This is a genomic window from Flavobacterium sp. GW821-FHT11G01, assembly GCF_058808175.1.
This window is the reverse complement of the sequence record NZ_JBXARK010000001.1, coordinates 658,339-741,961: the sequence shown is the minus strand read 5'-3', so window position 1 is coordinate 741,961 and position 83,623 is coordinate 658,339. Positions and strand designations below refer to the sequence as shown.

At 33.6% G+C, this 83,623-nt stretch carries 76 protein-coding genes and 1 pseudogene (1 of these 77 cut by a window edge); 23 read left to right on the top strand and 54 right to left on the bottom strand.

The window, feature by feature from the left end:
- Window positions 1-138 precede the first annotated feature (138 nt).
- The 4 genes from AC1RRN_RS03270 to AC1RRN_RS03255 all read right to left on the bottom strand — a co-directional run bounded on the left by AC1RRN_RS03270 (window position 139) and on the right by AC1RRN_RS03255 (window position 6,217).
- A complete protein-coding gene (locus AC1RRN_RS03270) occupies window positions 139-1,365 on the bottom strand; it encodes an efflux RND transporter periplasmic adaptor subunit (protein WP_492965927.1) in 1,227 nt (408 codons plus the stop codon).
- A 1-nt stretch (window position 1,366) separates the two neighbouring features.
- Entirely contained in the window at window positions 1,367-2,620 is a 1,254-nt protein-coding gene (locus AC1RRN_RS03265) for a TolC family protein (RefSeq protein ID WP_492965926.1), read from the bottom strand.
- Window positions 2,621-2,624: 4 nt separating this feature from the next.
- Window positions 2,625-5,801 (bottom strand): efflux RND transporter permease subunit, encoded by a 3,177-nt coding sequence (locus AC1RRN_RS03260; RefSeq protein ID WP_492965925.1) that lies wholly within the window; start codon window positions 5,799-5,801, stop codon window positions 2,625-2,627.
- 92 nt (window positions 5,802-5,893) lie between these two features.
- On the bottom strand, window positions 5,894-6,217 hold the full coding sequence (locus tag AC1RRN_RS03255) for a DUF6660 family protein (protein WP_492965924.1): 324 nt from the start codon (window positions 6,215-6,217) through the stop codon (window positions 5,894-5,896).
- A 318-nt stretch (window positions 6,218-6,535) separates the two neighbouring features.
- Between AC1RRN_RS03255 and AC1RRN_RS03250 the strand changes: the two genes are divergently transcribed.
- A complete protein-coding gene (locus tag AC1RRN_RS03250; protein ID WP_492965923.1) occupies window positions 6,536-7,657 on the top strand; it encodes a hypothetical protein in 1,122 nt (373 codons plus the stop codon).
- Window positions 7,658-7,669: 12 nt separating this feature from the next.
- Complete coding sequence (locus AC1RRN_RS03245) at window positions 7,670-8,443, top strand: porin family protein (RefSeq protein WP_492965922.1); 774 nt, start codon at window positions 7,670-7,672, stop codon at window positions 8,441-8,443.
- Here the strand turns inward: AC1RRN_RS03245 and AC1RRN_RS03240 are convergent.
- From AC1RRN_RS03240 to AC1RRN_RS03220, 5 genes are all read right to left on the bottom strand, one after another.
- A complete protein-coding gene (locus AC1RRN_RS03240) occupies window positions 8,440-9,033 on the bottom strand; it encodes a chemotaxis protein CheB (protein ID WP_492965921.1) in 594 nt (197 codons plus the stop codon). The genes AC1RRN_RS03245 and AC1RRN_RS03240 overlap by 4 nt on opposite strands.
- On the bottom strand, window positions 9,015-9,824 hold the full coding sequence (locus AC1RRN_RS03235; RefSeq protein ID WP_492965920.1) for a CheR family methyltransferase: 810 nt from the start codon (window positions 9,822-9,824) through the stop codon (window positions 9,015-9,017). The genes AC1RRN_RS03240 and AC1RRN_RS03235 overlap by 19 nt, the downstream gene beginning before the upstream one ends.
- A gap of 8 nt (window positions 9,825-9,832) precedes the next feature.
- Window positions 9,833-10,198, bottom strand: a complete 366-nt coding sequence (locus AC1RRN_RS03230) for a response regulator (RefSeq protein WP_492965919.1) — start codon at window positions 10,196-10,198, stop codon at window positions 9,833-9,835.
- A 109-nt stretch (window positions 10,199-10,307) separates the two neighbouring features.
- The gene (locus AC1RRN_RS03225) at window positions 10,308-13,877 is read right to left on the bottom strand and encodes a response regulator (RefSeq protein ID WP_492965918.1); all 3,570 of its coding nucleotides are present in this window, start codon (window positions 13,875-13,877) and stop codon (window positions 10,308-10,310) included.
- 14 nt (window positions 13,878-13,891) lie between these two features.
- Window positions 13,892-15,106, bottom strand: a complete 1,215-nt coding sequence (locus AC1RRN_RS03220) for a hybrid sensor histidine kinase/response regulator (RefSeq protein WP_492965917.1) — start codon at window positions 15,104-15,106, stop codon at window positions 13,892-13,894.
- Window positions 15,107-15,416: 310 nt separating this feature from the next.
- On the opposite strand from AC1RRN_RS03220, the gene AC1RRN_RS03215 reads away from it, so the two are divergent.
- Both AC1RRN_RS03215 and AC1RRN_RS03210 read left to right on the top strand, forming a co-directional pair.
- A complete protein-coding gene (locus tag AC1RRN_RS03215; RefSeq protein ID WP_492965916.1) occupies window positions 15,417-16,265 on the top strand; it encodes an SDR family oxidoreductase in 849 nt (282 codons plus the stop codon).
- Between the two features lie 80 nt (window positions 16,266-16,345).
- Window positions 16,346-16,609, top strand: coding sequence for a SemiSWEET family sugar transporter (locus tag AC1RRN_RS03210; RefSeq protein ID WP_492965915.1), 264 nt, complete (start codon window positions 16,346-16,348; stop codon window positions 16,607-16,609).
- 175 nt (window positions 16,610-16,784) lie between these two features.
- Here AC1RRN_RS03210 and AC1RRN_RS03205 read toward each other — a convergent pair whose 3' ends face one another.
- Entirely contained in the window at window positions 16,785-17,609 is an 825-nt protein-coding gene (locus tag AC1RRN_RS03205) for a hypothetical protein (protein WP_492965914.1), read from the bottom strand.
- A 377-nt stretch (window positions 17,610-17,986) separates the two neighbouring features.
- Window positions 17,987-18,325 (bottom strand): hypothetical protein, encoded by a 339-nt coding sequence (locus tag AC1RRN_RS03200; RefSeq protein ID WP_492965913.1) that lies wholly within the window; start codon window positions 18,323-18,325, stop codon window positions 17,987-17,989.
- 219 nt (window positions 18,326-18,544) lie between these two features.
- Between AC1RRN_RS03200 and AC1RRN_RS03195 the strand changes: the two genes are divergently transcribed.
- A complete protein-coding gene (locus tag AC1RRN_RS03195; protein ID WP_492965912.1) occupies window positions 18,545-21,751 on the top strand; it encodes a PAS domain S-box protein in 3,207 nt (1,068 codons plus the stop codon).
- Window positions 21,752-21,816: 65 nt separating this feature from the next.
- Here AC1RRN_RS03195 and AC1RRN_RS03190 read toward each other — a convergent pair whose 3' ends face one another.
- The gene (locus AC1RRN_RS03190) at window positions 21,817-22,245 is read right to left on the bottom strand and encodes a response regulator (RefSeq protein ID WP_492965911.1); all 429 of its coding nucleotides are present in this window, start codon (window positions 22,243-22,245) and stop codon (window positions 21,817-21,819) included.
- Window positions 22,246-22,504: 259 nt separating this feature from the next.
- On the opposite strand from AC1RRN_RS03190, the gene AC1RRN_RS03185 reads away from it, so the two are divergent.
- On the top strand, window positions 22,505-23,008 hold the full coding sequence (locus AC1RRN_RS03185) for a pyridoxamine 5'-phosphate oxidase family protein (RefSeq protein WP_492965910.1): 504 nt from the start codon (window positions 22,505-22,507) through the stop codon (window positions 23,006-23,008).
- Between the two features lie 109 nt (window positions 23,009-23,117).
- On the opposite strand, the gene AC1RRN_RS03180 is transcribed toward AC1RRN_RS03185, so the two are convergent.
- From AC1RRN_RS03180 to AC1RRN_RS03170, 3 genes are all read right to left on the bottom strand, one after another.
- Window positions 23,118-23,828 (bottom strand): DUF72 domain-containing protein, encoded by a 711-nt coding sequence (locus AC1RRN_RS03180; protein ID WP_492965909.1) that lies wholly within the window; start codon window positions 23,826-23,828, stop codon window positions 23,118-23,120.
- On the bottom strand, window positions 23,825-24,556 hold the full coding sequence (locus AC1RRN_RS03175; RefSeq protein WP_492965908.1) for a DNA-formamidopyrimidine glycosylase family protein: 732 nt from the start codon (window positions 24,554-24,556) through the stop codon (window positions 23,825-23,827). The genes AC1RRN_RS03180 and AC1RRN_RS03175 overlap by 4 nt, the downstream gene beginning before the upstream one ends.
- 73 nt (window positions 24,557-24,629) lie before the next feature.
- Window positions 24,630-25,220, bottom strand: a complete 591-nt coding sequence (locus AC1RRN_RS03170) for a YciE/YciF ferroxidase family protein (protein WP_492965907.1) — start codon at window positions 25,218-25,220, stop codon at window positions 24,630-24,632.
- A 191-nt stretch (window positions 25,221-25,411) separates the two neighbouring features.
- On the opposite strand from AC1RRN_RS03170, the gene AC1RRN_RS03165 reads away from it, so the two are divergent.
- On the top strand, window positions 25,412-25,924 hold the full coding sequence (locus AC1RRN_RS03165) for a hypothetical protein (protein WP_492965906.1): 513 nt from the start codon (window positions 25,412-25,414) through the stop codon (window positions 25,922-25,924).
- A gap of 202 nt (window positions 25,925-26,126) precedes the next feature.
- Here the strand turns inward: AC1RRN_RS03165 and AC1RRN_RS03160 are convergent, their stop codons facing one another.
- From AC1RRN_RS03160 to AC1RRN_RS03130, 7 genes are all read right to left on the bottom strand, one after another.
- Window positions 26,127-26,771, bottom strand: a complete 645-nt coding sequence (locus tag AC1RRN_RS03160) for a DUF5661 family protein (protein WP_492965905.1) — start codon at window positions 26,769-26,771, stop codon at window positions 26,127-26,129.
- Window positions 26,772-26,862: 91 nt separating this feature from the next.
- On the bottom strand, window positions 26,863-27,024 hold the full coding sequence (locus AC1RRN_RS03155) for a DUF1328 family protein (protein WP_026985414.1): 162 nt from the start codon (window positions 27,022-27,024) through the stop codon (window positions 26,863-26,865).
- A 109-nt stretch (window positions 27,025-27,133) separates the two neighbouring features.
- Window positions 27,134-28,225, bottom strand: coding sequence for a DNA topoisomerase IB (locus AC1RRN_RS03150; RefSeq protein ID WP_492965904.1), 1,092 nt, complete (start codon window positions 28,223-28,225; stop codon window positions 27,134-27,136).
- A gap of 110 nt (window positions 28,226-28,335) precedes the next feature.
- Complete coding sequence (locus AC1RRN_RS03145) at window positions 28,336-28,560, bottom strand: Rho termination factor (protein WP_492965903.1); 225 nt, start codon at window positions 28,558-28,560, stop codon at window positions 28,336-28,338.
- A 183-nt stretch (window positions 28,561-28,743) separates the two neighbouring features.
- Window positions 28,744-29,169, bottom strand: coding sequence for a DoxX family protein (locus AC1RRN_RS03140; protein WP_492965902.1), 426 nt, complete (start codon window positions 29,167-29,169; stop codon window positions 28,744-28,746).
- A gap of 5 nt (window positions 29,170-29,174) precedes the next feature.
- A complete protein-coding gene (locus tag AC1RRN_RS03135) occupies window positions 29,175-29,660 on the bottom strand; it encodes a putative periplasmic lipoprotein (protein WP_492965901.1) in 486 nt (161 codons plus the stop codon).
- A 54-nt stretch (window positions 29,661-29,714) separates the two neighbouring features.
- Window positions 29,715-30,764, bottom strand: a complete 1,050-nt coding sequence (locus AC1RRN_RS03130) for a hypothetical protein (protein ID WP_492965900.1) — start codon at window positions 30,762-30,764, stop codon at window positions 29,715-29,717.
- Window positions 30,765-31,165: 401 nt separating this feature from the next.
- On the opposite strand from AC1RRN_RS03130, the gene AC1RRN_RS03125 reads away from it, so the two are divergent.
- Complete coding sequence (locus tag AC1RRN_RS03125) at window positions 31,166-31,753, top strand: DUF4142 domain-containing protein (RefSeq protein ID WP_492965899.1); 588 nt, start codon at window positions 31,166-31,168, stop codon at window positions 31,751-31,753.
- 200 nt (window positions 31,754-31,953) lie between these two features.
- Here the strand turns inward: AC1RRN_RS03125 and AC1RRN_RS03120 are convergent, their stop codons facing one another.
- From AC1RRN_RS03120 to AC1RRN_RS03095, 6 genes are all read right to left on the bottom strand, one after another.
- Window positions 31,954-33,309, bottom strand: a complete 1,356-nt coding sequence (locus AC1RRN_RS03120) for an amidohydrolase (RefSeq protein WP_492965898.1) — start codon at window positions 33,307-33,309, stop codon at window positions 31,954-31,956.
- Between the two features lie 57 nt (window positions 33,310-33,366).
- Entirely contained in the window at window positions 33,367-34,227 is an 861-nt protein-coding gene (locus tag AC1RRN_RS03115; RefSeq protein WP_492965897.1) for an AraC family transcriptional regulator, read from the bottom strand.
- A gap of 184 nt (window positions 34,228-34,411) precedes the next feature.
- A complete protein-coding gene (locus AC1RRN_RS03110; protein ID WP_492965896.1) occupies window positions 34,412-35,464 on the bottom strand; it encodes an NAD(P)-dependent alcohol dehydrogenase in 1,053 nt (350 codons plus the stop codon).
- A 161-nt stretch (window positions 35,465-35,625) separates the two neighbouring features.
- Entirely contained in the window at window positions 35,626-36,030 is a 405-nt protein-coding gene (locus AC1RRN_RS03105; protein ID WP_492965895.1) for a cupin domain-containing protein, read from the bottom strand.
- Window positions 36,031-36,056: 26 nt separating this feature from the next.
- Window positions 36,057-36,470, bottom strand: a complete 414-nt coding sequence (locus tag AC1RRN_RS03100) for a (R)-mandelonitrile lyase (RefSeq protein WP_492965894.1) — start codon at window positions 36,468-36,470, stop codon at window positions 36,057-36,059.
- Window positions 36,471-36,653: 183 nt separating this feature from the next.
- Complete coding sequence (locus tag AC1RRN_RS03095) at window positions 36,654-37,526, bottom strand: helix-turn-helix domain-containing protein (protein WP_492965893.1); 873 nt, start codon at window positions 37,524-37,526, stop codon at window positions 36,654-36,656.
- Between the two features lie 143 nt (window positions 37,527-37,669).
- On the opposite strand from AC1RRN_RS03095, the gene AC1RRN_RS03090 reads away from it, so the two are divergent.
- Together AC1RRN_RS03090 and AC1RRN_RS03085 are read left to right on the top strand one after the other, a co-directional pair.
- The gene (locus AC1RRN_RS03090) at window positions 37,670-38,257 is read left to right on the top strand and encodes a Crp/Fnr family transcriptional regulator (protein ID WP_492965892.1); all 588 of its coding nucleotides are present in this window, start codon (window positions 37,670-37,672) and stop codon (window positions 38,255-38,257) included.
- Between the two features lie 100 nt (window positions 38,258-38,357).
- A complete protein-coding gene (locus AC1RRN_RS03085) occupies window positions 38,358-39,338 on the top strand; it encodes an SMP-30/gluconolactonase/LRE family protein (protein WP_492965891.1) in 981 nt (326 codons plus the stop codon).
- A 97-nt stretch (window positions 39,339-39,435) separates the two neighbouring features.
- Here AC1RRN_RS03085 and galA read toward each other — a convergent pair whose 3' ends face one another.
- On the bottom strand, window positions 39,436-42,258 hold the full coding sequence (galA, locus tag AC1RRN_RS03080; RefSeq protein ID WP_492965890.1) for a beta-galactosidase GalA: 2,823 nt from the start codon (window positions 42,256-42,258) through the stop codon (window positions 39,436-39,438).
- 222 nt (window positions 42,259-42,480) lie between these two features.
- On the opposite strand from galA, the gene AC1RRN_RS03075 reads away from it, so the two are divergent.
- From AC1RRN_RS03075 to AC1RRN_RS03060, 4 genes are read left to right on the top strand one after another with little or no spacing between them, the layout of a single operon-like run.
- On the top strand, window positions 42,481-42,864 hold the full coding sequence (locus AC1RRN_RS03075) for a hypothetical protein (protein ID WP_492965889.1): 384 nt from the start codon (window positions 42,481-42,483) through the stop codon (window positions 42,862-42,864).
- Window positions 42,865-42,874: 10 nt separating this feature from the next.
- The gene (locus AC1RRN_RS03070; protein WP_492965888.1) at window positions 42,875-43,741 is read left to right on the top strand and encodes a chromate resistance protein ChrB domain-containing protein; all 867 of its coding nucleotides are present in this window, start codon (window positions 42,875-42,877) and stop codon (window positions 43,739-43,741) included.
- Window positions 43,742-43,797: 56 nt separating this feature from the next.
- Window positions 43,798-44,298 carry a hypothetical protein gene (locus tag AC1RRN_RS03065; protein ID WP_492965887.1) on the top strand — a complete coding sequence of 167 codons (501 nt, stop codon included), beginning with the start codon at window positions 43,798-43,800 and terminating at the stop codon, window positions 44,296-44,298.
- A 12-nt stretch (window positions 44,299-44,310) separates the two neighbouring features.
- The gene (locus tag AC1RRN_RS03060) at window positions 44,311-45,471 is read left to right on the top strand and encodes a chromate transporter (protein WP_492965886.1); all 1,161 of its coding nucleotides are present in this window, start codon (window positions 44,311-44,313) and stop codon (window positions 45,469-45,471) included.
- Window positions 45,472-45,646: 175 nt separating this feature from the next.
- Here the strand turns inward: AC1RRN_RS03060 and AC1RRN_RS03055 are convergent, their stop codons facing one another.
- Window positions 45,647-46,117 (bottom strand): hypothetical protein, encoded by a 471-nt coding sequence (locus tag AC1RRN_RS03055; protein ID WP_492965885.1) that lies wholly within the window; start codon window positions 46,115-46,117, stop codon window positions 45,647-45,649.
- A 17-nt stretch (window positions 46,118-46,134) separates the two neighbouring features.
- A complete protein-coding gene (locus tag AC1RRN_RS03050) occupies window positions 46,135-46,635 on the bottom strand; it encodes a TlpA family protein disulfide reductase (RefSeq protein WP_492965884.1) in 501 nt (166 codons plus the stop codon).
- A gap of 256 nt (window positions 46,636-46,891) precedes the next feature.
- Here AC1RRN_RS03050 and AC1RRN_RS03045 point away from each other — a divergent pair, with 256 nt between their 5' ends.
- Both AC1RRN_RS03045 and AC1RRN_RS03040 read left to right on the top strand, forming a co-directional pair.
- Complete coding sequence (locus AC1RRN_RS03045) at window positions 46,892-47,194, top strand: ArsR/SmtB family transcription factor (RefSeq protein ID WP_492965883.1); 303 nt, start codon at window positions 46,892-46,894, stop codon at window positions 47,192-47,194.
- A 6-nt stretch (window positions 47,195-47,200) separates the two neighbouring features.
- Window positions 47,201-48,307: an NADH:flavin oxidoreductase gene (locus tag AC1RRN_RS03040; protein ID WP_492965882.1), complete on the top strand. Its 1,107-nt coding sequence runs from the start codon at window positions 47,201-47,203 to the stop codon at window positions 48,305-48,307.
- Window positions 48,308-48,521: 214 nt separating this feature from the next.
- On the opposite strand, the gene AC1RRN_RS03035 is transcribed toward AC1RRN_RS03040, so the two are convergent.
- From AC1RRN_RS03035 to susR, 4 genes are all read right to left on the bottom strand, one after another.
- Complete coding sequence (locus tag AC1RRN_RS03035) at window positions 48,522-49,676, bottom strand: acyltransferase family protein (RefSeq protein ID WP_492965881.1); 1,155 nt, start codon at window positions 49,674-49,676, stop codon at window positions 48,522-48,524.
- A 254-nt stretch (window positions 49,677-49,930) separates the two neighbouring features.
- Window positions 49,931-50,581, bottom strand: a complete 651-nt coding sequence (locus AC1RRN_RS03030; protein WP_492965880.1) for a DUF1349 domain-containing protein — start codon at window positions 50,579-50,581, stop codon at window positions 49,931-49,933.
- Between the two features lie 236 nt (window positions 50,582-50,817).
- Window positions 50,818-53,034, bottom strand: a complete 2,217-nt coding sequence (locus AC1RRN_RS03025; protein WP_492965879.1) for a glycoside hydrolase family 3 C-terminal domain-containing protein — start codon at window positions 53,032-53,034, stop codon at window positions 50,818-50,820.
- A gap of 207 nt (window positions 53,035-53,241) precedes the next feature.
- Entirely contained in the window at window positions 53,242-54,882 is a 1,641-nt protein-coding gene (susR, locus tag AC1RRN_RS03020) for a SusR family glycan utilization regulator (protein WP_492965878.1), read from the bottom strand.
- Window positions 54,883-55,082: 200 nt separating this feature from the next.
- On the opposite strand from susR, the gene AC1RRN_RS03015 reads away from it, so the two are divergent.
- Complete coding sequence (locus AC1RRN_RS03015; RefSeq protein ID WP_492965877.1) at window positions 55,083-55,427, top strand: 5-carboxymethyl-2-hydroxymuconate Delta-isomerase; 345 nt, start codon at window positions 55,083-55,085, stop codon at window positions 55,425-55,427.
- Window positions 55,428-55,599: 172 nt separating this feature from the next.
- On the opposite strand, the gene AC1RRN_RS03010 is transcribed toward AC1RRN_RS03015, so the two are convergent.
- Both AC1RRN_RS03010 and AC1RRN_RS03005 read right to left on the bottom strand, forming a co-directional pair.
- Window positions 55,600-57,861: an acyl-CoA dehydrogenase family protein gene (locus AC1RRN_RS03010; protein WP_492965876.1), complete on the bottom strand. Its 2,262-nt coding sequence runs from the start codon at window positions 57,859-57,861 to the stop codon at window positions 55,600-55,602.
- 142 nt (window positions 57,862-58,003) lie between these two features.
- Entirely contained in the window at window positions 58,004-58,921 is a 918-nt protein-coding gene (locus AC1RRN_RS03005) for an EamA family transporter (RefSeq protein WP_492965875.1), read from the bottom strand.
- 101 nt (window positions 58,922-59,022) lie between these two features.
- Here AC1RRN_RS03005 and AC1RRN_RS03000 point away from each other — a divergent pair, with 101 nt between their 5' ends.
- Window positions 59,023-60,441: an aminotransferase-like domain-containing protein gene (locus AC1RRN_RS03000; protein WP_492965874.1), complete on the top strand. Its 1,419-nt coding sequence runs from the start codon at window positions 59,023-59,025 to the stop codon at window positions 60,439-60,441.
- A gap of 60 nt (window positions 60,442-60,501) precedes the next feature.
- Here the strand turns inward: AC1RRN_RS03000 and AC1RRN_RS02995 are convergent, their stop codons facing one another.
- The 5 genes from AC1RRN_RS02995 to AC1RRN_RS02975 form a co-directional block, all read right to left on the bottom strand.
- Entirely contained in the window at window positions 60,502-61,449 is a 948-nt protein-coding gene (locus AC1RRN_RS02995; RefSeq protein ID WP_492965873.1) for a bestrophin family protein, read from the bottom strand.
- 46 nt (window positions 61,450-61,495) lie between these two features.
- Window positions 61,496-62,218 (bottom strand): adenine nucleotide alpha hydrolase family protein, encoded by a 723-nt coding sequence (locus AC1RRN_RS02990; protein WP_492965872.1) that lies wholly within the window; start codon window positions 62,216-62,218, stop codon window positions 61,496-61,498.
- Window positions 62,219-62,295: 77 nt separating this feature from the next.
- Window positions 62,296-63,699 carry a sensor histidine kinase gene (locus AC1RRN_RS02985; protein ID WP_492965871.1) on the bottom strand — a complete coding sequence of 468 codons (1,404 nt, stop codon included), beginning with the start codon at window positions 63,697-63,699 and terminating at the stop codon, window positions 62,296-62,298.
- Between the two features lies 1 nt (window position 63,700).
- Window positions 63,701-64,375, bottom strand: a complete 675-nt coding sequence (locus AC1RRN_RS02980; protein WP_492965870.1) for a response regulator transcription factor — start codon at window positions 64,373-64,375, stop codon at window positions 63,701-63,703.
- A gap of 154 nt (window positions 64,376-64,529) precedes the next feature.
- Window positions 64,530-65,801, bottom strand: coding sequence for a BamA/TamA family outer membrane protein (locus tag AC1RRN_RS02975; RefSeq protein ID WP_492965869.1), 1,272 nt, complete (start codon window positions 65,799-65,801; stop codon window positions 64,530-64,532).
- 196 nt (window positions 65,802-65,997) lie between these two features.
- Between AC1RRN_RS02975 and AC1RRN_RS02970 the strand changes: the two genes are divergently transcribed.
- Window positions 65,998-66,576, top strand: a complete 579-nt coding sequence (locus AC1RRN_RS02970) for a pentapeptide repeat-containing protein (RefSeq protein ID WP_492965868.1) — start codon at window positions 65,998-66,000, stop codon at window positions 66,574-66,576.
- A 161-nt stretch (window positions 66,577-66,737) separates the two neighbouring features.
- Here AC1RRN_RS02970 and AC1RRN_RS02965 read toward each other — a convergent pair whose 3' ends face one another.
- The 5 genes from AC1RRN_RS02965 to glyA all read right to left on the bottom strand — a co-directional run bounded on the left by AC1RRN_RS02965 (window position 66,738) and on the right by glyA (window position 71,132).
- On the bottom strand, window positions 66,738-67,259 hold the full coding sequence (locus tag AC1RRN_RS02965) for a hypothetical protein (protein WP_492965867.1): 522 nt from the start codon (window positions 67,257-67,259) through the stop codon (window positions 66,738-66,740).
- Between the two features lie 67 nt (window positions 67,260-67,326).
- On the bottom strand, window positions 67,327-67,827 hold the full coding sequence (locus AC1RRN_RS02960; protein WP_492965866.1) for a GNAT family N-acetyltransferase: 501 nt from the start codon (window positions 67,825-67,827) through the stop codon (window positions 67,327-67,329).
- Window positions 67,828-67,844: 17 nt separating this feature from the next.
- Window positions 67,845-68,885, bottom strand: coding sequence for a GMP reductase (locus AC1RRN_RS02955; protein ID WP_492965865.1), 1,041 nt, complete (start codon window positions 68,883-68,885; stop codon window positions 67,845-67,847).
- Between the two features lie 244 nt (window positions 68,886-69,129).
- Window positions 69,130-69,723: a MiaE family protein gene (locus AC1RRN_RS02950; RefSeq protein WP_492965864.1), complete on the bottom strand. Its 594-nt coding sequence runs from the start codon at window positions 69,721-69,723 to the stop codon at window positions 69,130-69,132.
- A gap of 134 nt (window positions 69,724-69,857) precedes the next feature.
- On the bottom strand, window positions 69,858-71,132 hold the full coding sequence (gene glyA, locus AC1RRN_RS02945; protein ID WP_492965863.1) for a serine hydroxymethyltransferase: 1,275 nt from the start codon (window positions 71,130-71,132) through the stop codon (window positions 69,858-69,860).
- Window positions 71,133-71,240: 108 nt separating this feature from the next.
- On the opposite strand from glyA, the gene fahA reads away from it, so the two are divergent.
- The gene (gene fahA / locus AC1RRN_RS02940) at window positions 71,241-72,524 is read left to right on the top strand and encodes a fumarylacetoacetase (RefSeq protein WP_492965862.1); all 1,284 of its coding nucleotides are present in this window, start codon (window positions 71,241-71,243) and stop codon (window positions 72,522-72,524) included.
- 182 nt (window positions 72,525-72,706) lie between these two features.
- On the opposite strand, the gene AC1RRN_RS02935 is transcribed toward fahA, so the two are convergent.
- Entirely contained in the window at window positions 72,707-73,747 is a 1,041-nt protein-coding gene (locus AC1RRN_RS02935) for an agmatine deiminase family protein (protein WP_492965861.1), read from the bottom strand.
- Between the two features lie 186 nt (window positions 73,748-73,933).
- Between AC1RRN_RS02935 and AC1RRN_RS02930 the strand changes: the two genes are divergently transcribed.
- Complete coding sequence (locus tag AC1RRN_RS02930) at window positions 73,934-75,448, top strand: choice-of-anchor I family protein (protein ID WP_492965860.1); 1,515 nt, start codon at window positions 73,934-73,936, stop codon at window positions 75,446-75,448.
- Window positions 75,449-75,649: 201 nt separating this feature from the next.
- Entirely contained in the window at window positions 75,650-76,912 is a 1,263-nt protein-coding gene (locus tag AC1RRN_RS02925) for an OmpA family protein (RefSeq protein ID WP_492965859.1), read from the top strand.
- A 77-nt stretch (window positions 76,913-76,989) separates the two neighbouring features.
- Here the strand turns inward: AC1RRN_RS02925 and AC1RRN_RS02920 are convergent, their stop codons facing one another.
- The 5 genes from AC1RRN_RS02920 to clpB form a co-directional block, all read right to left on the bottom strand.
- Entirely contained in the window at window positions 76,990-77,877 is an 888-nt protein-coding gene (locus tag AC1RRN_RS02920; protein ID WP_492965858.1) for a carbon-nitrogen hydrolase, read from the bottom strand.
- Between the two features lie 258 nt (window positions 77,878-78,135).
- Window positions 78,136-78,546, bottom strand: a complete 411-nt coding sequence (locus AC1RRN_RS02915; protein WP_492965857.1) for a hypothetical protein — start codon at window positions 78,544-78,546, stop codon at window positions 78,136-78,138.
- Window positions 78,547-78,883: 337 nt separating this feature from the next.
- Complete coding sequence (locus AC1RRN_RS02910; protein WP_492965856.1) at window positions 78,884-79,771, bottom strand: DUF808 domain-containing protein; 888 nt, start codon at window positions 79,769-79,771, stop codon at window positions 78,884-78,886.
- 53 nt (window positions 79,772-79,824) lie between these two features.
- Window positions 79,825-79,947, bottom strand: coding sequence for a hypothetical protein (locus tag AC1RRN_RS02905; protein WP_492965855.1), 123 nt, complete (start codon window positions 79,945-79,947; stop codon window positions 79,825-79,827).
- 177 nt (window positions 79,948-80,124) lie between these two features.
- The gene (clpB, locus tag AC1RRN_RS02900; RefSeq protein ID WP_492965854.1) at window positions 80,125-82,728 is read right to left on the bottom strand and encodes an ATP-dependent chaperone ClpB; all 2,604 of its coding nucleotides are present in this window, start codon (window positions 82,726-82,728) and stop codon (window positions 80,125-80,127) included.
- A gap of 211 nt (window positions 82,729-82,939) precedes the next feature.
- On the opposite strand from clpB, the pseudogene ytxJ reads away from it, so the two are divergent.
- A pseudogene (ytxJ, locus tag AC1RRN_RS02895) lies at window positions 82,940-83,327 on the top strand (bacillithiol system redox-active protein YtxJ).
- A gap of 84 nt (window positions 83,328-83,411) precedes the next feature.
- Here the strand turns inward: ytxJ and AC1RRN_RS02890 are convergent.
- A protein-coding gene (locus AC1RRN_RS02890) for a hypothetical protein (protein WP_492965853.1) crosses the window boundary here: on the bottom strand, window positions 83,412-83,623 show its 3' portion. Its footprint extends 955 nt past the window's final position; only the last 212 of its 1,167 coding nucleotides appear in the window; its start codon lies off the right edge, out of view; its stop codon occupies window positions 83,412-83,414.

Here is an 83,623-nt window from a genome sequence, read left to right as displayed (position 1 = left end):
TATTATTATTATTATTATTATTATTATTATTATTATTATTATTATTATTATTATTATTATTATTATTATTATTATTATTAAACCACCAAAAAAAACTCAGTCCCTTAGAGCCTCAGAATTTTAGAAGCTCAAAAAAAATCAATGCTCATGTTCCCCGTCGCCTTTCATCGCCGAAAGCAAATAAAATGCTCCTTCCGTAACAATCTTAGCGTTTGGTGCAATTTCATCTACAAACTTCACTTCCGTAAATCCTAAATCGGTTGTTCCCGGAATTACTTCTATGGCTTTAAAATGAATTTCTTTCTCGTGATTTTCTTTGTTTTCGGATTTCTTTTGATGTTCTTCTTCTTCAACAAAAACAAAATACTTATCTGCATTTCGAACCACAGCGTCTTTTGGCAGAGCCGGAACAGTGGCATTTGTGATATTGATATTGGCCGAAACATACATTCCGGGAATCAATCCTTTAGCATCAGCTGATTCAATTTTGGCGTGAACAGCAACGGTTTTGCTTTCATTTGAAAAAGATTTATTAATTCCGAATATCTTTCCTTTGATTGATTTATTGGATTGATTGGTTAAAACAAAATCAATTACCTGCCCTACCGAAATAGATCCCAAATCTTTCTCGTAAACATTTAAATCCAAATGCATTTGGCTGTTATCAACTACTTCAAACAAAGAAATTCCCATTTGGGCATAAGCACCTTTTGCAATGCTTATTTTGCCTACATACCCGTTTATTGGTGCTACAATGGGCACTAGCGAACTACTGCCTTTTGTACTAACATGCAAGGCTTCTAATTTGTTTTTTGCTGCCTGTGCGCGAGCTCTTTCTGCCGCTAATTTTGCTTTCACTTCCTGAAATGTTTTCCTCGGATTTACATTTTCGTCACTTAATGTTTTCTGACGATTGTATTCTAATTGTAAATATTCGATATTGGCTGTAGCCGAATGATATTCTTCCTGCATTTCAATCACTTCCAGATTTTGAATCGTAGCCAGGACTTTTCCTTTATTGACAAAAGTGCCTTCCAAAACAAAAATATCTTTTACGGTTCCGCCTATTAAAGTCGAAACTTCTGCAGAATTTTGAGGCGGAACGGTTGTGTATCCATTGGCTTTAATGACTTTATTAAGGTTTCTGTTTTCTACAAAACCCGTTTCAATGCCAATGGTTTTATATTGAGAAGCGGTTAGAGCAACTTCTGTCTGCGATTTTTCTTCTTCGTGTGTTTCTTCTGTTTTTTTCTCGTTACAGCTTAGTAATATGCTATAGGCTATAAGCAATAGGCAATAAGCAGCTATCCTTTGCGAACTTTGCGAAAAAATCCTTGTTGTCTTTGCGGTTAAATTTATCTTCATTTTAATTGTTTTTGATGGATGGAAATTGAAGTTCGATGGCACTTTGATTGTAATTATGCGTCGCTTCTGCATATTGTTTTTTAATATCAATGGCCTGATTTAAAAAACTGATATACGACCAATAACTCATGTCGCCATTGGCATAACTTTTTTGTGCGGTACTGATAATTTGATCTGCATATTGCAAACCTTCATTCTGATAGTAATCGAGTGCTTTTTGTTGTTTTGCAAAGTTGTTTTGCAATTCCTGCTGTTGAAGGTTTAAGGTTAATTTGCTTTTATCCAATGCCAATTGCGATTGCGAAATACTGATTTCAGAAGCTTTGGCTTTCGCCGAATTTACGCCTCCAAATAACGGAATCTGTAAACCGGCCGTAAAACCCTGAAATAACGATTCGGTGTTGATCGTTTGAGCAAAATAACCTAAACCTAATTTAGGTGTTCGGAAGGCTTTGTAAGTATTGGTTTCCTTCTGATAAACCGAAATTTGTTGCTGATAATAATCCGTTAACAAATCTTCTGCTTTTGAATTTCCTTCTTCTTCTTTTATAATAGAATATTGCAAGGCTGTTTTTTCGTCGGGAATAATATTTTCATCTGTCTGAACAAAAAACTGTAACTGCTTTTGGTAAATCGCCAGATCGTATTCTAATTGCGCTTTCTGCGTTTCAATCTCTTTTACTTTCGCTTTAGCACTGATAACTTCAATGTTTCCGCTTTCTCCGGTTTTAAAACGCAATTCGGCATTCTTTAGAAACTTGGTGTAAATATCATTTAATTCCGAGTTTAATTTCTGAATGGAAACGCCGTACAAATATTGATAATACGCCAATGTAACCGCTTTTTCAATTTCATAAGACGATAAAGCTTTACGTTTTTCAGCTAGTTTTACCAATTCTTCCTGCAGTTGTCGATTGGCTTTTGTAATATTTCCGATTGGAAAATATTGCTGTACAGAAACATTATGGTCAAAATCGACACTGTTGAATTGTCCGCCCTGATATTGCACCTGAAGCGGATCTGCCTGAAAAGCGGTCTTTTTTAAGACAGTTTGTTTTTCGATTTCTTTATCGGCTATTTTTAAGTCGATGTTGTTAGATTTGGCGAGTTCTATGGCTTTTTCTAAAGATATTTTGGCTTGCGCCGATGATATTGTACTTGTCAATAGAAGTGCAATTAACCACAGAGAACGCAAAGGAGATTTCACAGAGTTCACGAAGGTTTTTGAGCTAAAATTATATATTGTTTCTTTCATTATCTTAATTTTTATTTTTCTCAGTATTCTCTGTGAAAATCTTAGTGTTCTCTGTGGTAAAACTTTTTTTGCGGTTAAGTCCACGCTCCAATAATAAATACAAAATCGGTAAAACGATTAAGGTCAATAATGTTGCTGAAACCAAACCGCCAATAACAACAGTTGCCAAAGGTTTTTGTACTTCTGCCCCGCCGCTTGTTGATAATGCCATTGGCAAAAATCCTAAAGAAGCCACGGCGGCGGTCATTAAAACCGGACGCAATCTGGTTTTGGTTCCGATTAAAACTCTTTGCAATGGATCTTGAATTCCTTCTGCTTTTAATTGATTGAAATACGAAATCAGAACAATTCCGTTAAGAACAGCAATTCCGAACAAAGCAATAAATCCAATTCCGGCCGAAATACTAAAAGGCATGCCACGCAATAAAAGCGCAAAAACACCACCAATTGCCGATAACGGAATTGCGGTAAAAATTAAACCCGCTTGTTTGATACTGTCGAATGTCAAATACAGCAATATCAATATCAATCCCAAAGCAATGGGAAGCGCAACAGAAAGTCGTTTTGTTGCTTCGATTAAATTCTCAAACTGTCCGCCATAGGTGACATAATATCCCACTGGAAGTTTAAAATCCTGATCTAGCTTTTGCTGAATTTCTTCTACTACACTTTTAATATCGCGTCCGCGGACATTTAATCCGACAGAGATTCGGCGTTTTCCATCTTCCCGGGTTACCTGAACTGGGCCTTGCTCGTAATCGACGGCAGCAACCTGTGAAAGCGGAACCTGCTGACCGTTTGGAAGCGGAATAAACAAATTGCTGACATCGGTAATATCACCACGATTGTCCTGATTCATTCGGACAACAACATCAAACCTTTTGCTCTCTTCATAGATTTTTCCGGCACTTTCTCCGGCAAAAGAGGAACGGATAATTTGGTTGATATCGGAAATATTCAATCCGTATAAAGCGATTTTATTGTAATCGTATTTAATTGTAATTTGCGGCAAACCGGTTACTTTATCAGCTTTTAAATCGCCTATCCCTTCAATATTTTTAATTTTTGAAATTAGCTCGGCCGCTTTGGCGTCCAGAATCTCTAAATCATCTCCAAAGATTTTGATGGCAATATCACTTCTGCTTCCCGTCATTAGTTCGTTAAAACGCATCTGAATAGGCTGAGAAATCTCAATGTTGGCTCCCGGAATAATTTCCATTTCTTCTTTCATGGCATTGGCCAAATCTTCCCAATTATGATATTTACCTTTCCATTCTTTTTTGTCTTTCAAAACAATAATCAAATCGCCGCTTTCAATTGGCATGGGATCAGTTGGAATTTCTCCGCTTCCAATTTTGGTTACAATCGTTTTGATTTCCGGAAATTTCTCTTTTAATAATTTCTCATATTTCGTAGTCGTTTCTACCATCTGCGTAAGCGAACTTCCTGTCATAATACTAGCGTTTATAGCCAAATCGCCTTCTTCAATTGTGGGAATAAATTCGCCTCCCATATTTTGAAAAATGATAAAAGCTAAAGCAAAAAGTCCGAGAGAAATTCCTAAAACTATTTTTTTAAACTGCAACGCTTTATTTAAGAAGGGTGTATAAACAGATTCGAGCCACAGCATCATTCGGTCGCTGAAGTTTTTTTTATGTTCTGTTTTTTTAGACAAAAACATAGCACTCATCATTGGTACGTAGGTTAGCGAAAGTATAAATGCTCCTGCAATCGCAAAACCAACTGTCATTGCCATTGGTTTGAACATTTTTCCTTCTGTCCCGATTAAAGCCAGAATTGGGAGGTAAACAATTAAAATTATGATTTCTCCAAAGGCTGCACTATTTCTGATTTTCGAAGCAGAATTATAGACTTCAATGTCCATTTCTTCCTGTGAAAGCGCAGTTTTATTTTTGATTTTTTGCAGATGATGCATCGTGGCTTCCACAATAATAACGGCTCCGTCGACAATAATTCCGAAGTCGATCGCACCCAGACTCATTAAGTTTCCGCTTACACCAAAGGCATTCATCAAAATCACGGCAAAAAGCATGGCCAACGGAATAACCGAAGCGACAATTAATCCGGCGCGTAAATTCCCAAGAAATAATATCAGGACAAAAATGACAATTAAAGCTCCTTCTAAAAGGTTTTTTGTAACCGTTCCGATGGCATTGTCAACCAATTTCCCTCTATCAATAAAAGCTTCGGCCACAACACCTTCCGGCAAACTTTTATTAATCTGAATCATTCTTTCATGAATTCGGTTGACTACAGCACTGGAATTTTCTCCTTTTAACATCAAAACCAACCCGGAAACGATTTCCCCTTTTCCATCTTTGGTTGAAGCGCCGTAACGCAAAGCGATTCCTTCGCGAACTTCGGCAACGTCACGGACTAAAACGGGCGAACCGTTTCGGTTTTTGACTACCACATTTCCAAGATCTTTTACGCCTTTTGCCATTCCAACACCACGGATAAAAAACGCATATTGATCTTTTTCAATATAAGCACCTCCGGTATTTTGATTGTTCTTTTCTAAAGCATCAAAAATCTCGGTAATCGTAACTCCAAGACTATTTAATGTATTTGGATTTACGGCAATTTCGTATTGTTTTAATTTTCCTCCCCAGGTACTAATGTCGGCAACTCCTTTAATTCCTTGTAACTGTGGAATAATAATCCAATCCTGAATTGTTCTTAATTTTATGGCATCGTATTGATTTTCATAGCCCTTTTTGGCATAAACATCATATTGATAAATCTCGCCTAAACCAGTTGTAATTGGGGCTAACTCTGGTGAACCGGCATATGCAGGAATATTTTCTTCGGCTTGTTTTAAACGCTGAAATATTTGTTCTCTCGCCCAATAAATATCGACATCGTCTTCAAAAACAACGGTTACGACTGATAATCCGAAACGGGAAATACTACGGAGTTCAATAACATCCGGAACTGTTTTTACAGCCTGCTCTAACGGATACGTAATTAATTGTTCGACTTCCTGACTGGCCAAAGTGGGTGCCGTTGTAATGATTTGCACCTGATTGTTAGTGACATCAGGTAAAGCATCTAACGGTAAGTTTTTAAGTGAATAACTTCCCCAGGCGATTAATACAAGGGTAAATAGCAGTATAAAGAACTTATTTCTTATACTGAACTGAATAATTTTATCTAACATTTGAATATATAATGACGTGAGAAATCAGACAAGATTTGTCTGTTCATTTTGTGGAAATCCACAACTCTCTAAGCCTGTTATTTAGGCTATCATTATGCTATTTGAGGAGGTTGCCAAATACTTCCGTAGAAATTAGAAGCAAAAACAGAATTATAATTTGGTAAAGCTTTTGAAATAATGGTAAAAGCTACAGGAAATTCAATATTTTCAGAAAGCTGGTAACTCAAAACCTGAGCTCCACAGCAATTACAAGCACAAAATGGAGAACATAAATCATTGTCTTTATCGTGCGAATGATTGGTTTCTGAAGAAAATTGAGCAGTTTTATGAACGGCGCTATCCACTTCCATATCTGCACAGGGCATATTTGAAAGTGCCATCAAATAAATTGATAATAGTATTGCGATCCATTTCATGATGGTAAAAATAATATTTATTCTGTTACAAAAAATTTAAAATATTGAAAATGATGTTAGTAAACATCATCTCTTTTTTGATAAATGCGAAAAATATATTTTTTATTTGAATTGTACTTTCTTAAAAAAGATTGCAAATAGTAAGAAAATTTATTTAACTTTAACAATAATTAACACACACTTCCCAATTCTAATTTTAAAACACAAAATCCTATTCGATTACAGTACAGACTATAAGCATACATTTCCCTTAAGAATACATTAGTTACCTATTTATTTTTCGCAGTTCTATTAATTAATTTTATAACACTACAATCAATGAAATGTAATACACTAATATCAGCCTCCTTATTATTCTTTAGCATGCAAATTTCTGCTCAGGTTTATACTGATAAAATTGTCGGAAAGAAAAATGAAGAATTAAAAGACAGTCTTAAAGTTGAAAAATATCCTTATGCTCTGCCAATCTGGGGCGAGAAAGTTGCCCAAAAAGGATATAAATTACCCTATTCTGCGGGAGTATCTGTAAACTGGTTTTGGCAAGAATCTGAAATTGTTATAAATGATTTAAATATTGGTTTCAATCATGGTCCCCAATATAACTTAGATGAAATCGTTCGTTTTGACAAATCAACTGTTGAAGCATCAGCATTGACCGTTCGTCCAGATGTCTGGCTTCTTCCCTTTTTAAATGTATATGGGATTTTTGGCAAGGCCAATACCTCAACAAAAATTAATGCCGGAATTTATGTTCCGGATGCAGATAATAACTGGTCTCAAATAGCAAATTTCAGTACAAGAGCTAATTTTAATGCTACTACATTTGGTATTGGTATGACACCGACAATTGGTATTGGAGGCGGATGGTTTGCACTGGATATGAATATGGCGTGGACAGATATTAGTTCTCTTGATAAACCTGCTTTTTCGTATGTTTTTGGTCCCAGATTAGGTAAAACTTTTAAATTCAACAAACCGGAGCAAAATATTGCGGTTTGGGTTGGAGGCTTTAGAGTTCATATTTCCGGCGATACTAACGGAGATTTGCCTCTGTCTGATTTTATAGATTTATCTGATGCGCAGGTAAAAGTAGACAACGGTCTTGCAAAAGTTTCTGAAAATCAAACAAAAGTAGATAACTGGTGGGATGGTCTGACGCCGGCTGAGCAAAAAAATCCTGTGAATGTTGCCAAACATAATACCGCAAATCGTGCGCTTGAAAGAGCCGGAACATTTTTAAGCACATTAGATGGAGCTTTGAGTACAGCTTCGGATTCATCTGTTCAGTATTCGCTTCAAAAAAGACCAAAAGATATGTGGAATTTTATTATTGGATCACAATATCAATATAATAAACATTTAATGTTTCGTGCAGAATGCGGCTTTTTAGGTTCTCGTACACAAGTGCTGGCAAGTTTACAATACCGTTTTGGACTTTAATTCATTAATTCTATGAAAAAAGGTTTATTATTACTTATCGCTTTCTTTTGTATCACATCGGCACAATCACAAGTTTTAATTTCCTTACTTTTTGGAGACAAACTGAATTCTCCTTTTTTAGAATTTGGTTTGGATGGCGGCGTCAATTTTTCGACGATTTCCAATATGGAAACCTCAGGTACAGAAGTCGGTTTTAATCTTGGTTTTTATTTTGACATAAGATCTAAAAAAAATCCAGCCTGGATGATTAATACTGGCGTAATTGTAAAATCGCCAATGGGAGCCCATGGTATGCCGGTGTATTCTTTAGGCGATGTTAATCTTGACAATACATTTGCCGGAGGACGTGTTGATCGTGAGATCCGTTATTTTAATGTTCCCATTTTGATTAAATATCAATTCAAAAATAATATCTATCTAAAAACAGGACCACAGTTTGGATTACTGGCTAAAGCTTTTGACAAATTCCGTAAAGATTATGATGGTGATGAAGTGGTGTACAAACACAATATTCGAGATCAGATTCATGTAATAGATGCAGGTATTGCACTTGGCGCGGGTTATCATATGAATGTTGGAAATGGGTTGAATATGACCGTTCAATATTATTACGGATTGGTTCCTGTTATGAAGGGAGACGGTCCGGAACAATTCAACAGAGTTTTGTATGTAACAGCAGGATTGCCAATTGGCCGCGGAAAAGCAGCCAGAAAAAAAGCTGAAAAAGAAGCCGAATTGAATCGGGTAATTCTTCCTGAAGAAGAAGCTCCAAAACCTAAAAATTAATTATTTGCGCTATTGATAGAAACAATTAATCTTAAGATTTCATGATTTTGTAAAATGAAATTAGGTTCTGTATATAAAATAGCATTATTGGGCATAAAAGGCATTTCGGCAGCCAGTGGACTCTGAACTACAATAGTTCCTCCATGAGCCTGAATAGCCTGCAATCCACGGGTACCATCAGTATTTGAACCGGATAATAAAATACCCATTAAAGATTCTCCATAAATTTCTGCAGCAGATTCGAATGAAACATCAATACTTGGCCTGCTAAAATTTATTTTTTCAGAAGTGTCCAATGCAAGCAACTCATTTTTCTCGAATAACAAATGATAATTTGATGGCGCAACATAAACAAAACCAGGTGTTAATGGTGTTTTATCTTCAACAAGCTTTAAAGGTACACTTGATTTTAAACTAATTAAATCTTCCAACGTCTGATCATCTGTACTTTTTCGATGCACTACAATTACGATTGCAAAACCATTTAATTTGGGCAATTCGGGTAAAATTTGCATTAAAGCATTCAAACTTCCTGCAGATCCGCCAATTATTACCACTTTACAGCCTGATATTACTTCACTTTTCTCCATATCTTTTCTTTTTCATACTGTTTATATTTTGTTGGAGAAATAGAGTATTTTATGGTTTCTTTTGTTCCTAAAGCAAGAAAACCTAAAACAGCCAAACTTTCATCGAATAAATTAATGACTCTTTTTTGAAGGTCATTGTCAAAATAAATTAAAACATTGCGGCATAAGATTATGTCAAATTCATTAAAAGAAGTATCAGACACTAAATTATGTTGAGAAAAAACCATCTTTTCGGCGAGTTCTTCATTGAATTTTGCAATGCCATAATTAGCAGTATAATAACTTGAAAAATCTTCCAGGCCACCCGCATCACGATAGTTTTCTGAATATTCTTTCATCATTCGTAGCGGGAAAATTCCTTTTTTTGCTGTTTCTAAAACTGAAGCATTAATATCAGTTGCATAAATTAGCGATTTATGAAGTAAACCGGCTTCCTTAAGCATAATAGCCATCGAATATACTTCTTCGCCTGTAGAACAGCCTGCATGCCACAATCTGATGAAAGGTTTGGTTCCTAATAATGGTAAAATTTCTTTTCGCAAAACGGTGTAAAAAGCAGGATCACGAAACATTTCTGTGACATTTACCGTGATTTCGTCTACCATTCTTTTGTAATATTCCGGATCATATCGAACTCTGGAAAGAAACTCATGAAAATGCGTAAATCCATCTAAATGAAAAATTCTGTTCACACGTCTTTTCAGTGAAGCTCTTGAATAACTTCCAAAATCAAAACCATAATATTCGTAAACATCATTTATAAGCGTTTCTAATTCAATATCCTCAATCATAATTCATTTCATATTTCCTTCAGCACCTGAAGCAATTTATCTACATCAACTGGTTTCGAAACATAGGCATCTGCACCAGCTTCCAAACATTTTTCTCTGTCGCCCGTCATTGCCTGAGCTGTTACCGCTATAACGAAAGTTGATTTTCTTGACGGAATAGCTTTTATTAATGGAATAGCTTCATAACCATCCATTTCAGGCATCATCATATCGATTAAAACAGCATCAATAAGCTCTTCTGATTCTAATAATTTCAAAGCTTCCTCTGCACTTAAACAAGACAAACAATCGAATGATTTGGCACGTAAAGTGTGCGTTAAAGCAAAAATGTTTCGAGAATCATCATCAACAATTAAGAGTCTTTTTTTATTCATTTTTGACCTGCTTTTTAATTTATTTTTGCCACAGATTAAAAGATTTAACCGATTTTTAATCTATACGAATCTGTGAAATCTGTGGTAACTTTTCTTTATTAATTAATTATTATATTTTGTCATAAAGCCACACTCTTAATAAAGAAAGCAACTGATCGATATCTACTGGTTTTGTTATATAATCTGATGCTCCGGCCTTGATACATTTTTCCCTGTCACCTGTCATAGCTTTTGCTGTTACGGCAATTAGCGGTAAATTCAGGAATTTAGGCATGCTGCGTATTTTTTCAGCTGTTTCGTAACCATCCATATTTGGCATCATCATATCTAATAAAACGATATCTGTATCCGGATGTTCTCCTAAAATTTTGATTGCTTCTTTTCCGTCAAAAGCGGTAATAACATTCATTTTGAAAACTTCTAAAGCTTTTGTCAACGAATAAATATTACGAACGTCATCATCTACAATTAATACCTTTTTCTCAAACAGGATATTATTAAGTAAATTTAGCTTTTTATGACTTTCCTTTTTTTCTTTTGGATCTTTTTTATCTTCAACCAAATGAAGGAAAAGAGAAACTTCATCCAGCATTCTTTGATAAGAATGTGCGGTTTTTACAATGATTGAATCAGCATATTTCTTAATTTTAACTTCTTCTTTAATAGACAAACTTTTTCCTGTAAAGACAATTACAGGCAGATTTTCTAAACCTGGATTCTTCTTTACACTTTCTAAAATTTCATAAGCTTGTTTGTCCGGAATTCCCATATCCAGAATAACACAGTCTATTTCTTCTTTATTCAATGCTTGTAACCCTTCTGAAACTTCACTTTTTATTTCTGAATTGATATTATATGTTTCTAAGAAATAAGCTAACGCTTTTGCATGTTGTGGATTATCTTCTATAATAAGTACTTTCTGTGATTCCCTGTTAATAATACTTTCTATTCTAAGAAAAACTTCCGGAATTTTATCAAATGCCACCGGTTTATCTAAGAAATCTACCGCTCCTTTTAATAAACTTTCCTGTTTGAGTTTATGAGAAGACATAATGTGTACCGGAACATGTTTTGTTTGAGAATTGTTTTTCAATTCCTCCAAAACTTCCCAGCCGCTTTTTATTGGAAGTTCAATATCCAATAAAACACCAACAGGTTTATAGACCAAAGCAAAGTTTAAGGCATAATCTCCTCTAACGGAAACAACTCCTTTATAACCTTTTTTACGGGTGAAATTTAAAAGCGATTTTGCAAAATTAATATCGTCTTCAACGATCAAAATCACTTTATCTCCTTCAAAAATTGAATTTCTGTCGTCTTCAATCTCTTCCGGGATTACGGCACTTAAATATTTGTTTTTAGGTTGTTCTTCTGCTTCCTCTTCTGATGCTGCAATTTCTAATGGTGGTGCTTTTTCTATCTCTACCTTTTTGATGCTGGATCCAAAAACAGGAATACACAATGTAAACGTACTTCCTTCATTTTCTTTACTATGCAAAATAATTTCTCCTCTTAGCAATTTGGCCAGTTCACGGCTGATTGACAATCCTAAACCAGTTCCGCCGTATTTACGTTTTGTTGAGCCATCAGCTTGTTGGAATGCCTCGAAAATTAAAGGTTGTTTCCCTAATGGGATTCCGATTCCGGTATCTTTTACGATAAAACAAATAATTTTATCATCATCTGTATTGATCTTGATTTCTAAACTTACCGATCCTTTATCAGTGAATTTTATTGCATTTGAAATCAGGTTTTTCAGAATCTGCTCCAAACGCATTTTATCTGTTTTAATGACAATTGGTGCTTCTTTGGCAATGATTTCAAACTTAATGTTTTTCTCTTTTGCTACATGGCTAAACAGATTCCACAGATTATCTGTAATTTCTTTGGTCGAAACATCTAAAAATTCAAGATCCATTTTTCCGGCTTCAATTTTAGATAAATCCAGAATTTCATCAATTAAACCTAACAAACTATTTCCTGAACTCTGAATCACTTGAGCAAATTCAATTTCCTCAGGAACCATGCTTTTATTATTATTTTCAGATAACAATCGACTCAAAAGTAAAATTGAATTCAGCGGCGTTCTCAATTCATGAGACATATTGGCAAGGAACTCCGATTTATAACGAGTCGTCAATTCTAATGCTTCCGATTTCTTCTGAATTTCATTGTTTTTTTCTTCCAATAAAACACTTCTTTCAGACAATTCTTCATTGGTTTGCTCCAATTCTTCTTGTTGAACGCGTAATTCTTCTTCAGATGCCTGAAGTTTTTCAGTTTGCGCCTCAAGCTCTGCATTTATTGCTTCTAATTCTGTATGTTGTGCTTGTAATTCTTCTGATTGTGATTTTGTTTCTTCCAGCAACTCCATCACTCTTCTTCTGTTTTGAGTCGATTTAATGGCAATTCCGATGTTGTTCGCAATTGTCTTTAAAAATTCTATTTGAAGATTCGAAAATCCATAAATACTAGCTAACTCGATTGCGCCTTCAACCTTGGTATCCAGCAAAGGAAACGCTATAATATGTGTTGGTTTTATTTGTCCCAAAGCATAATTAATCTGAATATCTTCTGGAGATAAAACTTTTAATTCTAATAATTCTTTTGAAATAACTGACTGTCCGATCAAACCTTCCCCTTTTTGAATATGTTCGCGATTTTTACCCGGAATATAACTGTAACCGCCAGAAAAATGAAGCTCATCTCCTTCTAGTACATACAAAACTCCAGCGCTGCTGTTGGTATAATTACATAAAAACTCAATAACATCTTTTGATAATTTTTGAAGTGTTTTATCACCTAACATTACATTATTAAGATTCGCAACTCCACTTTGCATCCATTCTTTTTGCGATAGTAAATCGAAAGAGCTTTTTAAAGAAACTCCCATATTATTTAATGATTCTCCTACACTGCCCAATGCATCGGCCTGAGTATCATCGACTCTTACATCATAATTTCCATTTGAAATATTACTGGCAATCATACTGATAGCAACGATTCTTTCTGCCGTTTCCTTGTCTTTCTTTTCTAATTCATTCTGAAGAAACAGACGTTCGCTATAATCTTTCAGAATTCGGAATAAAAAGACAATTGAAATAACAAAAGCAATAATAAATGCCACAACAATCAGAACCAGACTATAAGTTCCGTATCGTTCTGAGTTTTCACCTCGTTCCTTTAACAAACCTTGTTCAATATTTTCAATGCTTTTAATTTTTGCTCTTAAATCGTTCATCATTACTCGACCGGCATTAAGATCAAATACAACAGCATCTTTCCCCAAACGTTTTTTTACAATTTGATTATTGAGATACTTAAAAAAACTATCTCTAAGCACTTTTAACTCCCGTAACTGTTTTTGCTGCGTTGGATTATCAATAGTAAGTTCCTGTACTTTTTCAAAATAATTATTAGATCTTGTCTCAGCATCATTATATCTTTCAACAAATTGCTCGTCGCCAGTAATTAAATAACCGCGCATACTAGTTTGAGCTTCAGTTACAATAGCTGATCCTTCATTTAAATTGTAAATAACTTCCTGAGTATGGTTCACCCAAAAATTACTATTTAACAAACTCTTTATACTGAAAAAAGAGGCTGTAGAAGAGATCATTAATACCAGTAATGAAACTAATGAACTGATTAATAAATTTCGTTTAAAGTTGTTCTTCATGTTTTAAATTATAATTATTCGTATTTTAAAGGTAAGATGATAATAAAGCTTGCACCCTCTCCTATCTGACTTTTTGCTGTAATTAACCCGTTGTGTTTTTCAATGATTTTTTTGGCAATTGCCAGTCCAATTCCGGTTCCTTCATACTTTTGTCGGTCATTCAGACTCTGAAAAATAATAAAGATACGATCAAGGTAAATTTCATCAAAACCAATTCCGTTATCTTTTACTGTAATCCTGCAAAATTTTCCATTGGGAGAAACAGGGCTTTCAAAAGATTTTTCGGCAATTATTTCAGAAATAATTTCGATTACCGGATGGTCTGTATTTCCAGAGAATTTAAGGGCATTTCCAATTAAATTCTGAAAAACCTGTCGCAACTGACTCGGAATACTATCGATTGTTGGAAGTTCGCTGGTTTTGATAGTAGCGTTTTTTCGTTCGATCATATAATCGAAATCTGAAAGAACTTCCTGAAGTACCACATTTAAATCGGTAGTTTCTGGTTTTACCTGCGATGACAATCTTGAATATGCCAGCAAATCGGTAATTAAAGTCTGCATTCTTTCTGCCGATTTAATCGTACGATCTACATAATCAATAGCTTTTTCATCAGCAGTTAAATAAAGTTCTTTAATGATTTTAATGAAGATTTGAATTTTTCGGATGGGTTCATTCAAATCATGCGAAACAACCCATGAAAATTGTTGAAGTTCATGGTTTCTAAGTTCCAGTTCCTCATTTTTCAGAACCAATTCTCTCGTTCTTTCGGCAATCTTAATTTCAAGGTTATCCTGAGCTTCTTTCCTGATTTTTATCTCTTTAGAAAGAAGGTCTTTCATTCCCTTTAATTCATTTTGTTGCTCGTAAATTTTTATGAATGTTTTTACTTTAAGAATAAGTAAATCAGAATCCACAGGTTTCGTAATGTATTCTACGGCACCGGTTTCGTATCCTTTAAAAATGTATTTTTTTTCGATATTTAATGCCGAAAGAAAAATAACAGGAATGTCTTTTGTGCGTTTGTTTCCGGAAAGAATCTTAACTACTTCAAAACCGTCAAGTCCAGGCATCTGAACATCCATTATGATAAGACAATAGTTGGTCTTAAGGATTTTCTTCAGGGCTTCCTCTCCAGATTCAGCTGTGTCAACATCGATATCGTGCAATTCTAATGTCTTTTTTAAGGCAATTATATTTGCTCTTATATCGTCTACAATTAATACCATGCTGTTGGGGTAAAGCGTTATGAATTAAAATTGTTAGTTTAAAATTCGATTCAGATAAATATTTGTTTTTTTTTGAAATCTAAAACGTTGATTAGTCATCTTAGTGTAACTCCCAAATTTATAAAAAAATTAATGCTGGGTATTTTATTGAAAAAGAAATTAGTTACATAATTCCCATGTCAATTTTATAGAATATTCATGTTTGGTTTTTTATTTTTTTTATTGAGATAAACTTAAAATCTATTCAGTCAACTCTTAATCAGGTCTTTTTATATTTTAGAGTCTGATAATTGTGCTAAAATTATTGATTATGAAAAAGACAAAAACATTTCCAGAACAAAAACAAAAACTTCCGGGTAACGAACATATGATGCATCCTGAACCAGAAATTATTAGAGAAAACTATGTCGGGAGCGGTAAATTGCTCGGAAAAGTTGCTTTTATAACCGGTGGTGACAGCGGTATTGGCCGAAGTGTCGCTGTTCATTTTGCCAGAGAAGGTGCCAATATTGCTATTGTTTATCTCAAAGAAGATAAAGATGCCGTTGAAACAAAAGCTCTAATCGAAAAAGAAGGACAAGAATGTTTGTTAATCAGCGGCGATTTAAAAGACGAGAAATTCTGTAAAAGCGCTGTCAAAAAATGCCACACGCATTTCAAAAAAATAAATATTGTAGTCAATAATGCTGCAACACAATTCCCTCAAAACGAATTAGAAAAAATAACCGCTTCTCAACTTCACAAAACTTTTGAAACTAATATTTATCCGTATTTCTATATCACAAAAGCAGTATTGCCTTTTTTGAATGAAGGTGACACTATTGTAAATACAAGCTCGGTTACAGCCTATCGCGGCAGCGAACATTTAGTTGATTATTCGAGTACAAAAGGTGCAATCGTTAGTTTTACAAGATCATTATCGACCATGTTAGCTAAAAAGAAAATACGTGTAAATGGTGTTGCACCCGGACCAATCTGGACTCCGTTGATAGTAGCCAGTTTCGATAAACTAGCCGATTTCGGAAAAGACAATCCTATGGAAAGAGCCGGACAACCTTCAGAAGTTGCGCCTGCGTATGTATTTTTAGCCTGCGAAGACAGCAGTTATATTACCGGCCAGTTTATTCATATTAATGGCGGAGAATTGGTTGGAGGGTAAAAAATGTTTCAAGTTGCCTTACTTGAACTTATACTAAAACCTTAGAACCTCAGAACCTTAAAATCTTAAACCTTAAAAAAATGAACTATATAGACATTATTGGGCTTTTTGCTGGAACTTGTGTTACTATATCTGTAATTCCTCAAATTTTGAAGGTTTGGAGAACGAAAAAAGTTAAGGCAATTTCCCTGAAAACTTTTAGTATTCTTACTTTCGGAATTGGAGTTTGGATTGTTTATGGCATCCTCAAAAATGATCTTCCGATAATAATTACTAATGGTGTTTCTTTTTGCCTCAACCTCCTTATGGTTTATTTTATTATTTATTATGAGAAGGAATCTTAGTCTGAGGGACTAAGATGCTAAGGTTCTAAGATTCCAGATGCTAGCTGTTAAGTTTTTTGTTTGGTTTGTCATCCTGAACGAGGGATCACAAAAAACATTATAAAAAACAAAATAAAAAAACAGCTCGTTATAAAGCTGTTTTTTTGTAGTAGTAGTTAAGAATATGTGATGCTTATTAGCTAGCTAATTTTTGATTGTATGGTTTAAATGATAAATGGTATTTTTCTTTAAAAATACGTGGCATATAGTTTCTGTTTGCTGCAGCGCTAATTACATCTGCAAAATTAATATTCGAAATTCTCTTAATTTCGTTGATTTGTCTCGTGGCTAAATGTAATATTGGCTCAAAAGTTTTAATGTAGTTATAACTATGTTGGGCTATCTCCATTTCTAAAACACTGTTCAAAATACTTCTTTGAAGCAAATTTCTAACGATACCTTTTTGAGTTATCTTATTAAATTCCTGCAATTTCTCCGTAATTCTATGATTTTTAGTTCCTACATATAAATATTGTCCGGAATCTGTAGTGAACCTTTTTTTAAGTTGAGACACCATTTCAATATTCTCTTCTTTAGCAGATGCAACTGTTGGCATTCCTACTAATGAAAACTGAATTGGTTTATGGCTTTCAAAAAACAATACACTATTTATAACAGATGTATTATTTAAAATCGCTGTCTGATTCTCTTTTATTTTTGTTTGCGCTCCATTCGCGCCAAAACTGTGCGTTAAAGTTCCTTTTTCACAATAAGCAAAAAACACAGGAGCTGTTTGAAGCGATTCTATACTTAAGGTTACATCGTGATTAAATACAAGGTCAAAATTTACAAACGACATTTCTTTTTCAAAGCGAACTGCTTTAACAGTTCCTCTCGCCCATTTTGATTTTATATTTAGTGTATATTCATTGTCGTTTATTACTAATTCACCATCAAAACTATCTTTAAGATCATTAAAAATAGTATTGAATCCTCCAGTATTTAAGTATAGTTTTTTCATCTTAGTTTGGTTTAAATAAAGTGGTTTGTGTTTATTTACGCACAAAACCTATTATTGGTTTTTACTTTGCTATTTTGATAATTCAAAGTTCGTACATATTGCAAATCAATTTATTACACAATTTAAGAGAGAATTTTCATAATTATTAGAAGAAGGTTCAAAGGTTCAGAGATGCAAAGGTTCAAAGATTAGTAGTGTTCTATATTTAGATCAATAATTATGAACTTGTGAAATTCTTCAATTGAATTTGACATAAATAAATACCTTTAAACCTTTGCATCTCTGAACCTCTGAGCCTTAAAAAAAAACAGCTGCCTTCAGAAAAAATCCGAAAACAGCTGCTTCTCAGCAAAATAAAAATACCTACTTAAATTATCTTATGTAAGTTTATGGATATCTGCATTTACAGAATAATTTTCCTCTGGAATATCTTTAAAGAATTCTGCTTCTTCTAAATCTGCCGTTGGACCGTATCCTATTAAATGAGTTCCTTTTTTTTGATCACCCGTTTCTATTATATATAAAATAGACATATCATCAGGATCGCTCATACCTTCATAGCGATGATGCGCAACTATAAAAATTTCTTCTGGTTTATAAGCATATTTGGTTTCAGAATCTATCAAACAGCCATTTTCAAACAAAAAATTTGATATGTATCCTTCATTCTGATATTTCTTTATATAATCGGTCTCGTGTTTTTGTTCTTTTTTCATGACTTGAGTTTTAAGCAAGATTGTTTATTTAATCTTTGTTTCATCAAATTTCATTATTGATAACAAATAAAATTAACTCAATAGATTTAAATCTTACCTCAATTGAAAAAAGCGAAATCAAACCAATTATTATTTTATTAATTTTAACAATTCTCTAATCATTTTAGAAATTAGCATTTAATAACATACTTATTCTTTTACAATAAAACCAAAATTTTAATGACCAAGGTAAATCAGGATTTTCTGGCGAAAGGTGGCGAAATGGGTGCGTTAACTCGTGCCAAAGACTGGAGCAAAACTGCAGTTGGCCCAATCGAATCGTGGCCACAAAGCTTACGAACTACTTTAGGAATTCTTTTAAACTCAAAATTTCCCATGTTTTTATTTTGGGGACCGGAACATATTTGTTTTTATAATGATGCTTATCGCCCAAGTCTTGGAAAGGATGGAAAACATCCTTTTATTTTAGGTGAAAAAGGAGCCGATTTCTGGCCGGAAATCTGGGATTTTATTAAACCTTTAATCGATCAGGTACTTACCGAAGGCGAAGCAACCTGGCATGAAGATCAATTTCTGCCTATATATCGCAATGGAAAAATGGAAGATGTTTACTGGACTTTTAGTTATAGTCCTGTAAATAATGACTCAGGAAAGATTGATGGCGTTCTCGTAATTTGTAATGAGACAACAGATAAGGTAAAAATGTTTAAGAAACTTGAAGAAAGTAATACCCGATATCTGGATAACATTTTACAAACTCCAAGTGCCATGTGCATTTTTAGAGGACCAGAATTTGTCATTGAAATTGCGAATGATCTAATGCTGGAATTATGGGGAAGAAAAAATAATGACGTACAAAACAAGCCTGTTTTTGAAGCGCTTCCTGAAGCAAAAGGTCAGGGCTTAGAAACTATTCTCGAGAATGTATTTAAAACAGGAGAAAAGTTTGAAGCCCACGAAAGACTTGTAAAATTGCACCGTGAAGGTAAGATTAAAGATGTATACATTAATTTTGTTTATGAAGCTTTAAAAGAACCAGATGGTACTATTTCTGGTATTGTTGCTGTTGCCAATGATGTTACGGCACAAGTTACAGCACGAAATACTATTGAAGAAAGCGAGAAAAGATTTAGAAATATAGTAAAACAGGCACCACTCGGAATCGCCATTTTAAAAGGCAAAGAACTGATTGTAGAAATGGTTAACTCTACTTATTTGCAAATTATTGACAAACAAGAAAGTGACATTCTGGGCCATCCTATATTTAAGACTGTACCAGAAGCTAAAGATACCGTTTATCCGTTGCTCTTACCTGTTTATGAAACCGGAATCGCTTATCATACTGATGAACTTTCGGTAACGCTGAACCGCTACGGAAAAGAAGAATTGTGTTATTTTAATCTCGTTTTTCATCCTTTAAGAGATGAAAACAATGAGGTTTCTGGAATTATAATCGTTTCATATGAAGTTACCGAAGCCGTAAAAGCAAGACATCTTTTGGCCGAAAGCGAAAAAGCTTTCCGTCAGATTGTAGTGGAATCTCCTATTGCAATGGCTATTTTTAGAGGAGAAAATCATGTGATTGAAATGGCCAATAATACGATGATGAAAATCATTTGGCAAAAAGAAGAAAGCGAAACTATTGGTAAACCTATCCTTGAGGTATTTCCTGAACTTTTAGAACAAAAATATCCTCAATTGCTTGATGATGTTATAACAAATGGCAAAATTATTCGTGAAAATGAAGCTGTAGCTTATGTTGACATCAGAGGTGAACTTATTAAGTTTTATCTTGACTATCAGTACACACCTTTGTTTGAGCAGGACGGAAAACCATCTGGTATTATGGTGACTGTTAATGATGTAACCTCAAAAGTAGATGTCAGAAAAAAACTTGAAGATGCGGAACAAAGAGCCAGATTAGCTGCTGAAATTGCCCAAATTGTGACGTGGGAGTTAAATGTTTCTACGCAGGAATTAATTTATTCTGAAAATTTGCCGGCTCTGTTTGGTCATAAAAAAAATAAAAAATTAACTCGGCCTGATATATTACATCAGATTCATCCTGACGATATTTCAATTTTAGAAAAAGCCTACAAAGTTGCTCTTAAAACCAGTATTTATAAGTACGAAGCCCGAATTATAAAACCCGATAATTCAATTGCCTGGATTAAAGCACACGGAAAAATATTTTTTGATGATAAAGGCGAACCAATACAAATGATTGGTACTATCATAGATATTACAGATGAAAAAAATAGTCAGCAGATTTTAATGAAAAGCGAAGAAAAATTCAGGCTTCTTGCGGATTCTATGCCTCAATTTATCTGGACTGGTGATGAGATGGGAAATCTAAATTATTTCAATAAATCAGTGTATACTTTTTCTGGTTTGTCTAAAGAAGAAATTGATAAAGATGGCTGGTTGCAAATTGTACATCCGGATGATCGTGAGCTAAACATAATTAAATGGATGAATGCTATAAGCACTGGAAATGACTTTTTATTAGAGCATCGTTTTCGTCGTTATGATGGTCAATACAGATGGCAGTTAAGTCGTGCAATCGCTCAAAAAGACGAAGAAGGAAATACACAAATGTGGGTAGGAACGAGTACTGATATTCATGATCAGAAAAACTTTACCGATAAACTCGAAAAAGAAGTTTATGAAAGAACAGAACAATTAGAGCTTAAAAACAAAGATCTGATAAACATGAATATCGAGTTGCAGTCTTTCGCCTATATTTCGAGTCATGACTTGCAGGAACCTCTTCGCAAAATTCAGACGTTTGCCAGTCGTTTAGGCGATTTGGACGAGCAAAGTATTTCGGCGAAAGCCAAAACTTATTTAAACAGAATCGAGGTTTCGGCCAAAAGAATGCAAACGTTGATACAAGATCTCCTTGCTTACTCCCGAACCAATTCTGCCGACAGGGTTTTTGTGAAAACAAATCTGGACGAAATTGCCGAAGAAATACAAAGTGATTTCTCGGAACGAATCGAAGAAACAAATGCAGTAATCGATTTTGATCCTTTGGGAGAAGCGACTGTTATTCCGTTTCAATTTAGGCAATTACTCCACAATCTGATTGGAAATTCTCTAAAGTTTTCTAAAAAAGGAGAAACTCCTTATATTGAGGTTCGAGCTAATAGAATTAAAGGTAAAGAGATTGAAATCCCGGTTACTTTTCCCGAAAAAATATATTATCATTTGACTATATCCGACAACGGAATTGGTTTTGATGATGAATATAAAGAAAGAATATTTGAAGTTTTTCAGAGATTAAATACCGAAAGCGAATTTTCAGGCACCGGAATTGGTTTAGCAATCGTAAAAAAGATTGTTGAAAATCATAAAGGCTTTATTACGGCTCATAGCGAAAAAGACAAAGGCGCAACTTTCGAAATTTATTTACCCGAATTATAAAAAATAAAAAACACATAAGACAAATGCGCTTATGTGTTTCTATTGAAGTTTAAATTCTTATTATATTATGATTTGTACACGAAGTTTTTAATATCAGGAACAAATTCTTTCCAATTAATTCTTACTGCGTGTTCTATTGATTTTATAATGTCCTTCATTAAAACAGGCTTCGTTATAAATAAGTTAGCCCCTAACAAACGACATTTTTCAATAATTCCAGGTTCATTGGAAGTCGAAAAAATAATAATCGGAATATCTTTTTTATCTGAATTTCTTAATTCTGTCAAAACATCAAAACCGTTTTTCCCTGGCATATTCAAATCCAAAAAAACGACGTGTGGTGTTGGTGGCGGATTATAAATTGCGGTTAACAATTTATCTCCTCCATTGTACGTTTTAAGTTGTATTTTTTCTGGTAATGATTCGATTGCATCTACAAAAATGCTCAAATCGTCTTCATCATCATCCGTGTAAAATATTGTTAAATCTGTCATGGTATTTAGTGAAACAATTTAATTTGTGTTCAAATATACTTCAAATTTATCGATTTATTACCTTATCGACAGATCAGTAAATAAAAAATTAATAGTTGTAATCTCATAAGTAATAATACAAATTATGTAACCCAAAATAATTTAGAAAAAGCAATTTTACTTTGATGAAATCAGAGCTAAAAAAAATTGCCGTAACTCCTGTTAAATAAGAGTTTTAGTATTTTTTTTTTAGCATTAAATAACTAAATAATAAAAAGTCATGGGAGATCATAAAGACCTTACAAACGAATTTGCTGTAGATAAAATAAAAGATCTTGCAGAAAATATAAAAACATGTATGTTTTGTACTTACAACGAATACAGATTACAATCGCGTCCAATGTCTGTTCAGAAAATTGACGATTTAGGCCAGCTTTGGTTTTTATCAGACAGAAACAGCAGTCAGAATGCAGAAATCACGCTGAACCCACAAGTCGAAATTTTCTTTTCTGAACCGCATGATAAATTCCTTACTTTACATGGAACTGCGACTATTTCATACGATCGTGAAACGATTAAAGAATTGTGGAATCCGATTGTTAAAGTCTGGATGCCAGGAGGCGAAGATGATCCCAATCTTAGCGTCATAAAAGTAGTTCCTGAAGATGGTTACTATTGGAATAACAAAAATGGTAAAATGGTTGCTATTGCAAAAATGGCAGCGGCATTTGTAACCGGAAAAACGATGGATGACGGTATTGAAGGGAATTTAACACTGGAATAAGTTAAAGCTTATTTAACCGCAAAGTTCGCAAAGGGTTTACGCAATGGACACAAAGAAAAATACTAAAAATCTTTGCGAACCTTGCGTAAACCCTTTGCGAACTTTGCGGTTAAACTAATCCCTTAAGCTCCAAAGCATTCAAAATTCCAGCTTCGCTGGCAGTATTATTAAAATATACAAAACCTTGTTTTAAAGCTATTTCATTTTTTATCTGAATTAATTCAGGAGTATCATAACTGGAATAAAACAATTTTGGAATTCCGTGAAATCTCACATAAACCAAAGGAAAATTAGTAAAAATAGTTTTGGGTAAGTTAGGATAACTCACACTGCAAAATGTAATGTTGTTCGCTAAAAAAGCATCCCAAACTTCTGGAATCCACCAGCTTTCATGTCTAAATTCAATTACATTTTTAAATTCCGGATTTAAGTTTTGAATAATTAACTGCAAATTTTCAGGACTAAACTTATAACTTGGCGGAAACTGAAATAAAACAGCACCAAGTTTTTCCTTAAAACCCAATTTGCAAATCTGATAGAAATCGGCAAGTAAATCTTCGCAATTAATAAACTTTTTAATATGTGTAATTTCTTTGTGCGCCTTGACAGAAAACATAAAATTTTCCGGTGCTTTATTGTACCAATTTTCGAAAACTTTTATTGTTGGAAATCTATAAAAACTTCCATTAAACTCATAAGTATTAAAGTGCTGGCAATAAAAGTCAAACCATTTTGAAGTAGGCAGATTTTCCGGATAAAAAATCCCTTTCCAAAATCGGTTATTAAAGCTGGAGCATCCTATTTGAATTTCATTTTTCATGTGTGCAGGTTTTGACAATTGGTACAGAAAAAACTTCGCCTGTTTCTACGGCCAGTATTTTTTTTCATCATGGGTAAATTGCATCGCAGACAAACCGTTTTCGTATACGCTTCCCAATGTTTTTTCAATTCATACTTTTTCTTCCAGTACAGGAATTCAAAACTATAAATTGAACATTCTGAAATAATTTCGTTGAGATTATCAAATGGAATTTTACCAACCAAAGATTCAGGATGGATATGACATCGGTACAAAACTTCATTTTTAATGATATTCCCTACTCCGGCAAATATATTTTGATCTAATATCGCATCGCAAATCATTTCATTTGGTAATTTTTCCAGACTTTCCTTTGCTTTTTTCGGATTCCAGTCGTCATTCATTACATCTTCACTCCAATCATAATACAGATTAATATCTCCTTCCAGAATTTTAATTGAGCAGGTATAAAAATTAAGTTCTCCATCAGAAAATACCATGCTTAATCTCGGTTTGGTTTCCTTACGTTCATTGACACGATAAGTTCCAAACATTAGCAAATGAATCTTTACGGTAAATCCTTCAAAACAAATTAAAAAATGTTTTCCCCAGGTTTTAAACTCCTGTATTGTTTGATCTTTAAGACGCTGAATATCAATAGCACTATTTCCGGAAACGTCGACTATCTTTTTTCCTGTAAATTGTTGTACTTCTTCTTTTAATATCACTATAGACGGACCTTCGGGCATAATATGGCTTTTAAATTATAAACTAAAAAGTGCAGCTTTTAAACTGCACTTTTACTGTCTTATCAAAATAAAATTAGTTTGCTTCTGCAGCTTCAAAATTCACGGCATTTACAGCCACGATTGTTAATGCTTTATCAGCACCTTTTTCTTCTTCAAGCGTTTGCTCTAATAAAGAAGCAGCTTCCGACATTCCTAATGTTTCTGCAAATTGTCTTAACGTACCATACGTAGCGATTTCATAATGTTCGATTTTCTGACAAGCGGCAATGATTCCGGCATCACGTACAACGCCAATCTCAGTTTCTTCCAGAATTCCGTTTCCTTCTTCAATTAAGCCCGCCATTGCATCGCATTTTTTAGCTGTAGCTTTTTGACCTGCAAGCTCAAAAACTTGCTCTAAACGGCTAATTTGTCCTTCTGTTTCTTTTAAATGGTTGTTTAGAGCATCAATAAGTTCTGGTGAAGTAGCGTTTTTAGCCATTTTAGGGAGTGCTTTAGTTAAAGCTTTCTCTGCCCAATAGATATCTTTAAGCCCATCTTCAAATAATTCAGTCAATCCTGAAGCTGCGTCAGACTTTGGTTTTGTAACTCCTGTTTTTGAAGTCGGTTTTGCAGTTGCTTTAGACTTTGTAGTTGTTTCCTTTTTATTCGTTGCGGTTTTCATAATAATATTTTTATATGGATTAATATGAGATAAAATTACTTATCGCAGTTTCGGTTTAGTTATATCATTATTTTATTTCTTTCCATTCTAAACACCTGTTAATTATACAATTACAATTTACAATCCTATAAAATAATCAATGGTCTTACTGATTAGATTTGTATAATACTAATATTCTAAAAATATATATCATGAATACTACAGAACAAAAAAACAGTACAACCAGTAATAGAGATCCAAGAAATCAAAACCTAAATACTGCCGATAAAAACAGACTTATGAATGAAGAACTGTACGATATCGATGACATGAAAGAAACTGATGATGATAATGCAGCAATCGCAGAACGCGGATATACTGTTAGAAATGGTCATAATCCTGATGGGATAAATCCTGATGAAATGTTTTACAATAAGGAGGATGTAGAGAACTTAGAGGATGATTTTCATTCTAAAAAAGATCTAATACACAATAGTGATGATTTATATGACGATGCAGTAGATAATGATCTTGATCCTGCTGTAGATGAATTAGATAATCCGTCAGATGTTCGTGAACGCGAAGATGGTGACTTTAATGAAGTTGATGATCTGGAAGATATTGATCCGGATGATGAAGATGAGGATGACGAATTTGAAGAGGATGAAATTGAAGAAGAAGATTCTGAAGAAGATTATCCTTCAAATGATCCCAGAAAATTTTAAAACGAATTAAAATTAAACATAAAAAAACCGTTAAGTAGTTAACGGTTTTTTTTTATGTATTTAAATGCTATATTAGGTTATCTTGTCATTTCGACGAAGGAGAAATCACACTAGAAACTCCGCAAAGTAATGTGATAATCCTTGTCGAGTAACGTGTGTGATTTCTCCTTCGTCGAAATGACAAAACAAGAAGAAATATTCATTAATCCCCAATTTTTTCTAAAGCAGGAATATCATCCATTTTTTCCAGGCGTTCTGCGAGCCCAGCTCTGGCTTCGTTCAATTCCTGTTCGGCTTTGCCTAATTCTTTATACCACTCTTCTTTTCCGGTACTTGAAGATTCTATTTTACGCATGATTTCATAAATTTCGCCTTCAGCCTCCATCACTTTTAATCTTTTATAATACGTCAGAGTTTCGGTCATATGTGCCAATGCAATCATGGCGGTCAAAAACGGATGGTTATTAGTAACATTTACATCTTTGATTTTTCCATGTTCGAGTTCAACTTTCAAAGCAAAAGCGAATTCTTCCATATTAAATTCTTCATATTTACTATCCGGATTCAAATAGGCTTCAATTGCTTTCACATTATTCATTGTCGAAAGATCAACATCTGTTTCTTTATTTTTCAAATCATTATAAACCACATTCCCTATTGCTCTCGCTTCTTCTATTGTTGGGTCGTTTTCCGGATTTTCAAAATCACGAACCGACCAATCCCAATTTTCAGGATGAACAGGTTTGATGTATTTTTCACAAAAATCTGTTACATCATTTTTTAAGCTTACCATTTCGTCATCTCTTTTGATATAAACATCCTGATAAGCACCGCTTTTTGTTCCCATAGTATTTCTTTATTTTAAAATATAAACGACACATTTACCGAAGTATATGTGTCGTTTCAAGTTCGTTATTTATTTACTGAGCTATTATAGACTAAATACTTCTACGTCCGCTAATAAGCGAAAGAATAAATAATACTATGAATATAAAGAATAAAACTTTAGCTATTCCTGCTGCTCCGGCGGCGATTCCACCAAAACCGAATATTCCTGCCACTATGGCTAGAATAATAAAAATGACTGTCCAACGTAACATAAGCGTGATTTTTAAATTAATATGATTTTTGTTTGTTACTCAAATTTCATGTTTTTAAAAGATAAACATTAACTCTAAACATTATATTTATAGCTCAATAAGCACTGACTTACAGTAAATTGAGTTGATAATTTTGTATTAACTCAGAAAAAGCAATTTCGGTTCTTGAAAAGTATTTCTGATTGCTTCGGCTTTTTTTAACCCTGTCAAAATATTTCTGGATTGATCCGTCTTCATAAGTCGAAACTAATAAAGGATGAACGTAATAATTCTTGCAGACATTTCTTGTATTTCCCAACGCTTCTGCCGTGATATCATAGGCTTCCAGAATATTCTTTTTTATTTCTTTTTCATCTGATGTTGTTCCCATTTCCATTAGACTTTCAAAAAATATAATCGATGCTGCCCAGGTTCTAAAGTCCTTTGCACTGAAATATTCGCCAGAAATACTGTGCAAATATTCATTGACCATATGGCTGTCTAAAACCTTCTTTTCGCCATTTCGATCGTAATATTTAAAAACTTCCCAACCCGGAATTTCTTCACATCGGCTTACTAACTTTATAAGTTGTTTGTTTTTGGTTGTAATGGTATGCTGAATTCCCTTTTTTCCGACAAATTCAAATCGGAGTGAATTTTTATCAATGTTAATATGGCGTTTTCGCAAAGTCGAAAGTCCGTAAGATTTATTGTCTTTGGCGTATTTTTCATTTCCAATTCTAATATGGGTTTCTTCCATCAATCGAATGACCAAAGCCACTACTTTCTCTCTTCCCCACTCTTTTCTTTCTAAATCTGTATCAACTTGTTTTCTGATAGCGGGTAATTTAGATCCAAATTCTGCTATTTTATAGAATTTAGTCTGATTTCTGATTAAATTCCACTTCGGATGATATCTGTATTGTTTTCTGTTTCTATCGTCTAAACCAACCGCTTGTAAATGTCCGTTTGGTAAATTTGAAATTTGTACGTTTTGCCAGGCTGGTGGTAAAACCAAACTATTAATACGTTTCAATTCGCTTTTTTGTTTAATGCAACGTCCATTTTTTTTATAAATGAAACCTTCTTCACATTTGCATCTTTCAATCGTCAATTCCTGATGGCTTATATATACTAAATCTAATTTTTCGAGCACCAAATGCGGCGTTTTAATTAACTGATTCACTAATTTTTCAGCTTTGGCTGTTGCTGTTGCATTCATGGTTTATTAGATTTGTTTATTGCCACAGATTGCACAGATTAAAAGATTTTTCTAAAACCATTTTCACTTTCATAATCTGTAAAAATCTGTACAATCTGTGGCAGTATTTTTTAATTTTTTTTCAAAGAATAAATCAAATTCTTTTTACTCATGTAAGAACGTCCCGGGATACCAGCTTTTATTGCTTCCTGATATAATTCCTCTTTTGTCCATTCTTCATAAGGTTTTGTTTTTTCACCCTTTGTATCTCGTGTATTTGCAACCCGAGCTGATCCTTCTTTGCTATATCCTTCCTTCAAAAGTCCGTGATAGTCGCTTTTAGTTCCTGCATGCATGATTTAAAATTTTAGGTTGAATGATTATATGTTTGGTATACTCAAAATTCGTCTATTAGAAACCTTTTGTTGTTATACAATTCTTGTAATAATTTTCATAATTAACTTTTAAATCTTATGCATAAAAAAATCCCAATTCAGATGAATTGGGATTTTGTATTATATCGTTAAAATTGTAGTTCGTTATTTTTGAAAGTATAAATCAATTTCCAGATATTTTTCTTTCATCAAACTCAAAGCAAAAGCTGCCGCAGCAGAAGTAAAAACAGAATAATCTAGTGGCGCTTTAATTCCGACCGAAAAAATCATTGAAAAACCGAAAAGCAATAATAAACAACCGCTAAGTTTTGCAAACAATTCTGTTTTGAAACCAATTAGTAAAAAAATTGGAAAAATAATTTCGGCCGCTGTGGCAATTATTCCAACTGGCTCAATTAAGCTTTCCGGAATTAACGGATTTAAAACTTTAGTATAAGCGATAAAATTTGCCCAATTTCCCCAAGCTGAAACATCTGCATTCCACAATCCGAACCGATCTGCAACTGCAGAGAGAAATCCGATTGAGATGGCAAGACGTAAAAATATTTTAACTGATTTTTGATTGACCATAGAAGTTATTTTTTAGTTTTTTCTAATCTGGATTTTGTTCCGAGTAAAAACCAGCTATCATTGTAGTGACTTACGATATAAACATCATAAAGCTTATTAATTTCGAAAGTTACTTTTTTTCCGGAATTTTTCAAAGCAATAATAATCTGATTTTTTGATTTCCTTTTAAGAAAAATGGTTTTCGCTTCAGCCTTTGGAGATTCATCATGAATTATATATTCTTCACCATTTTCATCATAATGAAAATCGTTTTTATAAAAACTTTCCATTTTATCATTATTCAGATAAATAGCAATACTATCTTTAAATTGCTTTAGAAAAACTAGTGTTATGTTTCGGGATTTTGAAGATTTTGTAATCCAAATTGTAGAAAGAGAATCTGCGTAATTCGTTATTTTTTGTTCTTCTTTAAAATTTGGTAATACATTTATTGTTGTATTACATGCTGAAAAAATTACCAATAAAATGAAAAACGCAATAATTTTATTCATAGTGTGATTTCCTAATTATTGTAAAATGGTTATTTCAAAAATACTTCTAGATTTTTAATTTCTCCACATTGATTGGTATTCTTTCATTTTCAACATTTCTTCCTGCATGAAATGCGGATCGTTATTTTGAGTTCTCATTTGCTGAATAACATCCATATTTGACAACACTCCTTTTTCAAACCATGGAAATTCATTAGCTAATGAATTTAGCTTTGCTAATGCTCGCAATCCTTCTCCATTTTGACTTAAAAAAACCGCATGCTCGTGCCTGAAATTTGGGCACCAATAATATTCCTCTGCTAATTTATCCCAAGTTTCTAAATCACATTTACCCATATGAAGAAATGAGGCGGCAAATACAGAAGAATCAATATAATCTTTAGAAAAAACGAAATAATTCAATAAGGGAATTTCTTTTGAAGTATCGTTTTTAATTTTATTCTCAATAACTTCATTCATTAAATCATGTGCCATTTTTTTGTCTTCTTCCTTGTCTGACAAATGTAAAACAGAAGCATATTCTACTTTTACTATATCCAAATCAGGTCTTAATTTATATCCTCTTTCAGCATAAAATAATGCATTTTCATAAGAATTCATGACACGATAAAGCTTTGACACTGCGATAATCAAACGAATATCACGAAAATCTTCTTTAGTTATATTAGCTTTTTCAAATTCAATAGCTTTAAGTCCATATCTATCTTTTACATATCTTTCAACAATTTGCCATTTTTCATTAGCAGCTAATTCTGATTCATCCCAAAATGCAAATAACACACTTCTTCTATCCCAAATAGATCTTATTTCTTTCCATTCGGCAAAAGTACCTTCAAATGCTTCATGTTCTTTATAAGTTACACCGTTTCCATCTGTTAAATTCAGTGAGAAATCTAAACCTGGAGTTCCACTATATCTATTTAGAGAATCGTACAGTTCGCTCTTAAATAATTCTGGCGTATTTGCTGTGGTATTAACTGTTGTCAAATATTGATTAAGCGATTCTTTTAATTTCGATGGCGCTTCCTGAGTTGTATTGTTTTGATTTTCATTCCAAACTGTTTCTTTTTCAGTTTTTCCAAATATTCTTTTAAATAAGCTCATATATTTAATTAGTCGATTTAAAGTTTTTAAAGATAAAATTATATTCTCTCATATTTGAAATCTTATTAAGATCATCAAAATTATTTGACGTAATAAAGCTTTAAATGTTCCCCAAAGCACTAATTATTATGGTCATCAGCCATAAAACAACATTAACCATTTGTTATAATTTAAGTTAAAAATCTATTTTTCAAATATTATCATTTAATAATTTAACTTCCTTACGGAAAGCCACAATTTGCTTAAAAACAAATAAAAAATCAGCTCTGTTAAAGCCTGTCAGGAGAAAATAGCTATAAAAAATAATCATCTTTAAATCCTGTAACATTATTTAATAATGCTGTAAGAGATTCGTCAGGCATCTGAATAATTTTACATCATAACATTTAAACTATAAAATCATGAAAAAGATACTATTAGCCGGAAAAATAATTTTAGGAGCGGGATTAATCATTATTTTTTTGAATTCTTGTAAAAATGAAACCAAACAAGAAGATCCAAAAGAAGTTGCTGAAGATGCAAATGAAGCAAAATTCGACTCAATAGATAGTAAAGAAGATGATTCTGAGTTTTTAGTAGATCAGGCTGAAATTAATTTAGCTGAAATCGAAATCGGAAAATTGGCACAAACTAAAAGTACCAATCCTGAAGTGAAAAAATTCGGAAAAATGTTAGTTGACGAACATACTAAATCGGCTTCTGAAGTGAGTGCTTTGGCTAAAACCAAAAACTTTACATTACCAACTTCTCTTACTGAAGACGGACAAGAAGAATACAAAAAACTAAACGAAAAATCAGGTGTTGATTTCGATAAAAAATTCGCTGACATGATGATCGACGGTCACGAAAAAGCAATCAAAAAACTTGAAGAAGCATCTAAGGATGCAAAAGATCCAGACGTTAGAACATGGGCATCTAATAATATTGCCGGATTGACCGCGCATTTAGAACACGCCAAAATGCTAAAACAAAATTTGGATAAAAAATAAAATAAATTTAATTGGTTATTATTTATTTTAAAAACCCCTTAAGAGTTGAATTGCTTAAGGGGTTTTCTTTTTTTTTAGGTTCAAAGTTGCAAAGGCTCAAAGGTACAAAGCCCCCACACTTTGCTCCTTTGAGTCTTTACTCCTTTTCAATGAAAAATTCCAAACCTTTGCAACTTTGAACCTTTGTACCTTTGCCCCTTTTACAAGACTCCTGCAATCATTTTTCCATTATAAAAAACACCTTCTCTTTTCGGTAAACGGGCTACGGCTTCGGCTGAGCAACTTGCTTTTACCAAAATGAAATTAGCATCGTTATCTATCGCCGGCCATACTCTGTTTCCGGAATCATTAAGTGGTAATACTTCATCTTTTGTTGCAATATGCAAGGCTCGGCTTAAACTGTATTCATCTGTCCAACCGTAAAGTTGTGCACATATTTTTGCTTTTTCGAGCATATCACACGTTCCAAAAGGTTGCCAATGATCTACAATACTATCTGTACCAGTCATTAATTTTACCCCATATTTCTTCAAGGTCGGAATTGGCATTATTGTCTTTCCAAACGGAACCGTAGAAACCACGCCTATACCCAGATTTCCCATTTGCTCTGCGATTTTCTCCATATCTTTCGGATCCATTCTTGCGAGGGCAAAACCATGACTTATGTATGTTTTTCCTTGTAACTGTTTATTTTCTTCTACTTTTTTGATCATATATTCAATAGCCGCTTTTCCCGAAGGAGGCGATTCATGCAAGTGAATATCCACTCCTTTATTGGTATCGAGTGCAATTTGAAACATCGTATCAAGTGATTTTTCCATATTTCCGTCAACATTTGTAGGATCTAATCCACCAATAAAATCTACTCCCATACTTGCCGCCTCTCTCAACAATGGTTCCGACTGTGAAAATAAAATTCCGTGTTGTGGAAAAGCGACAATTTCCCATCCAAAACTATCTTTATTTTTTTCTAAAGCTGCCTGCAAATGTTCCAGGCTTTTCAATCCGCTTACCAGGTCTATATTACATTGACAACGGGCAAAATAACTTCCCTGACTTTGCATCAATTTTATTGCTTCTTCTGCCTTGCGTTGAGAATTCGGCAATAATTGCGGAATCAATTTCTGCTCCAACGTGATCATATCTTTTACAGTATATCCTTTTCTTGGCGCTGCGTTCCAGGTTCCGCCATAATACGTTTTATCAATATGAATGTGCATATCACGTAAACCGGGAAGCATCAAAAATCCTTTTGCATCAACCGTTTTCAATTTTAAAGGCGATTTTCCTGAAGTAATACTTTTAATTTTTCCATTAGCAATATGTATGTTGTACAAAGCTGTTTTGGTAGCAATGACTTCCTTTTTTTCATTGTACTCAAAGCCATCTTCCAATCTTACATTAATTAAAAGATATTCGTTTAAAAAAGATTTTTTTTTGTCTTCAGGTTTTGAATTTCCAATTGCGTTCGCGCCCATTCCTGAAAACAAAGCTGCTCCGGTTGCTGCTGCCCCTAATCCGAGAAATTTTTTTCTGCTTATTTTATTGTCTTCCATAACGACTATTTATTGTTTTACAAAAATCGTTTAGAAATCAAAATGACAACGGTAATATTACGGATAAGGATGGTAAAAATTATAACTTTCCTTAAAATCGCCTGGCGTTTTTCCGGTATATTTTTTAAATACTTTAGTGAAATAACCGTTGTCATTAAAACCAAGTTGGTAGGCAATTTCTTTAATAGACAAATCAGTACTGGTAAGTAAACGTTTCGCTTCGAGAATTGTTCTTTCTTTTATAACATCTCCTGCCGGTGTTTTTAAGTATTTCTGAGAAAGAATGTTGAGATAATTGGGTGTAATATTCAACTTATCAGCATAAAAATGAACTGATGATTCTGCATTAAAATGGATATCAATTAATGCATTAAAAGATTTTATTATTTTTTCAGGTTTAGTAGAGGATTCATGTTCCGGAAATTGCGTTAAATATTCTTTCTGTAATAACTTAAGCAATAAATGCAAACGAAGTAAAACGATTTCTTTGGTAAGTAAATCATCGTGAGGTAAAACCAATTCGATTTCGTGTAGCTGGTTTTTAAATTCTTCAAATTCTTTTCCATTTAAAGAAAGACAAGAAGGTACACTTTGCTCAAAGAAAGGAAACTGCGATAAATTAGAAAAAATAGATACAATTTCTGATGAAAGCATTAACTGAAAACCGATTGTATCAACATCTAATGACCAGTTATGCACCTGACCTGGTCTGATAAAATAAACCTGATTATCGTTTACCTGATATTGTGTAAAATCGACATTGTGAACTCCGGATCCTTTCTCTACAAAAAAGACAAGGTAAAAATCATGTTTATGAGGTTGCTCAAAGCTATTTCGTCCCTTTACGCTATGGCGAAACAAAGTAATGCCCAGAGCTTCTTCTCCAAGTATAGTATCAACCGATAAAGTAGGAATCAAATTTTTATTCAAAAGATTTTGCCTTAGTGAATTTCAAAATTAGGAAATAGTTTTTATAAAGGTGCAAAGTTGCATAGGGACAAAGGCTCAAAGGTTTTACCTTCTATATAAATTCTTTTGCAAGTCCAACAAGAACCGCAGTTAAGAAAACCTTTGAACCTTTGCTACTTTGAGCCTTTGAACCTTATTTCAAAGAAGCCATATCAATCACAAAACGATACTTAATATCTCCTTTTAATAATCTTTCGTAAGCGTCATTTACTTCGTTTACGCCAATCAATTCGATATCAGCAGTAATATTGTGTTCTGCGCAGAAATCAAGCATTTCCTGAGTTTCTTTAATTCCTCCAATGGCAGATCCTGCAAAACTTCTTCTTCCTAAAATCAAACTGAATGAGGTTACAGGAAGCGGATCCATAGGAGCACCAACTAACACAAGATTTCCATCTACTTTTAGTAAATTTAGGTACGAATCGATGTTATGCTCGGCAGATACGCAATCTAAAATAAAGTGTAATGTTTTAGCATATTTCGCCATTTGTTCCGGATCTGTAGATAAAACTACTTCATCAGCTCCTAAACGTTTTGCATCTTCGGTTTTTGATAGTGAAGTCGTGAAAACTGTTACATGAGCGCCCATTGCTTTCGCCAATTTGATGCCCATATGGCCTAAACCTCCAATACCAACAATTCCCACTTTTTGACCAGGACCAACTTTCCAGTGTTTTAAAGGCGAATAAGTTGTGATTCCTGCACATAACAACGGAGCAACTCCGGCAAGATCTAATTTATCTGAAATATGCAATACATAATTTTCATCAACTACTATACTTTGAGAATATCCTCCAAAAGTTTGTCCGCCTAAATGGGCGTCTGGTGAATTAAATGTTAATATATTTCCTTCATCACAAAATTGCTCTAAATCATTTTTACAATGCTCACATTCTCTGCAAGAATCAACCATGCAGCCTACTCCAGCCAATTGACCTACTTTGAAATTCTTTACGTGATCACCTACTTTTACCACTCTTCCCACAATTTCATGTCCGGGAACAATTGGATAAACAGTACCACGCCATTCATTTCTTGCAGAATGCAAATCAGAATGACAAATTCCGCAATACAAAATTTCTATTTCTACATCATGCGCCAGTACGGCTCTGCGCTTGATATCTAATGGTTGCAATGGTGCTTCAGCCGCTTCTGTACCAAAAGCTTTTACGTTTTTTGTTTCCATACTATTTTTTGTTTCAGGTTTTCTTAGTTTCAGGTTTCAAGTTTCACGTTGCAACTCGACATCTTATCATTTCAAGGAATGAGAAATAACAAGATTGTGGTCAGGTAAGTCCAGAATTATCTAATTATCTAATTATCTAATTATCTAATTGACTAATTCCTCTAACTTCCAAAACTGTGGTATTCCTGATCTGTGACACTGTCAAGCCAGATTCCGTGACCTTTATCAATTTCCGTAATAATTGCGATGTAAGAAAATTTTCTAAACGGAGTTGCTCCGTACCAATGCTCAATTCCTGGCAGAATTGTAATCACTTCATCTTTATGAATCAGGCGGACTCCGCTTCCTTTTTCCTGATAATAGCCCACGCCATCTTTTACAATAAGCATATGCAGACTTGAATTAATATGCCAGTTACTTCTTGCTGAAGGCTCAAAAGTAACTTCTTTAATCATTGTATTTTCGGGGTGAATATTACTGGTTTGTTTTTTATAAGATACTTTGCCCGTCATATACGTATTCGGGACTTTTCCTTCTTCGATAACAGTTGTATAATTTGCTGACATAACTTATTTGTTTTTTGAGTTAGTATTTATTTAAAGCTATTGTATTGGGCATCGGTTACAGGTTCTAACCAATCTACAATTCCGGTTTGGGTATTGGTGCTGATGGCGATATGGGTAAATTCACTATCAGGAGAAGCGCCGTGCCAGTGTTTAAGTTCAGGTGGAATATTGACTACATCGCCCACTTGTAGCAATTGAATTAGTTTTCCAACTTCCTGATAATATCCTGTTCCATGCGTTACAATCAGAATTTGACCGCCAGGATGTGTGTGCCAGTTGTTTCTTGCGCCAGGTTCGAAAACGACATTACCAACTGCAGTATTTAAAACCGGGTCGTTTGGCACTAACATTTTAACCCAGGCTTTTCCTGTAAAGTAATCTGCCGAAGCTAAATCGCCTTTGGGAAAAATTTCGTTTAATTGATTTTCTGAAGTTTTCATAATTATTTGTTTTTACTATCGGAACAACCAAATCAGAAAGCAAGAATGCGCTTTGAGAAGTTAGATTTAGTTTATAAAAAACCGATAAATGATTAATACTAATTATTTCGATGCAAATTTACTTTAGTAAAACCGACCTCAGATAATGATAATCAAACAAAAAATTAAGAATATGAAACAATTTTACATTCTTAACGATTTCGGAATCGTTCCGGTGAGTCTTTTAAAGTAATTATTAAAATAGCTTGGATATTCGAATCCGAGTGAGTAACCAATATCTGCAATGCTCCAGTCTGTATGTTGTAATAAAGCTTTGGCTTCGCCGATGATTCGTTCTGTAATATGTGCTGTAGTAGGTTTTCCGGTAACTTCTTTCACCGAACGATTGAGGTGATTAACATGTACTGCAAGACTTTGCGCGTAATCCTGCGGTGTTTTCAAAATTAGCGGCTGGTCTTTTGTCTCTACCGGAAATTGTCTTTCTAAAAGTTCCAGAAATAATGACGTAATTCTTGATGAAGCATTTTTGTGTTTAAAGAAGTTTTCAGAAGGTTGCATTTTCATCGATTCATGCAGAATCAAATTGATGTAATTGCGAATTAAATCATCTTTAAAAACATAATCTGTTTCCTGTTCTTCGATCATTTTTTGAAACAAAGAATCTATAAACAACTTTTGTTCAGCAGTTAACGAAAAAATGGGTGTTCCTCCTATTTTAAACAAAGGTGATTCATGAAGGCTTTCTGAACGATCTTTTACCTTCAGGAAATCCTCGGTAAAAACACAGGCATAACCTTCATAAGCAGGCGAAATAATATCCCATGAATAAGGGATATGCGGATTTCCGAAAAACAAAATGGTGCCGTCAACTTCTATTCCGCGATCAGCGTAATGTATGAGGCTTTTACTGGTGTTGATGCAAATTTTATAGTAATCCCTACGGTTATAGGTCGGAATTTTACTTACATCGCCATTTACCTCGTATACTTTAAAACCTTTCAGCTTTAAATCGTTTATTCCAAGTTCTGTTGCCTGACATTCTATTTGCTCTTTCATTTTGCAAAGTTATGAAAATCAAATAAAAAAAAGTTTGTTTCAAGTTTGTTTTGTTTCAGGTTTCAGGTTTAGGACGAACTTTGCGGTTAGACAACTTGAAACCTGAAACCTAAAACCTGAAACAAAAATTTTATCTTTGTTACATGAAAGACTTACAGCCCGTTATAGATTATGTCTCCAGATATGTTGATTTGACAGATGATGAAAAAACGCATCTGGCTTCTTTTTTAAAAATTACCAAGGTCAAAAAAAGACAGTTTATTGTACAGCCAGGATTTGTTTGCCAGCATAAGAGTTATGTTGTAAAAGGTGCTTTCAGAGGATACTTAGTCGATAATGACGGAAAAGAACACACTTTATCATTTGCTATTGAAGATTGGTGGATTTCTGATTACAGTAGTTTAATTTATCAGGAACCTGCAACTTTATTTGTTGAAGCGTTGGAAGATTCTGTTCTTATTCAGATTGCTTATGAAGACGAACAAAAATTTCTTCAGGAAATCCCGAAGCTCGAAAAATTCGAACGCATTATTACGCAACGCTCTCTTGCTTTTCAACAAAAAAGACTTTTATCCAATTTTACTAAAACCGCTGAAGAACGCTATGACGAATTCATAAGCAAATATTCAGCAATTGCGAAACGTGTTCCGCAGTACGCATTGGCTTCGTATTTGGGTTTTAGTACTGAATATTTAAGCAAAATTCGAAATCGGAAATCTTCAAAAAGTTAAACTAGTTCAACCTTATTTTCTAAACCAGTTCATTTTTATTTTTAGTATTCTGTCCCAGATTTGCATTGTCAATAAGGACACAAAATTTTAATTTATAAAAATGAAAAATACTATTTTAATTACTGCACTTTCAATTCTTTTCGTGGCGTGTGACAGCGAAAAAAAATCTGGAACCACTTCTGCTTCTTTTCAAAGCAAATACACAATAACTGATATTAGCCTTTATCCTGAAGGGATTGATTACGATTCTAAGAATGAAAAATTTCTTTTTAGTTCTTTGTATAAAGGAGCCGTTTATGTAATGAATGCACAAGGCGGAGCTACAATTTTTGCTACAAGCAACAAACTTTTTTTACCAACCGGAATTTATACTGATGAAGTCCGAAACCGATTAATAGTCGCTAACGCCGATTTAGGGATTTCTCAAAAAAGTACAGCCAACAGCGCAGGAAGTATTGCGACAGTGAGTATTTTTAATCTTACATCAGGTGACTTAATCAAAGAAATTGATTTGAAAAATTTCACACCAAATGCCGGATCTTGCTTAAATGATGTCGCTGTAGATGCTAAAGGAAATATCTATATTACCGATTCGTTTTCTCCAAATATTTATAAAATTGACAACAATTACACTGCATCCTTATTTTTAACGAATCCTTTATTTCAACCCGCTCCTAATCAGTTTGGTCTAAATGGAATCGTTTTTCATCCAGATGGTTATTTATTGGCTGTAAAAACCGATGATTCAAAGCTGTTTAAAATATCGCTTTCGAATCCTGCTGTTATTACTGAAGTTACCAGAACAACATTTACTGCTCCTGATGGTATTGAATTAGACAAAAATAATAACTTGATTGTGGTTGAAAATGGCCTTGGATTGGGTAAAACGTACACTTTTTCAAGTACGAACAACTGGACGAGTGCTTCAAAAATTAGTGAAACCAATATTGGAAAAGAGGAGTTTCCGACAACTGCAGCTTTGGCTTCTGATGGAAATGTTTATGTCGTGAATTCTAAATTGGGCAAGTTATTAGCAGGAGACAAAACGCAGTCTAGTTATACTATTCAAAGAATAAACTAGTTTTGTTGAAGGTTAATTTAACCGCAAAGTTCACTAAGTTTTCCCTTGCGAACTTTGCGTAAAATCATTGCGAACCTTGCGGTTAAATAACTTCAAACTATTTTTTCAAAACTAAACTTCCAGTTCGTAACCTTTTTGCAGAAGCTGTTAAAATAACTTCTTTTCCATTTTCATCTTTTTGAATGATAATTTGTGCATATCCGTTAAATAGTTTTCTTTTCCAGGATTCTGCCGGAGCTACTACTTGGATAATTCCGGGATCGGTATTCATTACATCCCAGTCTTTTATTTTTTGCAATGGCGTTGTTGCAATATAAATCGTGTTTTTGCCTTCTTTTAAAATGGCATTATTTAAAATGTATTTTTGAGAATCTTCTTTAGTAGGTTCAACTTTATTTCCGTTTACAAAAACTGACGTTTCCTTGCCTATCTTCTTGTAAAAGAAACTAACAGTATTCGTGTCAGAATTATTTTTCAACTCAAATTCTCCTCTATAAACATATGCAGGAGCTTGATTTTTATAATCTCTGTTTTTAAAAGCCTCACTCCAATCCGTATCCGAATCATCCTGAAGTTTATCCGGAAAATTCGGTGAAGATAATTTCTTCTCCTTAAAATTATTTATAGCAAGAAGAGCAATGTTATCAATAAATTTATCACTCTCTAGTGAAGTTGGATCTCCATTTCCTACTCCAAGAATTTTTCCGCCTTTTATTGAAAAGGTAATTTCGTCGTTTGCAATTGGGACATGTAAACCATTTTTATCAGTCAATTCGGCCGTTACAACCACAATATTTGAGTTTGAAAGATTTTCTTTATCTACTGAAAGTTTTATACTTTCCGAATTTCCGGTTGTTTTTTGAACTTCTGTCAGCACCTTTTTACCATTTTTAAAACCGACTGCTTCCAAAGTTCCGGGTTGATATTTTACCTTCCATTCTAAATGACCATTTTGCTCCATTTTCTTCTTGCCGAGGCTTTTTTTGTTAAGAAAAAGCTCGACCTCATCACAATTCGAATACGCCCAAACGTCAACTTCTTTTCCTTCCATTCCACTCCAGTTCCAATGTGGCAGAATATGCAGAACAGGTTCATTTCCCCACCACGATTTCAAATAGAAAACATTGTCTTTCGGGAAACCGCAAACATCCATCATTCCAAAATAAGAGGTTACTGACGGCCAGCCATAAGGCGTTGGTTCACCGCGATAATCAAAACCGGTCCAAATGAACATTCCTGCCAAATAGGGTCTTTTAGCATAAAACTTCCAGCCTTCTTCGATGCTGTAAAATGTTGGGCGTGGTTTTTTATCGTAAGCACTTTGGTAATGTTTGGCATCTGTAAAATAAATACCTCGTGTTGCAAAAGTTGAACCTTCTTCCGTTCCCATTCCGGGTTGATTTTTAAACGCATTTCGATGTGCGTCGATATCGCCGTTTCCTAAATAATTATAACCCATTATTTCGACTACAGACGATATTCCGCTTTTAAAACCGCTGCTGATTCCAACTGTAATTGGTCTCGTCGAATCAATACTTTTTGCAAATCCCTGCATCACATTTGTAACACGTTCACCAACGATATTTCCTTCAATATTCCATTCTTCATTTCCAACTGACCAGCAAAAAATACTCGGATGATTGCGGTCGCGTTCGATCATTCGCTTTAAATCATTAAGATGATAATCGTTAATTCCCATCAATCTAGTTTCATCAATTACAAGCATTCCTAATTCATCACAGGCTTTCAGTAATTCCGGAGTTGGCGGATGATGCGAGCAGCGATAGGCATTCGAACCCATTTCTTTGAGTTTTTTAATTCGGTAATACTGCAATTCATCTGGCAAAGCAGTTCCAATTCCGGCATGATCCTGATGATTGTTGGTTCCTTTTAGTTTTACCGATTTTCCATTCAGAAAGAAACCTTTTTCAGCATCAAATCGAATTGTTCTTATTCCGAAAGGCGTTTCATAACTATCAATTACTTTCCCATTTTGCTTAATTTCAGTTCGTAATCGATATAAATTCGGATTTTCAATATCCCATAATAATGGATTTTTTACTTCAAAATTTGAAATGAAATTGGTTGTTTTGTAAAATTTAGGAGCTTCACCATTTTCAGAAACAGAAGTAATTTCTTTTCCTGTTGCATCAAAAATTGTCTGAATTATTTCAATTGAACCACTATAATTTCCTTTATTCTCTACTGTAACTTCTGCCCTGATTTCAGCACTATTGTTTTTTATTTCTGATGTTATATAAGTCCCGTTTTCAACAACACAAATCGGGTTTGTTTTTTGAAGATAAACATGTCGATAAATTCCGGCACCTTCATAAAACCAGCCTTCTTCCATTGAAGCATCAACACGAACAGCAATTGTATTTTCTCCGCCATAATTTACGTAAGCAGAAACATCATATTCAAAACCATTGTAACCGCTTTCTTCTGTTCCGAGAAAATAACCATTAAAAAATACTTTTGAGTTTCTGAAAACGCCATCAAATTTTAAGGAAATAATTCGGCCTTTATCGCTTTCCGGAATGCTTATTTTCTTTCTATACCAACCAATGCTTTTTTCAGGAAAACCTTTTCCTGCCGTTTTAAACCCGTGGCTATAACTTGCTTTTTCGCTAAATGGCTGCTCCACGGCCCAATCGTGAGGAAGATCTAATTTTCGCCAGGCACGGTCATCAAAACCTGACGCTGCAGGTCCGTCACCAAATCCGGTTTTTGTCAAATAAGAGAAGTAACCTTCAGCATGTCCAAAATCTTTTTGAGTATCATATAAATGTCCAAATGAGAAATGCCAGTCTTTATCAATTAAAGTCAATTCTCTTTCTGATTTATTTTGTGAAGAAGTACAAAACGAAATCAAAAAAATAAAACAGGATAATATTTCCTTTGAAAAAATAGTTTTCATGAATAATGCGGTTTACAGAAATGATTTGGAAATAGCTCTAAAATTAAAGTTTTAAAATGGTATAAATTAATAGTATTTTATCAAAATCTGATCTTTATCTCAAACAATAATACCTGAAAATTAGACGTTAAAAATTTAGAATCATTCTATCAGCGGTTCTTTACCAAATCTTATTGTTTTGACGTATTTTTATATTGAAATTTAACAAAACCAAAATTAATCATGAGTGTTATAAAAGACGAAAATACGCTTCTTAGCACCATTAAGCGTATTGATGAAAAAATAGATAAATTAAATGATCAAAAAATAATTGCTTTTTTTGATCATCTTGGATTAACCGAAAGACCAGATATTCCAAAGGATTTTCTAAAGTGGGAAACCATACTTATTGTGGTGCCAAACCGACATATATCCCACGAATTAAAATATTTTAAATATTCCATTTCCCGACTTTCTTTCGTGACCAATCCGTATGCGAAACAAATTCATGTTTATGATTTTAAAGAATGGAATGCTATTACCCGAAATAAAACACAATTTCAGGTAAGAGAATTGCTAAAAACCAGTTTTGGAGGCGTGAGAGATATTACTGAAGGAATGAACTAACTGTTGTCAAATGAAATGGATCACCAGAGAAAGACCTAAAATTGACAGAATTGCATGCCCATGGCTAATCAAAAAGTTTGTTGATCAGGATGCCGAATTCATTTATGTTCCTTTTGATGATGTTCTGGCTAAAGCCGAAGTATTAAATGCGATTCCGTTTGACATTCCTAATGTAGAATATACACATTACAACGAAGAATGCACTTTTGATTATATTGTAAAAAAACATCAAATTAAAGATCCAGCCGTTTTAATAATGGCTAAAATAGTTCGCGGGGCCGATACGGATCAACATGATCTTGCAAAAGAATCAGCCGGGCTTTGGGCGATTTCTGCCGGACTTTCGCATAATATTACCAATGACGCTGAGTTATTGACAAATGGAATGGTTATATATGACGCGCTTTACAGTTGGGCAACCTATTTGTACAAACAAAATCATTTGCAAAATAGTCCGTTTGAAAATTTACTTCATGAGGTTTATAATAAGTTTTTAACCGATCAAAAATCAAACAAAAAAACACCTTCGTGGGTTAAAGATTTAAAAGAAATTATTCAGGATCAGATTGATACTCAGTTTGCTTTTGATCTCAAAAAAATTTCAAATGATCTTGAACTTAATCCATCTTACTTATCCAGAGAATTTTCTAAATATTTTGAGGATTTGAATTTTGGAGAATATGTTCGAAAATTGCGAATTGAAAAAGCGATACAACTCATTCAAAATTCTACTTATACTCTTACTGAAATTGCTTATATGACAGGCTTTTCAGACCAAAGTCATTTCACCCGAATTTTTAAACTACATACTGGGAAAAATCCTTCTTCATACAGAAAAAATACACTAAAAAGTAAACCAGATACAAAAGGTAAATAAGATTCTATTTATATCTACTAAGTCTATATAGTTTTGTTTTACAAACAAAAACTATCATGATTTCATTTAAACAAATTACTTTTATAGCTGTATTTATAAGCACTATTACTGCATTTTCTCAAACAACATATCCTAAAATAACAGGTTATTTTGGTATTCTTCATCCCATTGTAACGATAAGCAATGAGCAAACGAATTTAAATTTCAGGGATTATTACGCCATTGGTTTTCCAACCGGAATCAACATCTGGAAAAATCAAAAAATAGGATTTTCTTTTGAAGTTGTTCCCAACATAAAAGTACAGGGAGGAAGTGACAAAGTAACTAATTTACTCTTTCATCCCGGCGTTTTAGTCGCTCTCGGAAACGGCTATACTTTTGCCGGAAGAGCAGCATTTGAAAGCAGCGGCCGATACGGTTTTACTCCGGTCATTAATAAAACAGTAATAAAAAGCGAGAATTGCAGTTATTTTGTTGCGGTTCCGCTTCCGGTGAGATTTGGAAATGATCATCCGGCAACATTTACTGTAGGTTTTCAATTTGGAATTGCTTTCTAAAAAACGATACCAATGGCAGATTTAAAATATTCATTAAAAGAATTAACCTTATATTTTTTAAAACTAGGCACAATAGGTTTTGGAGGCCCGGTTGCTCTTGTTGGTTACATGCACAAAGATTTAGTAGAAAATCGCAAATGGATTTCCGAAGAAGAATACAAACAAGGCTTAGCTTTAGCACAATTAGCTCCTGGTCCCTTAGCTGCTCAATTAGGCATCTATATTGGTTTTGTACATTATCGATTATTAGGCGCCACTTTAATAGGATTTGCATTTATATTACCTTCTTTTTTAATGGTTGTTCTTTTAGGAATCATATACAAATTATATGGAGGATTATCCTGGATTCAGGCTGTGTTTTATGGCATTGGCGCAGCTGTAATTGGTCTTATACTGGTAAGTTCATATAAGCTTACTGTAAAATCTATTGGCAAATTCAACATAGAATCTTTTAAACTAAATTGGTTATTGTGGTTGTTTTTTCTCATTGCTCTTGGCGTAACTTTTACTACACAACAAGAACCCGTTTTATTATTTATTACTGCAGGATTTTTATATATGATTATAAAGTCACCGCCAAAATGGTGGAACCCAAAATCTATAAATTCGATATTGCTTCTGCAAATTCCTTTTTGGAATTATGAAAACGATACATTACTAAAAATCGCGATCTTCTTTGCGCAAGCAGGAACATTTGTATTTGGAAGTGGATTAGCTATTGTACCCTTTTTACATTCAGGTGTTGTAATCGAAAATCATTGGCTGACAGAGCAACAATTTCTGGATTCTGTTGCAGTTGCCATGATTACACCCGGGCCAGTAGTGATTACAGTCGGATTCATTGGTTATTTGGTTGACGGCTTTCTTGGGGCTCTGGTTGCTGCTTTAGCAACATTTTTACCTTGCTATTTATTTACCGTTGCAATGGCACCTTCTTTTCATAAAATTGCCAAAAATACATCGGTTAAATCATTTGTTGATGGCATTACGGCAGCCGTTATTGGAGCGTTAGTAGGCTCTGTTTTTGTAATTGCCTCGCGAACTATAGTTGATATTCCAACTGCTTTTATAGCCATTGCCACAATTGCGACTTTACTATATGTTAAGAATATTGCTGAACCTTACATCATACTTATTGCTGCTGCTGTTGGTTTAATTATAAAATTTATATAAATGGCGAGGTTACAGGTTTTGGATCGTTTAGTCTAACCGCAATGTTCGCAAAGGGGTTACGCAATGTTTGCAAAGTTAATCACATACAGCTTTGCGAACTTAATAAAGTCAATTACAAAAAAATACTTTGCGTGCTTTGCGGTAAAATTAATTCGCTAAGCTTACCATACCAATCTTATCTAATTTCAAAAATTTGAATAAACCTTTGTTCTAATTTTTTTCTTTTTCTCTCTTCATTCCATCTCGAATAAAAAGCCATAAAAAGTAAAAACAAGTTAACGATTGTAGACGCTCGTCTGAGTCCTCTTGCGAAAAAGAGGAAAAATATATTGATTACCACGATAAGAATTATTGGAGAATAGTACGTCCAAAATTGCTTGTATTTATTACCTGGTTCAACAATACAATCAACTTTAAGTCTATCATTAATACTCTTATATTTTCCTCTTATGATAAAATTTGTTGATGACTTTGTTGAATTTACAGTTAAACAAAAACTGTTATCATCAAAAAATCCATAAAAGGGCTTTATTGTACCGGATATTGGAAATATTCTAACCCTTCCTAATTGTGAAGTTGTAGAACCAATTTCAGTATTATTTTTTAATCTGATTCTGAATTCAGATATACTGAGTTTTGATTCCATCTAATATAATACCTTTTTTAGTTTTGCTGTGGAGCCAATATACTCTTCACCATTTCATTCAAAGCATTTCCATGAATGTTTTTAGCTAAAATAATTCCGTTTTTGTCTATTAAAAAATTTAATGGTACAGATTGAAGCATATAATCTGTAGCAGCTGGAGATTTCCAATATTTAAGATCACTTACTTGTATCCATGGAAGTTTTTGTTTGGCAATAGCTCCCAGCCAAAGTGGTTTCTTAGTATCCATTGAAACGCTGTAAATGGATAATTTACCCGGATAAGTATTATATAATTTTATCAATTCCGGATGTTCCTTTGTACATGGTCCGCACCAGGATGCCCAAAAGTCAATTAAAACTAAATCCCCCCTTAAAGAAGTTAGTGCTACATTATTTCCTTTTGTATCCGGAAGGTCAATTTCTGGTGCTATATCTCCTACTTCAAGACCAACAACTTGTGCTTTTGAGCTGGTTATTACAAAGCATAAGAATCCTAAAACGAGTAAAGTTTTTTTCATAAAATGGTTAAGTTTTTTTGATAATTTGGGTTATCTGATTTAAATCTCACGCAAAGTCGCAGAGTAGCGAAGTATTTTGCTTTAAAAACTTTACGCCTCTGCGACTTTGCGTGATTATTACACCAACAAATATAAATACTTCTTTCAATATATTTTAATCCTCAAATACATTTTATGTCCAGCTCCTACATCATAAAATTTTCCTAAATATTTTTCTCTAAATTGATATATCGGGAAAAGTCGATATATTTGCAGCATGGAACATATAGAAATCTTTAAGGCGCTGTCAAACAAATCCAGACTACAAATGCTGGAATGGCTAAAAGAACCCGAAATACACTTTCCGGATCAATTAAAACATGCAGGATTTGAACACGGAGTTTGCGTGGGACAAATTCAGGCCAAAGCCGGACTGACACAATCTACAGTTTCTGAATACTTGTCTATTTTACAACGTGCCGGTTTTATTGAAGCTACACGCGTTGGACAATGGACTTACTACAAACGCAACGAAGGTGCCTTTGAAGCACTCAGTAAATTAATTCAAACAAATTTGTAAATTACTATGAGTACAAACAACCTGTTTTCACCGTTTAACTTAAAATCGTTAAACCTGAAAAACCGAATCGTAATGGCGCCAATGACGCGTTCCTTTTCTCCAAACGGAATTCCAACTGATGAAGTAGCTTCTTACTACCAAAAAAGAGCTGAAGGTGAAGTTGGATTAATATTATCTGAAGGAACTGTAATTAACAGACCTTCATCATCAAATGATGCCAATGTCCCTCATTTTCACGGTGATAAATCTCTAAAAGGATGGAAAAAAGTGATTGATGAAGTTCACGCTGCCGGTGGAAAAATGGGACCACAAATCTGGCATATGGGAATTATGGACAATCATCATTCCGGGTGGATTCCACCTGTTCCTTTTGAAGGTCCTTCAGGATTAAACCGACCTGATTTTAGAAATGGAATTAGCATGTCTGAAAAAGATATTGAAGATACTATACTTGCCTTTGGTCAAGCCGCTGCTGATGCCAAAAGACTAGGTTTTGATACTATTGAAATTCACGGTGCACACGGTTATTTAATTGATCAGTTCTTTAGAGCCGAAACTAATTTACGTACCGATATTTATGGCGGAAAAACATTACCGGAACGTAACCGTTTTGCTATTGAAGTTGTAAAAGAAATCAGAAAACAAGTTGGAAATGATTTCGCTGTTATCATGCGTTTTTCTCAATTTAAACCTTCTGATTACAATTATAAACTGGCTAAAAACCCAGAAGAATTAGAAGCATGGCTTACACCTCTTGTTGATGCCGGAGTTGATATTATACACGCTTCACAACGCAGATTCTGGGAACCTGAGTTTGAAGGTTCTGATTTGAACTTCGCCGGTTGGGCTAAAAAAGTAACCGGAGCGCCAACTATTACGGTAGGTTCTGTTGGACTTTCCAGTGATTTCTTTGGAGCTTTTGCAGGAGAAAGCTCTGAACCAACTTCTTTAGATGAATTGAACAGACGTTTCGACAGAGGCGATTTTGATCTAGTTGCCGTTGGAAGACCTCTTTTATCTGATCCAAATTGGGTTGCGAAAATCAAAGCCGGAAAAACAGATGAGTTGAAAGGTTTTAGTAAAGAAGCTTTAGGTCAATTGGTTTTAGAATAATTTTTAAGATTCTAAGGTACTGAGATTCTAAGATTCTAAGTTTTTGTTTCTCTTTATTAATGCAAATGTTTAAAATATCTTTAATACAAAAGGGATGAAACATAATTTGTTTCATCCCTTTTTTGAATAGCTAATAACTAACAAAATTAGAAATTCAATATTTTTAATTTTAGGTACAAAGTTGCAGAGGTACAAAGGGGCAAAGGTTTCCTTTTTACTTTGTTCCTTTGGAACTTTGGAACTTTGAACCTTGCATCTTATTTTGAAGCCAATTTCTAACGGGCTCATCGTATAATTTCAAGCATAAATAAGCGATCACAATACTGGCAACTAAAACGCCAATTCCTATACCATAGCCGTCTTTTAATGCTACTTTATTATCAACAACCCAGGCAGTATACCAATAAATTAACGGATAATGCGTGATATAAATTGGATAGGATATATCGCCTAAAAGTTTGCATATTTTAGCCGAAAAAGCACTTTTAATTTCACCGCCGGCACCAATCGCAACAATAAGAGGAAATACTAAAATAATACAGAAAGATTCGTATAAACCGTTCATCCATAAGCTGTTTTCATCTCCAATTCTTGGTATGATCAAAACTGCTGAAATCATTAAACTACAAATCCAGAAAGCGCCTTTTATGTGAATTAATTTTCCTAAACGACAAAGTAAAACACCTGCAAAAAACGGATACAACAAACGAGTAAAACCAACATTCATTTGTTCCAGATTTAATGACCAACCTCCAATCACATCTCCTTTTGATCCAAAAACAGTGTAATTAATTAACATTCCGGCGAATATCAATACAAATACTGTCATTACCTTATTCGAAAATTTACGAAATAAAACAGCATATAAAATATTGGCAATATATTCGAAAAAAAGTGACCATGCGGGCCCGTCAAGCGGATGCATTTCGCCCCAGCCTCTGATTTCCAATGAGGGCGGAATTGGTAATAATGTAAATCCGATAACCATAGTTACAATTACCTTCCATACTTCCATTCCCGCAATTTGTGGAAATAAAATATCTGAAGCCTGAAAATAATAGAAAATAGCACCAATGATCATTCCCATAATTACCATGGGTTGCAGACGAATCAAACGTCTTTTATAAAACTCCCATTGTGTCATTTTTGCCCAGCGGTCGTCGTAAGCATATGCCACCACAAAACCGGATAAAAGGAAAAAAAAATCGACTGCTAAATAACCGTGGTTAATAATTTGTTTAAATCTGCTTCCTCCGTTATGCGCTTCGAAAATATGAAAAGCTACGACTAAAATAGCCGCTACTCCACGCAAACCATCCAGAATTTCGTAATGTTTTTTTGGTTTAAAATCGGTAGAAATTGAACTCATAAAAAATGGTTAATGGTTAATTATTATTGAATTTATTTAACCGCAAAGTGCGCAATGGCTTTATTAAGATCGCAAAGCTTTGCGATCTTAATAAAGCCAATTGCAAGCAAACTATAAAAATACTTTGCGCACTTTGCGGTTAAATTAACTTTACAACATATTATTTTGCAAAGCTTTACGCAAACATAATTTTCTAATTATCTAATTATCTAATTTATCTAATTTATCTAATTTATCTAATTTATCTAATTCTTTTATTCCTGATGATTCTTAAGCCATTCCAATCTTCTTTGGTCTGGCAAATGTGTTACTTTAAAATTTTCGAATTTAGCTTCAAAACCTTTTCCGTCTGGTGATGCAGCCATCAAACCCACCATAACTGGCGTATTATCTTGTAAAGGTGCATTTCTCGTCAAGATGTAATTTTTGTCATCATAAGAGAAAAACACTTCAACAGCATCTAATCTTCTTATTACTTTTATCCAGACAAATGGTGGCGCTTTATCCAAAGTTGTTACACTCCAATCACTTTTATCATGCGTTACAACAGTGCTGATATTGAATTTTCCGTCAACAAATTCAACTCCGGTTTTAATGTAGTTTTTTTCGTCAATACGAATCATTAATCCCATTTGGTCAAAACGGGCGATGTAATTACCTGTTATTTTCACTTTGGCTTCAAATTCTCCGCCGTAAGTTGCGTAATAAAAAGGCGCATCATCAACGGTAAATCCATAGTGGGAAATACGCCAATAATCACTGCTCGCTGTAACATTCATAATCAAAGCATTGTTTTTAATTTCCCATTTTTCAGGTTCATTAAACCATTGCATTTTGTTCAGGCTTTGCGCCGAAAGGTTTTGAACCAAAAATAAAACCAAAGCACTTAGTATAATTTTTTTCATGTCATTTATTTTTTCAAACATTTATTCATTTTTTGAACCATTAAGAGATTGAGAAAAATTAAGTTTAAGTTCTTTTGAACTTAACTTTCTTAATGTTTTTTTTTTAAACACAAAGCTTAATTTTCTTAATGTCTTAATGGTAAAAAACTTTTTTAATTGGTAAAAAATTAAAAAGCAAAGCTGCAACTTTTTACAATTGCAGCTTTACAACCAACCAATTTAGAAAATTAATGAAATTATTGAAGTGAAAAATTCACTTTAGATTTTATATCTGTAGATGATGCACCAATGATTGCTTCAAAAGCTCCCGGTTCAGCAACCCAGTCGTGTTTTTTATCATCAAAAAAGCTTAATGCAGTTTTATCAACAGTAAAAGTTACTGTTTTCTCTTCTCCCGCTTTTAGTGAAACTTTCTCAAAGCCTTTTAATTCTTTAACTGGACGAACCAAAGAAGATTTTAAATCACTGATATAAAGCTGAACTACTTCAGATCCTTCTCTGCTTCCTGTATTTTTTACTTTTACAGAAAATGTAATCTGATCTCCCGCTGACATTTGTTTTTTGTCTGCCGTTACTTTTCCGTATTCAAAAGTGGTATAACTTAATCCGTGACCAAAAGAAAATAAAGGTTTTATTTTTTGTTTGTCAGCCCAACGGTATCCAACAAAAATACTTTCCTTGTATGTTACTTCTTCTCCACCAGGAAAATCTCCTAAAGCGTGTGCTCCGTTATCAGATAATTTTACAGGAAAAGTGAAAGTTAATTTTCCAGAAGGATTTACATCTCCAACTAAAACTGCAGCTAAGGCATTTCCTGCTTCAGTACCTAAAAACCATCCTTGAACAATTCCCGGAACTTCTTTTACCCACGGCATTGCTACCGCATTTCCTGAAATATTTATATAAACTATGTTTTTATTTACTTTAGCTAATTCAGAAATTAATTTATCCTGACCATAAGAAAGTTCTAAACCTTTACGATCGTGCCCTTCATCGTCCTGATTTGGACTTTTGTTCAAACCTCCAATAAACAGCACAATATCAGCATCTTTTGCTACTTTCAAAGCTTCAGCAGTCAATTCTGCCGGAGAACGTTTTTCTTCTAAACTTACTTTTGCAATAACGCCATTATAATTACTTGTAGGATCTCCCACATAACCACGAGCGTAAACAATTTCTGCCTGATTTCCAATTCTTTTCTTTAAACCTTCAAGAGGTGTAATTTCATATCTTGCTTTTAATGAAGAACTTCCTCCACCAACAGTCATCATTTTAATGGCATTTTCACCAATAACAGCGATTTTTTTAGTTTTAGAAAGATTGATTGGCAGAATGTTATTGTTGTTTTGAAGTAATACGATTCCTTCTTCTGCAATTTTTAAACCTGCTTTAGCGTGTTCTTCCGTTCCAAAAGAACCAAAAGGTCTGTTTTTGTTCATTGTCGTTAAGAAAGACAAACGTAAAATACGACGTACTTTTTCGTCTAATTCTTTAGTTCCAATTTCTCCTTTTCTAATCATTTCTGAATAAGGTTTTGCCAAATAATAGTTGTCATACGCATTACTTGTTCCCCAGGAAAGTCCATTTGTCCAAGAACCAAATTCCATATCCAAACCATTATGAATCGCTTGTTTTGTATCATGAACACCACCCCAATCTGAGATTACAACACCTTTAAAACCCCATTCTCCACGAAGAATATCGTTTAACAAAAATTCATTGTGGCAACATTGTTGTCCCTTGTATTTATTGTAAGATCCCATAATTGCCCATGCATCACCCTCTTGTACAGCTGCTTTAAAAGCTGGCAAATAAATTTCGTATAATGCACGATCATCAACAATTACGTTTACCGTGTTACGGTTTGTTTCCTGATTGTTTAAGGCAAAATGTTTTACACAGGCAGCAACTCCATTAGATTGCACTCCTTTAATATAAGGAACTACCATTTTTGAAGTTAGGAAAGGATCCTCACCCATATATTCGAAATTACGACCGTTTAATGGTGTTCTGTAAATATTTACTCCAGGTCCTAATAGTACATTTTTGTTACGGTAACGTGCTTCTTCTCCTATTGATTTACCATATAATGAAGCCAATTCTTTATTCCATGTTGCAGAAAGTGCGGTAAGCGCAGGAAAAGCGATACAAGAATCGTTTGTCCATCCTGCCTGATCCCATTCATCCCATTTTACTTCGGTACGAATTCCGTGTGGTCCGTCAGTCATCCAGTTTTCAGGAATTCCCAGACGTTGAACACCCGGCGAACTAAATTTTGATTGCGCATGAATCATGGCAATTTTTTCAGCAGTTGTCATTTTCGAAAGTGCATCTTCTACACGCTCATTAATTGGCTTTTTATCATCAAGATAAACCGGAACTTTATTTTGGGCATTAATCCCAAACGAACTCAACACAAGTAGCACAAGAAGAGTTTTAACGTTTTTAAACATAACTATTAATTTATTAAAGCATTTAATTTACAGGAAAAATACTTTTAGTCAAAAGTACCTTATAATAATATTGTAAAGCTAAAACGTTATAGTTCGTGTTAGAATTTTAAATGAAAAAAAGTAGTAAAATAAAAAATCAAATATTTGATTTTCAAATATTTAACAATAAAAAAGAAGTAAAAAAAGTAGTGAATTTAAAATAAATTGTTACATTTTCAATGAAATTAAACCGATTTTCATGACCATTTCTTCAAAATCATTTCGCGAAACTGCCGCTTTATTTCTCGCTCTGGTACGATAGTTATAAATTGTACTTAAAGAATAACGAAGAAAGGCTGCAATTTTTACACTGTCGGTAATCCCAAGTCGGATGAGTGCAAAAATGCGAAGTTCTGTATTTAGTAATTCTCCTTGTTTTAAAATGATCTGTTCTTCTTTAATAAGTAAGTCGTTAAAATCTTTTACAAAGGTTGGATACAAATTCAAAAAGATAATATCGAAATTCTTGTACAATTCTTCCAGCTCATTATCAACCAGCGTTGTTGATTTTAGCATTTTGTAGATTTCATCAAACTGTTTCGCTGTCGCTTTTTTATTTAAGATGATGCGATAATTTTCTAACTTATTAATGTAAGCCGAGCAAAGACTGAAGAAATGCGCAATATATTCTTCTTTAATATGATTTGATTCTGACAGCTGTGCATTACGTTCTTGTAGCTGATTGTTGGTTTCGGTAATATCTTTGTTTAATTCGGCTAATTTTTGACTGGTTACATAAAGTTCTCCACGAATTCTGGATACTTTTTTCATTTGTTTGTAAACGTAAATGACAGCCACAATCAAAAATGCCGATAACAAACTAATACATAAAAGATAAAGTTGAAGCTCATTTTTTCGCTTGGCTTCTCTTTCTAAATAAACCGTATTGATAATCGAATAAACCTCAGACATTAAAAGCGTACGAAACTGAACATTACAATAAAGCGCATCTTCAATTGCCGATTGCGTTAATTTATAAGCCATATCTACATCTCCTATTTCATAGAAAACCAAAGCTAATTCCTGAAGGGAAGCATTATCTTTATTGGCATTTTTTAAATCGGCAGTAGCAGAAAGTGCATAATATTTTTTTCGTAATTCTAATTGATGAGACCTTTCGTATATACTTCCTAAAAGATAAGTAATCATCGCATATTGCGGATTATCTTCTTTAGTATTTTCCAGTAAAGCTTTTAATTGCCTTTGCGCTGCATCCATTTTAAAATACATGCCCTGCTGAATTTTATTGATCTTATAATTCAAAGAATTAGGATCTAATACCATCAGTAAAGAATCGCGGTATTTTTGAATTTGCTGCATATATTGAACGCTATAACTATTAGCTGCGTAATGTTCAAAAAACTCACGATAAGCCACGTAATAATTAGGAAGCAATGAAGTTGACAATGATTTTTTGTCAATGCTCTTTATAAGTGCTTCCGATTCCCGATATTTTCCTGAAGAAGAATAAAGCGTGACTAATTGTATTTTTGCTAAATTCGATAAATCCTTATTTTGAAGTTCTTCGGCAATTTTTAAATTTTTTTTGACATAAAAGATAGCCGAATCTGAATTGAATTTTTGATATTCTGTATATAATGTCTTATTGTAATTGTACTCCTGCTCTTTCGTTAAATCGTCTGATTTAATCTTTTTGAAGTTTAAAATGCGTTCTTCTTTGAGCTGAACATATCGCTGTTTATTTCTCAATGCATCGTTTAGCTTATCCAAAATAGTATCTGTACTATCTGATGCATGAACGGGGTTACTTAAAAGAACCAATAAAAGAAATAACAAACAATTTTTCAAACTAAATAAAGATAAATGATACCTACAAATATAGTAAAGTGATGCAATTAATTTGAATTATTTAATTTTGGGCAAACATCAAATTTCATAGCAAAAAAATCAGAAAAAGTGTCTTATAAAAAATCGATTTTAAAGAAATTTCCGCATTGTTTTCCTAATTTTGTTAGAACAACATTTCCTCTTAATTAAACTAACACAACATGCCACATTTTGTTATTGATTGCTCAGAAAACGTCATCCGGTTAAAATCTGCCGAAGAAATAATGCAAGAAGTTTTTAACGCAGCTTTATCAACCGATCTTTTTATTGCTTCTGAAATTAAGGTTCGCATCAATTCATTTTCTTATTATAATAATGGAAATACTTCAGACGATTTTATTCATGTATTCGGATATATTATGGAAGGTCGAAATACAGATCAAAAAACAAAATTATCAAAAGCGATTGTAACTTCATTAAACAATATTCTGGCTGAAGTTCCAGTAATATCAATCAATATCAAAGATTTTGAGAAGGCGAGTTATTTTAATAAAACGATGATTTAATAGTTTTGTGATATAATAAAATTTATATCATTTGCTTTTTGTTATAAAAAATAGCCACGAATTCACGAATGATTGTGCATAAGCTTTTCAAAAATTCGTGAATTCGTGGCTAAATAAACTTTCGCAAAGCTAACATCTATTTTCCTTACTCTATATTCTATATTCTATATTCTCAATTAACAGCAATTGGCGCCGCTAAACAACTTTCCGGAATATCAAAAGCATTTACCAACGCGACGGCATCCGGGCGAATATCCCAACAAAGCTGATTAACCATTTTACGGATTGCTTTAGTTTTCACTGCTTCCATATAACCATCTTCAAGATACCAGCCTTTGTTTTTTTCTAACTGCGAAAGCGCATATAACTGATTTAATTTCGTTAATATCTCTTTTGATTTTTCATCCTGAACGGTTTTAATCGCTGCCTGAAATTGTTCTAAAACTACTCGTTCCAGATAAGCCTGAGCAACATCTATCATTTGGTGTTGCACCACATTAAAAGCATCATAAGGTTCTAAACCATTATCTACCAATTTTTTAATACGTTGTGCTGCTGATGCCAAAATTGTTTTTTCCCTGTGAATAAAAGCTTGCAAATGAAATTGATCGTCAAGCAAATGTTCATCATCTGTTCTTCGGGTTGCTATCGGGTTTTTCTCGGTAATAGCAACTTTGGCATTTTCATAGACATAATTAATAATACCTAAAGAACCCATTTCTCCAAATGATTTTCTGAATTCTGACAAACGATTTTTCGCTACTAATTGCATCAAAACTGTGTTATCACCTTCAAAAGTGGTATAAATTTCGGTGTCATTTTTTAAGGCATCGATTCTGTTTTCAGATAAATACCCTTTTCCGCCACAAGCTTCACGGCATTCCTGCAAAATATCTCTGGTACTCCAAGTTGAGTAGGATTTCATTCCGGCAGCCAAAGCTTCAATTTCCTGCATTTCATCTTCTGTTCTGTTCAAAAATCTATTGGTCAGATATTGTAAAGCAAAATGAACGGCATATGTTTTTGCTAATGGTGGAATCAGGCGACGTTGGTGCATTCTGTAATTTAGAATAGGCACTTCAGAACCACCTTCGGGACCAAATTGTCGTCTTTGATCGCTGTAACGAATGGCAATTGTCAATCCTGATTTGGCTGCCGCCAACGCAGAACGCGGAATCCCAATTCGGCCGCCAACTAAAGTTCCAAGCATGGTAAAAAAGCGTCTGTTATCACTTGGAATCGGACTTTCAAATTCGCCTTTATCATTTACAGAAGCAAAACGATCGAGCATATTTTCTTTTGGAATAACAACATTATTAAATGAAATCGTTCCGTTATCAACACCATTTAAGCCCATTTTATGACCACAATCGCCAATGGTAACTCCATTTAATGTATTTCCGTTTGTATCTCGCAACGGAACCACAAAAGCATTTACGCCATAATCATGATCATCGATAATTAATTTGGCGAAAACGGTTGCCATTTGTCCATGAACTGCAGCGTTGCCAATATATTCCTTCTGTGCATTTTTATTTGGCGTATGAATCGTAAAAGTCTGATCACTATGATTGTAAGTTGCTGTAGTTTCTAATCCTTTTACGTTTGAACCGTGATGTGTTTCGGTCATGGCAAAACAACCAGGAATTTTTAGAGAACCAATATCTTTTAAATATTTAGCATAATGTTTCTCCGTTCCTAACGATTGAACACTCATTCCCCAAAGACCAAACTGAACACCAAATTTGATTACCAAACTCAAATCGTGATAACTCAAAGTCTCCATAATGGCGAAATAATCTTCTACGTTTCCGCCGCCGCCATATTCCTTCGGATAGGCCATACTTCCTAAGTTTTCATCAGCTAAAATTTTACACCAATTGTAAACGGTCTGGCGATAAACATCAATATCTGTGGAAGTTTCATAAGCGAATTCAGGTCTTGAAATAACCGATTTTACTCTTTTGATAATGGCAGCTTCTTTTCCATCTAAAAGTTCAGTTATTTTCTGAATATCAAAATTGGAAGTCGTTTGAGAATTAGCAGTAAACGAATTTGCTTTTGTTTTGAAATTCTGAATTACATCCTCACCTAAAATTCCGAGATCATTTTCAAGCTTTATAAATTCAGGTTTTACTGTCGAAATATCTACATCTTTTTCAGAAAGTGCCTCGGCAATATCAAAAATAGATTTTATAGATGATTTATCCTGAATGCTTTTTTCAATATCTGATTTCCATTGCGTGAGTTCATTTCGCGAAGGCGGATTTGAAATATCAACTTTAGAAAGCAGCTGTTGTTTTTCTTCGGGCGAAAGCCAAACCAAATCATTGATAAACTGCTGAATCGTTGCAAACTCTTTTTGAGTTAACAAATCATCAGACCACACTAAATAAAACAACGGTATAAAAGCCTGGAGTTTGGTATTTTTCATAAAATATAGAATCGGTTTAGAAATAGAGTTTTAAATTTTGCTCAATAAAAAAGCAGGAATGAAAATACTCATTCCTGCTTTAACATCCTGTTAAGATTCTGGTAATTTATTTTTAAACCAATAAAAAGTATGCAAATTACATTTAAATCGAATCTTTAGACGACAGGCTGTATTTTTGTTTTAAGGCAAAAATATGGTGCGAATTAAAAACGATAACCGCTATAAAGATAATACTGTATGCTAAAATTTGTAAAGCACTAATATGTTCGTGAAAAACGAAACTTGCCAAACAAAAAGCAATCATTGGATTGATATTTAAAAGCATTCCGACTGTTGATGAATTAATGCCTGAAAGTGCATAAAGATTCAGAAACAAAGGAAATATGGTAAACAAAATTGCAATAGTTTCGATACAGAAATAAAACTTAAATTCGGTTGGAACCGGTCCGCTGTATGCCGGATAAAAAGGCAATAAAAACAAGGCGGCCAGTGTAATATGGAAAGTCAGAATAATAAACTTATCAAAACCTTTATTGACACGCTGACTTACTAAATAACAAGCATATGTAAAACCTATAATAATACTGAAAAACATATCCATAATTGCCGTGTACGACAATAACAGACAACCTGAAACACTTAATCCAACAGAAATCCATTGTGTTTTACTCAGTTTTTCTTTTAAAATGAAATAAGCCAATAAAGTGGTCAAAATTGGACAAACCAAATAAGCCAGTGAAGTTGCTTTTACGCTAATATGATTCATCACATAAATAAAGGTAAACCAATTTAACATGAGAAAAGCGCTTCCGCCAAAATTCAGCATAATAGCTTTTCGTTTTTCTGTTGTTGATAATGCCTTAAAAATCGTAACTGTTTCTGCTAATTTTTTTCTCTTAAAAGCAAATACAATTAGCAACATTAAAATACTGCAACTAAAGACACGATAAAATAAAATATCTAAAGAAGGATATTCATGAATTGGCTTTAGAGCTAAGCTAAAAAATCCCCAGATTGAAAAACAAGTTATGGCTGCTATATAATATTTAGTAGTTTTCATGGAATCTTTTTTTTGATTGATTTCTGATAGAGCAAATTTCTTAAAAATAAAACAGCAATACAGATACAGTTTTTGTAAATTGCACCATAACAGTTTTTTTTATGAAAAATTCGAATTACTTATATCTGCAGTTTGCTGACCGTATTGAAAAGCAAATAAAATCGGGTGTTTTGAATGTGGGCGATAAATTACCTTCAATTCGTGAAGTCTGTGCCGAAACAGGTTACAGCATGAGTACAGTAAGCAAAGCATATTATGAAATAGAAAGCCGTTCGCTGATTGAAGCAAGACCACAATCTGGTTATTATGTGAGTAATATTTCAGCAAGAACTATTCCCCAACCCTCATCGAGCACGCCAACTTTAAGCGTTAAAAACATTGAACGGGAAGATTTAATCGATTTGGTTTATGGCGATATGAACGTGAAAGATGTTACAATGCTTTCGTTGGGTTTTCCTTCAAACGAACTTCTGCCTATTGCAAAATTGAATAAAGGGATGATTCAGGCAATGCGACAACTGCCAAACAGCGGAACAAGCTATGAAGAAATGCAGGGAAATAGTAATCTCCGAAAAGAAATTGCCCGTTGGTCTTTTACCTGGGGCGGTGCTCTGACAGAAGATGATATTATCACAACTCCTGGCTGTATAAGTGCTATTTCGCATTGTTTAATGACTCTGACAAAACCTGGAGATACCATTATTACAGAAAGTCCGGTTTATTTTGGTGTTTTACAATTGGCAAAATCATTAGGTTTATATGTAATGGAATTGCCCACAAACATGATTACCGGAATTGAATTAGAAGCCTTAAAAAAAGCGCTTTCAACCAAAAAAGTAAAAGCTTGTGTATTAATAAGTAATTTTAGTAATCCGTCTGGAAGCATGATGCCTGTTGAACATAAAAAAGAAGTTGTTCAATTAATGGAATTTTATAATATTCCTTTAATTGAAGATGATATTTATGGTGATCTATACTTTGGCTCGAGCCGACCGACAAATTGCAAAACGTATGATGAAAGTGGTATTGTGTTGTGTTGCAGTTCTGTATCTAAAACACTAGCGCCAGGATATCGTGTTGGTTGGGTTTCACCGGGGAAATTTAAAAAAGAAATTCTGAGAAACAAATTATACCATACACTCTCCTCGCCTACTATTACACATGAAGTTGTGGGAGATTTTCTGAAAAATGGTCGTTATGAAAATCATCTTAGAAAAATCCGTCAGATTCTAAATCATAACTGCAATAATTATATCAATACTGTTTTAGAATCTTTTCCGACTGGAACTAAAGTAAGTCAGCCACAAGGCGGTTTTTTTCTTTGGGTTGAATTAGACAAAAGTATAGACACGGCTGCTTTTTATCATCTGGCCATGAAACACAATATCAGTATCGCGCCGGGAAGAATTTTCTCTTTTCAGGATCAATTTTCAAACTGCATGCGTTTGAGTTTTGGTTTACCCTGGAGCAATGAACTGAGAGAATCTATCAAAACATTAGGAAGGTTGCTGCATTCTTAATAAAAAAACCAGACAACAATTATGCTGTCTGGTTCCAACTAATCTAATTCCAACATTTAATTACAAAACAAAATAAGCATCGGCTGTCGCTTTTTTGGTTTCCGGTTTAAGATCAAATTCTTTAATGATGTCAAATTCACTTTGATATTCATTAAGCATTTGCATTATATTTTTTTCAATTGTATTTGCAATAGCGGTAACAGGTGTATCTGTTGGTCTGTTTTCAAACGGATCCTGCAAATGAATTGCCATTCTTTCAATCAAAAAGAAAGCTGCGGCAATCGCTGTAATCAACGGAATAGCAAACCAGCTCAATACACTGGTCAATCCAAATGGTAATAATAAAATAAACAAACACAATGTTAATCTGATATACATACTGTATGTTGTTGGGAAAATAGTGTTTTTAATTCTTTCACATTTACCCATGTGATCGCATAATCTCGATAAAGTATTATCGATTTCTACTTGCTGATACATATTGATGCTTTTGTCATTTTTAGCATTTCTAAGATCTCTTGCGTGTAACATTAAAATCGCATTTGGAATATTTTGATGGTTTTTAATAAATTGCAATTCTTCATCACTTACCAAACCTTTAAGCGGTTTTATAGCATCCTTGTTTCGAAGTGACTGACCTAAACTATAACACCAGGCAATCTGCCTTTTTGCAAAGTTTTCTTTGAATTCACTTGCTTCAACAGAAAAATTAGGGTCTTTATAAAATGTTAGTACCTGACGAATTAAGCTTCTTGAATCATTTACAATTGCGCCCCAAACAATGCGGGCTTCCCACCATCTGTCATAAGCCTGATTTGATTTAAAGGCCAATAATAAGGATATAATGGTTCCAATCATTGTTGGAATAGCAATTGGAATATCAACTGGCAGATTTATAAAATAGTAGTGAAAAATTTCGAATAAAATCGTGTATGTAATTACGAGCGCTAATTCTACTTTAATTTTTCCGAGAATGTACCTCATTGGAATTCTTTTCTTTAATAACATATTTTCGGTTTTAATTAAATTTATATATTTTTTGAAACAATGTAGCTTATGCCAGTTCTTCGTATAGTGACAAAACAGGAAGTCCTAATCTATCATTGCTATTTTCTTTTTTATTTTTTTTGAATTTGATTTTTTCACTTTTACGTGTTTCGACTAACAAATCGATATCGTATTTTGTAATGGCTTCTGACAAATAAGGAGCAAATGCTTCATAGTTATCATCAAAATTGGAAGTTTGACTTACGATCTCAAATGAAAAATTTTCGCTTAAATATTGCTGAACATCTTTAACATGCATGTTCGCACTGGTATTTTCTATATAAAGCGCTTTATTGAAATCTTCTTTAAATTGCTCATTACCTAAATGTAAAATTGGGCATTTTTGATTTCCTGCCAATTGCATTAAATATTGATGAATTCGTTTTGTTTCTTGTTTATAAGATTGTGTCAGAACAATCAATTTCACATCAAATGCTTCAATGATACCTTTAAAAATTGGAGCAGAAAGTCCATATTGATTGTGGATTTTAATTTTGCAATTTGCAGTATGCTCTATAATATATCTGCAAGTTTCAAGAACCAATTCCTGACTTGAAGTAAGGCTAACCCTCATTTCACGTAAAAATTGTGAAGATGAAAAAGTATCAGGCGTATCTGAAACCATCATTAAAATAATCTCGCAATTGGTATTTTTTGCCTGATTAACAGCTGATTTTACAGCGTTGATAGTATCTTCTTCTAAAGTGGTTGGTATAAGGAAATTTTTCATATGTATAATTGTTTAGTTTATACATACAAAATAACTGCTCGTATATTAGAAGGTTCTTAATCTAAAATTAGAATTTCCTAAGATTCAACATTAGAATTTCTAATGTTGACTTTTTTGGTATTGTCTTTCTTAAAAACAATTGTTACGATAGTTCCCTTGTTTTGTTCGGATTGCACTTGTATTTCCCCATCGTGCATGCGGATAATCTTAGAAGCCAAAGGAAGTCCTAAACCATAACCAATATATTTGGCTGCGATTTTCCCTCTAAAGAAAGGCTCATATAAATGTGGAATATCTTCAGGCGGAATACCAATTCCGATATCGTTAATCGAAATTTTAATCCAGTCTTTATTGGCAGAAAGCGTAACAAACACTTCATTATTGTCGGAATATTTTACTCCATTTGTGATAATATTATTGATCGCCAATTCTAAAAGAGGTTTATTGCACGGAATTAAAAGCAAATTAGAATCTTTTGGAGCAAAATTAAGTTTAATGCTAACGCGGTTATCCGGATAAATTTTATCCAAATCTGATTTTACATCCATTAACAGTTCGTCAATTCTGGCAATATCCAGAACTTGTTTTTTCCCATCATAACCAGTCTGAGTCAGTTTTAACAAACTTTCGGTTAAGTTTCCTAATCTTGAAGCCTGACTATAGATATTTTCTAAAGACTGAACATATTCCGGAACTGCTCTTTCTTTCAAAAGCATAATTTCAGACTCTGCAATAATCGTCGTTATAGGTGTTTTTAATTCGTGCGAAGCATTGTTAATGAAGTTCGCCTGAATTTCGAAAGAAGTTTCCAGTCGGTCCAGCATATCATTAAAAGTATGTGTAAGATCTGAGATTTCATCGGAATTCTTAACATCTGGCAATCTGTTATGAAGATTAGAAGCACTTATTCGATTTACTTCTTTTGTAATTCTTGCTACAGGATTAATAACTCGTTTAGCCAGAAAACGGCCTAAGAAGAAAGCCAAAATCACAAATCCGATTCCGCCAAAAAGCAATATTTTTACAATATAAATTGTTGTGGTTTTTCCTCTTCGGTCACGCGCACCAACTATAACAATATATTTTTGATTGTTTTCTGTAAAAATCTGACCTAAATAATACTTGCTATTAACTTCAAAATAGTCTTTTCCTGTTTCCAGAATGTTCGAGTAAAATTGATTTGGTAAATTTAGCTTGGTATTATAATCAAAACTATTGGCACTGTTTATTTTAAGAACATATTCTTCTTCTTCAATAAGTTCTTCCAGTCCGTTTTTTTTAAGATTACTATAGTATTTAATTTTTTCAGGATCCTTCTGAAAATGAATAGACGCCACAATTTTTGCTCTGTCTTCTAAACGTTTTAAAAAATGATATCGGTTATTTTCACGAAACAATACAAAAACTAAAACACACAATAGTAATGTACTAAAGGTAGAAAGAGCAACATAAGTAAAAGTAATTTTTTTTCTTATATCCATTTTATGGCTGTATAACATAACCTAAACCTTTCATGGTATGAATCAGTTTGGTAGTGTAAGGTTTGTCTATTTTTTTTCTTAAGTAATTGATATAAACATCAACAACATTGGTATTCATATCAAAATTAATATCCCAAACGTTATCTAAAATCTGATCGCGAGATACAATTCTACCAGTATTTTTAGCTAAATAATATAGTAATTTAAATTCCTTGGCAGTTAAAACAATTGATTCTCCGTTTCTTTTAACGGTTTTCGATTTACTGTTTATTTCTAAATCACTAATTATTATGGAATCTACTTTCTCTGTTTCCTGATTCGCTCTTCGATTAAGTGCATTTACCCTTGCATCGAGTTCACCAAATTTAAAAGGTTTCACCACATAATCATCTGCGCCGGCATTTAATCCCGTAACAATATTTTCAGAGGTTCCAAGTGCCGTCAAAAGCAAAACAGGAACGAAATTTTTACTGGCACGTAATCTTCTGCAAATTTCGATACCGTTGATATCCGGAAGCATTACATCTAAAATTACCACATCAAAAGTATAATTCTGAATCATTTCTAAAGCCGTTTTACCATCAAGTGCAACGCTGACATCATTGTTGTTTTCAGCGAATCCTTTACGTAAAATAGATAAGAGATTTGGTTCGTCTTCGACTATAAGTAATTTCATGTAAATACGGGTATTATTAACAAAAATAACAATTGAGATTAAAATAGAAACTACAATAATTTATAATTATGAATTAATTATGAAGAAATCAATTTTGAGGTGATAAAAATGAAGTTCTCGCTATTAATGGGTATAATAGCAATCAAATAGTATTTTAAAAAGTTTCACCGGCATTTAAATAAAAGCCTTTTGAACTATTTCCCCACGCCTGATCAACAATCAAATTGGTTCGGGTTGCTTTATCTATTAAAATTCGCAAACCTAAACCTGCAGCAGGTTGAATAGAATGAAAAAGATTTGTATTAGTCTCGGGATTGCTTGTAGTTACAAAATTCGTAAATACAACTCCGCTGAACATTTGATTACAGGTAATTGGAAACCTGAATTCTGCCGCAAGATAAACTAAATTTGTTCCTCTAAATAATCCTTGCGTATAGCCTTCTCCGCTTCTACTACGCTGATCCCAACCAATTGCGGGTAAATTTAGATAAGGTACTTTACCTCTGGTTACAAATTGTCCATACGTCCAAAGGGCTAAAATATAACGCTCATTTTTCTGCGAAAGCGGAATAAAATTGCGGTATTCTGCATACAAAACATTGCTATTATCCTGATTTTTAAACAATACAGGATTAAAACGATAATTTAAGTTTGCAAACCATCCGCGACTTGCATTAACCTGATTATCCCTGGAATCATAAACTAAATTTAGACTCACACCAGTTAAAAAATACTCCAGATTATTAAAACCATACTTTTGACTGTATTCATAATGATAAGTGGTTTTTCCGTTTGCCAAATCCAGTTCTTTATCGACTATACTTGAGTACCAATCGATATTGATTCCTCCGCCAACATAAAAATTCTTCCTTACTTCAAAAGAAGCTGCCTGGTGAAATTTAAAATAATTATAATCCATCGCCTGGGCAATAGAATCAATACTAAAGCCTGGCTCTTTATCCCGTGCTGGTGGAATAATATTGGTTCCTAAGCCATAATTGGGTTGCGAAAATATATATATTCGATAATCGCCACTCAAGAATATCTTATTGTTTTTTAATAAAATATTGTTTTTGACATTCACCAGCCATTGTTTTTTTGTGGTGTAGGTTATTCCGAGATTTGCTATTGAATATTTATCTGCTTTTTCTTTTCCTTTAAAGGTGTATTGCGCTACTGCTCCATAAAAGAAACCTGTTGCTGGTTGAGAACCAATTGCCGGAATGATTAAAAAGAAACTGTTTTTTATCGGTTTGACCACATAAACAGAATCTTTCTTTTTAAAAATTTCTAATATTGTTTTTGGAGGACAAAGTTCTGGATTGATAGAATCATTTTGAGCGATGGAAACAAAATGTATAAAAAATAATAACACTAAGATTTTATATTTCTTCTGAAAGCAATTATTTTTAAAAAAATTTACCATCTGAAAGTTTTATTTTTTGGAAATAATAATTCAACCTTACCGTAAATATAAGCCTTATTTTCAACATTTTACACGAATATTCTTTTAAATTAAAAGGAAAACTTCTATAACATTTTAAAAATAGATGACTTAAAAGACGTCAATTATTGGGGTAATTATTATCTTTTCGGTCTCAAATAATCATCAAAAAACAACATTGAAAAAAGAGTCTGAATATTTTCTTGATAAAGAATATGATACTATTGTATATGGTAGAGATGATCTAAATTTCAAGGATTTTGAATGTTGTGTTTTTAATAATTGTAATTTTTCTGCCTGTACATTTTTAGCGGTAACTTTTATCGATTGTACTTTTAATGATTGCATCTTTAATGAAGCCAAAATCAATTATGTTGCTTTTAGAACCGCTACTTTTAATCGTTGCGAAATTAAAGAAGTAAATTTTGCGATGTGCGACAAATTGATTTTCGAAATTCATTTTTATGATTGTATTCTTGATTTTTCGAAGTTTTATACCTTAAAAATAAAAGGCACAACATTTACCAATTGCAGTTTAATAGCGGTAGATTTTATGGCAACAGATCTCACAAGTGTTCTTTTTGACAATTGCGATTTATATCGTTCTGAATTTGATAAAGCCATCGCCAACAAAGCCGATTTTAAAACCAGTTACAATTACACCATTGATCCATCAAAAACAAAATTAAAGAAAGCTGTTTTTGCTTTGAAAGAAGTAAAAGGTTTATTGTTTAATCATGATGTGATTATTAGCTAATACAAATAAAAAAAGCCAGTATAAAACTGGCTATTGATTAATATATTTTCTTGGGAAATTACCCTACTATAACATCTCTTTTCATGATAAATAATTTTAAATTAATTATATAACAATATTATTGAATAAATAAGCAATATACAAGTTTAATGTGTTAAAACTTACACAACATCCAAAGCATCACCAGCCTTAAATTTTTTGGTCGTAATTACATCTTTTGAATAAAAATCTTTTACAAATATATCAGTAAAGCCAGATAAAGAATGTTTAGCAATTACCGTGAGCCTTATATAAGATGATTTATCACTCCAATTTGATTCAATATCTTCTGTAGTTCGCACCCTCATAGCGTGAAGGCTATTTGTATCCGTTCTTTTTTTACAGGGAATGTATGAAATGAAATTATCTTTTAAAATAATATCTTTCCCTTGAATGTTCATTCCTCCGACACCACCAACCTGTTTATAAAAAGTAGGCTCAATTCTAATATCAAATATTTCAGAATTTGTTTTATTAATAAATTTAAAAAAGTAGTTCGTTTGTCCCTCAAAAGTTACTTTACTAATGTAGGATGAAATCTCAATTTTTACTCTTTTCCTGTTTAGGAAATACATCAAAAATAAATAGGATGAAATTACCCCTGTAATAATACTGATTACTATTCCTAGAATTATCTCTTTCATTTTAAATCAATCATTTTTTGACAAATTTAAAACAAATATTAACAAGTAAAAAATTACTTTTAAACTATTAGTTCAATTGTTTTTCCATCACATAATCCTCCATTAAATAACCGTTTCCTATTTCGATATCAATTTCTTCTTTGATTTCGAAGCCTAGTTTTTTGTAGAAATTTAATGCCGTATTAAATCGGTTCACATTCAATAAAAGATTTTTTGAATTGTTTTCTAAAGCGAGTTTTTCTATAAAATCAAAAACTTTTTTTCCATATCCTTTTCCTTGTGTTTCTGGCAAAAGATAAATTTTATGGATTTTTGTTATAGGCTCATTTTTATAATTATGCTCAATTCCGATAAATCCGATTGTTGATTCTGAATCTGAAATTAGATAAAATAATTGTTCTTTATTCTGCATTTGCTTCGTTAGCGCTTCATCAGAATAAATCAAATCTAACATATAATCTAACTGCGTTTGAGATAAAATTTCGCCATAAGTAATTGGCCAGGTTATATGCGTAATTTCCTGAATTGTTTTGATAGCATTTAAACCTGCTTCTGAAATTGTAATCATTTTGTATTCTGAAATATTTAATTGGTAAAAACCTGATTTTCCTGTTCGCTTACGCGGATGAATGTTGTTCTTTTAGTAAGCTCTTTCAATCGCGACGCGCCAACGTAAGTGCAAGTACTTCGTAAGCCTCCTAAAATATCTAATATTGTATTGATAACTTTCCCTTTAAAAGGAACCTGAACTGTTTTTCCTTCGCTAGCTCTGTATTCTGCCACACCGCCAACATGTTTGTCCATGGCAGTTGTGGAACTCATTCCGTAAAATTGTTTGAATTTTTCACCGTTAATTTCGATTAATTCTCCACCGCTTTCTGTATGTCCGGCTAACATTCCGCCCAACATTACAAAATCTGATCCGGCACCAAAAGCTTTTGCTACATCTCCGGGAGTACTGCAACCACCATCACTGATAATATGCCCCCCTAATCCGTGAGCGGCATCTGCGCATTCTATTATGGCCGAAAGTTGTGGATAACCAACACCTGTTTTTACTCGGGTTGTACAAACAGATCCGGGTCCAATTCCTACTTTTACAATATCGGCACCAACCAAAAGCAATTCTTCGACCATTTCTCCGGTTACTACATTTCCGGCAATAATTACCTTATCAGGATATTGTTTACGGGTTTGTTTTAAGAACTGCACAAAATGTTCTGAATAACCGTTTGCGACATCAATACAAATGAATTTCAAAAGTGGATTTGCTGTTATAACTTGTCCTATTTTAGAAAAATCTTCCTTTCCCGTTCCGGTACTTATTGCAATATAATTGTAGAAATCTTCTGGCTGATCTTTTAAAAACTCATTCCATTCCTGAGGTGAATAGTGTTTGTGAATAGCCGTAAAGAGCTTTTCTTCAGCTAAAACTTTAGCCATTTCAAAAGTTCCGACCGTATCCATATTCGCAGCCATAATCGGAATTCCTGTCCAGATTGTAGTGCTATGCAAAAATTTAAAATTTCGTTCGAGAGAGACTTCAGACCGGCTTTTAAGCGTCGATCTTTTTGGTCGAATCATTACATCTTTAAATCCTAATTTTAAATCAGTTTCTATTCTCATGATTGTACATTTTGGTTACTTTCAAATATACAATTTTAGATTGTTGATTTTAGATTTTAGATTATTAAAACTTGTGATTAATTGACCGCGGATTATACGGATTTTTTATTTTTAGTTTCGCAGAGATTCACAAAGTTTTCACTGAGGTTCGCAAAGTTTTTTTAAATGAAACGCGTTTCGATTTCAATCAACGTTAAAAACCTGGAAACTGATCACTAAAAACTGAATACTGAACACTAAAAAACTATCCGTGAATCGTTTCTCCTTTTCCGTAATTAGAAATAATAGATTCTTCATAGGCAAGCCATTCTCTCCAGCGTTTTTCAACGTCAATTCCAACTCCATATTTTCTTGCGTAGGTAATGAAAGTGGTATAATGTCCGGCTTCGCTTTCCATCAATTCTCTGTAAAAAACAGCTAATTCTTCATCCTGAATATTTTCAGATAAAACTTTAAAACGTTCGCAGCTTCTCGCTTCGATCATTGCTGAGAAAAGTAATCTTTCAACTAAACCAGAAACACGGCTTCCATCGCCGCTTTTCTTCATATACAAATACAATTCATTTACATAATCGTCTTTGCGTTCGCGTCCTAATTTTAATCCTCTTTTGATGATTAGATTGTGAACTTGTTCAAAATGATCGATTTCTTCTTTGGCCAAAGCCAATAAATCCTTCACTAAATCCTGATGTTCAGAGTTATTGGTGATAATGGTGATCGCGTTTGTTGCTGCTTTTTGCTCGCACCAAGCGTGATCTGTCAAGATTTCTTCGATATTTTTCTCAACGATATTTACCCATCTTGGGTCTGTTGGCAATTGTAGTCTTAGTACGCCCATTCTTTTTAAGTCTTAAAGTTTGAAAGTTAAAAGTCGGAAAGTCTTAAAAAAAAAGTCGAAGATCAAAACTAAAATAGAATTTACATTCCATTTAAAGACTTTCGACCTTCGACTTTAAAACTTTATGACTGATTTTAGTATACGAAAATCGGTCTTTCGCTCATCATTTCGTTTACTTCGTTTGCTACTTCTTCGATAACTGCTTCATTTGTATGATCAGCCAATACTTTATCGATTAAAGCTACGATAGTTTCCATATCTTCTTCAACTAAACCACGAGTTGTGATTGCAGCTGTTCCAACACGAATTCCAGACGTGATAAAAGGTGATTTATCATCAAACGGAACCATATTTTTATTTACTGTGATTTCAGCTTTTACTAATGCGTTTTCTGCTTCTTTACCAGAAATATTTTTATTTCTTAAGTCAATAAGCATCATATGATTATCAGTTCCGCCAGAAATAATTTGATATCCTCTTTTTACAAAAGCATCAGCCATAGCGTTTGCATTTTTTTGCAATTGCATAGCGTAAGTAAAGAATTCATCTTTAAGTGCTTCACCAAAAGCAACTGCTTTAGCTGCAATAATGTGCATTAAAGGTCCACCTTGATTTCCTGGGAAAACAGCAAGATCTAATAAAGATGACATCATTCTGATTTCTCCTTTTGGAGTTTTCAAACCTTGTGGGTTTTCGAAATCTTTCCCCATCAAAATCAAACCTCCACGCGGTCCACGTAATGTTTTATGTGTTGTTGTAGAAACAATATGACAATGTGGAATTGGGTCATTCATTAATCCTTTAGCAATTAAACCTGCAGGATGAGAAATATCAGCAAATAAGATTGCTCCTACACTATCAGCGATTTGTCTGAAACGTGCAAAATCCATATCACGAGAATAAGCCGAAGCTCCAGCGATGATTAATTTTGGTTGCTCTTTAGTTGCAATTTCCTGAATTTTATCATAATCTAAACGACCAGTTTCAGCATCTACTCCGTAAAAAACCGGACGATATAAACGACCTGAGAAGTTTACAGGAGAACCGTGAGTCAAGTGACCACCGTGAGATAAATCAAAACCTAAAATAGTATCACCAGGATTCAAACATGCGTGGTAAACAGCAGTATTTGCCTGAGAACCTGAGTGAGGCTGTACGTTTGCGTATTCAGCACCAAATAATTCTTTAGCTCTGTCAATTGCAATTTGCTCAATAACGTCAACTACTTCGCAACCGCCGTAGTATCTTTTGCCAGGATATCCCTCAGCGTATTTGTTAGTTAAAACAGAACCAGCTGCTTCCATTACTTCGTCACTTACAAAGTTCTCAGAAGCGATAAGTTCTAATCCGTGAATTTGTCTGTCTTGTTCCTCTAGTATAAGGTCAAAAATTTGTTCGTCGCGTTGCATTTTTTCGTTTTTCGTTAATTTGATGCAAAAATACAAAAAAACGTTTGTGATACTGTTAGATTATGATATATTTGACATAGAATTTTTCAACAAATAATTAACATACACATGCCAATAACCGCCAACGATACCAAAAGAAAATCATGGTTAGAAGTACCAGAAAATAGTGACTTCCCTATACAGAATATTCCTTTCGGTGTATTTCTTACCAAAGAAAATGTCGTTACAGTAGGAACAAGAATTGGCGATTACGCTATAGATTTAGGGGCTTTACAACAATTAAACTATTTTGAAGGAATAGATTTAACTGATGATATGTTTATGCAGGATACGCTAAATGATTTTATTTCTGACGGAAAAAAAACATGGCGATTAGTCCGAAACCGTATCGCTGACATATTCGATGCTACCAATCCACAATTAAGAGATTCAACAAAAGACCGCGATATTGTTATTTTTGAAATTGATGATGTAGAGATGCAATTACCGGTTTTAATTGGTGATTATACTGATTTTTATTCCAGTAAAGAGCACGCTACAAACGTTGGAAAAATGTTCCGTGATCCTGAAAATGCCTTATTACCTAACTGGTTGCATATTCCGGTGGGTTACCACGGAAGAAGTTCTACTATTGTTCCGTCCGGAATTCCGGTTCACAGACCAATGGGACAAACATTGCCAGCCGGAGAAAAATATCCTGTTTTTGGACCATCTCGTTTAGTCGATTTTGAACTAGAAACTGCTTTTATTACAACGGATGTGAATGTAATGGGAGAAAACATTCCGACTTATGAAGCTGAAGATTATATTTTCGGAATGGTTTTATTGAATGACTGGAGCGCGCGTGATATCCAGAAATGGGAATATGTGCCACTTGGACCATTCCTGGCAAAAAACTTTGCAACCTCAATTTCTCCCTGGATTGTAACTATGGATGCGTTGGAACCTTTTAGAACTAAAGGACCTAAACAAGACCCGTCTCCGCTTCCTTATTTACAAACAAAAGGAAAAAAAGCTTTTGATATTCATTTAGAAGTTTCTATACAACCTGAAGATCAGGAAGAAACGATTGTTTCTAAGTCCAATTTCAAATACTTATATTGGTCTATGGCACAGCAATTAGCGCATCATACTTCTAATGGATGTCGTGTTAATTCTGGCGATATGATGGGTTCAGGAACTATTTCTGGTCCAACTCCTGACAGTTTTGGTTCTATGTTAGAATTGACTTGGGGAGGAAAAAATCCGATAAAATTAAAAGACGGAAGTGAGCGTAAATTTATCGAAGATAATGATACGGTAATCATAAGAGGTTACTGCGAAAATGCTGAAGTAAGACTTGGTTTTGGAGAAGTTTGCAGTCAATTATTGCCGCCTTTTATCAGACCATGAAAAGCAGATAAAATACATTAATTGTTATTACACAAATTAAAAAAGCTTGTTAGTTTCGTTCTAACAAGCTTTTTTTTATGATTTGATTTTTGCAAAGTCGCGAAGTCGCAAAGCTTAAATTTTATAAAACTTAAAGAAGAAAAACTTTGCGGCTTCGCGTCTTTGCGAGATTATTTTTAAACTTATGCTGGAATCTGCTGGCTCAAACAATGCAATGTTCCAAATCCCCAGATAAAATCAATACAGCTTATTCCGATCACTTCTCTGTCTGGGAAACATTCTGATAAAATATTTAAGGCAACTCTGTCATTACTATCATTAAAAGTTGGCATTAAAACGCAATTATTCAGGATTAAGAAATTAGCATAACTTGCTGGTAATCTTAAATCTTCAAAATCTACACGTTTTGGCATTGGTAATGCTACAATTGTTGGCGATTTTCCGTCTTCTAATTTTGCATTTTGTAAACGTTTTAGATTATCCTGCAACGGTTTATAATTTGAATCGTTTTTATCTGTTTCTACAATCGTTACAATTGTATCTTCGTTTACAAATCGGCATAAATCGTCGATATGCCCGTGTGTATCATCCCCTTCTATTCCGTCTCCAAGCCAAATTACGTTTGTAACACCTAGATATTCTTTAAAAACAGCTTCGTAATCTTCTTTAGTAAAACCTTGATTTCGAACCTGAATTGTTGGATGCATCAAACATTCTTCAGAAGTTAGCAAGGTTCCTTTTCCGTTTACATCAATCGCTCCTCCTTCAACAATTACTGGTTTTCCTTTATACATCACCTGTGTTAACGGAACATCAATAAAATCAGCAACCTTACCCGGAACAAATTTATCTAACTGATAGTTTTTATATTTTGCCCAACCATTAAAATTGAAATTTAATGCTTCTCTTTTAGAACCATTTTTCACAATAATTGGTCCAGAATCGCGCATCCAGCTTCTGTTTGTTTTATGAATAATAAAAGAAACATTCGCAAGATTTACTCGTGCTCTTTCTAACATTTCGTTTACCTTTTCTTTCCCTTTTTCATCGGCTACGACCAAAAAAACAGTTTCAAAAGTGGCTACTTTTTTAATAAATTCTACAAAAGCCCATTGAACAGCTTCGTATTTTCCTGGCCAGTCATTGCCATTATGCGGAAAACACAAAACAATTCCTTGTTGTTTTTCCCATTCTGCTGGAAATCTTCTATTATTTGTTGACATAAAGAGGTTCTAAATTTGAAAGAGTACAAAGATAATCATTCGGAAGGATTATAAAACATTCAACAGGAAATCCATAAGGATTAAGCCAAAATATCTGATAAAAATTAAGTTAAAGATTAAATAATGAAGGCTTAATATTCACCCAAGTTCTGCTAATTACTTTTGGCGCAACTAAAAACTAATAAAATGAAAAAATTAACTATCTCATTATTAACAGCTCTTTTAATTATGACAAGCTGTAATAACGACGAAAATTCAAACAACGAACCAGAAGTTGTCGTAAACGAAAATCCTGCTACTTTTAAAGAAATTGGCTCTATTACAATTGGTGGAGAAGCTGCAGCAGAAATTTCTACTTATGATGAAAAAACAAAAAGACTTTTCACGGTAAACAATAGCGGAACCAATCAAATTGATGTAATTGATATTTCAGACCCTACAAAACCAACTAAAATTGGTAAAATCGATCTTACTCCTTATGAAGGAGCTTCAAATAGTGTTGATGTTTATGACGGAAAATTAGCTGTTGCCTTAGAATCAACCACAAACAAACAAGGAAACGGAAAAGTAGTAATTTTTAATACGTCTGATTATAGTTTAATTAAACAAGTAACTGTTGGTGCATTGCCGGATATGATTACTTTTTCGCCTGACGGGAAATATATTATGACCGCAAATGAGGGAGAACCAAATACAGATTATTCTCAGGATCCAAACGGTACAATATCCATTATTGAAACTAGTACTTATGCAGTTACAACATTAGATTTTGCTTCTTTTAGCTCTCAGGCGGCGACTTTGAAAAAAGATGGATTCAGAGTTTCATCCTTTGCAAAAAGTTTTGCTCAGGATATTGAACCAGAATACGTTACTATATCAGATGATTCTAAAACGGCTTGGGTAACATTACAGGAAAATAATGGTGTTGCAAAAGTAGATTTAGCTTCAAAAACTATTACGGCAATTTATCCTTTAGGATTTAAAGATTTCAATACAGCTGAAAACGCTATTGATGTAAGTGATAGTGACGATAAAGTAGCTTTTAATCCATGGAAAGTAAAAGGAATGTTTATGCCGGATGCTATCAGCCATTTTTCTTCTAATAATGTTACTTATTTTGTTACCGCTAACGAAGGTGATGCGAGAGAATATACTGCTTATACAGATATTAAACGTATGAAAAGTGTGAAGCTAGACGCAACCGTTTTTCCTGATGCTGCTACAAAACTGGATCCTAATTTAGGAAGACTTAATCTTATTGCTGATATGGGAGATACTGATGGTGATGGCGATTTAGACGAAATGGTTAGTTTTGGAGCACGCTCATTCTCTATTTGGAATGGAAACACTGGAAAGATCGTTTATGACAGCAAAAATGATGTAGACAAAAAAACACAAGAATTAGGTACTTATGACGATAAACGTAGTGACGATAAAGGTTCTGAGCCAGAAGCAGTAAAAGTTGTTAAAATGGGAAATCAGAATATTTTGTTTGTAGGATTAGAAAGATCTGATGCTTTTATGACTTATGATGTGACAAATCCTACATCTCCACAATATTTACAGACTGTAAAAACCGGAGATGCACCGGAAGGCGTTTTATTTATTCCTGCCTCTAAAAGCCCAACAAAAAGAAGTCTTTTAGTGGTGAGCAGTGAAGGTGACGGAACCGTAAAGATCTATCAGCCAGATTTAAAATAGGTTTCAATCATCAATTTGAAAAAAGGGTAAAATAAATATTTTATCCTTTTTTTATGCCTAAAATTTAGATTTTATTAACAATAATATACAAATAAAACCCAAAACGTGGGAATTATGTAAGAGTACATACAACAGAATCTAAAAGTCGAAGTATAATTTTGTCATGAGTTTAAAATAAAAACCAAACTAAAAATGATTATCATGAAAAAGAAATTAGCTTCCGTATCTTTATTACTATTATCACTAGCGGCAGGCGCGCAAAATATGGCTACGACTTCAGCACAACCTTCTGTTGACAAACCTGCATACGATAAATGGTCTATAGAACTAAATGGTGGTGTAAATAAACCAACCAGAACAATGACTCCAGGATACCAAACTGCAACACTTAATCCGTTTCATGCTGATTTAGGTGTAAGATATATGTTTAGCCCAACATTTGGTGCAAAATTAGATTTTGGATATGATAAATTCCAAGAGCGTGATGACACTGCTCCATTCGAGAGCCAAATTATCAGAACAAGTTTACAAGGGGTTATTAATGTTGGTAGAGCTTTAAACTTTGAAACCTGGACAAAAACCATTGGTATTTTGGTACATGGGGGTGTTGGAGTTTCTCAATTAACTTCTGATAGTGGTTTTGATGGAGAAGATTATGTAGGACATGGAATTCTTGGTTTAACAGGTCAGCTTAGATTAAGCAACAGTGTTGCTCTTACCGGAGACCTTACGGGAATTGTGAATGGAAAACAAAATTGGAACTTTGATGGAATGGGAAGAACCACTAGTGGTGCATTTGATGGTGTTTTATTAAACGCTTCTGTTGGTTTAACATTTTATCTTGGTAAAAATGAAAAACATGCTGACTGGTATGCAGAAGAAAATGACAGGTTAGATAAATTAGAAGGAAGAGTTGACTTAATCGAAACTGGTCTTTTAGACACAGACAAAGATGGTGTAGCTGATTTATATGATTTAGAACCAAATTCAATTACAGGTGTTGCTGTAAATACAAAAGGACAATCTATTGACACAAATCAAAATGGTGTTCCGGATGAATTAGAAAGCTATTTAGAAAAAACTTATGGCCAAAATGGTAAAGGTGCTACTAATAGTACAGTAGAAGAATTAATTAACGGTGGATATGTAAATGTATATTTCGACTTTAACTCTTCTAAACCAACAAATGCTTCTTTATCAGGTGTTGATTTCTTAGTGAAATATTTGAAAAACAACCCAGGGAAAACTGCAGATATCATAGGATATGCTGACGAAATTGGAAATTCAAGTTATAACACTGAGTTATCAAGAAAAAGAGCCGAAGCTGTGAAAAAAGTAGCTATAAATGCTGGAATTGATGCTTCAAGATTGAATGTGATTGCTAATGGAGAAGATACTTCTGTTAACAAAAACTCTAAAGAAGCTCGTCAAATCGTGAGAAGAGTTACTTTCCAAGTGAAATAATTTCTTTAAATAAATTCAAAAAAGCCGGTTTCAAATATTTGAAACCGGCTTTTTATTTATGTTATTTTTTCGACTTATTAGTCAATTGCTCTTTTTGTAATATCACCAAAGGCATCTATTCTTCTGTCTCTGAAGAATGGCCAGTTCTGACGCACATTTTCTTGTAAATCCAAATCAACCTCAGCAATTAAGATTTCTTCCTGGTCGTGAGAAGCCTGTGCTAAAATTTCACCTTGCGGTCCTGCAATAAACGATGCACCCCAAAATTGAATTCCCTCAGTTCCCTCAATATATTGTTCTAAACCAATTCGATTAGCAGCGGCAACAAAAACGCCATTTGCAACAGCGTGACCTTTCATTACATTCATCCAAGCGCCATATTGATTTTCTCCGTATTGTTCTTTTTCTTTTGGATGCCATCCAATTGCTGTTGGATAAAACAACACTTCAGCTCCTTTTAAAGCTGTAATACGAGCTGCTTCGGGATACCATTGATCCCAACAAATAAGTGTTCCAATTTTTCCTTTTTTCGTTTCAATAGCCTGAAAACCTAAATCACCCGGAGTAAAATAGAATTTTTCATAGAAATGTGGATCGTCCGGAATGTGCATTTTACGGTATAAACCAGCTTCAGTTCCGTCTGTATCGATAATGTAAGCACTGTTGTGGTAAATTCCAGCCATTCTTTTCTCGAAGAAAGGAACAATAATAACCACTCCTAATTCTTTTGCCAATTCGCTAAAAGCAATAAAAGAAGTGCTGTACAATGGTTCTGCTAAAGCAAAATTATCTACATCTTCACTTTGGCAAAAATAATGACTGCTATATAATTCTGGCAATAAGATTACTTCTGCACCTTTATTGGCAGCATCTCTTACCCAACTGATACATTTTTTAAGATTATTTTCGGCAACATCGTTTAGGTTTAACTGAACAACTGCTATTTTATATTTTCTTTTCGGCATGACATAAAATTTAGAGTGCAAAAATAGTAATTTTTAAAGGAATGACAAAGTCGATTTAACCACAAAGAGCGCAAAGAGTTACAGAGTTCGCGAAGATTATATACGGTTCATTTGCACAATGAATGTGAGAACACGAAGTTTATTTACTGAATTATTATTTTAAAAAAGAAAACCATTTTACAATTATTCGATTCTATTTAAAAGAATCAAACATTTGTAAAATGGCTTCAAACCTAAATTTTAGTTCCTAAAAACGTATTATTCAATAACCACTTTTGTTGTTATAAACTCCGTTTCTGATTTTTTGAATTTGATGTCAAAAGTTCCTTTTGCAGTTGCTTTGAATTTGTATACTGCTTTTTGAGGTGCAGGAACTTGTAATGTGCAAACTTCAGATGGATATTTAACTTCAACTTGCAATCCTTTTTCTGTACCAATTGTTGCTTCTGTAAATTTGTTAAATACTCCGCAAGCATTGTCTGCTGTAAAAGTTACATCATAGGTCAATTCGTCGTTTACTTTTCCGGTTGCCGGACCTTTTACTTCTGTTGCAAAAGCATTTTTTGTAGTTCCGTTATCTACAACTTTATCGTCATCGTTGTTGCATGAAAATAATACATTTGATAAAAATAATACTACTAAAACTGATTTAATTTTAAAACTTTTCATATAAAATAATAATTAATTGTTAATTACTATGAAGATGCTGATGCGTAGTATTGGTTGCTTTGGTAAAATGTTAAATGTTTTCTGCAATACTTTAAACAATTGTAAGTCAGATTTTTGCTTTTTGAAAAAAGTTTACGCAACTACCGTTATTTCTTATGAAAACTAAAATTTCTATTCTAGCCCCGATAGAAGCGGTATCCTTTTTCTGGCTTCTTTAGCCAGGAAAAGATACAAGTGGATAGCGGGACAAGTCGTTTTATGAAAACGATTCTTCTGCTTCAAAAAAAAACACCAGCCTTTCGACTGGTGTTTAAATATCTTTATTCAAATTTATTTATTATACTGAAGCTTTTTTTGGAAGTATCTTTTTTACCAAATTTACAATTGCTAAAACTACAAGTCCTAATGCTAAACCGACTACAAATTCTTTTATAATATCAGGAAGATTAATTTTAGGTGATAAATGATGGAAAAATGGAATATAATGAACAAAGATTCCACCAGCAACTAATAATAACGCAATTGTACCAATTACGGTTAAAGCTTTTATCACTAACGGAAGGGCTTTTACCAGAATATTACCAATAAATTTGGATATACTTTTTTCTTTTTTGCTGAATTTAATAAGCTTATAACCTGCTTCATCCATACGGACAATTAACGCTACAATTCCGTAAACACCAATTGTTGCAATTACTGCAATAATTGATACTACTATAATTTGCTGTGAAATAGGTTTACCGATAACGGTTCCTAAAGCAATAATTACAATTTCTACAGAAAGAATAAAATCGGTTACTATGGCTGATTTTATCTTGCCTTTTTCCATTGCCAAAATTTCTTCTTCGGTAAAATTTTCTTCTGTTATTCCTTCAGATTCTTCATGTGAATGCGGAAATATAAATTCGTATATTTTTTCGGCGCCTTCATAGGCTAAAAACAACCCGCCCAGAACTAAAACAACAATAATAGCAACTGGAAAAAAAGCACTTAATAAAAAGGCAATTGGTAAAATGATTATTTTATTAAGTAATGATCCCTTACTGATTGCCCATAATACAGGAAGTTCTCTTGAAGAAGCGAATCCGGAAGCTTTTTCGGCATTAACAGCTAAATCGTCTCCTAAAATACCTGCAGTTTTTTTTGCTGCAACTTTACTCATTACTGCAACATCGTCCATGATTGCTGCAATATCATCTAATAGTACGAAAAAACCTGATGCCATTTTTTATAATTTTATGCGAATTTAATACTTTTTATTTAATTCGTTTCTGCAATTTAACGACTGCATTGCCCTAAAAGTACCCAAATAATTATAAAAACGAAGATGGTTCCAAAACATCCACCACCTAATTTTTTTGCTCCGTAACCTGCGATTAATCCTCTAAAAATGTTATTCATGTTATTGATTTTATGTTAGTTATTTATGATTTTATTAATGTAAAGTTGAGAATTTAAAATTTATTTTTTTTTATATGACTTTAAAAAAAAGTTTCATTATTCACGGTTTTAAATTATTTCAAAAAAAAAACACCAGCCTAAAGACTGGTGTTTTCCTCAAAAAAATAAAAAACCAAATTATAATGCGGGCTGTGTTTGATTCCTAAAAACCAATTTTCCGTCGAAAGCATCAATTAAGATAATGCTGTCTGTTGTAATATTTCCAGCTAAAATTTCTTTAGACAATTGATTCAAAACTTCTCTTTGAATGACACGTTTTACCGGTCTTGCACCAAATTCAGGATCGTAACCTTTGTCTGAAAGATATTTGATTCCTTCTGGCGTTGCATCCATTGTAATGCCTTGCAATGCCAGCATTTTACTAACGCTCTTCAATTGTAAACTCACAATTCTGGAAATGTTATCGACTGTCAATGGCGTAAACATTACGATTTCGTCAATACGATTTATAAATTCGGGACGAACGGTTTGTTTCAATAATCCTAAAACTTCCACTTTTGCAGCTTCGGTTGCAGAATCGATACTTCCTTTTAAATTCTCAAATTTATCTTGTATTATCTGACTTCCCATATTGGATGTCATAATGATAATTGTGTTTTTAAAATCGGCTAAACGACCTTTGTTATCTGTCAATCGGCCTTCATCTAAAACCTGCAATAAAATATTGAAAGTGTCCGGATGTGCTTTTTCGATCTCATCTAACAAAATCACAGAATATGGTTTTCTACGAACGGCTTCAGTCAATTGCCCACCTTCATCATAACCTACATATCCCGGAGGCGCGCCCACTAAACGGCTTACACTGTGACGTTCCTGATACTCACTCATATCGATACGCGTCATAGCATTTTCATCATCAAAAAGATATTCTGCCAAAGCTTTTGCTAACTCCGTTTTACCAACTCCGGTTGTTCCTAAAAATAAGAACGTTCCAACAGGTTTTTTCATATCCTGCAAACCGGCGCGGCTTCTTCTAACAGCATCACTTACAGCTTCGATCGCTTCTTCCTGACCTACTACTCTTCTGTGTAATTCTTCTTCCAGATGAAGCAGTTTTTCTCTTTCTGTCTGAAGCATTTTCATTACCGGAATTCCAGTCCATTTTGCTACAACTTCAGCAATATCTTCACGCGTAACTTCTTCTTTAATTAAGGAAGTTCCAGATTGGTATTCCTGCAATTGTTTTAATAAAACATCCAGGCGTTCTTGTGCTTCTTTGATTTTTCCGTAACGAATTTCGGCTACTTTTCCGTAATCACCATCACGTTCTGCGCGTTCTGCTTCGTATTTAAAATCTTCTATTTCTTGTTTTACGGATTGAATTCCATCCACAACATCTTTTTCCGATTTCCATTTGGTGTAGATTTCGTTGCGCTCTTCTTTCAGATTCGCCAAATCCATTCCTAAAATTTTCAGTTTACTCTCTTCTTTTTCGCGTTTGATGGCTTCAATTTCGATTTCCAACTGCATGATTTTACGATCCAAAACATCTAATTCTTCTGGTTTTGAATTGATTTCCATACGTAATTTAGAAGCTGCTTCATCCATCAAATCGATAGCTTTATCCGGTAAAAAACGATTCGTAATATAACGTTGCGAAAGTTCAACAGCTGCAATAATCGCTTCATCTTTAATTTGAACTTTGTGATGTGTTTCGTATTTTTCTTTGATTCCACGCAAAATCGAAATCGCACTTTCGGTATCTGGTTCATCCACCAAAACCTTTTGAAAACGACGTTCTAACGCTTTATCTTTTTCAAAATATTTTTGATATTCATCTAAAGTTGTTGCTCCAATTGCTCTTAATTCCCCGCGAGCCAAAGCTGGTTTCAGGATATTAGCTGCATCCATAGCACCTTCTCCTCCACCCGCACCAACAAGTGTGTGAATCTCATCGATAAACAAAACAATATCACCTTCGGCAGCGGTAACTTCTTTTACTACCGATTTTAATCTTTCTTCAAATTCTCCCTTGTATTTTGCACCGGCAATCAATGCTCCCATATCTAAAGAGAAAACGATTTTATCTTTTAGGTTTTCGGGTACATCGCCGTCTACAATTCTATGTGCCAAACCTTCAGCAATAGCAGTTTTACCAACTCCAGGTTCTCCCACTAACATTGGGTTATTTTTGGTTCTTCGGGTAAGAATTTGCAGCACACGACGAATTTCTTCATCGCGCCCAATAACCGGATCCAGTTTTCCTGTGCTTGCTAATTCATTTAAGTTTTTAGCGTATTTATTTAAGGCATTATAAGTTTCTTCTGCGGAAGCTGAAGTTACTCTTTCTCCTTTTCTAAGTTCTTCAATAGTTGCTTTAAGGGCTTTTCCGGTTACTCCCTGATCTTTTAAAATTTGAGCAACCTTGCTTTTTGAGTCGAAAATGGCCAAAATTAAATGCTCAATCGAAACATATTCATCGTTCATTTTTTGAGCAATAATTTCTGCTTCATTCAAAGCTTTATTTGCATCTCTTGAAAGCATAATATCGCCTCCAGAAACTTTTGGAAAACTCTGAATAGTTGAATCTAATATTTGTAAAAACAGCGGCACATTTACGTTCAGTTTTTTCAAGATAAAAGGTGCTACATTTTCATCAACTTCAAAAATAGCTTTAAAAATGTGTTCGTTTTCTATTTGTTGTTGTCCGTATCGTTGTGCCAATTGCTGTGAAAGCTGAATGGCTTCCTGCGATTTAGTTGTAAATTTATTTATGTTCATATTTTTATAATTATTTAGGTTTGATTTTCTATTTTAATAATCGATACCATTAAAATTCGAATTTATTGAATCCCTTTTTTAATTTTAAATGGTGTAATTTTGCTAATGAACTTTCAAATTATATTCCATTCTAAAAATACAGACAAAAAGTCATTAAAATCGGAGTTTTAGCCAATTTTTAACGACAAAAAGTCATAAATACAGTCAAAATATGAGTTTTTTAAATTCTATCTTCGGAAATTCAGACAATTCTGAGTCACAAAAAAGTAATGTGAACTGGATTCCTCTTACAAATTTAGCACAGTTAAACGACATAGAGAATATGTCGAATGTTAAGCCTATTGTAATTTTTAAGCATAGCACGAGATGCAGCATTAGCCGTTTTGCTCTAAAACAATTCGAAAGAGAATATGATTTAGACGAAACTGTCGATGCTTTCTTTTTGGATTTAATCGAACATCGTGATGTTTCAAATGAGATTGCTAGTAAATTTGGTGTCTATCATGAATCACCACAGCTTATCTTAATTAAGAATGGTAAAGCTGTTTATGATGTTTCGCATAGATATTAATGCTGAGGCTTTGAAAAGTAAAATTTAGTTTTTTTTGTAAATGATTTTTGTAAAATGTAAAATGTGAATCGTTAGATGTTTCTACACATTTTACAAAAATCAATTCACAATTCTAAAAACTTCCTTCTGAACCTCCACCGCTATAGCCTCCTCCTCCAAATTCCATTGGAGAACTCTCTGGTTTTACTGCTGGTTTCATTCCAAAAGTTGAAGCTACAATTAAGGCTTCAGCGTTTAAAAATGCATTTGAGTTATTAATTCTGTCCGGTTTAAAAGTTAAACCACTTTCTTTCTCTTTCAATTTTTTTATCGAAAAATAAGCTA

Excerpts from the sequence above, each read along its gene's own strand:
- AC1RRN_RS03265 (WP_492965926.1), bottom strand. The coding sequence starts at position 2,620 with ATGAAAGAAACAATATATAATTTTAGCTCAAAAACCTTCGTGAACTCT.
- AC1RRN_RS03165 (WP_492965906.1), top strand. The coding sequence starts at position 25,412 with ATGAATACTACAGAACAAAAAAACAGTACAACCAGTAATAGAGATCCA.
- AC1RRN_RS03120 (WP_492965898.1), bottom strand. The coding sequence starts at position 33,309 with ATGGAAGACAATAAAATAAGCAGAAAAAAATTTCTCGGATTAGGGGCA.
- AC1RRN_RS03040 (WP_492965882.1), top strand. The coding sequence starts at position 47,201 with ATGAGTACAAACAACCTGTTTTCACCGTTTAACTTAAAATCGTTAAAC.
- AC1RRN_RS03035 (WP_492965881.1), bottom strand. The coding sequence starts at position 49,676 with ATGAGTTCAATTTCTACCGATTTTAAACCAAAAAAACATTACGAAATT.
- AC1RRN_RS03175 (WP_492965908.1), bottom strand. The coding sequence starts at position 24,556 with ATGCCCGAAGGTCCGTCTATAGTGATATTAAAAGAAGAAGTACAACAA.
- AC1RRN_RS02960 (WP_492965866.1), bottom strand. The coding sequence starts at position 67,827 with ATGATTACAATTTCAGAAGCAGGTTTAAATGCTATCAAAACAATTCAG.
- AC1RRN_RS02905 (WP_492965855.1), bottom strand. The coding sequence starts at position 79,947 with ATGAATAACATTTTTAGAGGATTAATCGCAGGTTACGGAGCAAAAAAA.
- AC1RRN_RS02980 (WP_492965870.1), bottom strand. The coding sequence starts at position 64,375 with ATGAAATTACTTATAGTCGAAGACGAACCAAATCTCTTATCTATTTTA.
- AC1RRN_RS03220 (WP_492965917.1), bottom strand. The coding sequence starts at position 15,106 with ATGGTATTAATTGTAGACGATATAAGAGCAAATATAATTGCCTTAAAA.
- AC1RRN_RS03200 (WP_492965913.1), bottom strand. The coding sequence starts at position 18,325 with ATGAAAAAAGAACAAAAACACGAGACCGATTATATAAAGAAATATCAG.
- AC1RRN_RS03205 (WP_492965914.1), bottom strand. The coding sequence starts at position 17,609 with ATGAAAAAACTATACTTAAATACTGGAGGATTCAATACTATTTTTAAT.
- AC1RRN_RS03015 (WP_492965877.1), top strand. The coding sequence starts at position 55,083 with ATGCCACATTTTGTTATTGATTGCTCAGAAAACGTCATCCGGTTAAAA.
- AC1RRN_RS03150 (WP_492965904.1), bottom strand. The coding sequence starts at position 28,225 with ATGAATGCAACAGCAACAGCCAAAGCTGAAAAATTAGTGAATCAGTTA.
- fahA (WP_492965862.1), top strand. The coding sequence starts at position 71,241 with ATGCCAATAACCGCCAACGATACCAAAAGAAAATCATGGTTAGAAGTA.
- AC1RRN_RS03160 (WP_492965905.1), bottom strand. The coding sequence starts at position 26,771 with ATGGGAACAAAAAGCGGTGCTTATCAGGATGTTTATATCAAAAGAGAT.
- AC1RRN_RS03125 (WP_492965899.1), top strand. The coding sequence starts at position 31,166 with ATGAAAAAGATACTATTAGCCGGAAAAATAATTTTAGGAGCGGGATTA.
- AC1RRN_RS03225 (WP_492965918.1), bottom strand. The coding sequence starts at position 13,877 with ATGAAGAACAACTTTAAACGAAATTTATTAATCAGTTCATTAGTTTCA.
- AC1RRN_RS02955 (WP_492965865.1), bottom strand. The coding sequence starts at position 68,885 with ATGAGAATAGAAACTGATTTAAAATTAGGATTTAAAGATGTAATGATT.
- AC1RRN_RS03010 (WP_492965876.1), bottom strand. The coding sequence starts at position 57,861 with ATGAAAAATACCAAACTCCAGGCTTTTATACCGTTGTTTTATTTAGTG.
- AC1RRN_RS03270 (WP_492965927.1), bottom strand. The coding sequence starts at position 1,365 with ATGAAGATAAATTTAACCGCAAAGACAACAAGGATTTTTTCGCAAAGT.
- AC1RRN_RS03230 (WP_492965919.1), bottom strand. The coding sequence starts at position 10,198 with ATGAATAAAAAAAGACTCTTAATTGTTGATGATGATTCTCGAAACATT.
- AC1RRN_RS02910 (WP_492965856.1), bottom strand. The coding sequence starts at position 79,771 with ATGGCATCAGGTTTTTTCGTACTATTAGATGATATTGCAGCAATCATG.
- AC1RRN_RS03195 (WP_492965912.1), top strand. The coding sequence starts at position 18,545 with ATGACCAAGGTAAATCAGGATTTTCTGGCGAAAGGTGGCGAAATGGGT.
- AC1RRN_RS03045 (WP_492965883.1), top strand. The coding sequence starts at position 46,892 with ATGGAACATATAGAAATCTTTAAGGCGCTGTCAAACAAATCCAGACTA.
- AC1RRN_RS03190 (WP_492965911.1), bottom strand. The coding sequence starts at position 22,245 with ATGACAGATTTAACAATATTTTACACGGATGATGATGAAGACGATTTG.
- AC1RRN_RS03005 (WP_492965875.1), bottom strand. The coding sequence starts at position 58,921 with ATGAAAACTACTAAATATTATATAGCAGCCATAACTTGTTTTTCAATC.
- AC1RRN_RS02935 (WP_492965861.1), bottom strand. The coding sequence starts at position 73,747 with ATGTCAACAAATAATAGAAGATTTCCAGCAGAATGGGAAAAACAACAA.
- AC1RRN_RS03140 (WP_492965902.1), bottom strand. The coding sequence starts at position 29,169 with ATGGTCAATCAAAAATCAGTTAAAATATTTTTACGTCTTGCCATCTCA.
- AC1RRN_RS03250 (WP_492965923.1), top strand. The coding sequence starts at position 6,536 with ATGAAATGTAATACACTAATATCAGCCTCCTTATTATTCTTTAGCATG.
- AC1RRN_RS03215 (WP_492965916.1), top strand. The coding sequence starts at position 15,417 with ATGAAAAAGACAAAAACATTTCCAGAACAAAAACAAAAACTTCCGGGT.
- AC1RRN_RS02985 (WP_492965871.1), bottom strand. The coding sequence starts at position 63,699 with ATGGATATAAGAAAAAAAATTACTTTTACTTATGTTGCTCTTTCTACC.
- AC1RRN_RS03075 (WP_492965889.1), top strand. The coding sequence starts at position 42,481 with ATGAGTGTTATAAAAGACGAAAATACGCTTCTTAGCACCATTAAGCGT.
- AC1RRN_RS03130 (WP_492965900.1), bottom strand. The coding sequence starts at position 30,764 with ATGAGCTTATTTAAAAGAATATTTGGAAAAACTGAAAAAGAAACAGTT.
- AC1RRN_RS02930 (WP_492965860.1), top strand. The coding sequence starts at position 73,934 with ATGAAAAAATTAACTATCTCATTATTAACAGCTCTTTTAATTATGACA.
- AC1RRN_RS03055 (WP_492965885.1), bottom strand. The coding sequence starts at position 46,117 with ATGGAATCAAAACTCAGTATATCTGAATTCAGAATCAGATTAAAAAAT.
- AC1RRN_RS03090 (WP_492965892.1), top strand. The coding sequence starts at position 37,670 with ATGAAAGACTTACAGCCCGTTATAGATTATGTCTCCAGATATGTTGAT.
- AC1RRN_RS03210 (WP_492965915.1), top strand. The coding sequence starts at position 16,346 with ATGAACTATATAGACATTATTGGGCTTTTTGCTGGAACTTGTGTTACT.
- AC1RRN_RS02975 (WP_492965869.1), bottom strand. The coding sequence starts at position 65,801 with ATGGTAAATTTTTTTAAAAATAATTGCTTTCAGAAGAAATATAAAATC.
- AC1RRN_RS03065 (WP_492965887.1), top strand. The coding sequence starts at position 43,798 with ATGATTTCATTTAAACAAATTACTTTTATAGCTGTATTTATAAGCACT.
- AC1RRN_RS03025 (WP_492965879.1), bottom strand. The coding sequence starts at position 53,034 with ATGTTTAAAAACGTTAAAACTCTTCTTGTGCTACTTGTGTTGAGTTCG.
- AC1RRN_RS03095 (WP_492965893.1), bottom strand. The coding sequence starts at position 37,526 with ATGAAAGAGCAAATAGAATGTCAGGCAACAGAACTTGGAATAAACGAT.
- AC1RRN_RS03155 (WP_026985414.1), bottom strand. The coding sequence starts at position 27,024 with ATGTTACGTTGGACAGTCATTTTTATTATTCTAGCCATAGTGGCAGGA.
- AC1RRN_RS03260 (WP_492965925.1), bottom strand. The coding sequence starts at position 5,801 with ATGTTAGATAAAATTATTCAGTTCAGTATAAGAAATAAGTTCTTTATA.
- AC1RRN_RS02995 (WP_492965873.1), bottom strand. The coding sequence starts at position 61,449 with ATGTTATTAAAGAAAAGAATTCCAATGAGGTACATTCTCGGAAAAATT.
- AC1RRN_RS02950 (WP_492965864.1), bottom strand. The coding sequence starts at position 69,723 with ATGGGCGTACTAAGACTACAATTGCCAACAGACCCAAGATGGGTAAAT.
- AC1RRN_RS03070 (WP_492965888.1), top strand. The coding sequence starts at position 42,875 with ATGAAATGGATCACCAGAGAAAGACCTAAAATTGACAGAATTGCATGC.
- AC1RRN_RS03145 (WP_492965903.1), bottom strand. The coding sequence starts at position 28,560 with ATGCATGCAGGAACTAAAAGCGACTATCACGGACTTTTGAAGGAAGGA.
- AC1RRN_RS03235 (WP_492965920.1), bottom strand. The coding sequence starts at position 9,824 with ATGATTGAGGATATTGAATTAGAAACGCTTATAAATGATGTTTACGAA.
- AC1RRN_RS03170 (WP_492965907.1), bottom strand. The coding sequence starts at position 25,220 with ATGAAAACCGCAACGAATAAAAAGGAAACAACTACAAAGTCTAAAGCA.
- AC1RRN_RS02920 (WP_492965858.1), bottom strand. The coding sequence starts at position 77,877 with ATGCCGAAAAGAAAATATAAAATAGCAGTTGTTCAGTTAAACCTAAAC.
- AC1RRN_RS03180 (WP_492965909.1), bottom strand. The coding sequence starts at position 23,828 with ATGAAAAATGAAATTCAAATAGGATGCTCCAGCTTTAATAACCGATTT.
- AC1RRN_RS03085 (WP_492965891.1), top strand. The coding sequence starts at position 38,358 with ATGAAAAATACTATTTTAATTACTGCACTTTCAATTCTTTTCGTGGCG.
- AC1RRN_RS03185 (WP_492965910.1), top strand. The coding sequence starts at position 22,505 with ATGGGAGATCATAAAGACCTTACAAACGAATTTGCTGTAGATAAAATA.
- AC1RRN_RS03100 (WP_492965894.1), bottom strand. The coding sequence starts at position 36,470 with ATGAAAACTTCAGAAAATCAATTAAACGAAATTTTTCCCAAAGGCGAT.
- glyA (WP_492965863.1), bottom strand. The coding sequence starts at position 71,132 with ATGCAACGCGACGAACAAATTTTTGACCTTATACTAGAGGAACAAGAC.
- AC1RRN_RS03135 (WP_492965901.1), bottom strand. The coding sequence starts at position 29,660 with ATGAATAAAATTATTGCGTTTTTCATTTTATTGGTAATTTTTTCAGCA.
- AC1RRN_RS02965 (WP_492965867.1), bottom strand. The coding sequence starts at position 67,259 with ATGAAAGAGATAATTCTAGGAATAGTAATCAGTATTATTACAGGGGTA.
- AC1RRN_RS03030 (WP_492965880.1), bottom strand. The coding sequence starts at position 50,581 with ATGAAAAAAATTATACTAAGTGCTTTGGTTTTATTTTTGGTTCAAAAC.
- AC1RRN_RS03255 (WP_492965924.1), bottom strand. The coding sequence starts at position 6,217 with ATGAAATGGATCGCAATACTATTATCAATTTATTTGATGGCACTTTCA.
- AC1RRN_RS02925 (WP_492965859.1), top strand. The coding sequence starts at position 75,650 with ATGAAAAAGAAATTAGCTTCCGTATCTTTATTACTATTATCACTAGCG.
- AC1RRN_RS03240 (WP_492965921.1), bottom strand. The coding sequence starts at position 9,033 with ATGGAGAAAAGTGAAGTAATATCAGGCTGTAAAGTGGTAATAATTGGC.
- galA (WP_492965890.1), bottom strand. The coding sequence starts at position 42,258 with ATGAAAACTATTTTTTCAAAGGAAATATTATCCTGTTTTATTTTTTTG.
- clpB (WP_492965854.1), bottom strand. The coding sequence starts at position 82,728 with ATGAACATAAATAAATTTACAACTAAATCGCAGGAAGCCATTCAGCTT.
- AC1RRN_RS03105 (WP_492965895.1), bottom strand. The coding sequence starts at position 36,030 with ATGTCAGCAAATTATACAACTGTTATCGAAGAAGGAAAAGTCCCGAAT.
- AC1RRN_RS03050 (WP_492965884.1), bottom strand. The coding sequence starts at position 46,635 with ATGAAAAAAACTTTACTCGTTTTAGGATTCTTATGCTTTGTAATAACC.
- AC1RRN_RS03110 (WP_492965896.1), bottom strand. The coding sequence starts at position 35,464 with ATGGAAACAAAAAACGTAAAAGCTTTTGGTACAGAAGCGGCTGAAGCA.
- AC1RRN_RS03245 (WP_492965922.1), top strand. The coding sequence starts at position 7,670 with ATGAAAAAAGGTTTATTATTACTTATCGCTTTCTTTTGTATCACATCG.
- AC1RRN_RS03000 (WP_492965874.1), top strand. The coding sequence starts at position 59,023 with ATGAAAAATTCGAATTACTTATATCTGCAGTTTGCTGACCGTATTGAA.
- AC1RRN_RS03060 (WP_492965886.1), top strand. The coding sequence starts at position 44,311 with ATGGCAGATTTAAAATATTCATTAAAAGAATTAACCTTATATTTTTTA.
- AC1RRN_RS02915 (WP_492965857.1), bottom strand. The coding sequence starts at position 78,546 with ATGAAAAGTTTTAAAATTAAATCAGTTTTAGTAGTATTATTTTTATCA.
- AC1RRN_RS02990 (WP_492965872.1), bottom strand. The coding sequence starts at position 62,218 with ATGAAAAATTTCCTTATACCAACCACTTTAGAAGAAGATACTATCAAC.